This window comes from Frondihabitans peucedani, assembly GCF_039537585.1.
Classification (GTDB): Bacteria; Actinomycetota; Actinomycetes; order Actinomycetales; family Microbacteriaceae; genus Frondihabitans; species Frondihabitans peucedani.
In genome coordinates, this window is sequence record NZ_BAABAU010000001.1 from 1 (window position 1) to 113,931 (window position 113,931).

100 protein-coding genes, 1 tRNA gene, 1 rRNA gene and 1 pseudogene (1 of these 103 only partly in view) are annotated in these 113,931 nt (G+C 70.3%); 59 read left to right on the forward strand and 44 right to left on the reverse strand.

The genetic code is table 11. The features are described from left to right. The first annotated feature begins 238 nt into the window (after positions 1-238). From rrf to xerD, 10 genes are all read left to right on the forward strand, one after another. Positions 239-355: ribosomal RNA gene (gene rrf / locus ABD733_RS00005) — 5S ribosomal RNA — on the forward strand. 895 nt (positions 356-1,250) lie between these two features. Next, entirely contained in the window at positions 1,251-2,054 is an 804-nt protein-coding gene (locus ABD733_RS00010) for a hypothetical protein (protein ID WP_344792994.1), read from the forward strand. Next, positions 2,002-3,048 (forward strand): HAD-IIA family hydrolase, encoded by a 1,047-nt coding sequence (locus tag ABD733_RS00015; RefSeq protein WP_344792995.1) that lies wholly within the window; start codon positions 2,002-2,004, stop codon positions 3,046-3,048. The genes ABD733_RS00010 and ABD733_RS00015 overlap by 53 nt, the downstream gene beginning before the upstream one ends. A gap of 63 nt (positions 3,049-3,111) precedes the next feature. After that, a complete protein-coding gene (locus ABD733_RS00020; RefSeq protein ID WP_344792996.1) occupies positions 3,112-3,258 on the forward strand; it encodes a hypothetical protein in 147 nt (48 codons plus the stop codon). After that, positions 3,258-4,076 (forward strand): TlyA family RNA methyltransferase, encoded by an 819-nt coding sequence (locus ABD733_RS00025; protein ID WP_344792997.1) that lies wholly within the window; start codon positions 3,258-3,260, stop codon positions 4,074-4,076. Before ABD733_RS00020 ends, ABD733_RS00025 begins: the two co-directional genes overlap by 1 nt. Before the next feature lie 46 nt (positions 4,077-4,122). Then, the gene (locus tag ABD733_RS00030; protein ID WP_344792998.1) at positions 4,123-5,049 is read left to right on the forward strand and encodes an NAD kinase; all 927 of its coding nucleotides are present in this window, start codon (positions 4,123-4,125) and stop codon (positions 5,047-5,049) included. 7 nt (positions 5,050-5,056) lie between these two features. Further along, positions 5,057-6,775 (forward strand): DNA repair protein RecN, encoded by a 1,719-nt coding sequence (gene recN, locus ABD733_RS00035; protein ID WP_344792999.1) that lies wholly within the window; start codon positions 5,057-5,059, stop codon positions 6,773-6,775. A 23-nt stretch (positions 6,776-6,798) separates the two neighbouring features. Further along, positions 6,799-8,544, forward strand: a complete 1,746-nt coding sequence (gene pyrG / locus ABD733_RS00040) for a CTP synthase (RefSeq protein WP_344793000.1) — start codon at positions 6,799-6,801, stop codon at positions 8,542-8,544. Then, positions 8,534-9,130, forward strand: a complete 597-nt coding sequence (locus tag ABD733_RS00045) for an NUDIX domain-containing protein (protein ID WP_344793001.1) — start codon at positions 8,534-8,536, stop codon at positions 9,128-9,130. Before pyrG ends, ABD733_RS00045 begins: the two co-directional genes overlap by 11 nt. 36 nt (positions 9,131-9,166) lie before the next feature. Continuing rightward, positions 9,167-10,132 carry a site-specific tyrosine recombinase XerD gene (gene xerD / locus ABD733_RS00050; RefSeq protein ID WP_344793002.1) on the forward strand — a complete coding sequence of 322 codons (966 nt, stop codon included), beginning with the start codon at positions 9,167-9,169 and terminating at the stop codon, positions 10,130-10,132. Between the two features lie 29 nt (positions 10,133-10,161). On the opposite strand, the gene ABD733_RS00055 is transcribed toward xerD, so the two are convergent. Beyond that, complete coding sequence (locus ABD733_RS00055) at positions 10,162-10,365, reverse strand: hypothetical protein (protein ID WP_344793003.1); 204 nt, start codon at positions 10,363-10,365, stop codon at positions 10,162-10,164. Further along, positions 10,362-10,904, reverse strand: a complete 543-nt coding sequence (locus ABD733_RS00060) for a hypothetical protein (RefSeq protein WP_344793004.1) — start codon at positions 10,902-10,904, stop codon at positions 10,362-10,364. Before ABD733_RS00060 ends, ABD733_RS00055 begins: the two co-directional genes overlap by 4 nt. Before the next feature lie 406 nt (positions 10,905-11,310). On the opposite strand from ABD733_RS00060, the gene ABD733_RS00065 reads away from it, so the two are divergent. The 8 genes and pseudogenes from ABD733_RS00065 (at position 11,311) to ABD733_RS00100 (ending at position 18,934) form a co-directional block, all read left to right on the forward strand. Further along, positions 11,311-12,174: a ParA family protein gene (locus ABD733_RS00065; RefSeq protein ID WP_344795925.1), complete on the forward strand. Its 864-nt coding sequence runs from the start codon at positions 11,311-11,313 to the stop codon at positions 12,172-12,174. Continuing rightward, the gene (locus tag ABD733_RS00070; protein ID WP_425552846.1) at positions 12,158-13,012 is read left to right on the forward strand and encodes a segregation and condensation protein A; all 855 of its coding nucleotides are present in this window, start codon (positions 12,158-12,160) and stop codon (positions 13,010-13,012) included. The genes ABD733_RS00065 and ABD733_RS00070 overlap by 17 nt, the downstream gene beginning before the upstream one ends. Before the next feature lie 46 nt (positions 13,013-13,058). Continuing rightward, a complete protein-coding gene (gene scpB / locus ABD733_RS00075) occupies positions 13,059-13,640 on the forward strand; it encodes an SMC-Scp complex subunit ScpB (RefSeq protein ID WP_344795929.1) in 582 nt (193 codons plus the stop codon). After that, positions 13,627-14,421, forward strand: a pseudogene (locus ABD733_RS00080) (pseudouridine synthase); the annotation flags it as partial. The gene scpB and the pseudogene ABD733_RS00080, both read left to right, overlap by 14 nt. Before the next feature lie 368 nt (positions 14,422-14,789). Then, entirely contained in the window at positions 14,790-15,896 is a 1,107-nt protein-coding gene (locus ABD733_RS00085; protein ID WP_344793005.1) for a prephenate dehydrogenase, read from the forward strand. 18 nt (positions 15,897-15,914) lie between these two features. Beyond that, positions 15,915-16,703, forward strand: a complete 789-nt coding sequence (gene cmk, locus ABD733_RS00090; protein WP_344793006.1) for a (d)CMP kinase — start codon at positions 15,915-15,917, stop codon at positions 16,701-16,703. An 87-nt stretch (positions 16,704-16,790) separates the two neighbouring features. After that, complete coding sequence (der, locus tag ABD733_RS00095; RefSeq protein WP_344795931.1) at positions 16,791-18,260, forward strand: ribosome biogenesis GTPase Der; 1,470 nt, start codon at positions 16,791-16,793, stop codon at positions 18,258-18,260. 131 nt (positions 18,261-18,391) lie between these two features. Next, a complete protein-coding gene (locus ABD733_RS00100; RefSeq protein WP_344793007.1) occupies positions 18,392-18,934 on the forward strand; it encodes a hypothetical protein in 543 nt (180 codons plus the stop codon). Positions 18,935-18,953: 19 nt separating this feature from the next. On the opposite strand, the gene ABD733_RS00105 is transcribed toward ABD733_RS00100, so the two are convergent. Beyond that, positions 18,954-19,409, reverse strand: a complete 456-nt coding sequence (locus ABD733_RS00105; RefSeq protein ID WP_344793008.1) for a winged helix-turn-helix transcriptional regulator — start codon at positions 19,407-19,409, stop codon at positions 18,954-18,956. Positions 19,410-19,462: 53 nt separating this feature from the next. Here ABD733_RS00105 and ABD733_RS00110 point away from each other — a divergent pair, with 53 nt between their 5' ends. Then, entirely contained in the window at positions 19,463-20,671 is a 1,209-nt protein-coding gene (locus ABD733_RS00110; RefSeq protein ID WP_344793009.1) for an MFS transporter, read from the forward strand. Between the two features lie 91 nt (positions 20,672-20,762). Here ABD733_RS00110 and ABD733_RS00115 read toward each other — a convergent pair whose 3' ends face one another. Further along, complete coding sequence (locus ABD733_RS00115; RefSeq protein ID WP_344793010.1) at positions 20,763-21,524, reverse strand: dienelactone hydrolase family protein; 762 nt, start codon at positions 21,522-21,524, stop codon at positions 20,763-20,765. A gap of 65 nt (positions 21,525-21,589) precedes the next feature. Between ABD733_RS00115 and ABD733_RS00120 the strand changes: the two genes are divergently transcribed. Further along, complete coding sequence (locus ABD733_RS00120) at positions 21,590-23,536, forward strand: primary-amine oxidase (protein WP_344793011.1); 1,947 nt, start codon at positions 21,590-21,592, stop codon at positions 23,534-23,536. A 171-nt stretch (positions 23,537-23,707) separates the two neighbouring features. Here ABD733_RS00120 and ABD733_RS00125 read toward each other — a convergent pair whose 3' ends face one another. After that, entirely contained in the window at positions 23,708-24,085 is a 378-nt protein-coding gene (locus ABD733_RS00125; protein WP_344793012.1) for a hypothetical protein, read from the reverse strand. Between the two features lie 160 nt (positions 24,086-24,245). Here ABD733_RS00125 and ABD733_RS00130 point away from each other — a divergent pair. Then, positions 24,246-24,322, forward strand: a tRNA-Pro gene (locus tag ABD733_RS00130). Between the two features lie 49 nt (positions 24,323-24,371). Here ABD733_RS00130 and ABD733_RS00135 read toward each other — a convergent pair. The 3 genes from ABD733_RS00135 to ABD733_RS00145 form a co-directional block, all read right to left on the reverse strand. After that, complete coding sequence (locus ABD733_RS00135) at positions 24,372-24,782, reverse strand: DUF2382 domain-containing protein (protein ID WP_344793013.1); 411 nt, start codon at positions 24,780-24,782, stop codon at positions 24,372-24,374. Positions 24,783-24,915: 133 nt separating this feature from the next. Then, on the reverse strand, positions 24,916-25,680 hold the full coding sequence (locus tag ABD733_RS00140) for a mechanosensitive ion channel family protein (RefSeq protein ID WP_344793014.1): 765 nt from the start codon (positions 25,678-25,680) through the stop codon (positions 24,916-24,918). 55 nt (positions 25,681-25,735) lie between these two features. After that, a complete protein-coding gene (locus ABD733_RS00145; RefSeq protein WP_344793015.1) occupies positions 25,736-26,572 on the reverse strand; it encodes a DUF2382 domain-containing protein in 837 nt (278 codons plus the stop codon). A gap of 300 nt (positions 26,573-26,872) precedes the next feature. Here ABD733_RS00145 and ABD733_RS00150 point away from each other — a divergent pair, with 300 nt between their 5' ends. From ABD733_RS00150 to ABD733_RS00180, 7 genes are all read left to right on the forward strand, one after another. Further along, positions 26,873-27,589, forward strand: a complete 717-nt coding sequence (locus ABD733_RS00150; RefSeq protein ID WP_344793016.1) for a TetR/AcrR family transcriptional regulator C-terminal domain-containing protein — start codon at positions 26,873-26,875, stop codon at positions 27,587-27,589. Positions 27,590-27,700: 111 nt separating this feature from the next. Continuing rightward, positions 27,701-28,873 carry an ROK family transcriptional regulator gene (locus tag ABD733_RS00155; protein WP_344793018.1) on the forward strand — a complete coding sequence of 391 codons (1,173 nt, stop codon included), beginning with the start codon at positions 27,701-27,703 and terminating at the stop codon, positions 28,871-28,873. A 111-nt stretch (positions 28,874-28,984) separates the two neighbouring features. Next, the gene (locus ABD733_RS00160) at positions 28,985-30,103 is read left to right on the forward strand and encodes a sugar ABC transporter substrate-binding protein (RefSeq protein WP_344793019.1); all 1,119 of its coding nucleotides are present in this window, start codon (positions 28,985-28,987) and stop codon (positions 30,101-30,103) included. A gap of 111 nt (positions 30,104-30,214) precedes the next feature. Then, positions 30,215-30,979, forward strand: coding sequence for an ATP-binding cassette domain-containing protein (locus ABD733_RS00165; RefSeq protein ID WP_344795933.1), 765 nt, complete (start codon positions 30,215-30,217; stop codon positions 30,977-30,979). Next, the gene (locus ABD733_RS00170; protein ID WP_344793020.1) at positions 30,976-32,244 is read left to right on the forward strand and encodes a sugar ABC transporter permease; all 1,269 of its coding nucleotides are present in this window, start codon (positions 30,976-30,978) and stop codon (positions 32,242-32,244) included. The genes ABD733_RS00165 and ABD733_RS00170 overlap by 4 nt, the downstream gene beginning before the upstream one ends. A 74-nt stretch (positions 32,245-32,318) precedes the next feature. Further along, on the forward strand, positions 32,319-33,452 hold the full coding sequence (locus ABD733_RS00175) for a YihY/virulence factor BrkB family protein (RefSeq protein ID WP_344793021.1): 1,134 nt from the start codon (positions 32,319-32,321) through the stop codon (positions 33,450-33,452). 34 nt (positions 33,453-33,486) lie between these two features. After that, the gene (locus ABD733_RS00180) at positions 33,487-33,936 is read left to right on the forward strand and encodes a hypothetical protein (RefSeq protein WP_344793022.1); all 450 of its coding nucleotides are present in this window, start codon (positions 33,487-33,489) and stop codon (positions 33,934-33,936) included. Positions 33,937-33,952: 16 nt separating this feature from the next. Here the strand turns inward: ABD733_RS00180 and ABD733_RS00185 are convergent, their stop codons facing one another. From ABD733_RS00185 to ABD733_RS00195, 3 genes are all read right to left on the reverse strand, one after another. Then, entirely contained in the window at positions 33,953-35,398 is a 1,446-nt protein-coding gene (locus ABD733_RS00185; protein WP_344793023.1) for an APC family permease, read from the reverse strand. A 238-nt stretch (positions 35,399-35,636) separates the two neighbouring features. Continuing rightward, a complete protein-coding gene (locus ABD733_RS00190) occupies positions 35,637-37,778 on the reverse strand; it encodes a RecQ family ATP-dependent DNA helicase (protein WP_344793024.1) in 2,142 nt (713 codons plus the stop codon). Between the two features lie 192 nt (positions 37,779-37,970). Then, complete coding sequence (locus ABD733_RS00195; protein ID WP_344793025.1) at positions 37,971-41,312, reverse strand: DEAD/DEAH box helicase; 3,342 nt, start codon at positions 41,310-41,312, stop codon at positions 37,971-37,973. Positions 41,313-41,434: 122 nt separating this feature from the next. Between ABD733_RS00195 and ABD733_RS00200 the strand changes: the two genes are divergently transcribed. Both ABD733_RS00200 and ABD733_RS00205 read left to right on the forward strand, forming a co-directional pair. After that, positions 41,435-43,063 carry a molybdopterin-dependent oxidoreductase gene (locus tag ABD733_RS00200; protein ID WP_344793026.1) on the forward strand — a complete coding sequence of 543 codons (1,629 nt, stop codon included), beginning with the start codon at positions 41,435-41,437 and terminating at the stop codon, positions 43,061-43,063. An 81-nt stretch (positions 43,064-43,144) separates the two neighbouring features. Continuing rightward, entirely contained in the window at positions 43,145-43,948 is an 804-nt protein-coding gene (locus ABD733_RS00205) for an alpha/beta fold hydrolase (protein ID WP_344793027.1), read from the forward strand. A gap of 31 nt (positions 43,949-43,979) precedes the next feature. Here the strand turns inward: ABD733_RS00205 and ABD733_RS00210 are convergent, their stop codons facing one another. Together ABD733_RS00210 and ABD733_RS00215 are read right to left on the reverse strand one after the other, a co-directional pair. After that, positions 43,980-44,750 carry an HNH endonuclease family protein gene (locus tag ABD733_RS00210; RefSeq protein ID WP_344793028.1) on the reverse strand — a complete coding sequence of 257 codons (771 nt, stop codon included), beginning with the start codon at positions 44,748-44,750 and terminating at the stop codon, positions 43,980-43,982. 15 nt (positions 44,751-44,765) lie between these two features. After that, positions 44,766-45,998, reverse strand: a complete 1,233-nt coding sequence (locus ABD733_RS00215) for a polysaccharide pyruvyl transferase family protein (protein WP_344793029.1) — start codon at positions 45,996-45,998, stop codon at positions 44,766-44,768. A gap of 176 nt (positions 45,999-46,174) precedes the next feature. Here ABD733_RS00215 and ABD733_RS00220 point away from each other — a divergent pair, with 176 nt between their 5' ends. Further along, entirely contained in the window at positions 46,175-48,337 is a 2,163-nt protein-coding gene (locus ABD733_RS00220) for a glycosyltransferase (protein ID WP_344793030.1), read from the forward strand. Continuing rightward, positions 48,334-49,671 (forward strand): nucleotide disphospho-sugar-binding domain-containing protein, encoded by a 1,338-nt coding sequence (locus ABD733_RS00225; protein WP_344793031.1) that lies wholly within the window; start codon positions 48,334-48,336, stop codon positions 49,669-49,671. Before ABD733_RS00220 ends, ABD733_RS00225 begins: the two co-directional genes overlap by 4 nt. Here the strand turns inward: ABD733_RS00225 and ABD733_RS00230 are convergent. Further along, the gene (locus tag ABD733_RS00230) at positions 49,581-50,276 is read right to left on the reverse strand and encodes a hypothetical protein (RefSeq protein ID WP_344793032.1); all 696 of its coding nucleotides are present in this window, start codon (positions 50,274-50,276) and stop codon (positions 49,581-49,583) included. The genes ABD733_RS00225 and ABD733_RS00230 overlap by 91 nt on opposite strands. A 94-nt stretch (positions 50,277-50,370) precedes the next feature. Between ABD733_RS00230 and ABD733_RS00235 the strand changes: the two genes are divergently transcribed. From ABD733_RS00235 to ABD733_RS00245, 3 genes are read left to right on the forward strand one after another with little or no spacing between them, the layout of a single operon-like run. Beyond that, a complete protein-coding gene (locus tag ABD733_RS00235; protein WP_344793033.1) occupies positions 50,371-52,911 on the forward strand; it encodes a glutamate--cysteine ligase in 2,541 nt (846 codons plus the stop codon). 1 nt (position 52,912) lies between these two features. Next, positions 52,913-54,697, forward strand: coding sequence for an N-acetylglutaminylglutamine amidotransferase (locus ABD733_RS00240; RefSeq protein WP_344793034.1), 1,785 nt, complete (start codon positions 52,913-52,915; stop codon positions 54,695-54,697). After that, positions 54,694-56,598, forward strand: coding sequence for a S9 family peptidase (locus ABD733_RS00245; RefSeq protein ID WP_344793035.1), 1,905 nt, complete (start codon positions 54,694-54,696; stop codon positions 56,596-56,598). Before ABD733_RS00240 ends, ABD733_RS00245 begins: the two co-directional genes overlap by 4 nt. Here the strand turns inward: ABD733_RS00245 and ABD733_RS00250 are convergent. Next, entirely contained in the window at positions 56,595-57,614 is a 1,020-nt protein-coding gene (locus ABD733_RS00250) for an EamA family transporter (RefSeq protein ID WP_344793036.1), read from the reverse strand. The two genes, ABD733_RS00245 and ABD733_RS00250, sit on opposite strands and share 4 nt — an antisense overlap. A 37-nt stretch (positions 57,615-57,651) precedes the next feature. Between ABD733_RS00250 and ABD733_RS00255 the strand changes: the two genes are divergently transcribed. Both ABD733_RS00255 and ABD733_RS00260 read left to right on the forward strand, forming a co-directional pair. Beyond that, positions 57,652-58,221 (forward strand): CGNR zinc finger domain-containing protein, encoded by a 570-nt coding sequence (locus ABD733_RS00255; protein WP_344793037.1) that lies wholly within the window; start codon positions 57,652-57,654, stop codon positions 58,219-58,221. A gap of 39 nt (positions 58,222-58,260) precedes the next feature. Then, a complete protein-coding gene (locus tag ABD733_RS00260; protein ID WP_344793038.1) occupies positions 58,261-58,644 on the forward strand; it encodes a hypothetical protein in 384 nt (127 codons plus the stop codon). A gap of 138 nt (positions 58,645-58,782) precedes the next feature. Here ABD733_RS00260 and ABD733_RS00265 read toward each other — a convergent pair whose 3' ends face one another. Continuing rightward, entirely contained in the window at positions 58,783-59,280 is a 498-nt protein-coding gene (locus ABD733_RS00265) for a DUF4188 domain-containing protein (RefSeq protein ID WP_344793039.1), read from the reverse strand. A gap of 83 nt (positions 59,281-59,363) precedes the next feature. Here ABD733_RS00265 and ABD733_RS00270 point away from each other — a divergent pair, with 83 nt between their 5' ends. Then, positions 59,364-59,972: a MerR family transcriptional regulator gene (locus ABD733_RS00270; protein WP_344793040.1), complete on the forward strand. Its 609-nt coding sequence runs from the start codon at positions 59,364-59,366 to the stop codon at positions 59,970-59,972. Between the two features lie 92 nt (positions 59,973-60,064). Here the strand turns inward: ABD733_RS00270 and ABD733_RS00275 are convergent, their stop codons facing one another. The 7 genes from ABD733_RS00275 to ABD733_RS00305 form a co-directional block, all read right to left on the reverse strand. After that, positions 60,065-60,715, reverse strand: a complete 651-nt coding sequence (locus ABD733_RS00275; RefSeq protein WP_344793041.1) for a nuclease-related domain-containing protein — start codon at positions 60,713-60,715, stop codon at positions 60,065-60,067. A gap of 91 nt (positions 60,716-60,806) precedes the next feature. Next, positions 60,807-62,060, reverse strand: coding sequence for an exonuclease domain-containing protein (locus ABD733_RS00280; protein WP_344793042.1), 1,254 nt, complete (start codon positions 62,058-62,060; stop codon positions 60,807-60,809). Positions 62,061-62,107: 47 nt separating this feature from the next. Continuing rightward, on the reverse strand, positions 62,108-63,388 hold the full coding sequence (locus ABD733_RS00285; protein ID WP_344793043.1) for a hypothetical protein: 1,281 nt from the start codon (positions 63,386-63,388) through the stop codon (positions 62,108-62,110). A 20-nt stretch (positions 63,389-63,408) separates the two neighbouring features. After that, entirely contained in the window at positions 63,409-65,925 is a 2,517-nt protein-coding gene (locus ABD733_RS00290) for an AAA domain-containing protein (protein WP_344793044.1), read from the reverse strand. Positions 65,926-66,471: 546 nt separating this feature from the next. After that, positions 66,472-70,569 carry a DUF4011 domain-containing protein gene (locus ABD733_RS00295; RefSeq protein WP_344793045.1) on the reverse strand — a complete coding sequence of 1,366 codons (4,098 nt, stop codon included), beginning with the start codon at positions 70,567-70,569 and terminating at the stop codon, positions 66,472-66,474. A gap of 96 nt (positions 70,570-70,665) precedes the next feature. Next, complete coding sequence (locus ABD733_RS00300) at positions 70,666-72,684, reverse strand: hypothetical protein (protein ID WP_344793046.1); 2,019 nt, start codon at positions 72,682-72,684, stop codon at positions 70,666-70,668. Positions 72,685-72,861: 177 nt separating this feature from the next. Further along, a complete protein-coding gene (locus ABD733_RS00305; RefSeq protein WP_344793047.1) occupies positions 72,862-73,677 on the reverse strand; it encodes a phospholipid scramblase-related protein in 816 nt (271 codons plus the stop codon). A gap of 165 nt (positions 73,678-73,842) precedes the next feature. Here ABD733_RS00305 and ABD733_RS00310 point away from each other — a divergent pair, with 165 nt between their 5' ends. From ABD733_RS00310 to ABD733_RS00325, 4 genes are all read left to right on the forward strand, one after another. Then, the gene (locus ABD733_RS00310) at positions 73,843-75,951 is read left to right on the forward strand and encodes an AAA family ATPase (protein WP_344793048.1); all 2,109 of its coding nucleotides are present in this window, start codon (positions 73,843-73,845) and stop codon (positions 75,949-75,951) included. Next, the gene (locus tag ABD733_RS00315; protein WP_344793049.1) at positions 75,938-77,176 is read left to right on the forward strand and encodes an McrC family protein; all 1,239 of its coding nucleotides are present in this window, start codon (positions 75,938-75,940) and stop codon (positions 77,174-77,176) included. The genes ABD733_RS00310 and ABD733_RS00315 overlap by 14 nt, the downstream gene beginning before the upstream one ends. A 411-nt stretch (positions 77,177-77,587) precedes the next feature. Continuing rightward, positions 77,588-78,379 carry an SDR family oxidoreductase gene (locus ABD733_RS00320; RefSeq protein WP_344793050.1) on the forward strand — a complete coding sequence of 264 codons (792 nt, stop codon included), beginning with the start codon at positions 77,588-77,590 and terminating at the stop codon, positions 78,377-78,379. Between the two features lie 104 nt (positions 78,380-78,483). Beyond that, entirely contained in the window at positions 78,484-79,200 is a 717-nt protein-coding gene (locus ABD733_RS00325) for a hypothetical protein (RefSeq protein WP_344793051.1), read from the forward strand. Positions 79,201-79,238: 38 nt separating this feature from the next. Here the strand turns inward: ABD733_RS00325 and ABD733_RS00330 are convergent, their stop codons facing one another. After that, complete coding sequence (locus tag ABD733_RS00330) at positions 79,239-79,550, reverse strand: hypothetical protein (RefSeq protein ID WP_344793052.1); 312 nt, start codon at positions 79,548-79,550, stop codon at positions 79,239-79,241. 235 nt (positions 79,551-79,785) lie between these two features. On the opposite strand from ABD733_RS00330, the gene ABD733_RS00335 reads away from it, so the two are divergent. Both ABD733_RS00335 and ABD733_RS00340 read left to right on the forward strand, forming a co-directional pair. Beyond that, on the forward strand, positions 79,786-80,316 hold the full coding sequence (locus ABD733_RS00335) for a hypothetical protein (protein WP_344793053.1): 531 nt from the start codon (positions 79,786-79,788) through the stop codon (positions 80,314-80,316). 245 nt (positions 80,317-80,561) lie between these two features. Then, a complete protein-coding gene (locus ABD733_RS00340) occupies positions 80,562-81,272 on the forward strand; it encodes a hypothetical protein (RefSeq protein WP_344793054.1) in 711 nt (236 codons plus the stop codon). A 76-nt stretch (positions 81,273-81,348) separates the two neighbouring features. Here ABD733_RS00340 and ABD733_RS00345 read toward each other — a convergent pair whose 3' ends face one another. From ABD733_RS00345 to ABD733_RS00370, 6 genes are read right to left on the reverse strand one after another with little or no spacing between them, the layout of a single operon-like run. Further along, positions 81,349-81,975 (reverse strand): hypothetical protein, encoded by a 627-nt coding sequence (locus ABD733_RS00345; protein WP_344793055.1) that lies wholly within the window; start codon positions 81,973-81,975, stop codon positions 81,349-81,351. Next, entirely contained in the window at positions 81,972-86,033 is a 4,062-nt protein-coding gene (gene eccCa / locus ABD733_RS00350) for a type VII secretion protein EccCa (protein WP_344793056.1), read from the reverse strand. Before eccCa ends, ABD733_RS00345 begins: the two co-directional genes overlap by 4 nt. Further along, a complete protein-coding gene (locus ABD733_RS00355; RefSeq protein WP_344793057.1) occupies positions 86,030-86,977 on the reverse strand; it encodes a P-loop NTPase family protein in 948 nt (315 codons plus the stop codon). Before ABD733_RS00355 ends, eccCa begins: the two co-directional genes overlap by 4 nt. After that, complete coding sequence (locus tag ABD733_RS00360; protein ID WP_344793058.1) at positions 86,974-88,380, reverse strand: EsaB/YukD family protein; 1,407 nt, start codon at positions 88,378-88,380, stop codon at positions 86,974-86,976. The genes ABD733_RS00355 and ABD733_RS00360 overlap by 4 nt, the downstream gene beginning before the upstream one ends. Next, positions 88,377-88,667: a hypothetical protein gene (locus tag ABD733_RS00365; protein WP_344793059.1), complete on the reverse strand. Its 291-nt coding sequence runs from the start codon at positions 88,665-88,667 to the stop codon at positions 88,377-88,379. Before ABD733_RS00365 ends, ABD733_RS00360 begins: the two co-directional genes overlap by 4 nt. A 46-nt stretch (positions 88,668-88,713) precedes the next feature. Continuing rightward, a complete protein-coding gene (locus tag ABD733_RS00370) occupies positions 88,714-89,733 on the reverse strand; it encodes an RDD family protein (RefSeq protein WP_344793060.1) in 1,020 nt (339 codons plus the stop codon). A gap of 297 nt (positions 89,734-90,030) precedes the next feature. Between ABD733_RS00370 and ABD733_RS00375 the strand changes: the two genes are divergently transcribed. From ABD733_RS00375 to ABD733_RS00405, 7 genes are all read left to right on the forward strand, one after another. Continuing rightward, a complete protein-coding gene (locus ABD733_RS00375; protein WP_344793061.1) occupies positions 90,031-90,366 on the forward strand; it encodes a WXG100 family type VII secretion target in 336 nt (111 codons plus the stop codon). Positions 90,367-90,385: 19 nt separating this feature from the next. Continuing rightward, a complete protein-coding gene (locus ABD733_RS00380) occupies positions 90,386-90,700 on the forward strand; it encodes a pore-forming ESAT-6 family protein (RefSeq protein ID WP_344793062.1) in 315 nt (104 codons plus the stop codon). A 34-nt stretch (positions 90,701-90,734) separates the two neighbouring features. Beyond that, positions 90,735-91,079, forward strand: coding sequence for a DUF6507 family protein (locus tag ABD733_RS00385; protein WP_344793063.1), 345 nt, complete (start codon positions 90,735-90,737; stop codon positions 91,077-91,079). Further along, the gene (locus ABD733_RS00390; RefSeq protein WP_344793064.1) at positions 91,076-93,784 is read left to right on the forward strand and encodes a DNA/RNA non-specific endonuclease; all 2,709 of its coding nucleotides are present in this window, start codon (positions 91,076-91,078) and stop codon (positions 93,782-93,784) included. The genes ABD733_RS00385 and ABD733_RS00390 overlap by 4 nt, the downstream gene beginning before the upstream one ends. A gap of 130 nt (positions 93,785-93,914) precedes the next feature. After that, positions 93,915-94,760: a hypothetical protein gene (locus ABD733_RS00395; RefSeq protein ID WP_344793065.1), complete on the forward strand. Its 846-nt coding sequence runs from the start codon at positions 93,915-93,917 to the stop codon at positions 94,758-94,760. 161 nt (positions 94,761-94,921) lie between these two features. Further along, positions 94,922-95,248, forward strand: coding sequence for a DNA/RNA non-specific endonuclease (locus ABD733_RS00400; protein ID WP_344793066.1), 327 nt, complete (start codon positions 94,922-94,924; stop codon positions 95,246-95,248). A gap of 254 nt (positions 95,249-95,502) precedes the next feature. Beyond that, positions 95,503-96,234, forward strand: a complete 732-nt coding sequence (locus ABD733_RS00405; RefSeq protein ID WP_344793067.1) for a hypothetical protein — start codon at positions 95,503-95,505, stop codon at positions 96,232-96,234. Positions 96,235-96,239: 5 nt separating this feature from the next. Here the strand turns inward: ABD733_RS00405 and ABD733_RS00410 are convergent, their stop codons facing one another. Both ABD733_RS00410 and ABD733_RS00415 read right to left on the reverse strand, forming a co-directional pair. After that, complete coding sequence (locus ABD733_RS00410) at positions 96,240-96,641, reverse strand: hypothetical protein (RefSeq protein WP_344793068.1); 402 nt, start codon at positions 96,639-96,641, stop codon at positions 96,240-96,242. Beyond that, the gene (locus tag ABD733_RS00415; RefSeq protein ID WP_344793069.1) at positions 96,631-97,707 is read right to left on the reverse strand and encodes a DUF6177 family protein; all 1,077 of its coding nucleotides are present in this window, start codon (positions 97,705-97,707) and stop codon (positions 96,631-96,633) included. Before ABD733_RS00415 ends, ABD733_RS00410 begins: the two co-directional genes overlap by 11 nt. 43 nt (positions 97,708-97,750) lie before the next feature. Here ABD733_RS00415 and ABD733_RS00420 point away from each other — a divergent pair, with 43 nt between their 5' ends. Next, complete coding sequence (locus tag ABD733_RS00420) at positions 97,751-98,092, forward strand: DUF1294 domain-containing protein (RefSeq protein WP_344793070.1); 342 nt, start codon at positions 97,751-97,753, stop codon at positions 98,090-98,092. A 92-nt stretch (positions 98,093-98,184) separates the two neighbouring features. After that, positions 98,185-98,604 (forward strand): VOC family protein, encoded by a 420-nt coding sequence (locus ABD733_RS00425; RefSeq protein WP_344793071.1) that lies wholly within the window; start codon positions 98,185-98,187, stop codon positions 98,602-98,604. 7 nt (positions 98,605-98,611) lie between these two features. Here ABD733_RS00425 and ABD733_RS00430 read toward each other — a convergent pair whose 3' ends face one another. Continuing rightward, entirely contained in the window at positions 98,612-99,289 is a 678-nt protein-coding gene (locus tag ABD733_RS00430) for a hypothetical protein (RefSeq protein WP_344793072.1), read from the reverse strand. Between the two features lie 95 nt (positions 99,290-99,384). Here ABD733_RS00430 and ABD733_RS00435 point away from each other — a divergent pair, with 95 nt between their 5' ends. Next, on the forward strand, positions 99,385-99,879 hold the full coding sequence (locus ABD733_RS00435) for a DUF427 domain-containing protein (RefSeq protein ID WP_344793073.1): 495 nt from the start codon (positions 99,385-99,387) through the stop codon (positions 99,877-99,879). A gap of 22 nt (positions 99,880-99,901) precedes the next feature. On the opposite strand, the gene ABD733_RS00440 is transcribed toward ABD733_RS00435, so the two are convergent. Together ABD733_RS00440 and ABD733_RS00445 are read right to left on the reverse strand one after the other, a co-directional pair. After that, positions 99,902-100,411, reverse strand: a complete 510-nt coding sequence (locus ABD733_RS00440; RefSeq protein ID WP_344793074.1) for a DoxX family protein — start codon at positions 100,409-100,411, stop codon at positions 99,902-99,904. Between the two features lie 9 nt (positions 100,412-100,420). Continuing rightward, positions 100,421-100,894, reverse strand: coding sequence for an SRPBCC family protein (locus tag ABD733_RS00445; protein ID WP_344793075.1), 474 nt, complete (start codon positions 100,892-100,894; stop codon positions 100,421-100,423). Positions 100,895-101,038: 144 nt separating this feature from the next. On the opposite strand from ABD733_RS00445, the gene ABD733_RS00450 reads away from it, so the two are divergent. Beyond that, positions 101,039-101,476: an SRPBCC domain-containing protein gene (locus ABD733_RS00450; RefSeq protein ID WP_344793076.1), complete on the forward strand. Its 438-nt coding sequence runs from the start codon at positions 101,039-101,041 to the stop codon at positions 101,474-101,476. Between the two features lie 8 nt (positions 101,477-101,484). On the opposite strand, the gene ABD733_RS00455 is transcribed toward ABD733_RS00450, so the two are convergent. Next, positions 101,485-102,543, reverse strand: coding sequence for an ATP-dependent DNA ligase (locus tag ABD733_RS00455; RefSeq protein ID WP_344793077.1), 1,059 nt, complete (start codon positions 102,541-102,543; stop codon positions 101,485-101,487). A 44-nt stretch (positions 102,544-102,587) separates the two neighbouring features. Here ABD733_RS00455 and ligD point away from each other — a divergent pair, with 44 nt between their 5' ends. Continuing rightward, positions 102,588-103,610 carry a non-homologous end-joining DNA ligase gene (ligD, locus tag ABD733_RS00460; protein ID WP_344793078.1) on the forward strand — a complete coding sequence of 341 codons (1,023 nt, stop codon included), beginning with the start codon at positions 102,588-102,590 and terminating at the stop codon, positions 103,608-103,610. A gap of 9 nt (positions 103,611-103,619) precedes the next feature. On the opposite strand, the gene ABD733_RS00465 is transcribed toward ligD, so the two are convergent. From ABD733_RS00465 to ABD733_RS00485, 5 genes are all read right to left on the reverse strand, one after another. After that, positions 103,620-105,743, reverse strand: a complete 2,124-nt coding sequence (locus ABD733_RS00465) for an acyltransferase family protein (RefSeq protein WP_344793079.1) — start codon at positions 105,741-105,743, stop codon at positions 103,620-103,622. Further along, the gene (locus tag ABD733_RS00470; protein ID WP_344793080.1) at positions 105,740-105,928 is read right to left on the reverse strand and encodes a hypothetical protein; all 189 of its coding nucleotides are present in this window, start codon (positions 105,926-105,928) and stop codon (positions 105,740-105,742) included. Before ABD733_RS00470 ends, ABD733_RS00465 begins: the two co-directional genes overlap by 4 nt. Continuing rightward, entirely contained in the window at positions 105,928-107,640 is a 1,713-nt protein-coding gene (locus tag ABD733_RS00475; RefSeq protein ID WP_344793081.1) for a glycosyltransferase family 2 protein, read from the reverse strand. The genes ABD733_RS00470 and ABD733_RS00475 overlap by 1 nt, the downstream gene beginning before the upstream one ends. A 355-nt stretch (positions 107,641-107,995) precedes the next feature. Further along, positions 107,996-108,595: a hypothetical protein gene (locus ABD733_RS00480; RefSeq protein ID WP_344793082.1), complete on the reverse strand. Its 600-nt coding sequence runs from the start codon at positions 108,593-108,595 to the stop codon at positions 107,996-107,998. A gap of 16 nt (positions 108,596-108,611) precedes the next feature. Beyond that, positions 108,612-109,556, reverse strand: a complete 945-nt coding sequence (locus ABD733_RS00485; protein ID WP_344793083.1) for a patatin-like phospholipase family protein — start codon at positions 109,554-109,556, stop codon at positions 108,612-108,614. 94 nt (positions 109,557-109,650) lie between these two features. Between ABD733_RS00485 and ABD733_RS00490 the strand changes: the two genes are divergently transcribed. Both ABD733_RS00490 and ABD733_RS00495 read left to right on the forward strand, forming a co-directional pair. Next, complete coding sequence (locus ABD733_RS00490; RefSeq protein WP_344793084.1) at positions 109,651-110,163, forward strand: hypothetical protein; 513 nt, start codon at positions 109,651-109,653, stop codon at positions 110,161-110,163. Between the two features lie 125 nt (positions 110,164-110,288). Further along, the gene (locus tag ABD733_RS00495) at positions 110,289-110,498 is read left to right on the forward strand and encodes a hypothetical protein (protein WP_344793085.1); all 210 of its coding nucleotides are present in this window, start codon (positions 110,289-110,291) and stop codon (positions 110,496-110,498) included. Here ABD733_RS00495 and ABD733_RS00500 read toward each other — a convergent pair. The 3 genes from ABD733_RS00500 to ABD733_RS00510 are packed head-to-tail and all read right to left on the reverse strand — an operon-like array spanning position 110,473 to position 113,234. Then, positions 110,473-112,065, reverse strand: a complete 1,593-nt coding sequence (locus ABD733_RS00500; protein ID WP_344793086.1) for a long-chain-fatty-acid--CoA ligase — start codon at positions 112,063-112,065, stop codon at positions 110,473-110,475. The genes ABD733_RS00495 and ABD733_RS00500 overlap by 26 nt on opposite strands. 57 nt (positions 112,066-112,122) lie before the next feature. After that, positions 112,123-112,596: an acyl-CoA thioesterase gene (locus tag ABD733_RS00505; RefSeq protein ID WP_344793087.1), complete on the reverse strand. Its 474-nt coding sequence runs from the start codon at positions 112,594-112,596 to the stop codon at positions 112,123-112,125. Then, complete coding sequence (locus ABD733_RS00510; protein WP_344793088.1) at positions 112,593-113,234, reverse strand: QsdR family transcriptional regulator; 642 nt, start codon at positions 113,232-113,234, stop codon at positions 112,593-112,595. The genes ABD733_RS00505 and ABD733_RS00510 overlap by 4 nt, the downstream gene beginning before the upstream one ends. Positions 113,235-113,337: 103 nt before the next feature. Here ABD733_RS00510 and ABD733_RS00515 point away from each other — a divergent pair, with 103 nt between their 5' ends. Further along, on the forward strand, positions 113,338-113,931 hold the beginning of the coding sequence (locus ABD733_RS00515) for an acyl-CoA dehydrogenase family protein (RefSeq protein ID WP_344793089.1). 612 nt of this gene lie beyond the right edge of the window; the window shows 594 of its 1,206 coding nt (coding positions 1-594); its start codon is at positions 113,338-113,340; its stop codon lies off the right edge, out of view.

Consider the following 113,931-nt stretch of genomic DNA (forward strand, 5'->3'; position numbering starts at 1 on the left):
AGGACTAACGACTCGTGGAGCTGACCGGTACTAATAAGCCGATAACTTGACAACACCCCAACCATCACGTCCTGTGTGGTTGGCAGTGATGCTTGCGTCCACTCTGTGGTTCCCGAAACACGGTCGACACGATCTGTTTCGCGGAACAAACAACTGAATAGCTGTGCCGATGAGGCACAGGCTACGATTCACCAGACTTCACGCCGGACCCTCTTGGGGTTACGTCGTGACCTAGTGTTTCGGCGGCCATAGCGAGAGGGAAACGCCCGGTTACATTCCGAACCCGGAAGCTAAGACTCTCAGCGCCGATGGTACTGCAAGGGGGACCTTGTGGGAGAGTAGGACACCGCCGGACTCAACTTCAAGAAACACCAAGAAAGCCACCTCAGTGAGGTGGCTTTCTTGCGTTAACGCTCTCTGCCTCGATCCTGCGCTCGCCTGTTAGGCTGGCTGCACAACACCACAGCAGGCCCCCTTGCGGGTGAGCGTCGCCTTCGGCGGCTCTGGCTCCCCGCGATTCTCGGCACCCCCGTCTTTGAAGACAGACCTCTAGAAGGAGCACCCCAGTGAGCGATCGCGACGACGACCAGCAGAAGCGTCCGCGACGCGACGGTGACTCCCGGGGTTCGGGTGACGACAGGAGGGCCGGCGGAGGCGGGCGTCGCCCGGAAGGCGGTTCCGGAGCGGGGCGATCCGGCGACCGTCCCTGGTCGGGCGGCCGTCCGTCGGGGGGTCGTTCTGGTGACCGTCCCACGGGTCGTCCCGGGGGAGACCGCTCGGGCCGTCCCGATGCAGGCAAGCAGCAGGGCGATCGTCCCCAGGGTGACCGCTCGTGGAGCCCGCGGCCGCCTCGAGGCGGGTCCGATCGTCCGCAGCGCTCCTGGCAGGATCGCGCCGGCCAAGATCGCCCCGGAGCAGGCCGTCCTGCAGCCGGTCGCCCCACGGGTGACCGGAACGACTCTCGGCGTCCGCCGAGAGGAGACGGTCCCGCCGGCGCGGAGAGGCCGTACCGCGGCGACCGTGCGTCGGGAGGCCGGCCCGGTGGCGATCGTCCGACCGGTGGCCGTCCGACCGGTGGCCGTCCGACCGGTGGCCGTCCGACCGGTGGCCGTCCGGACCGCCCCGGGACCGACCGTGGAAGCCGTTCCGGCCGCGACTCTCGCGACGGCGGTGGTCAGTGGGAGGACCGCGATCCGCTGGGCCTGCGCTCTGTCCGTCCCCGCCAGTTCGAGCCTCACCTCCCCGACGAGGTGGAGCCGCGCCAGCTCGACAAGATCGCCCGTGCCGAGCTGAAGACGCTCAGCAAGGAGAACGCCGACTTCGTCGCTCGCCACCTCGTGATGGCCGCCGAGCTGATCGACGAGGATCCTCAGCTGGCGCACCAGCACGCGCAGGCCGCCGGACGTCGGGCCGGACGCATCGCGGTCGTCCGCGAGACGATCGCCATCACGGCGTACGCCCTCGAGGACTACGCACTGACGCTCCGCGAGCTCCGCACCTACCGCCGCATCTCCGGTCGGAACGACCAGCTGCCGCTCATGGTGGACAGCGAGCGGGGACTGGGCCGAGCCGACCGCGCCCTCGAGCTCGGGCGGTCCGTCGATCCTGCGACCCTCGACGTCCCGGTCCGGGTCGGCCTCGCCATCGCGATCTCGGGCGCTCGCCTCGACCTCGGCCAGACCGACGCCGCGCTCCGCGAGCTCGAGATCCCGCAGCTCGACCGGACGAGGGCGTTCAGCTACAGCCCCGACCTGTTCGACGCGTACGCCACCGTGCTCGAGGAGCTCGGTCGCGAGAAGGAAGCCGCGGAGTGGTACCGCCTGGCGCGTCGCGCTCGCGCCGCGCTCAACACGCTGGACATCGAGGAGGACCGTGAGACTGTCGAGATCGTGGAAGAGGAAGTCGAAGGATTCGGAGGAGACGACCTCTCCCCGGACGAGGAGCTCGCAGCGGGAGGAGTCGACGTCGAGCCCGCTGACGCCAGCGAGTCCGCAGCCGACGATGTCAAGCCCGCAGCAGACGACAGCGGAGAAGACGACGCGCCCCGCGACTGAGTCGCGCGTGCCGCTCGACGGGGTGGACGTGATCCTGGCCGACCTCGACGGTGTCGTGTACACCGGCCGCAACGCGATCCCGCACGCCGTGGAGAGCCTCAATGCCGCTGCGGCGACCCGTCGGATCGGCTACATCACCAACAACGCCTCGCGGACGGCCGAGACCGTCGCCGCCCAGCTGAGCGGCTTCGGCCTCTCCGTCACGGGCGACGACGTCGTCACGAGCCCGCAGGCGGCGGTCCGGCTGCTCGCGACCGTCGTCGATGCCGGCTCGACCGTGCTGGTCGTCGGCGGCGAGGGTCTCACGAGCGTCGTCGAGGCCGCCGGCTTCCGGGTGACCCGTTCGGCGGACGACCACCCCGCCGCCGTCATCCAGGGGTTCGCCCCCGAGGTGGCGTGGACCGATCTCGCCGAGGCGTCGTTCGCACTGGCCGCCGACATCCCGTGGATCGCCACGAACCAGGACTGGACGATCCCGCAGGAGCGCGGCATCGCACCCGGCAACGGCACCCTCGTCTCCGCGGTGCACACGGCGGTTGGCAGGCTCCCGCTCGTGGCAGGCAAGCCCGAGAAGGCCATCTTCGACGCCGCCCTCGAGCAATTCGGCGCCTCGTCGCCGCTGTTCATCGGCGACCGCCTCGACACCGACATCATCGGGGCCAACAAGGCCGGCATCCCGTCGGTGCTGGTACTGACCGGTATCGACCAGGCCAAGCAGGTGCTGGCGGCCCCCGAGGGGTCGCGGCCCGACTTCATCCTGGGCGATCTCCGCGGTCTCGACGAGGTCTACCCGGCGACGGTCGAGTCGCAGGATGCACGGGGCGCGCGGATCTTCACGGTCGGCGACGCGGCGGTGTCTCTCCACGGCAACGTGGTGAAGGTCGTCGAGGAGGGCTCGTCGCGCGTGGATCTGCTCCGCGCCGGAGCCGCTGCGGTGTGGGGGAGCGGCCTCATGATCTACGGCCTGGTCGTCGATCCTGCCCTCTACGAGTAGTCGCCGGCCGGCTGTGGAGAGCCTGCGGGCCGTGTCGGCGGCAACGGTTAGGGTGGACCGATCATGAGCGAAGAGAACGACGACAGGGCCGGCCTCATCTCGCGGCTGACGGTCATCGACCAGCAGCCGCTGCAGCAGCGCGCCGCCGCGTTCGTGCAGATCCACGACGAGTTGCGGTCGGTGCTCGACAGCGACGCGTCGAAGCGTTGATGACGGCCGACCTCCCCGATCCGACGGAGCGCCTCGACATCGCTCTCACCACCCGCGGGCTCGCGAGGTCGCGCACCCACGCGCACCGGCTCCTCGCCGACGGCCTCGTGACGGTCGACGGCCGGGCAGTGCTCAAGGCGTCGGCGCCTGTGCGGAGCGCTCAGACCCTGGAGGTGGCGGGGCTCGACCACTACGTGAGCCGCGCCGCGCACAAGCTCCTCGGGGCGCTCGACGCCTTCGGCATCGACCCGGGCGGGCGCGCCGCCCTCGACGTCGGCGCCTCGACCGGCGGCTTCACCCAGGTGCTGCTCGAGCGGGGAGCCCGGTCGGTCGTCGCCCTCGACGTGGGGCACGGCCAGCTGGTGCCGAGGCTCCGCGGCGACGACCGCGTGACCGTCGTCGAGGGCGCCAACGCCAGGTACCTGACTCGCGACGACCTCCTGGGCTACGGACCGGCCGCGGACGGCATCGACCTCGTCGTCGGCGACCTGTCGTTCATCTCGCTGACGATGATCCTGCCCGCGCTGGTGTCGTCGGTCGGTGCCGACGCCGACTACGTCCTGCTCGTCAAGCCGCAGTTCGAGGTCGGGCGCCAGGGCATCCGCGAGGGCATCGTGCACGACGCGGGGCTCCGCTCCGACGCGGTGCAGCGCGTGCTCTGGGCCGCGCACGACCTCGGGCTCGGCACGGTAGGCGTCGTGCCGTCGTCGATCGTCGGCACGAACGGGAACCGCGAGTACTGCGTCCACCTGGCGATCCGCGGCGGCGTGAATCCGACAGAATGGATCACGCGAGTCGACGAGATGACGAGAGGGTGAGCATCATCCGAAACCACACCGTTCCTGCCTCCGGGGCAGGCCTCCGATGAGCGCCGCCCGCCACATCCTGATCGTCTCGCACACCGGCAGGCGCGACTCCATCGACGCCGCCCTCGAGGTCTGCAGCCTCCTGGCCGCGGTCGATCTCGTGCCGGTCCTGCCGCCCGACGAGTTCGACGACATCAAGACCGCCGAGCCGACCTTCGAGGGCGTCGACGTGCTCGGCGACACCATCAAGATCGACGACATCGAGTCGGTGATCGTGCTCGGCGGCGACGGCACGATCCTGCGCGCCGCCGAACTCGCCCGCGGCACCCGCGCGCCGATCATCGGCGTGAACCTCGGGCACGTCGGCTTCCTCGCCGAGAGCGAGCGCGACGACCTCTACGACACGGTGCAGCGCGTGCTGTCGTTCGACTACGAGGTCGAGGAGCGCTTCGCCCTCCAGGTCGCCGTGCTCGTCGACGGCAAGAAGGTATACGAGACCTGGGCCCTGAACGAGGCGACGGTCGAGAAGGCCTCGCGCGAGCGCATGCTCGAGGTCGTCATCGAGGTCGACGGGCGGCCGCTGTCGTCGTTCGGCTGCGACGGCGTCGTCATGTCGACCCCGACCGGGTCGACGGCCTACAACTTCTCGGCCGGCGGGCCCGTCGTCTGGCCCGAGGTCGAGGCCATGATCCTGGTGCCGCTCAGCGCCCACGCGCTGTTCGCCCGACCGCTGGTCGTCGGGCCGTCGTCGTCGTTCGCCGTCGAGGTCCTGAGCCGCACCGACGGCTCCGGCGTCCTCTGGTGCGACGGGAGGCGCGCGCACACCCTCGAGCCCGGCGCCCGGGTCGTCGCCCGGCGCTCGCCGCAGGCCGTCCGGCTGGCCCGCCTCCGCCGCGCTCCGTTCACCGACCGGCTCGTGGCGAAGTTCCACCTGCCGGTCACCGGCTGGCGGGGGCCGCAGGGCCCCCGCACCGACGCGCTGTGAGTCGCGCGTGATCGAGGACATCGCGATCCGCGACCTCGGCGTCATCGGTCAGGCGACCCTGGCGCTCGGTCCCGGATTCACGGCCGTCACGGGCGAGACGGGCGCCGGCAAGACCATGGTCGTCTCCGCTCTCGGGCTCCTGCTGGGGCAGAGGGCCGACGGCGGCGCCGTCCGGTCGGGCAGCAGGCAGGCTGTCGTCGACGGCCGCTGGACGGTGCCCGACGACGGCCCGGTGGCCGAGCGGGTCCGCGACGCCGGCGGCGACGTCGAAGACGGCGAACTGCTCCTGAGCAGGATCGTCTCGGCGGAAGGACGCAGTCGGGCCGTCGTGGGAGGGCGCTCGGCTCCGAACGGCGTCCTCGGCGACCTCGCCGACCACCTGGTCGTCGTCCACGGACAGTCGGAGCAGATCCGCCTGAAGTCGGCGTCCGCGCAGCGCGCCGCAGTCGACGCGCACGGCGGTGCCCCGCTCGCGGCAGCCCTCGCCGCCTATCGGGAGTCGTACGAGGCCTGGAAGACGGCCGAGCGCGAGCTCGCCGAGATCACCGGCGACCGCGACGCCCGGGCGGCCGAGGCGGAGCGCCTGCGGGTCGCCATCGACGAGATCGAGGCGCTGGCCCCGGTGGCGGGTGAAGACGTCGAGCTCGACGCCACGGCCGAGCGCCTCAGCAACGCCGAAGACCTCCGGCTGGCCGCCGGCCTCGCGCACGAGGTCCTGTCGACCGACGCCGTCGACGGCACCCGCGACGTCCTGTCGCTCGTCGACGAGGCCCGTCGCCAGATCGAGCGCGTGGCCCAGCACGACCCCGACCTCAGCGCCATCGGCGACCTCCTCGCCGAGGTGAGCGTGCAGGTGTCCGAGACGAGCTCTCGGCTCTCGAGCTACCTGTCGTCGCTCGACGCCGACGTGTCGCGCGAGCTCGAGACCGTCCAGGAGCGCCGCGCAGCCCTCGGCGCACTCGTCCGCAAACACGGGCCCACCCTCGACGACGCGATCGCCCTGCTCGACACCGGCTCGGCCCGCCTCATGGAGCTCGACGGCGACGACGACCGCGTCGAGACCCTCGCCGCCGAGGCGGAACGTCACCACGAGGAGGCCCTGGCGCGGGCTGCGGCGCTCACCGATCTCCGCCGCGCGTCCGGTGACGACCTGGCCCGGCGCGTCTCCGACGAGCTCGAGGCGCTCGCCATGGCGGGCGCACGCCTGGTCGTCCGGGTCGCACCGCGCGACGACCTCGGCACGTCGGGTGGCGACACGGTCGAACTCCTCCTGCAGCCGCACTCCGGCAGCGAGCCGCGCGCGCTCGGCCGGGGCGCGTCGGGCGGCGAGCTCTCCCGCGTCATGCTCGCGATCGAGGTCGTCATGGCGGCCTCGAGCGACGTGCCGACGTTCGTGTTCGACGAGGTCGACGCCGGCGTCGGGGGCTCCGCCGCGATCGAGATCGGTCGGCGCCTCGCGATCCTGGCCGAGCGGGCGCAGGTGATCGTCGTCACGCACCTCGCTCAGGTGGCCGCCTTCGCGACCAACCACCTGCGCGTCGTGAAAGACGCCTCGGGCGCGGTGACGGCCTCGAGCGTCCAGCAGCTCACCGGCGAGGAGCGCGTCGCCGAGATGGCGAGGCTCCTCTCGGGGCTGCCCGACAGCGAGAGCGGGCTCGAGCACGCGAGGGAGCTCCTGGAGCTCGCCGCGACACGCGCGGGCGCGCCCGCCGATACACGGTTGTAACGCCAGGCGCTTCGGCGCGAACGATGAGTGACGTAGGATGGAAGCCCGTGGTGGTCAATCAGAACTCGGTCCAGGACGGCGGTGCGGGCTCCTCGGGGGCCCCCAAGACGACGAAGCACATCTTCGTCACCGGCGGCGTCGTCTCCTCTCTCGGCAAGGGCCTCACGGCCGCCAGCCTCGGCAACCTCCTCACGGCCCGCGGTCTCCGCGTCGTGATGCAGAAGCTCGACCCGTACCTCAACGTCGACCCGGGCACGATGAACCCGTTCCAGCACGGCGAGGTGTTCGTCACCGACGACGGCGCCGAGACCGACCTCGACATCGGGCACTACGAGCGGTTCCTCGACATCAACCTCAACCAGGGTGCGAACGTCACGACCGGGCAGATCTACTCGACGGTCATCGCCAAGGAGCGCCGCGGCGAGTACCTCGGCGACACCGTCCAGGTGATCCCGCACATCACCGACGAGATCAAGCGGCGCATGCGCCTGCAGGCCTCCGACGAGCCCCAGCCCGACGTCATCATCACCGAGGTCGGCGGCACGGTCGGCGACATCGAGAGCCAGCCGTTCCTCGAGTCGGCCCGCCAGGTGCGCCACGAGCTCGGCCGCAAGAACGTCTTCTTCGTCCACGTCTCGCTCGTGCCGTTCATGGGCGCCTCCGGCGAGCAGAAGACGAAGCCCACCCAGCACTCGGTCGCGGCCCTCCGCGCAATCGGCATCCAGCCCGACGCCCTCGTCCTCCGGAGCGACCGGCCCGTCACCGAGTCGAACCGCCGCAAGATCGCGCTGATGTGCGACGTCGACGAAGACGCCGTGGTCAACGCCCGGGACGTGCCGAGCATCTACGAGATCCCGGCCATGCTCAACGAGCAGGGCCTCGACGCGTACATCATCGCCCACCTGGGTCTCGACAAGGCGGGAGCCGTCGACTGGACCGGGTGGAACCCGATCCTGAGCGCGGTCCACGAGCCCAAGCACGAGGTGACCATCGGCCTCGTCGGCAAGTACATCGACCTGCCCGACGCCTACCTCAGCGTCACCGAGGCCCTGAAGGCCGGCGGATTCGCGCAGCAGACCAAGGTGTCGCTCCGCTGGATCCCGTCTGACGACTGCGAGACCCCCGAGGGCGCTGCGAAGGCGCTCGCCGACGTCGACGGCATCTGCGTGCCGGGCGGTTTCGGAATCCGCGGCATCGAGGGCAAGCTCGGCGCGCTCCGGTTCGCGCGCGAGAACGGCGTGCCGACCCTGGGCCTCTGCCTCGGCCTCCAGTGCATGGTCATCGAGTACGCCCGGCACAAGGTGGGCCTCCTCAGCGCGTCGTCGTCGGAGTTCGACCCCGACACCGAGTACCCCGTCATCGCGACGATGGCCGAGCAGGTCGACATCCTCGCCGGCGGCGACCTCGGCGGCACCATGCGCCTCGGCCTCTACCCGGCAGCACTCCTCGAGGGCTCGCTCGCGGCCGAGGTCTACGGCTCCGAGCTCGTCGAGGAGCGCCACCGCCACCGCTACGAGGTCAACAATCACTACCGCGAGCAGATCGCCGACGCCGGGCTCGTCTTCTCCGGCACCTCGCCCGACGGCACCCTCGTCGAGTACGTCGAGCTCGACCGCGCCGAGCACCCGTACTACATCGGCACGCAGGCGCACCCCGAGCTGCGCTCGCGCCCGAACAACGCCCACCCGCTGTTCGCCGGGCTCGTCACCGCCGCCCTCGAGCGTCAGAACTCGACGCGCCTGTTCGAGGTGGCGGACAGTGCCCGCTGACGCCGTCGTGCCGGCTGAAGCGCAGGATCTCCTGCAGGACGACGACTTCGACGTCGAGATCACGTCGTCCGAGACCGTCTACCGCGGCGCCGTCTGGAACATCAAGCGTGAGGAGTTCCGCTACGGCGACTCCACGATCGCGCGGGAGTTCGTCGATCACACGGGAGCCGTGGCGGTGCTCGTGCAAGACGACGAGGGCCGGATCCTGCTCATCAAGCAGTACCGGCACCCCGTCCACTCGCGCGACTGGGAGCTCCCGGCGGGGCTCCTCGATGTCGACGGCGAGCCGCCGCTGGAGGCCGCGAAGCGCGAGCTCGGCGAGGAGGCCGACCTGGAGGCGTCCAAGTGGCAGCCGCTCGTCGCCTTCAACTCGACGCCCGGCGGCAGCAACGAGCGGCTCTTCGTCTTCCACGCCACGGGTGTGACGGACACCGAGAGCGCGTTCGAGCGGGAGGCCGAGGAGGCCGACATAGAGAAGCGCTGGGTCGCGCTCGACGAGGTCGTCTTGGGCGTCCTCGAGGGGCGGCTGCACAACTCGATCCTGTCGATCTCGGCGCTGGCGCTCCACGCCAAGCTCGGTCGCTGACGCTCCAGAAGGCCCGTACGGCCTAGCCTCGTCAGCATGACCTCGATGGCCGACGCCGTGAGCCGGTACCTCCGGCACGTGACCGTCGAGCGCGGGCTCTCCCCGCACACGGTGGCGGCGTACCGGCGCGACCTGGCGCTGTACGCTCTGTTCCTCGACGAGCGGGGGGTGCAGGATCCTGCGCGCGTCACCAGCGCGGACGTCGCGGAGTTCCCGACGCACCTGGCCACCCGGCAGACGCCGCTCGGAGCCTCCTCGATCGCGCGGGTCGTGTCGAGCGTGAAGGGCTTCCACCGGTTCGTCGCCGAGGAGGGCCTCGTCGACGACGACGTGACCACGACCACGCGACCGCCGAAGCTGCCCGCCCGACTGCCCAAGGCCATCTCGGTCGCCGAGGTGGAGGCCCTCCTCGGAGCGACGGACGGCGACGAGCCGACGCGGCTGCGCGACAAGGCGCTGCTCGAGCTCCTCTACGCGACCGGAGCCCGGGTGTCGGAGGCCGTGGCCCTGAACGTCGACGACGTGATCGAGGGCGACGTGGTGCGCCTGTTCGGCAAGGGCAGCAAGCAGCGGATCGTGCCGCTCGGGGGCTACGCGCGGAGGGCGATCGACGCGTACCTCGTGCGGGCCCGGCCGCTGTTCTCGGTGCGGGGGAGCGCGACGCCGGCGCTGTTCCTCGGGACGCGCGGGGCCAGGGTCTCGCGGCAGAACGCGTGGCTGATCATCCAGGGTGCGGCGTCGCGGGCGGGTCTCCCGATGGAGGTGTCGCCGCATACGCTCCGGCACTCGTTCGCGACGCACCTGCTCGAGGGCGGGGCCGACGTCCGCGTGGTGCAGGAGCTGCTCGGGCACGCATCGGTGGCCACGACGCAGATCTACACGCTCGTCACGGCCGACGCGCTCCGCGACGCCTACGGGCAGGCGCACCCGCGCGCCCGCTGGCGGCCGGGGGAGCGGGAGGCGCGTGCTGCTGCGGAGGAGCGTGCGTCCTCGCCGGCCTGAGCCGGCCGACGAGGACGCATCAAGCCACATCAGGTGCGGTTCCGACGCCTGTCTCGGTGGTAACGGATGTTCCCACCGACGTAGCAGACGGCGGGAAAGATCCACAGGGTGCGGACGATCGCAGTACCCCAGCTGAGGTCGTAGGGCGACGTGACCCAGTAGCCGGCGACCAGGACAGCGCCGGAGACGAGGACCGCGAACAACCGGCTGCGGAGCAGGGGACTCGTTCTCACACGCATTTCGGATTCTTCGCTCCGGTGTTCGTGATCCAGACCCTCAGCTGCTTGTTCTGCGAACAGGCGCCTCCGTTCGTCGCTCCTGCCGCAGTGACGACGATCATGATGGCGGTCACAACGCCGCACCCGATGCCGAGAGTCGGACCGCCGATCAGAACGCACAGGCCCGCGGTCATGGCCCACCCTCCGCCGCCGATGATCGCCTGCTGATCGATCGTGTTGAACTGAACGTACGCACCGTTGTTGTCCCGGCCCGCGCTGAGTCGACTCGTCTTCCTTGAAGGCTCGACGAGATCGAGAGTCACGCCACGGCCGAGATCTACTGTGCTCGTGAGGTCGCCCGAGGATGAGACGAGCTGTTTCTGGACGATGCCGGCCTGCTGGAATTCCGCTACCGCCTCGTGGATCTGCTCCGGCGTGAAGTCGAGCGTCGGCGATGACGCCGGAGGAGCAGAGACGGTGGCGTGAGCAGGCACCGCAACGATCATGCTCCCGAGAACAAAACAGGCCAGAGCGAGTGTCGTGATTTTCTTCATTTTCTCGCCTTTCAGGAGAAAGGCCCCTGCGGACCTCGAAGAGGCCGGCCACGACCAGGTCTACTCGACTTGTGGCCACCAGCACAAGACATGTGTCATTTATCATGACCGACTGCAGGGTAAGGAGGCCAGGAAGCACGCTCATCTGGCCTGTGGGTGGCTCCTCATCCGTCGATGAGAACCTCGAGGTGCAGGCCGCGACGTCCGGAGGGACGGCGTAGCCGAGCGGCCAGAATCCGCCCCGGGGGCCGCGGCCGAGGGCGGATCGTGGCCGCTCGGCGTCCGGAGCCGCGAGGAGGAACGGAAAGAGGAAGCGCCGGGGGAGTGCCCGAGGCCGACACGCGAGCGCCGGTACGATAGCGGGGTGAGCACGACGCCGAACCCGAGCACCGACGACCGCGAGGCCGTGGCCGCGCCGGCCGTGGCCCCGCCGGCCCTGGGGCCGACCGGGCGACCCGTGACCGTGTTCCCCGTCCCTCGGGAGCTCGACGGGCACGGTCCTGCGCGGATCATCTCCCTGTGCAACCAAAAGGGCGGCGTCGGCAAGACGACCACGAGCATCAACCTCGGGGCGTCGCTGGCCGAGTACGGGCGCAAGGTCCTCGCCGTCGACTTCGACCCGCAGGGCGCCCTGAGCGCAGGCCTCGGCGTCCGGACGCACGACGTGCCCACCGTCTACGACCTCCTCATCGGCACCGTCAAAGACCCGCACGAGGTCATCCAGGGCACGAACGTGCCGGGCCTCGACGTGATCCCCGCCAACATCGACCTCTCGGCCGCCGAGGTCCACCTCGTCAACGAGGTCGCCCGCGAGCAGATCCTGGCGCGGGTGCTCCGCAAGGTGCGCGACGACTACGACGTGATCCTGGTCGACTGCCAGCCGTCGCTCGGCATCCTGACGGTCAACGCGCTGACGGCGGCGCACGGCGTCCTGATCCCGCTCGAGTGCGAGTTCTTCGCGCTCCGCGGCGTGGCCCTCCTCGTCGAGACGATCGACAAGGTGCGCGACCGCCTCAACGAGGACATCCAGCTCGACGGCATCCTGCCGACCATGTACGACTCCCGCACGCTGCACAGCCGCGAGGTGCTCGAGCGCGTCGTCGACGCGTTCGGCGACAGCGTGCTGCAGACGGTCATCACGCGCACGGTGAAATTCCCCGACGCCTCCGTCGCGGCCGCGCCGATCAACCAGTTCGCGCCGTCGCACCCGGCCGCCGAGGCCTACCGCCAGCTGGCGAGAGAGCTGATCGCCCGTGGCGCCGCAGCCTGAGGCGACCACGCACGCCGACCTGGTCGACCCCTCGGCCGACGTCGAGGCGGCCACCGACACCGACTTCCGCGTCAGCCTGAGCAACTTCTCCGGCCCGTTCGACCTCCTCCTCTCGCTCATCACGAAGCGCGAGATGGACATCACCGAGATCGCCCTGAGCGCCGTCACCGACGAGTTCCTCTCCTACCTCCGCGGACTCGACACCGGCGAGGAGCTCGACAAGGCGAGCGAGTTCCTGGTGGTCGCGGCGACCCTCCTCGACCTCAAGGTCGCCGGCCTCCTGCCGCAGGGCGAGCTCGTCGACGCCGAGGACGTCGCGCTCCTCGAGGCCCGCGACCTCCTGTTCGCCCGCCTCCTCCAGTACCGCGCCTTCAAGCAGGCCGCCGACTGGTTCGCCACGCGCGGCGTGGCCGAGGGCGAGCGGCACGCGCGGAGCGTCCGCCTCGAGCAGAAGTTCCGCGTCTCCACTCCCGAGCTCGTCTGGACGCTGTCGCCCGACGACTTCGCCGCGCTCGCCGCGATGGCGATGACGCCCCGCGAGGTCCCGACCGTCGGGCTCGATCACCTGCACGCCCCGCTCGTGAGCATCCGCGAGCAGGCGGCGATCGTCGTGGCGATGCTGCGGCGGGGCGCCGTCCTGAGCTTCCGAGAGCTGATCGACGGGATCGACGTCAAGGGCGTCGTCGTGGCGAGGTTCCTCGCGATCCTGGAGCTCTACCGGCACGCCTCGCTGAGCTTCGAGCAGGTCGAGCCGCTCGGCGAGCTCACCATCCGCTGGACCGCCGAGCACTGGACCGAAGAGAACCTCGCGAACCTGGGGGCCGACTATGACGGCTGAGACCGACGGCGTCGAGACGAACGGGCCGGACATCGCGCAGGCCGAGATGCCCGCACCCGGTGTCCCGCTCGCCCGCACCCTCGAGGCGATCCTGATGGTCGCCGACGAGCCGCAGAGCCTCGTCGCGCTCGCCACCGCCGTCGGGGCTCCCGTGCCCGCCGTCCGTCGGGCGGTCGAGACGCTCGTCGCCGACTTCGACGGGGTCGACCGCGGCGACGGACAGCCGGGCGTGCGACGCGGCTTCGAGCTCCGCGAGGTCGGCGGCGGCTGGCGCTTCTACGTGCGCGAGGAGTTCGACCCGATCGTCCGCGACTTCGTCCTCACGCAGAACCCGACCCGGCTCTCGCAGGCGGCCCTCGAGACCCTCGCGGTCATCGCCTACAAGCAGCCGATCACCCGCGGTGCGATCGCGCAGATCCGGGCCGTGAACGTCGACAGCGTGGTCCGCACGCTCCTCGGCCGCGGCCTGATCACCGAGTCGTTCACCGACGCCGAGACCGGCGCGATCAACTACGAGACGACCGAGCTGCTGTTGACGCACCTCGGCATCAACTCCCTCGACGAGCTGCCGCTGATCTCGCCGCTGCTCGCCGACGGCACAGGAGGCTTCGGCGATGGCAGCGAGTGACGACGACCGGCAGAGCGTGCGAGCGCAGGATCACGAGGCGGCCCCCCAGGGCGAGCGCCTCCAGAAGGTCATGGCGGCGGCCGGCATCGCGAGCCGCCGCGTCTCCGAAGACCTGATCGCGGCGGGCCGCGTGACGGTCAACGGCGAGGTCGTCCGGGAGCCCGGGCGTCGGGTCGATCCTGCGGTGGACCGCGTCGTGGTCGACGGGCAGGCGGTCCAGCTCGACCCGTCGAGGCGCTACCTCATGCTCAACAAGCCCGTCGGCGTGGTGTCGTCGCTCCGAGACGAGCGCGGCCGGCCCGACCTGACCGAGTTCACCAGGCACTACGAGGAGCGGCTGTTCAACGTCGGCCGACTCGACGCCGAGACGAGCGGCCTCCTGATCCTGACGAACGACGGCGAGCTGGCGCACGTGCTCGCGCACCCGTCGTTCGGTGTCCTGAAGACGTACATCGCCAAGGTCGAGGGCTCCATCACGCCCGCGACCATCAAGAGGCTGATCGCCGGCATCGAGCTCGACGACGGCGAGATCCACGCCGACTCGGCGCGCATCGTCGACCGCGGCACCGGCAAGGCGTCGGGCACGAGCATCGTCGAGATCACGCTGCACTCGGGGCGCAACCGGATCGTCCGCCGCATGCTCGACGCGGTCGGACACCCCGTGATCGATCTGGTCCGTCGCCAGTTCGGGCCGCTGAACCTCGGAAGCCTCCGGATCGGCGAGGTCCGCGACCTCACCCGCGACGAGCTCGGCGAGATCCTCACCATCGCGCGCGATGCCGGGCTCGGCCGGGTGGAGGTCACCGCGGCGGTCCAGGATTCTCAAGACGAGTCGGGTGTGGAGCTCGTCGCGGACGTCGAGGACGACGTGGCGGAGTCCGACAAGGAGTACTACGACGAGGACGACGAGGAGTTCGAGCCCGAGCGCGACGCGCGCGACGAGAGCCGCCGCGGGCAGATGCCCGGCCAGGGCGACGACCGTGGTGCGCAGGATCGCCGCGTGCCGAAGAAGCAGTACGACAGCAACGGCGACCGCCGGGTCGCGCTCAACGGCGACGTGACCGGAGGCCGCGCGCCCAAGGCCGGAGCCCCGAGTCGGCGCTCGCAGGTGCGGAAGCAGCAGGACGAGCGCCGGCGAGGCGGGCAGCGATGACCTCCGCGGATCCTGCGCCGAAGCGGACCGCCGGTACCGTCCGCGTCGTCGGCTCCGGTCTCCTCGGGGCGAGCATCGGGCTCGGTCTCCGAGCACAGGGCGTCGACGTGGTGCTCGACGACGTGTCGCCGGCCGCACGCGACCTCGCCGTCGACTACGGCGCCGGGCGAGCCGCGGCCAAAGGCGACGACCCGCGGCTCATCGTCGTGTGCGTGCCGCCGGACGTCACCGCGCAGGTCGTCGAGCGCGAGCTCCGGTCGTATCCGGAGGCCCTGGTGACCGACGTCGCGAGCGTCAAGGTGGCCCCTCTGCGCGAGCTCGAGCGCCGCGGCGCCGACGTGTCGCGCTACATCGGCTCTCACCCGATGGCCGGCCGGGAGCGCGGCGGCCCCCTCTCCGCGCGCGCCGACCTCTTCATCGGGCGCCCCTGGGTCGTCGCCGGCCACGACGGCATCTCGTACCGGGCTGCCGCGGCCCTCGAAGACCTCATCCTCGACCTCGGCGCGACACCCGTCGAGATGACGCCGGAGTCGCACGACGCGGGAGTCGCCGTCGTGTCGCACACGCCGCAGGTCGTCGCGTCGCTCATGGCCGCCCGGCTCCGCGACGCCCCCGACGCCTCGCTCGGCCTCGCCGGCCAGGGCGTCCGCGACGTCACCAGGATCGCCGCCAGCGACCCGGGCCTGTGGGTCCAGATCCTCGGCGCGAACGCCTCGACCGTCGTCGAGGTGCTGCGCGACCTCCGCACCGACCTCGACCGCGTCATCGACGCGCTTGAAGCCCCGACGGAGCCCGGCGCCCTCCGCGCGATCGCCGAGAGCATCGGCGCGGGGAACGCCGGCGTCGCCCGGCTCCCCGGCAAGCACGGCCAGTCGAAGACGTTCCGGCAGGTCGTCGTCTTGGTGGACGACACCCCCGGCCAGCTCGGCCTCCTCCTCACCGAGATGGGCGAGATCGGCGTGAACCTCGAAGACCTCCGCCTCGAGCACTCGCCGGGCGCGCAGTTCGGCCTCGCCGAGGTGAGCGTCGTCCCCGAGCACGAGGAGCGCCTCATCGAGGAGCTCGTGCGCCGCGGCTGGAACGTCGCCGCAGCAGACCACTGACCCCACCGCAGGAGAGCAATGACGAACGACCCGACCCCCTCCCTCCCCGGCGTCCCCGACTCGTCGGAGGGTCTCGCCGCCTGGAAGGACGACCTCCTCGAGCGGTACCGCGACAGCGACCTCTACACGCCCGTCGTCGTCGCCGTCGACGGTCCGGCCGGCAGCGGGAAGTCGAGCGTCAGCCGCGCCGCCGCCCGTGCGCTCGGCTTCGACTACCAGGACACCGGGGCGGCGTACCGCGCGTTCGCCCTCCACGCGGTGCAGTCGGGCGTCGACCTCGACGACGCCGCGGCCGTGATCGCCGCTCTGCCCGCGTTCGACTACGAGATCGGCACCGACCCCGACGAGACCTTCGTCCGAGTCGACGGCCGCGACGTCACCGACGAGATCCGCACCCCCCGCGTGACCTCGTCGGTGGCGCACGTCTCGAAGCTCCCGGAGGTCCGGCAGCACCTCGTCGACCTCTTCCGCAGGATCATCCAGGGCACCTCGAAGCCGGGCATCGTGACGGAGGGCCGCGACATCACGACCGTCGTCGCGCCGGATGCCCAGGTGCGCATCCTGCTGACGGCGTCCGAAGAGGTTAGAATGGCCAGGCGTTCCGCGGAGGTCACGGGGCAGAGTGCCGAAGAAACTGCCAGGCAGCTGTCGAGACGAGACCAGCAGGACAGCAGAGTGGTCGACTTCATGACTGCCGCCGAAGGCGTCACGACTCTCGACTCCACTCACCTCGACTTCGATCAGACGGTTCAGGCCGTCGTCGAGCTCGTGCGTTCCACCGCCACCGCGCCCGTCGCGAACGGCTGAGGGCGCCGAGCACCAACACCCAAGGAGCCACCCGTGGCAAGCGATACAGCATCGTCGAAGGACGACTTCCCCGAGTTCGACGACTCGATGGCCGACCGCCTGGCGACCCTCGACGACGTCGACGCCGAGCAGCGCGCCTCCGCCCTCAAGCAGGGCCTCGGCGACTACGAGCTCGACGACGAGGACCTCGACGTCCTCGAGTCCGGCGACTGGGACCCGAACGCGATCACCTACGCACCGGCCCTGCCGGTGCTCGCGATCGTCGGGCGCCCGAACGTCGGCAAGTCGCAGCTCGTCAACCGCATCATCGGCCGCCGCGAGGCCGTCGTCGAAGACAAGCCGGGCGTCACGCGCGACCGCGTCTCGTACAAGGCCGAGTGGGCCGGGCGCCGCTACACGATCGTCGACACCGGCGGGTGGGAGCCCGACGCCATCGGCATCGACGCCTCCGTCGCCATGCAGGCCGAGATCGCCGTCGACCTCGCCGACGCCGTGCTCTTCGTCGTCGACGTGAACGTGGGCGCGACCTCCACCGACGAGCACGTCGTCCGCATGCTCCGCGCCACGCACAAGCCCGTGCTGCTCGTCGCCAACAAGACCGACGACGACCGCAAGGCGATCGAGGCGACCGAGCTCTGGAGCCTCGGCCTCGGCGAGCCGTTCCCCGTCTCCGCCCTCCACGGCCGCGGCGTCGCCGACCTGCTCGACAAGGCGATGACCATGCTCCCGGCCGTCTCCACGGTAGCGAAGGAGGAGATCGGCGGGCCCCGCCGCGTCGCGATCCTGGGTCGCCCGAACGTCGGCAAGTCGTCGCTCCTCAACCGGGCCGCCGGCGAAGAGCGCGTCGTCGTCAACGAGATCGCCGGCACGACCCGCGACCCGGTCGACGAACAGGTCGAGATCGGCGGTCGCATCTGGACCTTCGTCGACACCGCCGGCATCCGCAAGCGCGTCCACCTCCAGCAGGGCGCCGACTTCTACGCGTCGCTCCGCACCTCGGCAGCCCTCGAGAAGGCGGAGGTCGCCGTCGTCGTCCTCGACGTCACCGAGCAGATCTCGACGCAGGATCTCCGCATCATCGACCTCGTCCTCGAGTCCGGGCGCGCGCTCGTGCTCGCCTTCAACAAGTGGGACCTCCTCGACGACGACCGCCGCCGCTACCTCGAGCGCGAGATCGACCAGGATCTCGACCACGTCTCGTGGGCGCCGCGCGTCAACATCTCGGCCAAGACCGGCCGCCACCTCGAGAAGCTCGTGCCGGCGCTCGAGCTCGCCCTCGAGTCGTGGGACACCCGCATCCCCACCGGCAAGTTCAACGCCTTGCTCGCCGAGCTCACCCAGGAGCACCCGCACCCGGTGCGCGGCGGCAAGCAGCCCCGCATCCTGTTCGGCACCCAGGCCGCGAACCGGCCGCCGACGTTCGTGCTCTTCACGACCGGGTTCCTCGACCCGCAGTACCGCAGGTTCATCACCCGGCGCCTGCGCGAGATCTTCGGGTTCGAGGGCACGCCGATCACGGTCAACATGCGCGTGCGCGAGAAGCGCAAGCGGGCCTAACCCCGTCGGCGCCACAGGACGGCAGCGACACCGGTCCGCGGACTGGCGCCGCTGCCGTCCTGCGGCGCCGTTTTCGGTACCGCTGCCGGCACAGCCTCGTCCGCCTCGCGGCGTGCGAGAATGCCTAGGCCATGACCGCATCGACGCCGCCGCCCGGAACCCTCGGCGCCCTCGTCGACGCCCTGTTCCAGACCTTCCGCGTCGACCGGCTCGCCGGCGGGCGGCAGCACGCTGTCGTCGTCCGCGAGGACATGCGGGAGCACCCGCGCACGGTCCGGGCGTTCCAGCGCATCCGCTGGCTGCTGGTCGGCGAGACGGTGGTCGGGCTGACGGCCGTGGTGATCGCGATCCTGCTGGCCGCCGACGGCGTCGCCGTTCCGTGGGCCGTGTGGTTCCGGTCGACGGTGGTGCTGCTCATCACCCTGTCGCTCTACGTGTTCGCCTGGCGCGCGCAGCTCGGCTACTACTGGGCGTTCGCCCGGCTGCGGCTCTTCTCGAGGATCTTCCCGCTCGTGACGATCGTCGTCGCCAGCCTGCCCGGGCTCTACCCGTTCTGGATGGTCGTCGAGCAGTGGGTGTTCTCGGGGCTCATGGTCGGGATCGCCGTGGTGCTGTCGAGCGGGCACCTGCGGGAGGCGTTCCCGGTGCCGGCGCGACGTGGTCGCACGGGCTGACGCCGCGGTCTGACCGGGGCTACGCGGGCTGCTCGGAGCGGGTGACCCGCAGCGCGCCGGGCGCCACCTCGCGGCCGTCGGGGGCGAGGAACGCGAGGCGGACGGGCGCGCCGGAGTCGGGGTCGGTGAACGTGATGCGGGATCCTGCATCGACGGGCCGGTGCTCGAGGCCCCAGCTCCCGAGCGCCGAGAGCACCGGAGCGAGGGCACGGCCGGCGTCGGTGAGGAGGTACTCCTCGCGCTCGCGCTCGCCGGGCTCGCGGTAGGTCTCGCGGGTCAGGACGCCGAAGTCGACCAGCGACGCCAGACGCGCCGCGAGGATGTCGGGGGAGACGCCGAGGTGCGAGCGGAACTCCGAGAAGCGCGTGCGGCCGAGCATCGCGTCGCGAACGATGAGCAGAGCCCAGCGCTCGCCGAGGACGTCGAGACTGCGGGCGATGCCGCAGGCGGGGTCGGGGCACGGACGCGATGGCATGACCCCATCCTACCTCAGTTGGACTTTCGTATCCAGGCTGCTAGGGTCGCCGCATGCCCGCACGCAACCGCCTCGCCTTCTGGACCTGCGCCGCCGTCCTCGCGCTCGCGCTCTGGACCAGCGGCGCGGCGACGCCGGTGTATCCGCTGTACTCGACCGACTGGCACCTGACGCCGCTGCTGACCACGTCGATCTTCGCGGTGTACCCGCTCGTGCTGGTCGTCGTCCTGCTCGTCTTCGGCGACCTCAGCGACTCCATCGGGCGGCGCGCGTCGATCCTGCTCGGCGTCGTCTCGTCGATCGTCGGCGTGCTGCTCTTCGCGGTGGCTCCCGACGTCGGCTGGGTGCTGGTCGGGCGCGCCTTCATGGGCCTCGGCGTCGGACTCTCGCTGAGCCCGGCGACGGCGAAGATGATCGACATCGCGGGCCCTGCCAACTCGGCGCGGACCGGGGCGATCAGCACGGCGTCGACCGCGGTCGGGCTCGTCTTCGCGACCCTGCTCGGCGGCGCGCTCGTGCAGTACGCGCCGTTCCCGCTGCACCTGACCTACTGGGTGCTGCTGGCCGTCGAGGTCGTCGTGCTCGTGCTCGTCTGGCGGCTCGAGGGCGACCGCGACCCGTCGGCCAGGCGCTGGAGGCCGCGGGGCGTCTCGGTGCCGCGCTCCCTCTGGGGTGCGGTGGCGGCAGCGGCGGTCTGCATCAGCGCGTCGTACGCTCTCGGCGCCGTCGTGCTGTCGCTCGGCGCCTCGATCGGCAAGCAGCTCATCGGCAGCAGCAATGCCTTCGTCACCGGTGCCATCATCGCGCTGTCGATGGTCGTCATCGGCGTGGTCGCGCTCGCCTCGCGCAGAATCCCGCTCATCGTCGCCGTCCCCATCGCCTTCGGTGCGACCGCACTCGGCTTCGCAGCCCTCGTCCTCGCCGCCTCCCTGCAGTCGCTCGGCCTGTTCCTCGCCTTCTGCGTGCTCGCCGGGGTCGGCTACAGCCTCCTGTTCGCCGGCGGACTCCAGATCGTCGGCCGGTTCGCACCGGCACACCACCGCGCCGGCACCCTGTCGGCGGTGTACCTCGTCGCCTACCTGGTGCAGGGTGCCGCGGCGCTCTGGCTCGGGGCGGAGGCGACGGCGGGAGGACTGCAGCACGCCGTCGACGTCGGAGCGCCCGTGATCGTCGGGGTGGCGCTCCTCGCGCTGGTGGCCGTCGTGCTGCTGGCTCGACCGCGCCGCGGTGTGCCGGTCGTGACAGGGTCGACCGGCACCTGACCGGTCTCGCCACGACCCGGAGCCTGTTCAGTGCGGCGCAAGATCAGCGCCACGGAGGATCAGCGCCGCGCAGGATCAGTGCCGCGCAGGATCAGCGCGCGGCGTGCTCCTCGAGGAACGCCAGCGTCGTCCGCCAGGCCGACTCGGCGTACCCGGCGTCGTAGGCGTGCGGGTTCTGCTCGTTGAAGAACGCGTGGCCGGTGCCCTGGTAGACGACGGGCGCGAAGTCGACGCCGGCCGCCTCCATCGCCCGGGTGACCTCCGGGAGCGTCTCGATCAGCCGCTCGTCCTCGTCGCCGTAGAAGGCGAGGACCGGCGCCTCGATGCGCGGGAGGTCGGCCGTCTCGGGCGGTGCACCGTAGAACGGGACCGCCGCCTGCACGCGGCCGTCGGAGGCTGTGAGAGCGAAGCTGTAGCTGCCGCCGAAGCAGAAGCCGGTGACCGCGACGTGGCCCTGGCATCCTGCGCTGCTCTCGAGGTGGTCGACCACCTTCGACAGGGCGCCGACGGCCCAGGCGCCGAACTCCGGCGACCGCATCGGAGTCGATGCCTCGCGCATGCGGGTCTGGGCGTCGTTCTTCGCCTCCTCGTCGTCGCCGGCGCGGATCGCCATGAGCTCCTCGCCGAGGTCGGGCTGGATGCCGCCGCGGCTGAGGATGTCGGGCGCTGCGGCGACCCAGCCCTCGGCGGCGAAGCGGTCGGCGACCCCGCGGATCTGGTCGACGAGACCCCAGATCTCATGGATGACTACGAGGCCGCCCTTGACCTCGACCCCTTCGGGCGGTGAGGCGACGTAGACGTCGAAGGGTCCGTCGTGATCGAGCTGGAGGGTGACGCCGGTGGGTGCTGACATAAAGGCAGTCAATCACTCCGTTCCGGCAGTGCGGGGATGTCAGCGGCCACCACTACGGTCGTGACATGCCGACGCATCCCCTCGAGCCCCTGTCCGCCAGCGAGATCGGGCAGGTCTCCGCGATCCTGCGCCGCGACCGGTCGCTCGGCAGCACGTCGCGGTTCGTCTTCATCGAGACGTTCGACCCGCCGAAGGCCGACGTCGTCTCCTGGCAGCCCGGCGACGAGTGGGACCGCCAGGGGTTCGCGCTCATCCGCGAGACGTCCGAGCACAAGACGTACGAGGCCGTCGTGTCTCTCTCCGGCGACCGGGTGGTGAGCTTCGAGCACATCGAGGGCGTGCAGCCGCCCATCACGGTCGAGGAGTTCGACCTCTCGGAAGACCTCGTGCGGAAGGATCCGCGCTGGCAGGCGGCCATGCGCCTCCGCGGGGTCGACGACTTCGACAGCGCCATGATCGACAAGTGGTCGTCGGGCTACACCGGCCCGGGCGACGCTCCCGACCGGAGGCTTGCGAGGCTGCTGACCTTCGTGCGGATGGGCCAGTACGACAACGGCTACGCCCACCCCGTCGAGGGCCTCATCGTGACCATCGACATGGACACCTGGGAGGTCCTCGAGGTCACCGATCACGGCGTCGTCCCGCTGCCGCCGACCACCGGCAACTTCGAGGAGGGGCTCTGGTCGCTGCCGACGCAGTACCCTCCACAGACCGGTCCGCGCGAGCAGATGAAGCCGATCGAGATCTCGCAGCCGCAGGGCTCCAGCGTCGTGCTCGACGGGCACTCGCTGTCGTGGGGGCCGTGGCGCCTCCAGGTCGGGTACACGCCGAGGGAGGGCGTGATCCTGCAGGATGTCCGCTACCAGGACGGCGAGCGCCTGCGGCCGATCCTCTACCGCGGCTCCGTCTCCGAGATGTACGTGCCCTACGGCGATCCTGCGGCCACCCACTGGAACAAGAACGTCTTCGACGAGGGCGAGTACGGGCTCGGGGTGCTGGCGAACTCGCTGGAGCTCGGCTGCGACTGCGTGGGCGAGATCCTGTACCTCGACGCGGTCGTGAACGACCAGGAGGGCGCACCGGTCGTGATCCCGAACGGGATCTGTGTGCACGAGGAAGACGCGGGCATCGGCTGGAAGCACACCGAGTACCGCGACGGCCGCGGCGAGGTGCGCCGCAACCGGCGACTCGTCATCTCGTTCTTCGTCACCGTCGGCAACTACGACTACGGCTTCTACTGGAACATCCACCTCGACGGCTCCATCGAGCTCGAGGTCAAGCTGACCGGCATCATCTCCACCGGGGCGCTCCTGCCCGGCGCGGTCGCCCCCGGCGGCGAGCCGGGCTTCGGCACGCAGGTCGCCCCGCAGCTGTACGGGCCGCACCACCAGCACTTCTTCAGCGTGCGACTCGACATGCAGGTCGACGGCCAGCGCAACAGCATCGACGAGCTGAACTCGGCGGCCCTGCCGGCCGGGCCGGACAACCCGTGGGGGAGCGCCTGGCAGGTGCAGCGCACACGGCTCGAGTCGGAGGCGCAGGCCGCGCGCGACGCCTCGCCGTCGACCGCGCGGTCGTGGATCGTCACCTCGTCGGACACGGTCAACGGCGTGGGCGGTCGCCCCGGCTACCTGATCGAGCCCGGCGCTGCGGCACCGTTCTTCGCGATGCCTGGGTCGCAACAGTTCGAGCGCGGCCGCTTCGCCACGAAGCAGCTCTGGGTGACCGCGTTCTCGCCGCGCGAGCGCTACGCCGCCGGCGAGTACATCGCGCAGCAGCCCGACGACCAGGGCGTGTCGAAGTTCATCGCGGGAGACCGGCCGCTCGTCGACGCCGACCTCGTCTGCTGGTACACCGTCGGCGTGCACCACATCGTGCGGCCGGAGGACTGGCCCGTCATGCCCGTCGCTCGCGCCGGGTTCCACCTCAAGCCGGTCGGGTTCTTCGACGGCAACCCGATGCTCGACCTGCCGATGGAGCCGATGGGGGATCACTGCGCGCACCACGGGTGAGGTGGGCGTGCTCGGCGGGAGTTGGCGCCCTGCTGCAGCGGGGGAGGAGCGGGCGGCAGGGGAAGAGGAGTTTCGCGCTGTGGCTGCAGGCACAGAGGAGTCGGGCGTGATCCTGCGCAGTCACGGAGGAGTTCCTCCGTGTCGTTCCTCTGTGCGCTTCGCAACGGGGCGTCAGTCGACGCTCGAGGTCTCCGTGAGCGTGACGAGCGGCTTCGCGTCGCGGCTGAGCGCGATGGTCTTGCCGCCGTTGGAGAAGACCGCGGTGTACTTCGCCGAGTAGCCGCCCTGCGTGACCTGGAGCGTGTACGCCTGCTTGCCGCCCGCGGTCGTGGCCTTGCCGACGAGGTGGCACATGCCCGGCGCGGCGATGGGAGTGAAGGTCGTGCCGCGGTAGAGCAGGTTCGTGCAGTTGCCGTCGTCGCTGATCGTCTTGTTCGGGGTGCCGTCGGAGGCCTTCCAGACTCCGGCGATCTCGGGATACCCGCTCGTGCAGCCCGTCAGCAGCAGAGCGCAGGATGCCACGACCACCGTCGCCAGAACACGCTTCACCAGGTCAGCCTACGGCGGGCACCCCGGCCGTGGTCGGTCGCAGATCGTCTCTCGCTGGTTCGTCCCGGCCTTCGGAGTCGGGTATGCTGGTCAGGTTGCCTCGGTCGGGGCGACACCAAGATCAGCCGGCTCGCCGGTCGCAGCCTGGCTGCTCAGATCTCGGGCTGTGGCGCAGCTTGGTAGCGCACTTGACTGGGGGTCAAGGGGTCGCAGGTTCAAATCCTGTCAGCCCGACCACATCGTGAACGGTCGCCTCGGGCGGCCGTTCTCTCGTCGGCGGCCCGGCTCAGCTCCTGCTGATCTCCTCGCGGCCGAGCGACTCCGTGATGACGACATCCTCGGTGACGCGACGACGGGTCAGGGTGATCCGCTCGACGGGCACGATCGAGGTCACGACCTCGACCCGCTCCTCGTGCAGGATCATCACGACGGGTTCGGGGGAGACGGGCTGACTGCCGACCGCGAGCGAGGCTGCTGCGGGGATGGCCTCGCGCGTGATCCTGAGCTCTTCGCGGCGCACGTCCACGGTGATCGTCTGCTGCTCGGTCACGACCACGCGCTCGACATGGATGCGCTCGGTCGCGTGGACCTCGGTCGTGAGGACGAGGCGCTCCTCGCGACGGATGAGCTCTGCGCGGCCATCAGCGTCGGTGCGCTGTGTGTGCGCAGGCTGTTCGGGCAGGCGTTCTGGAGTCATGGTCTTCTCAGGGTCAGGAGGGATGTTCCGCCGGGCGGCGAGGTGAGCTGGCGAGGTGAGGTGAGGTGAGGGGACGGGAGGACGACGCGGCCGGCCCCGCTCGCAGAGAGCGGGGCCGGCGCGGGGCGGTGGATCAGATGGAGCGTCGGCCGGGCGTCGAGGATGTCGATCGCTTCGCCGCGTCTGCGGCCTGCTTCGCCTGCTCGGTGACCGAGGGGGCGTTCTTCGCGTGCTCCTGGATGCGGGGCGCCTCGTCGGCGGCCTTCGTCAGGATCGCCTCCCAGCGCTCCTGCATCGGCTTGATGAGGCCGCCGCCGGCGCCGACGATGATGACACCGGCGATGATGGCGAGGACCGCGATGAGGATCGGGGTCGTGACCGAGGTGGCGACGTCGATCTGGTTCAGTGCGGCGGTCGCGCCGATGAACAGGATGAAGACGGCGACGATGTTGCCGAGGATCTTGCCGTACGACAGGCCACCGAGGGTGTTCTGGATGAGCCCCTTGGCGGCGGCTGCGACGGCGGCGGCGATCACGATGATGATGATCGCGACGATGATCTTCGGGAGGAAGCCGATGATGCCCCCGAGCAGGTCGCTCACCGGGTTGGGACCGAAGACACCGAACGCGAACTGGAGCACGAACAGCACCAGCGTGTAATAGATAATCTTCGACACGATGTCGGACGCGTCGAGCTTGGAGTTCGCGAGAGCCTTCTTGATGCCGCCGCGCTCGACAGCGCGATCGAAGCCGACACGGGTGAGGAGGCGCGAGAGGCCCTTCTCGATGAGCTTCGCGACGATGAGGCCGACGACGAGGATGAGCAGGAAGAGCAGCGCGAGCGGGACGAACGCGATGACCGCGGCCAGTCCGGTCTGAAGAGCGGCGGGGAAGTTCATGGGGAGCCTTTCGGGCGGGAGGGGTTCTGGTGGGGGTGGAGCCGGTGAGGAGTGGCTAGTCGCGGTCGGCGACGGCCCCGTCGGGAGCGGTGCCGTCGTGAGCGGTGCCGGTGCGGGTGGACGCGTCGTCGAGGTCGATCTCCTCGTGCGACACGTCGGCCTCGACCGTCCGCTGCTCGGTGACGGCCTCGGTGCCGAGGCTGACGCGCTCGACCGGGACGGTCTCCTTGGCGGTGACGACGCGCTCCTCGGTGAGGACGACCTCGTGCTCCTCTTCGCTGAGCTCGGGGCCGGAAAGGGCGTCGGCGGCGTTCGCGTCGGTGATCGGCTCGCGGGTGAGGGTGACCTCGTCGTGGCTGACCGGGACTGTCCTGGTGACCTGCTCGGTGACGATGTGCTTGCGGAGGCGGGCTCGGCCGGCCTCCACCTGCTCGGTGCCCACGTGCAGCCGCTCCTCGGAGCGCGTCATGGCGTCGTCGGTCGTCGGACCCGACGTGTCGTGGCCCTCCGAGCGGCGCGCATCCGTGCCGCGGTCCGCATCCTGGTCGTACAGGGGCGACTCCTGCGGAGCGGTCACGGCGTCGCCGTTCCCGTAGTAGGCGAAGAGCGACTGCTCCTCCTCGACGCTGAGCTCGCCGTCGTCGGCGATGCGCGGGGCGTCCTTGACGACGGCCTTGTCGTGGGCGACGCGGAGGGCGCCGCCCTCGAAGGTCGCGTCGGTGAGAGGTGCGAACGACTCCGACGAGCCGAAGAGGCCCGTGCGGACCGTGACCCAGGTGGGGGCCTGCGTCTCGCCGTCCACGTAGACCTGACCCACCGTGCCGATCTTGGAGTCGTCGCTGCCGTAGACGTCGGCGCCGACGAGGTCGTTGCTGCTGCTGCTGTCGATCATGATGATGCTCCTTTCCACCGGCGTCTCACGCCGGAGGTCGATGAGGAGATGCGCTCGAAGAGACCGCGCAGGATGACGACGATCCAGCGCCCGTGATGCCGGGCCGCCGGGTCGTCCCTGCGCCGCGATGAGCTCTGAGTCGGGTCGCTCGGATCGCGAGAGTGCTCTTCTGCCGGCTTACGGTGTAAGCCGAGTCGGAGCTTACAGCGTAAGTCTTGCTAGCGTTACCGAGTCGGTCGCCAGTGCGTTTTCAGCCCCTCGCTGTCAGCCCCGGACCGCATCCGACAGGAGGAAGGCCCTGTGGCAGAGCACGATTCACCGAGGCGGGGCGGGCCTGCACCGGCACGGCTGAGCCGCGATCTCATCGTCGGCACGGCCTTGGAGCAGATCGACCGGTCGGGTCCGCAGGGTCTGTCCATGCGGTCTCTCGCTCAGGAGCTCGGGGTCGAGGCGATGTCGCTCTACCGGTACGTCCACGGCAAGGAGGACCTGCTCGAGGGTGTCGTCGCCTCTCTGATGAGCGATCTGACCTCGCACCTCCAAGAGGCCGAGGGGGAGCACTGGCAGGTGTTCCTGCAGACCGTGGCTCACTCCGTGCGGCAGATCGCGACGGATCACCCGAAGGCGTTCCCGCTCGTGGCGACGCGTCATCCTGCGGCTCCCTGGCTTCGCCCTCCGCTCCGGAGCGTCGAGGTGGTGAACACGTTCCTGACCGCGCTGACCCGGGGCGGCTTCTCCGACACTCTGGCCGTGAACGCCTACCGGGCCTTCAGCAGCTTCCTGCTCGGTCAGCTCCTGCTGCAGTCGGTCGTCCGAGGCGCCGAAGCCGGTCCGGCGGAAGAGCCCCTCGACGAGGGCGGGGCTGTGATCCCGGAGGGGGACGGCAGCATGTCGCTCGACAGCGCCCCCGAGGTGCGCCGCCTCCGCGCTCTCCTGAGCGAGGACCGGAGCGACGAGGAGTTCGAGATCTCGCTCGAGGCGCTCCTCGACCGCATCTCGCGCGACGTCTCGCAGTGATCGCAGGGCGCTCGACCTGACGGGCTCCGCGGACGGGCTCTCGTGGCGCGCTCCGGCCTTCCACTGACCCGCCGTGCGGCCCCGCGCCGGCGGGGAGTTAGGCTCTGACTCGTGAGCGAGCGACTACGGAGTCCAGGCAGCCAGGCTTCACTGCGTGAAGCCAACCGCGGCCGGGTCGTCGACGCCGTCAAGAAGCACGGCGGCCTCACTCAGGTCGAACTGGCCGGCGCGACGGGCCTCTCTGCCGCGACCGTGTCGAACATCGTCAAGGAGCTCGTGGCCACCGGCGCCCTTCACGCCACCCCGAGCACCTACAGCGGCAGGCGGGCCCTGCGGGTCACCCTGCCGCACGATCTCGGCGTCGTCGTCGGCATCCACGTCTCGCCGCGCCACCTGCACGTCGCCCTGTCCGACCTCAACGGCGTCGAGCTGGTCGAGCGCCACATGCCCCTCGCCCGCGACCACCGCGCCGACAACGAGCTGGACAAGATCGCCCTCCTGATCATGGACCTGGTGGAGTCGATCGACTCCGGGCTCGACGAGGTGCTCGCGGTCGGACTGGCCGTCGCGGCGCCCATCAACCGGGCGACCGGGATGACGGCGCGGGCGGGGATCCTGCGCGGCTGGGACGGCATCGCGATCGCGGAGTCGCTCGAGAAGCGCATCCGGAGGCCGGTGACGGTCGACAACTCCGCCAACCTCGCCGCGCTCGCCGAGTACCGCGCCGGTGCCGCACGGGGCAGGGCCACGTCCATCACGATCGACGCGGGTGACGGGATCGGTGCGGGTCTCGTGCTCGACGGGCGCCTCTTCCGCGGGTTCCACGGCGTCGCGGGAGAGTTCGGGCACGTCCCGATCATGAGCGCGGGACCGACCTGCCGGTGCGGGAACCGGGGCTGCCTCGAGGCGGTCGCAGGGGCGCCGGCGGTGCTGGAGTCGATCCGCGAAGCCGTCGGGCCGCTCAAGCTCGTCGACCTGATCCTGCGTGCCATGTCGGGCGACGCCGCCTGCGTCCGCGCCATCGGCGACGCCGGCCACACCATCGGCACCGCTGCGGCGGGGCTCTGCAACGTCCTCGACCCGGAGCGGATCGTCGTGACCGGCGAGTTCGCGCGAGCCGGCGAGCTGCTGCTGGGGCCGCTCCGGAGGGCGCTCGAGTCGCGGCTGCTCGTCGAACCGGACGGAACGCCGGAGGTCGTGCAGGGCCAGCTCGGCGCGAAAGCAGCCGTCACCGGGGCCGTCTCGCTGGCCATCGAATCTGTCGATCTGCGCCAGACGACCTGAGAGAGTGCCGAGTAGATAACGTCTTGACTTCAAGGCTTGACGTCAAGGCAGCCGGTCGTGCATGCTCGGGACACCGCCAACGAGGGTGGTCACACAGCTGGAGGACTTTCGATGAAGACAGCCACCAAGAGAGCGATCGTCGGTGCCGCGGCACTGCTGCTCTCCGTCGCGACCCTGACGGGTTGCTCGAACGGAGCCGGAGCCGGCTCCTCGGGCGGAGGCGACAACGCCTCGTCGGCCAAGAGCGCCAAGATCGGCCTCCTCCTCCCCGACTCGGTCACGGCCCGCTACGCCAGCGCCGACCGCCCGCTCTTCACCGCCGCCATCAAGAAGCAGTGCAGCGGCTGCTCCGTCGTCTACGCGAACGCCGACGGCGACGCCTCGAAGCAGCTCCAGCAGGCGCAGTCGATGCTCACCCAGGGCGTCAAGGTGCTCGTTCTCGACCCGTTCGACGGCGAGGCTGCCGCATCGATCGTCCAGCAGGCCAAGCAGAAGAACGTGCCGGTCATCTCGTACGACCGCCTGATCAACAGCCCCGACCTCAGCTACTACATCTCGTTCGACAACGAGAAGGTGGGCGAGCTCCAGGGCCAGGCCCTCGTCGACGCGCTGAAGGCGAAGAACGTCGCCGCCGGCTCCGGGATCATCATGGTCAACGGCTCGCCGACCGACAACAACGCCTCGCAGTTCAAGGCGGGCGCGCACAAGGTCATCGACGCCAGCGGCTACAAGGTGCTGGCCGAGTACGACACACCCGGCTGGGACCCGGCCAAGGCTCAGGACTGGGCCGCGGGCCAGATCTCGAAGCTCGGCGCCGACAAGATCACCGGCGTCTACGCGGCGAACGACGACACCGGCGGCGGCGTCATCGCGGCCCTGAAGTCGGCCGGCGTCAAGAGCCTGCCCCCGGTCACCGGACAGGACGCGTCCCTCGCCGGGATCCAGCGGATCCTCGCCGGCGAGCAGTACATGACGGTCTACAAGGCCTTCAAGCCGGAGGCCGAGAAGGCCGCCGACCTGGCGATCGAGCTGGCCCAGGGCAAGAAGCCCTCCGCCGACACGACCGTGAAGACCGCGGGCGGCGCGAGCATCCAGTCGGTGCTCCTCGACCCGGTCGCCGTGACCACGAAGAACATCAACGACACGGTGATCAAGGACGGCCTCTACACCGCCTCGCAGGTCTGCACCACGCAGTACGCGGACGCCTGCAGCACCAACGGCATCAAGTAATCGCCTCCGGACCGCTCGGCCCCACCCGGGGCCGGGCGGTCCTCTTCTGAGAACGAGGATCGTCACGTGACGACAGCACCCACGAATGAGCACGGCGCCCCGGCGCCCGTGATGTCCCTCCGAGGGATCAGCAAGCGGTTCGGCGCCGTCCAGGCGCTCACCGACATCGACTTCGACGTGTTCCCCGGCGAGATCGTCGCGATCGTCGGCGACAACGGCGCCGGCAAGTCGACCTTCGTCAAGATCCTGGCCGGCGTCTACACGCCCGACCAGGGCACCATCACCTTCAACGGCGAGAGCGTCACCGTGCCGAACCCGGCGGCCGCCCAGGCCCTCGGCATCGCCACGGTGTTCCAGGATCTCGCCCTCGCCGACAACCTCGACGTCGTCGCGAACCTCTTCCTCGGCCGCGAGATCACGCACGGCGTGCTCGACGAGGAGGAGATGGAGCGCCGCTCGTGGGAGCTCCTCCAGCAGCTCGCCGCCCGCATCCCCTCGGTCAGGATCCCGATCGCGTCGCTCTCCGGCGGACAGCGCCAGACCGTCGCCATCGCGAGGTCGCTGATCGGCGAGCCCCAGGTCGTCATCCTGGACGAGCCGACCGCCGCGCTCGGCGTCGCGCAGACCGCCGAGGTGCTGAACCTCGTGGAGCGCCTCCGCGAACGCGGCCACGGCGTCATCCTGATCAGCCACAACCTGGCCGACGTCCAGGCGGTCGCCGACCGCGTCGCGGTCCTGCGCCTCGGCAGGAACAACGGCACGTTCAGGATCCAGGACGTCACCTACGAAGAGATCATCGCCTCCATCACCGGAGCCACCGAGAACGCCGTGACCCGCCGCGCGGCCGCGCGCACCGACCAGGAGGCCACCCTATGAGCAACGTCGACGAGACCCTCACCGCCGCGACGCCCACCCCGTCGGCCGCGGACCTGCAGGACGAGCGCCTGCTCCGCGACCAGGGCCTCGGCGGAGCGAGCCGCGCGTTCGTCCGCCGTGTCCGCGGAGGCGACATCGGGTCGCTCCCCGTCATCGTCGGGCTCGTGGTGATCTGGGCGGTGTTCCAGATCCTGTCGCCGGACTTCCTGTCGCCCGGGAACCTCGTGAACCTCGCGCTCCAGTGCGCGGCCGTCGGCACGATCGCCATCGGCATCGTCCTGGTGCTCCTCCTCGGCGAGATCGACCTGTCGGTCGGAAGCGTCAGCGGCCTCGCCGCGGCGATCCTCGGCCAGGGGCTCACCACGCTCGCCTGGCCGCTGTGGCTCGTGATCGTCGTCTCGCTCCTCGTCGGCGGGGCCGTCGGCCTCCTCTACGGGCTGCTGTTCACCCGCTTCGGCGTGCCGAGCTTCGTGATCACGCTCGCCGGACTCCTCGGGTTCCTCGGCCTGCAGCTCCTGATCCTCGGCCCGAACGGCTCGATCAACCTGCCCTACACGTCGCCGATCGTGCAGTTCGCCTCGGCGTCGTACCTGCCGCCGTGGCTCGCCTACGTGCTCGCAGCCGTCGCCGCCGGAGGGCTCCTCTTCTCCGACCTGCGTCGCGCCTCGCGCCGTCGCCGCGCGGGCCTGTCGACCGGACCGCTGTCGCTGACGATCATCAAGGCCGCCGCCATGCTCGTCGGTCTCTCGATCATCGTCTGGTACCTGTCACAGGACTTCGGGACCGGCACCTCGTTCGTCTTCTTCATCGCCCTCGTGGTGCTGATGAACTTCGTCCTGAAGCGCACCCGCTGGGGCCGCTCGGTCTTCGCCGTCGGCGGCAACGTCGAGGCGGCCCGACGCTCGGGCATCCGGGTCAACCGCATCTACATCTCGGTATTCATGCTGACCTCGGTCTTCGCGACCGTCGGCGGCCTCCTCGCCGCGGCGCGACTGAACTCGGCGAGCCTCTCGTCGGGCGCGGGCGACACCAACCTGAACGCGATCGCGGCCGCGGTCATCGGCGGGACGAGCCTCTTCGGCGGACGCGGCAGCGCGTGGTCGGCGCTCCTCGGCATCGTCGTCATCCAGTCGATCTCGAACGGGCTGACGCTCTTGAGCCTCGACTCGTCGATCCGCTACATGATCACCGGCGCGGTGCTGCTGCTCGCCGTGATCATCGACTCGCTGTCGCGGCGGAGTCGGGCGGCGCACGGGGCGGCGTGATCCTGCGCTCTCGCATTCCGGAGGGCCGGGCCGCCTGGTCGTCGACGGGCAGAGGCTGAGGGTACGGTCGACGCATGGCAGGAAACCCGCTGGACCGCTTCTTCGGCTGGTTCTTCGGGCTGTTCATCGTGCGGGTGTTCCTCGGGTTCGGCGGCAAGAACGGCTACGTGCTCTCGGCCGGCCTCGCCTACCAGGCGCTCTTCGCGCTGTTCGCCGCCCTGTGGTCGGCGTTCTCGATCGCGGGGATCGCCCTGGCCGGCAGCCCGCCCCTCCGGGAGTCGCTCTTCGGCGTGATCAACGCGTCGGTGCCGGGGCTCATCCGGACCGACGCCGACTCCACCGGCGCCATCGACGCCACGAAGCTGCTCCACGCCGGGATCTTCGGGTTCACCGGCGCCGTATCGATCGCGGTGCTGGTGTTCACGGCGATCGGGTTCCTGGGGTCGGCGCGCGGCGCGGTCCGGACCATCTTCGACGTGGCGCCTGTGGCGGAGAACTTCTACCTGCGGAAGGCCAAGGACCTCCTCCTCGGGCTGCTGTTCGGCGTGGCCGTGCTGCTCTCGAGCATCCTGAGCCTCATCAGCACGTCGTCGGTGCGGTTCGTCCTCGGGCTGGTCGGCATCGACTCGTCGGCGATCGCGTCGGTGATCCTGCTGCGGGCCGTCGGGCTCCTGGTCGTCTTCGCCTTCGACACGCTGGTGATGATGGGCCTGTTCAAGGTGCTCTCGGGGCTGTTCATCCCGAGGAGGCTCCTCGTGATCGGCTGCCTGATCGGCGCCGCCGCCCTCGGTGTGCTGAAGGCGATCGGCGGGCTCCTCCTCGGACACACGACGAACAACCCGCTCCTGGCTTCGTTCGCCGTGATCGTCGGACTCCTGATCTTCCTGAACCTCATCTGCCAGGTGCTGCTGCTGACGTCGTCGTTCATCTCGCTGCGGATGAGCGACGAGGGAGTGCTGGCCGACCCCGTCGCGGAGCGGGAGCGGCTGGAGCGCCTCGCGCGGCTCGAGGCCGAACGGCAGGAGGAGCTCCGCCGGCAGGCCCTCGAGGAGCGGCCGATCTGGGTGCGGGCGGCGGCGTCGCTGCGGGAGCGGCTGCCGCGGGTGTCGTGGCCGCCGTGGGGGCGGCGCGGGTCGCGGGAGCAGGAGCAGGCGCAGGCCCAGGATCAGGAACCGGCGCAGGATCGCGACGGCGACGCGTCGGAGTAGCAGGGTGCGGGCAGAGGAGCCCTAGGCTGGCGCCATGCGCATCGTCCGGAGGCGGTACAAGGTCCTGTTCATCGCGGCCTGGCTGATCGGCTTCGGGATCGTCCGCGGGCTGCTGGAGCAGGTGGGCGCGGGCGGATTCGCCGACTGGCTCGGCTCCTTCGTGTCCCTGGCGATGACGTTCTGGGCCGTGCGGGTCTTCCGGGTGCCGGAGGAGGACATCGCGGCCCCTCGAGCCCTCTGGCGGATGACCGGTCGGCCGACGGCCGGATTCCTGCTCGGCGGACTGATCGTCGTCGGCGCTGCCTTCGGCGTCTGGGGTCTGATCTACTCGAACATCGTCGCTCCGTCGCCGTTCAGCACCGCGGTGGCCGGGACCGACAGCGTCCCGCACCAGGTCGTCAGTCTGATCATCTCCGTCGTGGTCGGGGTCCTCTACCTGCGGTCGTCGTTCCGGCTCGCGCGCCGAGTCGACGTGGCCGCCTGAGGCTCACGCCCGGCACTCAGCGGCCGTGATCGAGCTCGGCGGGGACCTCCTCGGCTGGGGAGCCGTGCCCGGACGAACGACGCACGACGAAGGTGACCGCCCACAGGACGACGCCGATCGCGAGGAGAGCGCCGGCGATGCCGTACTGCTCGATGCCGCGCCCGGACGACCACGGGAGGACGAGCCAGAGGCAGGCGACGATCCCGACGACCGGCAGGACGCGGCCGGCCCGGAAGTGCCTGTGCTCGACGCGGTCGGGCCGCAGGCGCAGGACGACGAGGTTCACGACGGCGAAGACCGCGAGCAGCAGGAGCGACGTGGTGCCGCCGAGGACGGCGACGATGGGCGACTCGGGCGACAGCGACACGTAGCCGATGAGCAGGAGGCTGAGCCCGGTCGTGAACAGGATCGAGGCCCACGGCGTGCGGTTGCGGGCGTGCACCTTCGACAGGAAGCCGGGTAGCACGCCCTGCTTGCTCATGCCGTAGAGGAGGCGGCTCGCCATCATCATGTTGATGAGCGCCGAGTTGGCGACCGCGAACATCGAGATGAACGGGAGCAGCGAGCCGATCGGGAACCCGGGTGCCGCGGTCTCGACCACGGTGACCAGCGGCGTCTCGTTGTCGGCGAGCCGACCGATCGGCACCACCGCGACCGCGCAGAGGGAGACCAGGACGTAGATGACGGCGGTGATCCCGAGGCCGGTGAGCATGACGCGGGGGAAGATCCGGGACGGGTCTTTGGTCTCCTCGGCCATGTTGACGCTGTCCTCGAAGCCGACCATGGCGAAGAAGGCCAGGCTGGTCGCGGTCGAGATGCTGAGCAGCAGCGCCTTGTCGCCCGGAGTCTCGAACACGACGACGCGCGAGAAGTCGGCGTTGCCGCCCGCGATCGCCCAGAAGCCGATCAGGATCACCATCACGAGGCCGGAGAGCTCGACGAGCGTCAGCACGACGTTGGCCTTGACGCTCTCGCTCACCCCTCGGAAGTTGACGGCCATCACGAGCAGCAGGAAGCCCATCGCGATGAGCATGATCGTCGCGTTGCCGAGCTCGACGTCGATGCCCGCGGCGAGGTTGGCGGCGAAAGCGCGGGCGGCGGTCGAGGCGGAGGTGATCCCGGAGCACATCACGATGAAGGTCACCAGGAACGTCACGAAGTGGATGCCGAACGCCTTGTGGACGTAGAGGGCGGCGCCCGCGGTCTGCGGGTACTTCGTCACGAGCTCGAGGTAGGAGAAGGCGGTCACGAGGGCCACGCCGAAGGCGATCAGGAACGGCAGCCACGCGGCCCCGCCGACCTCGGCGGCGACCTGCCCGGTGAGGGCGTAGACGCCGGTCCCGAGGATGTCGCCGATGATGAACAGCAGGAGCAGCTTCGGCCCGATGGCCCTCTTCAGCTCGCCCTGCTCAGCCGGTGCGCCGCTCTCGGGGCTGGGCGCGGGTGCGGTCGTCGATGCCATGGGAGCCTCCGGTGGTGTCGGTGGATCGGTTGGTTCGGGCCATCCTGCGCGCGCTCTGCGGCAGCCGTCACGGTTCGGCGGGATGTTGCGGGCTGTGCAGCTTTGATCGGTCGTGCGGGCGCGTCGCGTGCCCTGCTCGCAGCGCGTCCCGCGGCGGGCACCGCGTCGAGCCGTGGCGGGACGCGGTGCGTGACACGGGACGCCCTGCGTTGAACGCGCCCGGGCACCTCGCGGAGGGCTAGCCGACCAGGGCCAGGGCGAAGGGCAGGACGGCGTCGGCGCCGGCCCGACGGAGGGCTCGTCCGGCCGCGGTGACACTCCAACGGCTGTCGACGAAGTCGTCGACGAGCAGGACCGGGCCGCGCTGCTGCGCCAGCGCGGCGGCGAGCTCGGGACCGACGTCGAACGCGTCGGCGACCGCGGCGAGGCGGTAGACGGAGTTCGCGGTGGTGCGCGGAGCGCCCGGAGCCACGGCCTCGTCGTCGCCCGCGCCTCGTCGGGCCCGGGTCAGCGGCGGCAGCAGCTCGAGCCGGCCCACGGTGCTCAGCGCCTCGGCCAGCGACGCGACGAGCCGGGGCCGGGAGGCCGACGGCATCGCGACGACCGCGGTGGGACGCTCGGCCCACGGCCACTCCTTGAGGACCCGCACGCAGCCGTCGAGGAGACCCTTCGACAGCGGGACGTCGGGGGCGCCAGCGGCGAAGACCTCGCGGAGGGCGGTGCCCCAGCCGAGATCGGTGAGCCGGGCCAGGGCGCGGCCGGACTCGACGCGCTGGTCGGCCGGGATCTTGCCCTTGAGCGACAGCCCGACCCGGTCGGCGCCGGTGGGCCACTGCGCCCGGGGCTCCAGCTCGACGCCGACGCGGTCGAGTGCGGCGGTCGCGAGGCCCGAGGCCTCGGCCCGCACCTCGGAGGGGTACCAGGCGCCGGCGCAGACGTCGCACCGCCCGCAGGGAGCCGCGGCAGGATCGTCGAGCTCGGCCTGGAGGAGCTGCATCCGGCAGGTGGCCGACGACTCGTAGCGGAGCATGGCGTCTTGCTCGGCGACCCGCGCCATTGCGATCCGCTCGTAGCGCTCGCGGTCGTACTCCCACGCCTTGCCCGTCGACACCCAGCCGCCCTGGACGCGCTGGACGGCGCCGTCGACGTCGAGCACCTTGAGCATCAGCTCGAGCGGGGTGCGCTTCAGGTCGACGCGGGCCTCGAGGGCTGGTGTTGAGAACGGGGTGTCGTTCAGCTCGGCGAGGACGGCGTCGGCCCGCTTCTCGGACGGCATCGACGCGGTGGCGAAGTACTGCCAGATCTCGGCGTCTTCGCGACCGGGCAGGAGCAGGACGTCGGCGTTGTCGGTCGCACGGCCGGCGCGGCCGATCTGCTGGTAGTACGCCACCGGCGACGAGGGCGCACCGAGGTGCACGACGAACCCCAGGTCGGGCTTGTCGAACCCCATGCCGAGGGCGCTCGTCGCGACGAGGGCCTTGAGGTCGTTCGTCTTGAGGCGCTGCTCGAGGCGCTCGCGCTCGTCGGGGTCGGTGCGGCCCGAGTAGGCGGCGACCTCGTGGCCGGCCTCGCGGAGGAGCCTCGCCGTGTCGTCGGCGGCGGAGACGGTCAGCGTGTAGATGATGCCGCTGCCGGGCAGGTCGGCGAGGTGGGACAGCAGCCAGCCGAGGCGCTCGCGGCTGGTCGGCAGGGTCAGGACGCCGAGGCGGAGCGACGCGCGGGCGAGACTGCCTCGGATCGTGAGCACGGGGGAGCCTGCACCGAGCTGCTCCTCGACGTCGGCCACCACGCGCTCGTTCGCGGTCGCCGTCGTCGCGAGGACGGGGATCTCGTGCGGGAGCGTACGGATGAGGTCGGCGAGACGACGGTAGTCGGGCCGGAAGTCGTGACCCCAGTCGGAGATGCAGTGCGCCTCGTCGACGACGAGCATGCCCATCGTGCGGACGAGCTCGGGCAGCTGCTCGTCGCGGAACCGCGGGTTGTTGAGCCGCTCGGGCGAGACGAGCAGGACGTCGACCTCGCCCCGGGAGATCTGCTGCTGCACGTCGGCCCACTCGTGGGCGTTCGCGGAGTTGAGCGCCGCGGCGCGCACACCGGCTCGGGCGGCCGCTGCGACCTGGTCGCGCATGAGGGCGAGGAGCGGGCTGACGAGCAGGGTGGGCCCCGCACCGCGTCGTCGGAGGAGCAGCGTGGCGATGAAGTAGACGGCCGACTTGCCCCAGCCGGTGCGCTGCACGACGAGCGCCCGGCGCCGGTCGTCGACGAGCGCGCGGATCGCCTCGAGCTGCCCGTCGTGGAACACGGCGTCGTCGCGCCCGGTCAGCGCCCGCAGGAGGCCGAGCGCTTCGGCATCGAGATCGGTGGGGGTGGTCGTCGTCATGGGGCAACTCTGCCAGCCGCCGCCGACAGCGGGAGCCAGGATCACGAGTGGGCGGGCCCTGGCAGCAGACGGCCCGGCTCCGGAGACCCGCCGACGCCTGCCAGCACCCGCCGACGCGACGAGACGCGCCCCGACCCGACCCGACCAGAGCGAACAGAACAGACCGACCAGAACAGACCGCACCGAGCCCGACTACTCCAGCAGCCCCCGGATGTCGTCCGCCGTCAGCGCCGCACCGAACGCCTGCTCGTCGTCGTCCATCATCGCGTCGAACAGCTTCGCCTTGCGCTCCTTCAGCTGCATGACCTTCTCCTCGATCGTGTCGTTCGCGATCATCCGGTACACGAAGACGTTCGAGGTCTGGCCGATCCGGTGGGTGCGGTCGACGGCCTGCGCCTCGGAGGCCGGGTTCCACCAGGGGTCGAGGAGGAAGACGTAGTCGGCCTCGGTGAGGTTGAGGCCGAAGCCGCCGGCCTTGAGGCTGATCAGGAACACCGACGCCTCACCCGTCTTGAACGAGTCGATGACGGACGCCCGGTCGCGGGTCGAGCCGTCGAGGTAGTCGTGCGTGATGCCCTCCTTCTCGAGGCGGGCCTCGACGAGGTGGAGGTAGGAGGTGAACTGGCTGAAGATCAGCGCCCGGTGGCCGCCCTCGATCACGTCGCGGAGCTCGTCGACGAGCACGTCGAGCTTCGACGACGGGATGCCGCGGTAGGCATCGGAGTCGACCAGCGAGGCGTCGAGGGCGAGCATCCTGAGCAGGGTCAGCGACCGGAAGACGATGAAGCGGTTGCGGTCGAGGTCGTCGACGAGGTCGAGCAGCTTCATGCGCTCGCGCTGCAGGAAGAGGTCGTAGAGCCGCCGGTGCGAGGGCTCGAGGTCGACGCGGAGGGTCTGCTCCTGCTTCTCGGGCAGCTCGGGCGCCACGGTCTCTTTGGTGCGGCGGAGCATCAGCGGCCGCACGCGGCTGCGGAGCCGGGCGAGGAGCTCGGGCCTCTCGTGCTGCGCGATCGGCTTGACGTACTCGTCGGTGAAGCGGAGGCCGCTCGGGAGGAGCCCGGGGGAGACGACGTGGAACAGCGACCAGAGGTCGAACAGGTCGTTCTCCATCGGCGTGCCTGTGATCGCGAGCTTGAACGGCGCGCGGAGCTCGGCCGCCGCCCTGTGCGCCTTCGACTGGCGGTTCTTGATCATCTGCGCCTCGTCGAGCACCAGCCCGGCCCAGGACACCGCCTGGTATTTCGCGAAGTCGAGCCGGAAGAGGGCGTAGGAAGTGACGACGACATCGGCGCCGCGGGCGATCTCGTCGATCGAGGCGCGGCCCTTCGCGGCCGTGGTGGTCACGACCCTCACGGAGAGCCCCGGCGTGAACCGACGCGCCTCGACGGCCCAGTTGGCGACGACGGACGTCGGGGCGACCACGAGGAACGGGCCGGCGGCCGGAGCCTCGGTGTCGACCGGTTGCGGCAGCACGTGATCCTGCGCCCTCGGCCTCTCTCGGACGTGCTCGAACAGCGCGAGCGTCTGCAGGGTCTTGCCGAGCCCCATGTCGTCGGCGAGCACCCCGCCGAGGCCGTGCTCGTGGAGGAACGCCAGCCACCGGAACCCGTCGAGCTGATACGGGCGCAGGATCGCGTCGACCCCCGCGGGCACCGGGATCTCGTCGATGCTCTCGCCCCGGCTGATGCGGAGGAGGCCGCCGACCGTGCGACTCCAGGAGTCGGCTTGCCGCGTGGCGTCGGCGAGCTCCTCGAACTCCGACCAGAGGCTCGCCTGGTACCGGTTGAGGTGGAGCTCGCCGGTCTCCCACTCGTCGAGCGCCTCGGCCTCGGCGATCAGCCGCTTCAGGCCGTCGAACACCGGCTGCTTGAGCGAGAGGTAGGTCTTGTCGACGAGCAGGAGCTTGTCGCGGCCCTTGGCGAGGGCGGAGAAGAGCGGCGCGAACGGGATCGTGCGCCCCTCGACGGTGACCAGGACGCCGAGGTCGAACCAGTCGCGCTTGTCGGACTCGACCGTCGTGACGGTGAGCTCCGGCTCGGCGGTCAGCTCGCGGTAGTCGGGGCGCTCGCCGATCGTCTCGACGCGGACGTCGCCCCGGGCCTCGATCACCGGGAGCACCCGGTCGACGAACTCGGCCGAGTCGAGCCCGTGCAGGGCGAGTGCCGCGGGCGGCCCCCCGAGGTCGGCGGTGAGACCCGCGGGCAGCGGGTGCGCGCCCACCGGAGCGCGGCGGCCGGCGTCGAGCCACGACCAGGCCAGATCGAGCCGGTCGGCCTCGCCGAACGTCAGAGTCAGGACCAGCACCGGCGGCAGGATCTCGGGAAGGGTCACCGAGCCGTCGCCGCTGACGACCTCGACGACGCGCGACAGCCGCGGGTAGAAGTCGCGGAGGAACTCCGCCTCTTCCGCAGCCGGCACCTCGATGGCCGTGCGCGCGGTCAGGAGGGCGCGCTGCTCGTCGGTGAGGGGCCCGGTGGGGGCCAGCACCAGCCGGAGGGCCGGGTCGAAGCTCCACGAGTAGACGCCGTGGTCGGCGATCACGCCGATCGACGACGCAGGATGCGCGTGCCCGTCGATCGAGACGGCCGCCGTCAGGCGCAGGTCGGCCGGCCCCTCGGCCCCGGTGCTGCTCGACGCCACATCGATCGCGACCGCTGCCCGCTCGGCCACGACCACGTCGGCCTCGCGCTTGCCGGTGACGAGGCTCACCCCGAGGCGCGCGCCCTCGGCGAGCAGCGGCCAGAGCAGCGGGCTCGCGAAGTCGTCGAGGAAGAGCCACTCCGAGTCGCCCGGGACGTAGGCGTCGCGGGCGGAGCGGTGCAGGGCCTGGAACTGCCCGAACCAGCGGTGCTGCTCGGGGCTGACGCCGAGGCGGTTGAGCGAGAAGGGGAGCGTGGTCCAGGTCAGGCTGCCGCGGACCCAGTTGCCCGTGGCGCTCTGCGTGACCGGTCGCACGCCGAGTCGGAAGGCCGCGCCCTTCGCCGCGCTCGCGGCCGACCCGGCTCGGGAGGTCGGGGCGCCCCACCGCGCGCTCTGCGACCGCGTGCGCTCGCGGAGCTCGAACTGCAGGCCCATCGGCGTCGTCCGCCGACGGTCGGGCGCACTCGTGTCGGCGAGAGCGTCGAGGGCAGCTCGCCAGGTGACACCGCCCGCCCCGGGGCCAGCGGCGGAGACGCCCGCAGCGGAGCCTCGCGTGGCCTCGGGGCGCAGGGCCTCCTGCTGGCCGGTGATCGTCGAGGCGTTGCTCTGGAGGAGGAGGGCGGCGACGTGCTTGCAGGCGCTGCCGACGAAGCAGGTGCAGGAGCTCGACGTCGGCTTCGCGGAGTCGCCCCTCGTGCGGTTCAGGGCGACCTGGGCCCGGTACGGCTCGGGTTCGCTGCCCACGACGCTCCCGGTCAGCTCGAGGGAGTCCTCGTCGAACTGCACGGCGTCGACCCGGTGCTCGCGCACGAGGGCCTTGGCGCGGTCGAAGGCGCCCGGGCCCACCAGGCGGATCACATCGGTGGCGTCGACGAGAGGGACGGCCGGAGGCATTCCCCTAGCCTGTCACGAGCCGCCGACAGTCCTCGTCCGGCCAGGCGCCGCCGCGGGACGGGCCGGGCCCCGAGGAGGCCGCACCCCAGCTTCTCCACGGCGGGCGGCCGTAGCATCGCCGCATGCCCGATCCTGCGACCCCGCCCGCCGACCGTCCCCGGCAGGGGCGGCTCGCGGCAGCAGCCTCGGGCGTCGTCTCGGTCGTCGCCTTCCTCGCGGCCGCCGAGGTCGCCGCGATCTTCGTCGGCGCGCAGTCGAGCCCCCTGGTGGGCGTCGGCAGCGCCGTGATCGACCTCGCGCCGCCCGGCGCGAAGACCCTGATGGTGGGGCTGTTCGGCACCGGAGACAAGGCCGCCCTGTTCGCCTTGATGGGCATCCTGATGGTGGCGATCGCAGCTCTCGCGGGTCTTGCTGAACGCTCCCGTGCGCCCCTGGGTCGCGTCATCCTGATCGTCGGGGCAGCGCTCGCCGTCCTCGCGGTCCGCACCCGGGCCGACGCCAGCGACTTCGACGTGGTGCCGAGCGTCGTGGGCGGCATCGTCGCGATCCTGCTGCTCCGCGCACTGATCGGGCGCTCGTTCCGCTGGGACGCCGCCCGCGCCAACCAGGCCGCCGAGGAGCGCGGCGGCGATCTCGTCGAAGTGGCACCGCCCCTCCGCGCACCCGGAGTGGAGCGCCGCGCGTTCCTCGGCCTGGCCCTCGTCGGCGCTGCCGCCGCCGTGGTCGTGGGAGCCGGAGCCCGGGTCATCACCGCGGCGCAGGTCAACGCGGCGTCGCTGCGGCAGGCCATCCGGTTGCCGAAGGCAAAGGTGACCGCACCGGCCGTGCCCGCCGGCGCCTCCCTCGACGTCGACGGGGTGTCGCCGTACGTCACACCCACCGCCGACTTCTACCGGATCGACACGGCGCTGTCGGTGCCGCAGGTCGACCCGTCCAGCTGGAAGCTCGAGATCACGGGGCTCGTCGACAAGCCGCTCACCCTCACCTGGGACGACCTCGTCGCCCTTCCGCTCGAGGAGCACCTCCTCACGCTCAGCTGCGTGTCGAACGAGGTCGGCGGCGACCTGATCGGCAACGCGCTCTGGCTGGGCTACCCGATCCGGTCGCTCCTGGCCAGGGTCGGCGCCGACTCGTCGGCCGACATGGTCCTGTCGCGGAGTGTCGACGGCTTCACCGCGAGCACCCCGCTCTCGGTCCTCACCGACCCGGGCACCGAGGCGATCCTGGCGATCGGGATGAACGGCGAGCCGCTGCCGCTCGAGCACGGCTTCCCGGTGCGCATGGTCGTCCCGGGCCTCTACGGCTACGTCTCGGCCACCAAGTGGGTCACCTCGATGAAGGTCACCCGCTTCGCCGACGAGACGGCGTACTGGACGACCCGCGGCTACTCGGCGAAGGCGCCGGTCAAGCTCGAGTCGCGGATCGACACCCCCGCCTCCGGCTCCACGGTCTCGCCGGGCAGCGGCGGCACCGTGCCGCTGGCGGGAGTCGCCTGGCAGCCGCACACCGGGGTCTCGGCCGTCCACGTCCGGATCGACGGCGGCCCCTGGCTCGAGGCCGACCTCGCCGACTCCGTCTCGGACGACACCTGGCGGCAGTGGGTCTACCGCTGGGACGCCCCGGCGGGCGAGCACCGCGTCCAGGTCCGCGCGACCTCGAAAGACGGCACCGTGCAGTCGTCGAAGAACGTGTCGCCCGCTCCGAACGGCGCCGAGGGCTGGGACGAGATCACGGTGAGCGTCAAGCGCTGACCCGCGGGAGCGCGATCCTGCGGGGTCCGGTAAAGACGCGGCGGTCCGGTGGATACGCGGGGTCCGGTGGATACTGGGCTGATGGTCGACAGCAACCTCGAAGAGCATCGCACCTCCGTCCGCGGAGCGTCCCTCGCCTGGACCGAGGAGGGCAGCGGCCCGACCGCCGTCTGGTGTCACGGGCTGAGCTCCAGCCGCGATGCGCAGGAGGTCAGCCGCATGTTCGACTGGTCGCCCGTCGTCGCGTCCGGCCACCGGCTCGTCCGGTATGACGCCCGGGGGCACGGCGGCTCGACGGCGACGCCCGAGCCGTCCGACTACGAGTGGCGGAACCTGGCGCAGGATCTCCTCGCCCTCCTCGACGAGGTCGCTCCAGGGGAGCGCGTGGCCGGCATCGGCTCGTCGATGGGCACCGCGACGCTGCTGCACGCAGCGCTCCTCGATCCCGACCGGTTCTCGAGGCTCGTGCTCACCAGCCCGCCGACCGCGTGGGAGACCCGCGCTGCGCAGGCCGGCTTCTACCGGCAGCTGGCCGATCAGGTGGAGGAGCAGGGGCTCCGCGTCTTCGAGGAGCAGATGCTCCAGGGACCGCCGCCGCCCCCGGCCTTCGGCGACGTCGATCTCACCGCCGACGGACTCGGCATCGACGAGGACGCCATGCCGACGATCTTCCGCGGCGCGGCCGGCTCCGACCTGCCGCAGCCTGAAGCGCTCGCCGAGATGCAGGTGCCGAGCCTCCTGCTGGCCTGGTCGGGCGACCCCGGGCATCCGGTCGTGTCGGCGTCGCTCCTCGCGGAGTACCTCCCGGACGCCGTCCTGCGCGTCGCGGCCACGCCCGAGCAGCTCGCCCGGTGGGGCGGCTACGCGGCGGACTTCCTGCGCTGACGCGCCTTCATCGCAGGCGCTCCGCGACGGGTCAGCCGGTGGGCGCGCACGACGACAGCACCCGCAGCATCGCGTCGCGCTCCGGCGGAGTCACCCACAGCCGGTAGCGCGCCTTCACCTCGACCTGGTGCTCGACGTAGTCGCAGCGGAACGCCTTCCGCGCGGGCAGCCAGGTCGCGGCATCTCCGGAGCCCTTCTGCTGGTTCGAGTGCCCGTCGACGGCGAAGAGGTTGGCCGGATCGTTCGCCAGCGCCTCGCGCTCCGCCTGCGAGAGCCGTTGCGCGCCGGTCCGCCAGGCCTCCTCGAGGGCGACGACGTGGTCGATCTGCACGAGCTGCGAGGTGGAGACCCCGCGGGTGAAGCGGATGGTCTGCCCTGTGTACGGCGAGACGAGGGTGCCCGAGACGACGCGGCAGGGCCCCTGGCGCAGGATGCCGGTGAGGTCGCGCGCCAGGATGTCGTCGCGGGTGTCGCACCCGTTCCGATCGACGTCGAGCCACGCCGTGCCGAAGTCGCCCTCGCGGTCGTAGCCGGTCGCCGGTGCGCGGCCCTTGACCGGGAGCGCGGCCAGGAGGCGGAGCGCTGGCCCCGCGGCCGATGACGCGGAGGAACCGAGCGAGGCCGAGGAGGCGGGAGCGGCCGACGCTTCGACGCCGGAGGTCGGCGCCGGAGCCGGAGCCGGGGCCGCATCGAGGGTCTCGCCGCGGACGGCTCCCACGACGACGGCGGCCACGAGCACCAGGCCGGCGCCGAGGAGGGACGCCAGGGCGCGCCGGCGCGCGCGGAGGGAGGAGGCGGTCACAGGCGACGGACGGCGTCAGCGCCCAGTGAGCGTCGCGGTCACGCGGTCCCACCAGGCGTCGGAGGCGGCCCGAGTCGGCTCGATGCGCGACGCCCAGGTGGACCGGATCGCGTCGGATGCGCGCCAGGTGTCGAGCGCGACGTCGGTGGCGCGGCCGTCGAGCACGTCGCGCGCCGTCACCACGCTCGACTGCCCGAAGTTGCCCAGGGCGCCGGTCAGCTTGACCGTCGTGTAGTCGTCGACGGCGATGCCCACGGTCGGAACCCCCGCGGAGACGGCGAAGATCGCCGGGTGGTAGCGGCTCGAGACCGCGAGCGACGCGCCGCGCGCGAACCGGGCCGCGGCGATGCTGTCGGTGGTGGGCTCGATCCTGCTCGGCTGCGTCATCCTGTCGATGACCCGGCGGTGGGCGAGGGAGTCGCCGCGCTCGTCTCCCGGGCCGCGGAGCGAGGCGAAGTGGGCGAAGAACACGATCTCGAGACCGGTCTCGGCGGCGACGCGGTCGAGGAGGCGGGCGGTGGCCTCGGCGAAGGCGTCGCGGTCGAGGCCGCCGACGTGCGCGGCCAGGGTCACGGCGCAGTAGGGCGCGACTTCCGGGCTGTCGGCCGCAGGCGCCTCCGCAGCCCGGTCGACCCCGAGGAAGCTCGCGTCGTCGATGGTCGACTCGACCCCGTCGCCGGTGACGCCGAGCTCGCGCACCAGCGCGGCCGATGCGGCCTCGCGGAGCCCGATGAGGCGCGCCGAGCCGAGCAACCGGGCGGTGAGGTCGCGGTCGTCCCCTTCGAGCTCCGGGCCGATGGTCTGGCCGCTGACGACGAACGGCTTGCCGAACCGGGCCGCCAGGGCCGCGAGGGTGGCCCGCTCGAAGATGTGCATCGGCCAGATCGACGCCATGTTGCCGCCGCCCGACACGGCGACGCCGTCGGCCTCGCGGACGGCCGCGATGACGCCGTGCGCCGGGTCGTCGCTCTCGAGGAGGCCGGACTCGCCGTCGGCGGTGCGGAGGACCAGCCCCATCCGCTCCTCCTGCGCCGCCCGGTCGCCCACGACCGCGGGCGAGAACCCGATGCCCGGGATCGCGTCGAGGCCGTAGCGCCGCCGGGTCTCGTCGGGGTTCGACGAGAGGCCGGTGAGGGAGGTCACGCCGCGCCTGCGGAGCTGCGACGCGAACTCCTCGAACATGGCCTCGTCGCCGATGTGGACCATGTCGTCGAGCACGCCGACGTCGCCGAGGAGGAGGATGCGCACGGGTGCTCCCTGGGGGTGGAGGGGAAGGGGGAGGGCGGCCGTGCGGAGACCCGCGGCCGATCCTCCGATGTTACTGAACGGCCGCTGTGCCGGGAGACACCTGGATGCCCTAGTGTTCGTCAGCAGGCCCCGACCGGAACCTGTACCCCTGTACCCCGTGTGAAAGGGGACACTCCATGGGCATCCAGACCTCGCTCGATGCGCTGCAGAACGCAGAACGCCTCATCGACGCCATGCGCCTCGCCGACGACCTCGCCTTCGAGGCCGGTCGCACCGGCGGCACCCGCACCATCCGCCTCCTCGCGACCGCGCTCGGCGGCGACGACCAGCTGACCGCGATCGCAGCAACGCACGCGCTCGCCGAGGTCGTCGACGAGCAGGCCGACGTCCTCCTGTCGGCGCTCCTGTCGAGCGGCCGCGGGTTCCTCCGCGAGCACGCCGCCAGCGCGCTCGGCTCCCGGCTTCCCCGCCTCGACACGATCGGCCGACTCGTCGGCCTGGTCGTCGAGGGCGGCTTCGGCGGCATGGTCGCCCAGCGCACGCTCGAGCAGTGGTCGCCGCAGATCCCCGAGCCGGTCGCGATCGGCCTCGAGGGCGCCCTCCTCGGCGTGCGCGAGACCGACGCCCGCTACCGCCTGGTCGAGACCCTCGGCCTCGTCCGGGGCCGCATCGCCACCCGCCCGCTGATCGCCGTCGCCCGCGACGCCGGCGAGGCGGAGCGCGTCCGCGTCGCCGCCGTCGCAGCCCTCGGTCAGCGTCGGGGCGAGCGGGGCATCGCCGCCGTCCTGGAGGAGCTCGCGGTCGGCCGCGGCTTCCTCGCCGACACCGCCCGGGTCGCAGTCGTCGACCTGTCCGCCTCCGCCGACGCGGGCGACTTCGACGCCGGGCGCGTCGAGGGCGGCCTCACCGTGGCTCAGCTGTTCCTGCACGCCGACATCGACGCCGACCTGACGCAGGCGGGCAGCGGCGACAACGGCGGCATCGCCACGCTCCTCGTCCGCCTCGGCGACGAGCTCGTCGAGAACCGCGCCGTCGACCGGGTCCTGACCCTGTCGCGGAGCTCCGTCGCGGGCGCGCTCGAGAGCGTCGCCGAGATCGCAGGATCCGACACCGGTCACCTCTACGGACGCATTCCTCTGCTCAGCGAGCCCGTGCCGTCGGCGAGTGCCTGGCCGCTGCGGGTCGCGGCCCGACGCGGCATCCGGCGGATCCTGCGCGCCTCGGGCGGGGTCGACATGCTGCACCTCCGCATGGCCGACGTGGGGAGCCTCGCGGCCGCCGACGTGGCCCGCGAGCTCGACATCCCGGTCGTCTTCACGGTGGCGCCCGACCCGCACGCCGTCATCCAGTCGCTCGACCTGGCCGGCTCTCTCACCCGCTGGAACTTCGGCGACGTCGACGAGATCGACCACTTCTGGTTCCGCAGCCGTCTCGTGCAGGAGCTCGCCTCCAACGCCTCGCACACGGTGCTGTTCCCGCGGCCGACGCTCGAGACCGACATGCGCGAGCTCGTCGGCATCGACGTGACCGCGCACCCCGAGCGCCACACCGTGGTGCCCGAGGGCATCGACCTCGACGTCGTCGACCGCTCCGTGGCCGAGGCGCGCGAGCACGCGGCGGGCGGCGAGGCCACCGAGCCCCTCCAGGCGCTCCGGGCCCTCATCGAGACGCTCCCCGAGGAGCGCCGCGGTCTGCCGCTGGTGATCAGCGTCGGCCGGTTCCACCGGGTCAAGGGCATGGCGACCGTCGTGGAGGCCTGGGCGACCGGCGACCTCCGCGACCGCGCCAACCTCCTCCTCGTCGGCGGCAACCTGGCCGACCCGAGCGCCGACGAGCGCGAGCAGCTCGACCTGATGAACGCGATCGTGCCCGAGCAGGGGCGCGCCGAGGCGGGCCTCCTGCTGCCCGGCCACCTGCCGAACGACACCGTCGCCCGCTTCGTCGCGGCAGCCCGCTTCGGACTCCCCGGGCTCAGCGCGCCGCACGGCGTCTACGTCTGCGGCAGCCTGAAGGAGGAGTTCGGCATCGCGCTCCTCGAGGCCATGGGCTCCGGCCTCCTGGTCGTCGCCCCCGACGGCGGCGGCCCGGCCACCTACGTCGAGCAGGGCGTCACCGGATTCCTCACCCGCACCTGGGACCTCGAGCAGCTCCGCGACTCGATGAGCATCGCGCTGACCGCGAGCCAGGAGGAGACGACCGACGAGCGGGCCGCCCGCTCGCGCGCCACCGTCGAGAGGAGCTTCACCATCCAGGCGATGGCGTCGGCCCTCTCGGCCGTGTACTCCGACGTCCGCGACGACGAGACCTCCCTCCGCGACTGGAGCCACGCCGCCCGATGACGCTCCTCATCATCAGCCCCGACTACGCCTCCCACCTCCTGCCCCTCGCGACGCTCGGCACGGCCTGGCTCGAACGCGGCGAGCGCGTCGTGGTGGCCACCGGGCCCGCGACTGCGTCGATCGTCGAGGCGTTCGGCTTCGAGCGGGTCAACCTGCAGCTGGCCCGCGGCTCGAACCCCGGCGTCATCCGCGCCGAGGAGCAGCCCGAGGGCGAGGACGACTCCCTCCGCGGGTTCTTCGACGCGACCCGCATCGGCATGGTCGAGACCCTGGCATACCAGGCGGGCGAGCGGCTCACCGACCTCATGTGGATGCCCGTCGAGACCGCGCGCGAGGTCCAGCGCGTCGTCGCGGAGGTCCGGCCCGACCAGATCGTCGTCGACCACCTCGCGTTCAGCGCCCGGCTGGCTCTGACGGCCGGCAGGATCGCGCACGCCGACGTCGTCCTGGGCCACCCGAGCGCCCTGCCGGTCGCGGGGGAGGTCTACGGGTTCCCGCCGTCGTGGCCTCGGGCGTTCGACCCCGATCCTGCGGCCCTCGAGAGGCTCCGGGAGCTCTGCGACCGCGTGAGCGAGTCGTTCACCCGCGAGTGGAACGCCGCGCTGCTCGAGCTCGACCCGTCAGCCGATCCGAGCGAGTCGGCGTTCGCGGAGCACGGCGACCTGCTGCTGCTCAACTACCCGGAGGAGCTCCACGACCCCGAGCGGCAGCTGCCGCCGCACGCGTTCCTCGGATCGGCGGTGCGCGACGAGGCCGTCGACCCGGAGGTCGAGGCGTGGCTCGCCTCCTCCGACGAGCCTTTCGTCTACCTCAGCTTCGGCTCGTTCCTCTCGGTCCGCTCCGACGTCGTGGCCAGGGTCGCCGAGGCGCTCCGCTCCCTCGGCCTCCGCGCCGCGATCGCGCTCGGCTCGGCCGACCGCTCCGACCTCGGGGAGCTGCCGGGCGACTGGCTGGTGCGGGAGTTCCTGCCGCAGGTGACCCTCCTCCGCGCCGCCGCGGCCGCCGTCACGCACGGCGGCAACAACAGCGTGACCGAGGCGATGACGGCGGGTGTGCCGGTCGTCGTCCTGCCGTTCTCCACCGACCAGTTCGCCGGGGCGGAGGCTCTCGAGCGGGCCGGGTTCGGCGTGGCACTGCCGCCCAACACGGCGACCGCGGCCGAGCTGGCCGACGGCATCTCGCGCGCTCTGGCGCTGCCGGACGACGCGGCGACGCGTCTCGCTGCCCTGTCGGAGTCGCTCCGTCAGACGCCGGGGCGGATCCGGGCGTTCGAGGCGCTGGTGCCGAACACGAAGTCGTCCATCGACACCCGGTCGGTCGACGCGCGGCGGTAGTCGTCCATCAGGCGGGAGTTCGCGTCGTACTGCGGGCCCTCGCGGAGCTGCGTCTCGTGGTGCAGCGCGAAGACCGCGCCCTCGTGCCGGCGCGGCACCTCGCCGAGGAGCGTCTCGTGGGCGACGTACCAGGCGGCGTCCTCGAAGCCCCAGCCGCGGAACCGCTCGTCTTGCCCGCCGTGGCTCCACCAGGTGGCGGGCGTCGTGACGTAGACCCCGGAGCAGGCGCCTCGGACGAGCTCGAAGTCGCACTCCTCGAGCGGCGTGCCGTCGCGGAACGCGGCGGTTCCCGAGCGGCCGAGCCAGTGGTACTCGGTGTAGGGCAGGTGGACCCGCCCCGAGGTGAGGCACGCCTCGAGCGCCTCCCGGAGCGGTGCCGGCTGCGGCAGCGTGTCGGCGTCGCCGATCACGACGACGTCGTCGCCGGCCGCCTCGACACCCGCGACGCCGAGGTTCCGGCAGCGGGCGAGGTTGAACACCTCGTCGTCGCTGTCGACGGTGACGACCCGGGCCTCGGGGAGGTTCTCGCGGTACCACGACGACACCGCCTCGAACGCCTCGACGCGAGACGGCTGCGGGCGCCAGGGGAGCACGACGGTGACCATGCGCCGAGCCTACCGGCGGCGGAGACCGGCCTTCGCTCATAAGGATCCGCTCAGGGCCTCGACCGCGGTCGCCGCGACCGACTAGCTTCGAGAAATGAGCGCAGAGCTGACCCTGGGGGCGGAAGAAGAGCTGCACCTGATCGACCTCGAGACCAAAAGGCTGTCGGCGCGCGCGCCCCAGCTCCTCTCGAGACTCCCGGCCGACCGCTACGGCGCCGAGCTCCAGCGCACGACGGTCGAGACCAATGTGCCCGTCGTGACGACGCTCAGCGACCTGCGCCGCGAGATCCTGCTGCTCCGGAAGGACCTCGTCGACGCCGCCTCCGCGAGCGACCTCGCGATCGCGGCGGCGGGCACAGCCCCGCGGTCCGAGTTCGCCGACTTCGAGCTGACCGCGACCGGTCGCTACGGCCGCATGCAGGAGCAGTACCGCCTCCTGGTCGACGAGCAGCTCATCTGCGGCCTCCAGATCCACGTCGGAGTCAGCGACCGCGACCTGGCCGTGCAGATCGCCGGCCGGGTCGCCCCGGTCCTGCCCGCCCTCCTCGCCCTCAGCGCGAGCTCGCCGTTCTGGAACGGACAGGACACCGGCTACGCCAGCATCCGCTCGATCATCTGGCAGCGCTGGCCGAGCGCCGGCGCCACCGGGCCCATGGCGAACGCCCGCGAGTACGACCGGATGGTCGAAGACCTCATCGGCTCCGGCGTCATCGCCGACGCGAAGATGGCCTACTTCGACGTGCGGCCGTCCTCGCACGCACCCACCCTCGAGCTCCGCACCTGCGACGCCTGCCCGGTGGTCGACGACGCCGTCCTGATCGCCGGCCTCTACCGGGCCGCCGTCCGGAAGGCCGAGATCGACATCGTCGACGGCCGCCCCGAGACGCTCCGCGCCGCGCCCCTCCACCGGGCCGCCATGTGGCAGGCGGCCCGCGGCGGGCTCGCCGGCGAGCTGCTCGACCTCGGCGCCCACCCCGAACGCCTCCCCGCAGCGCAGGCCGTCCGCCAGCTGGCCGTGTCGCTCCGCCCGCAGCTCGAGGAGCTCGGAGACTGGCACGACGTCGAGGGCCTCCTCGAGCAGACCCTCGCCCGCGGCAACTCGGCCGACCGCCAGCGCGCCGCGTACGCCGAGCGCGGCGAGCTCGACGACGTGGTCGACCTCGTCGTGAAAGAGACGCACGGCCCGGCCTCCGGCGAGCTCCCGACCCTGCCCACCCTCACCGGCTACCGCTTCCGCGCCGGCGACGAGGCCATCGGCCCCGGCCTTCACGCGCGCCCCGCCTACCGCGGCGTCGCCGAGTTCTTCCGCACCCTCGACGGGGCCGACATCGCGGACCGCTGCGAGCGCCGAGACGCCGCCGCCCGCGACGCCGGCCTCCGCTTCACCGTCGACGACGAGGTCCGCGGCTTCGACGTCGACCTGATGCCGCGCATCGTCACCCACCACGAGTGGAAGCAGCTCGCTCGAGGCCTCACCCAGCGGGCCCGCGCCATCGAGTCGTTCCTCCAGGACGCCTACGGCGCGCGCAGGATCGTCGCGGACGGCGTCCTGACCGAGGCCCAGGTCGTCGACGCGTCGGGCTGGCGCGTCGAGGCCACGCTCCTGCCACGAGGGACCGTCCGAGCAGCGGTGCAGGGCTTCGACCTCATCCGGACCGAGTTCGGCGGCTGGCGGGTCCTGGAGGACAACGTCCGGTCTCCGAGCGGGGCCGCCTACGGGGTCGCCGTCCGGTCGCTCCTCGACACCGTCGTGCCGGACGCACCCCGGCCGGCCGGCCTCCTCGATCCGCACTCCGTCTTCGCGCTCCTCCGCGAGACGCTCCTGGCGCACGCACCCGAGGGCGGCGTCGGCGCGGTCCTCAGCGAGGGCCCGGACGCTGCCGCCTGGTTCGAGCACCGGGCGCTCGCCGAGGGGGCCGGCCTCCTGCTCCTGACAGCCGACGACCTCGACGTCCGCGACCACCGCGTCGTCGAGAGCTCCAGCGGCACCGTCGTCGACGCCCTCTACCTCCGCCTCGACGGCGAGCTCCTGGACCTCCGCTCCCACGCGTCCAACGACCTCGGCGTCCGCATCATGGACGTCGCGGCGACGGGCGACGTGTTCCTCGCCAACGCCCCGGGCAACGGCCTGGCCGACGACAAGGCCATGTACGTCGCGGTGCCCGACCTCATCGAGTACTACCTGAACGAGAAGCCGCACCTCGAGTCGGTGCCGACGTACCGGCTCTCGGACGAGGCCGAGAGGCTGGCCGTGCTCGACCGGGTGGGCGAGCTCGTCACGAAGCCCGTCGACGGGTCGGGCGGCGTCGGCGTCCTGATCGGTCCGAGCGCGTCGGCCGCCGAGGTCGCCGCGAGGCGGGTCGAGATCGCGCAGGATCCGGCCCGGTGGGTCGCTCAGGAGGTCGTCTCGCTCTCCTCGCACCCCACCCTCACCCCGACCGGCCTCGAGCCGCGCCACGTCGACCTGCGGGCATTCGTCTACCTCACCGGTGTCGGTCCGACGCAGAGCCGCCTCGCCGACGTGGGCCTCACCCGCGTGGCCCCGGAGGGCAGCATGGTGGTGAACTCCTCCCGCGGCGGCGGCGCGAAGGACACCTGGATCATCGGACCAGAACCGGCTCCGGAGGGGGACTGACATGTGCGGCCTCGCCGGGGAGCTCCGCTTCGACGGCCGCGCGGCCGACGCCGCCGACCTCGTCGCCATGTCCGCGTGCCAGGTGCACCGCGGCCCCGACGGCGACGGGCTCTGGACCAGGGGCCCGGTCGGCCTGGCCCACCGGCGCCTGTCGATCATCGACCTGAGCCCCTCCGGCGCCCAGCCCATGGTCGACGCGGAGCTCGGGCTCACGATCGCCTACAACGGGATGGTCTACAACTACCGGGAGCTCCGCGACCAGCTCCGCTCGCGAGGCCACCACTTCTTCTCCTCGTCCGACACCGAGGTGATCCTGAAGGCCTACGCCGAGTGGGGCACCTCGTTCGCAGAGCACCTCCTCGGCATGTTCGCCGTCGCCATCTGGGAGCACCGGTCGGGCCGGTTGATCCTGGCCCGGGACCGCCTCGGGATCAAGCCGCTCTACTACACGCAGAACGCCTCGCGCCTGAGGTTCGCGTCGACGCTGCCCGCGCTCCTCGCCGCAGGCGGCGTCGACACGACCATCGACCGCGACGCGCTGGCCTGCTACATGACCTTCCACTCCGTGGTGCCGGCGCCCCGGACGATCCTCACGGGCGTCAGGAAGCTCGCCCCGGCGACGATCCGCGTGGTGGAGCCGGACGGCACGTGGCGCGACGAGACGTACTGGGAGCCGTCGTTCTCGCGGGATCCTGCGTACGCCTCGCTGTCGCCCGCCGACTGGCAGGACGCCGTCGTCGACTCCCTGCGGACCGCCGTCGAGCGCCGGATGGTGTCGGACGTGCCGGTCGGGGTGCTCCTGTCGGGAGGCATCGACTCGAGCCTCGTCGTGGCGCTCCTGGCCGAGGCGGGGCAGCAGGACCTCTCGACCTTCAGCATCGGGTTCGAATCGGCGGGCGGCGAGTCGGGCGACGAGTTCGAGTACTCGTCGCTGGTCGCGAAGGAGTTCGGCACCGACCATCACCGGATCCCGATCTCGTCTGACCGGATGCTGCCGGGCATCGACGGCGCGATCGCCGCGATGAGCGAGCCGATGGTCAGCCACGACTGCGTCGCGTTCTACCTGCTGAGCCAGGAGGTGTCGCAGTCGGTCAAGGTCGTGCAGTCGGGCCAGGGCGCCGACGAGGTGCTCGGCGGCTACGACTGGTACCCGCCGCTCGACGGCGTGCCGAGGAAGCGCGCCGCCGACGCCTACGCCGAGGTCTTCTTCGACCGCCGCTGGCGCGAGATGCCGCGGCTGCTCCGGCCCGAGTGGCTGGCCGACGACGACGTCCCGACCGCGTTCGTCCGCTCGCACTTCGACGCCCCCGGCGCCGACACCGCGGTCGACGCCGCCCTCCGCATCGACACGACCGTGATGCTCACCGACGACCCGGTGAAGCGCGTCGACAACATGACCATGGCCTGGGGGCTCGAGGCGCGCGTCCCGTTCCTCGATCACGAGTTCGTCGAGCTGGCCGGCAGGATCCCGCCCGCCCTCAAGCTCGCCGACGGCGGGAAGGGCGTGCTCAAGCGCGCCGCCCGGGGCATCGTCCCGGACGCCGTCATCGACCGGACGAAGGGGTACTTCCCGGTGCCGGCGATCCGGCAGCTGGAGGGGCCGTACCTCCAGCGGGTGCGCGACGCGCTCCTCGATCCTGCCGCGCGCGAGAGGGCACTGTTCCACCCGGCTACCGTGGAGTCGATGCTCTCCTCGCCGAACTCCGCCCGCACGACCCTCGGGTCGAACGCCCTCTGGCAGCTCGCCACGCTCGAGCTGTGGCTCCAGGCGCAGGGGATCGCGTGACGGTCACGGCCGCGGTCGACCCGTTCGTCGCGTCTCTCGTCTCGGCGTGGGGATCCTGGGGGCCGACGATGACCCGGAACGCCCGCCGCGTCGCCTTCGTCAGCGACCGCTTCGGAGTCCCCGAGGTGTTCGTCCAGGACGTCGTCGTGTCGGTCTCCGCCGCCGACCTGCCGGAGCCGGTGCGGATCGTGCTCTCCGACGACCCCGTCATCAGCGTCTCGTGGTCGGCCGACAGCGCCTGGCTCGCGGTCGCCGTCGCCACCGACGGAGGCGTCCGGCAGCAGGTCTGGGTGGTGCGGCCCGACGGGACCGACGCGCAGCGGATCGCAGGATCGCGCGACCAGCACGCCGAGCTCGGCCCCTGGTCGCGCTCCGGGCACCGCGTGGTCGTCACCCTGCCGTCGACGGAGCCCGAGCAGCCCGCCCGCGCCTACCTCGTCGACCCCGAGTCGGGCGAGCGCGACGACCTCGCCGTGGGAGACCTCATCCACATCCTCGACGTCTCCGTCGAGGAGCGCCTCGTCGTGCTCCGCGACGGCGGTCGAGGCCGCGAGTTCGTCGTGGTCGTCGACCGGCTGACCGACGACGACTTCCCGCTCCTCACCGAGCCCTGGGCAGGATCGGCCGAGACCGCGCTGATCCGCCCGTCGCCCGAGAGCGAGTCGTCGCCCCTGATCGCCTACCTCTCGACCGAGGCCGGGCTGCCGCGGCGGTCCCTCGTGGCGATGCCGCTCGGGCCGCACGGCTGGCGCGGCACCTCCCGGGTGCTCGCGGCCCGCGACGACGCCGAGCTGGAGTTCCTCGACGCCGACGACGCCGGCCGACTGCTGCTGCTCGTCTGGAACGTCGCCGGGCGCTCCTCGCTCGAACTGCTCGACACGGCCTCGGGGGAGCGGTCGGAGATCGCCGGGCTGCCCGGTGCCGTGGTCACGCACCCGGTCATCTCGCGGGACGGCCGCAGCGTGCTGCTGACGGTCGAGGGGCCCACCCGGCCGCGGGAGCTCTGGCGGCTCGACACCGGCACGCGCGCCTGGTCGCCGGTGACGTCGACCCCGCCGCTGCCGGAGGGGCTCGTGGAGCCGACGCTCGAGACGTTCGCGGCGCGCGACGGGCTCGCGGTGACAGGGTGGCTGTATCGGGGTGGCGGTGCTGGCGGTGCTGCTGCTGGTCCTGCTGCTGCTGCCGCTGCTGGCGGTGCTGCTGGCCCGGCGCTCGTGCATCTGCACGGCGGCCCCGAGTCGCAGGAGCGCCCCACCTTCTCGCCGCAGCACCAGGCTCTCGTCGCGGCCGGGATCACCGTGTTCGCGCCCAACATCCGGGGCTCGTCCGGGTTCGGCAAGGAGTTCGTGCACGCCGACGATCTCGAGAAGCGCTGGGCGGCTCACGCCGACGTGGTCGACAGTGCGGGGTTCCTCGCGGCGGCGGGGTTCGCTGATCCTGCGCGGATCGGCGTCACCGGACGCTCGTACGGCGGCTACGCGACCCTCGCCGCGCTCGCCTTCTCGCCCGGCGTGTTCGCCTGCGGGATCGACATCTGCGGGATGAGCGACCTCCAGACCTTCTACCGCGACACCGAGCCGTGGATCGCGTCGGCCGCCACGACGAAGTACGGGCATCCCGTCGACGACGCCGAGCTCCTCGCGGAGCTGTCGCCGCTCGGGAGCGCCGACGCCATCGAGGTCCCGCTGCTCGTGGTGCACGGCGAGCTCGATACGAACGTGCCGATCGGGGAGGCGCACCAGATCGTCGACGCGCTGACCGCGCTCGGGCGGCCGGTGTCGTACCTCGAGCTCGCCGGCGAGGGGCACGAGTACCGCCGGCTCGACTCGCGGACCGCCCTCGTCGCCGAGCTGGTCGCCTTCGCTCGGGCTGTGCTCACTGCGGAGCGAGCGGCGAGCTAGGCGAGGGTGAGGGGCGCCGTCGGGGTGGGGTCGACGGTCGGCCCCGCGGCGATCGGCCCTGCAGCGACAGGCCCTGCAGCGGCAGGCTCGAGCCCGGCCGGCTCCCGCGCCGACCGCACGAAACCGATGCCGCCCAGGATCAGCGCCCCGCCGACGAACTGCAGCGCAGTGAGGTCCTCGCCGAGCAGCAGCCAGGCGTAGAGCGTCGCCGCGACGACCTCGAGGAGTCCCGCGAACGACGCCAGTCGTGTCCCGAGCATCTCGCTAGCCGTGATGTTCGCCGTGTATGCGACGGCGGTGGCGACGACGCCGACGATCAGCATCGGCACCCACCACGGCACGATGCCTCCGAGCACCGTGGTCGGGGCCGTCGAGATGGTGAACGGGACGAGGCCGGTGAGCCCGACGATCCCGAGCGCGATCCCGCCGATGACGAGGCCCGCGGCAGCCAGTGCGACCGGCGGCAGGTCGTCGCTCGGGGCCGCGGCGACCACGTAGTACACCGCGCAGCCGACCATCGCGAGGGCGCCGAAGGCGAGGCCGAGGGGGTCGAGGTGGGCACCTCCGGCGGGGCCGACCACGAGCACGAGGCCGGCCACGGCGATGACGGAGCCGATGAGCACGACGACCTGGGGCATCCTGCGGCTCGTCGCCCAGGCGAAGGCGACCAGGAGCACGGGCGCCATGTACTCGAACAGGATCGCGGTGCTCACCGGGATGCGCTCGAGCGCCGCGAAGTAGACGAGCTGCGTGCCCGAGACGCCGATGAGCGCCATCAGCAGCACACGCCAGCGGGCCCGCCAGAGCGCCGACCAGCGGCCGCGGAGCAGGATTACGGCGGCCGGAGTGAGCACGATGCCGCCGACGAGCGCACGCACCGTCACGGCCGCCGCGGGGCTCCAGCCGGCCTCGAGCAGCGGCTTGATGAACGCGCCCGACATGCCGAAGCTGAACGCCGCGATCACGGCGATCACGAGGCCGGCGGAGGTAGACGAGCGGGGGCTGGTGCGGGGCATGATCCGACGGTAGCCTCGTCGTGAGTAAGGAGTCAATTTGCATTTCGCCCCTGACACCGAGGAGGCGCTGGCGTTCACCGTCGCGCTCGTGAACACCGTCGCGGGGGCGAGTCGTTCGGGGGAGGACGAGCTCCCGGATCCTGCGTCGCTGACCGCCCTTCTCGACCGGTACGGCTCCACGGGCCGCTTCGACCGCGACGACGCCGAGCTCGAGGCGGTGCGAGCGACGCGGACCCTCTTCCGGTCGATCTTCACCATGAGCCGCGACGACGCCGTGGTCGCGGTCAACGGGATGCTGCACGATGCCCGGGCCCTGCCGCAGCTGGTCCGTCACGACGGGTACGACTGGCACCTCCACGCGACCGAGCCGGACGCGCCGCTCGACGAGCGCATGCGGGTGGAGGCGGCGCTCGCTCTCGTCGACGTGCTCCGGTCGGACGAGCAGGGGCGGCTGCGGGCGTGCGGCGCACCCGACTGCGAGGGCGTGCTCGTCGACCTGTCGCGGAACGGCTCGAAGCGGTTCTGCAGCGTGCGCTGCGGGAACAGGATGAACATGGTGGCGTTTAGGGAACGGGCGGCGGAGTCTCAGACTTCGGCGCGAGAATGAACGGGCACCGGACACCCGCCCGACGCTCGAAGGACCGAGATGGAAGCCGTCAGTTACAGCGTCTCGATGGCGCTGTTCGCCGTGATCCTGACCGAGACCGCTGTCGGTGTCCGCGCGAGGCGGGCGGTCGCAGGATCCCGCGAGCGCTACGTCGCCCTGACTCAGCGGCGCCTGCTGAGCTGGGTCGTCAACATCGGGTTCTTCGTGCAGGGCGTGCTCGGGATCGCCCAGGGCGAGACCCTCGGGTTCGTGAGTCTCGGGTTCGCCGTGTGGCTGTCGTACTCGGAGATCAAGAACCACAAGGACGACGACGACTGGTTCAACGGCCGGATGAAGAAGATCTGGACGGGCGTGAAGAAGCGGCTGGCTGCTGCTGCTCGGCCGCCGGTGCGGATCCCGGCGCCGTCGCCCGTGTTCGGGTGAGGGTGCTTGTGCTTGTGCCCGTGCCCGTGCTCGTGCCCGTGCTGGTGCTCGGGGCTCGCGACACGCAGTTCGGCTCGCGACACCGGTTGTAGCGCGTGTCTGCCGCCGGAATGCGTGTCGGGGCGGGCCCCGACCGGCTCAGGCCTCGGGCCGCTCGCCGGTGCGGCCCGCGTCGGATCGGGCCCGGGCGCGGTCGGACGCCTTCGTGACGGGCACGGCCTCGGTCGCCAGCGCGAGTCCTGACGCGGGGACGCCGACGTACATCGACTCGGCGCGGTCGACGACGTAGGTCTCGTGCCAGATGCCCACCGCTCCGGGTGCTGAGCGAGCGCGGCGATTGAATGCCGACCAGGCAGGGCGGTGGGTGGACGACGGGGCGGACGCGTAGGCGTAGAGCTTCTCCTGGGAGCTCCAGTACTGGACGAGGAGCGGCCCGCCGCCGGTCAGGGTGAAGCGGAAGCCCATGAGGCCCGACTCCCGGTCGGAGAAGAGCTCGGTCAGCATCGGCGTCATCGCGAGGAAGACGGGCAGCCACTGGTCGATGCGCCAGGGCTTGTTGATGCGCATGCCGATGAGGAACACGACGAGTTCGCCGGTGTAGCGGTGTGTCATCCTGCCGGATTCGACGCGGGCCATGGTCACTCCTTAGATTGGATACCTACACTCCCCAATATTGGAGAGTCGTACTATCCATGTCAAGAGCTCGAAGGGAACGCGTCATGCGCCTCTCGGAACTGGCCCGCGCGACAGCGGTCTCCGCGCCGACCATCAAGTACTACCTCCGGGAGGGGCTCCTGCACGACGGCGCCCTCACGAGTGCGACGCAGGCCGAGTACGACGAGTCGCACGTGACGCGGCTGCACCTCATCCGGGCTCTCGTCGGGGCGGCCGGCCTGAGTCTGTCGCAGGCGCGTTCGGTTCTCGACGCGGTCGACTCGCCGCCCGAGTCGCTGCACGACCTCCTCGGCCGGGCCCACGAGGTCGTGACTGAGCCCCACCACGCCGACGTCGACACGACCGAGGCCGAGGGGCTGCTCCGGCGGTGGGGCTGGCCTGTCGAGGGCTGTGATCCGCGCGTGATCGGCGGCCTTGCTGCCGCTCTGGCGAGTGCTCGGGCCGCTGGCTTCGTGTTCCCGGAGGCCGTGCTCGACTCCTACGGCGATGCCGCCCGGCGGATGGCGACCGCCGAGCTCGACGCGATCCCGCTCGAGTCGCCGGCTGCCGCGGTGCGCTACGTCACGCTCGGGACGCTCCTGGCCGAGCCGGTGATCCTGTCGTTGCGGCGGCTGGCGGAGCAGGTGGCGTCGGGGGAGCGGTTCGAGGGGTGACGGCCCCGCGCTCTTCGCGACCATCGACGGCAAGCATCGACGGCAAGCATCGACGGCAAGCATCGATCAGTCGACCCGGCGAGCTGGAGTGCCTAGGCTGCCCGAAAGACCGACTCGAGCAGCCGAGTCGTCTTCTCGACGTCGATCCCGGTCGAGGTCTCCGCCAGGAGTCTCGAGACGAGTCTCTTGCGCCAGTACACGTCGACACCGCGCACGCGGAAGTCGCCTCCGAACATCGGCCAGTCGGCATCGACGAAGCAGAGGACGCCTCGAACGCCCACACCCGGCGCGGCCGTCCGGACGCGCTCGACCTGACCGAGAACGCCCTCGACCAACTTCGTCTGATCACGGCCTCCGACCATGAGTCGTTCCACTCGCGGTCGGATGATGCCGCCGTCGACGCGAAGGGAGGGCCGACGATTTCTGTACCGTTTCGCATCGACGACCCAGATGCCGTGCGGTGTCACGACCAGGTGGTCGATGTTGGCCCTGCTCCCCGGGATCCTGCGGTCGTGGAGGACCCGGACAGTGTCGGAAGCGATCTTGTCGAGGGCGACTCCGACCTCGCGCTCGCCGATCGCGCCACTGGCCCAGGCGGCCGTGCTCTGCCTCTCGTCCGACAGGGCTACGGCGATACCGCCCAGTCGCCCCCACTTCGCCCTGGTCTTGGCCTCGTCATTGGCCTTGCGTCGGTCGTACTCCCGTTGTGCTGATGCCCCGGCTCCACCGGCCCCCGTCGTCATAGGCTCATTGAGCCAGACGGTTGTCGGCGGCGGGAGCCCCAGTCTGCGGCTCATCACCACTCGCCGTTCGTATTCGACGAGAGCTGCGGGCTCAGAGCAGTCGCCGGAGTTCCTCACCGCTCATCACCGGGATTCCGTAGTGCCGCGCCTTGCGAGCCTTGCCCGAGAGGCTGTCGGGGTCGGCTGCGACGAGGAGGGTCGTCTTCTTGGTGACCGCGGGAGCGACGGTGACCCCTCCAGCCAGCAGCCGAGAGGCGATCTCGTCGCGGGGTGCCCAGAGTTCGCCTGTGATGACGACGACGTCCGCCGTGGACAGCGCCATGGGACGACTATCTCGTTGCACGGCCTGACTCGCATGAGTGGCCTGGGCAGTAGGAACGCTTGGTGCTTCGAGGGCGCGAGCGGCACGATCCTGCTCGATGTTCAGGATCTTCGCGACCGCCCCGATCTGGGACGCCTCCGAGGGCGTCAGGATCCCGTCGCTCCAGGCGGCCTCGACGAGAGCGTCGAAGTACTGGTCGTGCAGGATCCTGCGCTGACGTTCGTCGAGCCCGAGGCTCTTTGCGAGCTGGTGCAGGTCGTCTGCCTCTTCGAGGGACAGGAAGCCATCCGAGAGCGCTCGGTCGAGCATCGCCGCGTAGGAGTCGTCTTCGGCGGAGGCTCCGAGCGGTGGCAGGCGGTCCGTCAGAGCCTCGAGGAAGCCTGCCGGCACGCTGCTGACTTCAGCTCGGCGCGGCCGGGGGTACCACGTGGCGCGTTGTCGGCCTGCGGTGGTGGGCCAGGGGAGGCGGTTGGCGAAGTCACCCCACTTCTCCCACCACTCCGGGGTGTCGCTGCCCGCGTCGAGGTAGGCGGCCAGAAGCTGCGCCGTCGCGCGTGCGTCGGCGAGCGCCTCGTGTGCGTCCGTCAGCTCGATGTCGTAGGCGGCGCAGCAATCGGCGAGCTTCCGTCCGGACCCTGGGAGGAAAGTGCTGGCGAGCTTCATCGTGCAGAGCGTGGACTGAGGGTCGAGCGGGCTGCTGAAGCCGGCCCGCTCGAGCTCGGCGTTGAGAAAGGGGATGTCGAACTGGGTGTTGTGCGTGACCACCACACGCCCGGCCAGCAGCTCGACGAGCTTCGCGGCGATGGCACTGAAGGTCGGTGCGTCGCGCACGTCCGCCCCGACGATGCCGTGAATGCGGGTCGGCCCCAGGTCTCGCCCAGGATTGAGGACCGTCTGATACTCACGCCCGAGTTCGCCGGAAGGGCTGACGTGGACGATGCCGATCTCGATGACGCGATGGTGATGCGAAGGTGAGAGCCCGGTCGTCTCGAAGTCGAGGACGGCGTAGCCGTTGTGCGTCATGTGTTCCCCCTGGTGGTTCTAGCCCTCAACGCCGCTGTCGGTTCTCTCTAGTTCTCCGGTGAGCCTTCGAGGTCGTCGGAGGGGACATCGACCTCTTTGGGCTGGCTCGATCTATCGCCCCGAGCCCGCTCAGCGACCTGATCCGCCATGTCAGCGGTGATCGTCCGAGCCCTCTTGAGTACCGAGCCTCCGAAGCGGCCTACCAATTCGATCCCGTCGGCGCCGTTCTCGATCGCGTCGTCTTTCAGGTCTCCCGCAGCGTCACGCCATCGCTTGGCCGACAGCGACTCGCGGTCCGCTTCGATGCCGAGAACTTCGTGAAAGTCGCCGATACCCGTGGCGACACGGTTACTCGTCTGGACGACCTCGCGTGGCTTGAAGGGATGGAAGAGGACCTTCGCGTTGGCGCTGCCCGCAGCAGCGTCCACCCGCTCCATCAGGCGCCCGGTACTGCCCGCGATGACATCCAGACGCTTCTGCCGCGCGATCGTGAGGCCGCGGCGGTGCCGATCGAGCTCCTCTGGGCTGGAGGTGAGAACGCGGTCGAGTTCGAGCACCGCCATGGCATCCTGCAGCTGGAAGCACCGAGCGAGTACGGCCAGCCACTCCTGGACAGTGGGTTCAACCGCCGCGATCGTCTCGGCCATGTCGCCGACGCCGTGCTGACGTTCGACCTTCTCCACGATCGCATCCAGCTGACGAAGTGCGTAGGCCTGGGTCGACTTGAGTGCGGAGGACGACGACTGGACCTTCGACCAGGTGATGTCGGAGACCCATCCCACCTCGTGTCGTAGAGTCATCGCTTCGTCGATCTCGAGTTCGGCGCCGATCATGCCGGCGACGGCAGCATCCTTCTGCGCGCGAAGAACCTCGTCGACCTTGGCATCGATGACGGCGAGGTAGTCGGCGATGTCGTCCATCTGCTGTTGCATTGCCATCTGCGACATGATGCCTGCCGCGCCTGCGAGCATGGCTGGGTTGAGCGCCATCATGCCGCCACCCCTGGCAAACTCGAGGATGTGCTTCGTCTTGCCGTTGCTCATCAGGACGGCGCGCGACAAGCCAGGCTGAGAGCCCTTCATCGGTGGGAATCTATTCAGAGCCTTGGCTGATTCCTTCGTCAGCTTCACCCAGCGCCCCGAGCTCGCCGCGATTTCCGACCCGACCTTGAGCGCAGCGGCCCCGTTGCTCAGAGCCGACGTGACGCGAGTGAGGTCGAGCTCCTTCGAAGGAAGCCCCTGCGATGAGAGAAATCGCTCCACTGCTGCAGGCTCTCCGATGACAGCCAGGCCGTCGTTGTCTCTGATGAGCTCGATTTCGTCGTCCATTGGTTCCCTCATCGTCTGATTCACTTTTCGCGTTCGTCGAGGAAATCGACGAACGCCTTCTTCTGGGGCACGTGGACGAACCACTGCGAGTCGTAGCTGAGCTCGCCCGCAACCTCGAGCGCGCTGCCCAACCGCTGCAGGCAACGTGAGTAGAAGCCCGCCTTGTGCGCCTCGAGGTAACCCAGCTTGGTCGATCCGTTGTACACGGCGACTGTCGCAGTGTCAGCACCCTCGATCGGCTCGTCGACGAGGAAAAAGCGGTCCTCAGCGACGTCCTTCCGCCGCTCCCAGCTCAGGAAGAGGTCGGCGCCGGTGGTAGCCAGTCGTGCTGTGGGGGCATCGAGCAGGGCTGTGGCTGTCGACGGGTCGAACTCCTCGGTCAGCGTCGCGGCGGCGGCTAGGCGGGCGGAAGGAAGAGGTGCCGGCGACGACACGTCGTCGTTCGTCGGGCGAGATCCTGTGCCCGCGACGATGAGGTCGCCGGTGCCACGCGCCACCCGTCCACGGCCCTCTGCGAAACGCAGAGCCTCGACGAGACGTCCTCGGATGGCTGTTGTGAGACGTACGCCGCCGAAGACACCCAGGGTCGCCCGCAGGAGCTCCTCCTCGGGCATGCCAGCAGCTCGCCGAACGAGGTCGGCCATGGCGTTGGCGAGTTCACGGTTGCTGATCGTCTCGAGGGCACGCGACGACCCATCGCGAACGGGGCGGAATCCGGTCCACTCTTCGGGGTCCAAGTCGGTCGGCCAGACGAAGTTCTCATCCGATGTCCGCTCGAGGTGGTTGGGAAGGCATTCGAGAACGGTCAGAATCCGCGGGCCACTCACCTTGTTGAGGCCGAAGGCAGACGCGACGAGCTTGGCTAGACGGACCGACTGCACGGGGCCCTCGGCGTCGACGATCTCCAGCACGATCTCCTGGATGGCTGCGAGGTTGGCCCGCCTACGCCAGTCATCGAGCACTTCGATGCTGCCGGCCACACGTGGACGCCAGGGAGTGAACGGCGTCATATCCGGGTCGGCCGAGGCAGGTACGTCGACGACTGGCCTGTCCATCGTAAGAGCAGCGGCTCGTGCGCTGACCGGTTCGTACTCCCGCATGGCGGTCACGGACGATTCGACGTCGTCGGTCGTCTCACCTGTGAGCGCAGGCGTGGAGGCACGTGGCACCACGCGAGGTGGCGTGGGCGGTGGCGGGGTGAGGGACGGCGCGACACCGATCGAACCGGCTACCGGTGCGAGTGTGGTCTCCGTCGGAAGCAGGCGGACAGACGTGGCGGGCGTCACTTCTGCAGGCTGATTCGAACGAGAGCCGTCTGTGGCGGTCGCGACGGCCTCAGCCTCCGCGGCCGCTGCCTCCTCGACTCGGCGAACGGCATCCTTCGTCGTGGCCTCGAGCCGCTCCACGACGGCCGCGCTGTCATCCAGCCACTCGGGCAGCCAGACGCGCTCGACGGCCGGCCAGTGCATGAGTCCCTCAAGCACCTCGATCGGCAGGGCGTCTCGGTCGGCCACCGTTCGCCGCTGCGACCAGGCGACGCCGTCGAGCAGGATCGCGAGCACCGGCTCGTCGGGGTCGTCCGCGGTCGCGACGACCAGATCGACCTTGAAGTCGGACAGCCCGACGTCGGTCTGCACACTGAGCCCGCGCTCGCGAAGTGCCGCGGCGATCTCGTCGCGGTGGCGGTCGGTGACAAGCGGACCGCTGCGAGCACGGAGAGTCTGCTGTGGTCCTTTCTGAGCCAGCTCGAGGTAGGCACGCAGGTCTTTGATGCCGCGCGAGGTGGTCTCGTCGGCACGGAGATCCTGCGGGTCGAAGCTCGAGAACATGATGACCTGACGGCGTGCCCGGGTGATCGCCACGTTAAGTCGTCGCTCGCCGCCGTAGTTGGTCAGCGGTCCGAAGTTGAGGGGTAAGACTCCGCGGTCGTTTTTGCTGAAGGCCGTTGAGAACAGAATCGTGTCGCGTTCATCGCCCTGGACGTTCTCGAGGTTCTTGACGAACAGGCCGTCCTTCGCCTCAAGGGCCTCGGCGATCCGCTCGTCACCCGAGTCGCGGAGCAGAGCCTCGATCAGCGTTCGCTGCTGGGCGTTGAACGTGATCACGCCGACGGAAGGTGTCGCATCCGTCGACGCGTCGAACCGTTGCTGCACCTCGGCGACGATCGCCTCCGCCTCGACGGGGTTGGTCCGGAGCTCCTTCGTCGAGCCGCTCCGGAGAAACTGCCCGTTCACTCGCACGAGCGAGATACCGTGACCGTCGATGCCGGCGTCGACCTGCCCGTGAGCCGGAGCCGGGAACGAGGTGAGCTGCTCGTCGTAGTAGTAGCGGTTGCTGAACGCGATGAGCGATTCGTCCTGGCTGCGGTAGTGCCAGCTCAAGAACTGGCGCTCGACCCGGGCCTGGACGCATTCCGCGAGGATCGACTCCTCGTCTTGCAGGAGGAAGTCGTTGGACTCGACGCTCTCGTCGTCGTCATCACCAGCCGAGGGCTCCGCGAAGGAGGTCGGTGGCATCTGCTTGCTGTCGCCGACCACGACGATCGAGTTCGCTCGTCCCATGGCGCCGATCGCATCCGCGACCCGCACCTGCGACGCTTCGTCGAAGACGACGATGTCGAAGAGGTCGCCCTGGGCCGGGAAGAAGCGAGCCACTGAATCGGGGGAGACCAGGATGCACGGGGTCGCCTGCACGATCAGGTCGAGGTATTTGATCATCAGATCGCGCACCGAGAGCCCGCCTCGCTGGCGATCCAGCTGCTTCTGCAGCTCGCCTACTCGGCCACCGCTCGTCTTCGGGTCGAAGGTCCGGCGACCGACTACGAGGTGCGGCGCGACAGTGGTCTGCAGCGAGCGGAGAGCGCGTGCCGTCTCGGTGTAGCGCCCGATCTGCGTGTTGTGGCGCACGGGATCGAATGTGGAGAGTCCCGTCACGGCGAGGCGTTCGTCCTGTGCGGACTCGGCGTAGCCGCGTTCGAAGGCGCTTGTCGCGAAGTCCGCTGGGATGTCGCCGGTGAGAAGCGCCTCGTAGGCAGCGGTCAGACCTGCAGTTCGCAGTGGTGCCAGTACGCGACGCCAGGCCACCTAGTGCGACAGTGCGACACCTCGGGTCGTGGACGTGTCGCGGCCGGGCCGCGAGTCATTCCAGGCGTCGAGAAGCCGTCGGTCGCCTCGCCAGGCGTCCCATCCAGCAGTTGTCGTGCCGGGCGAATGCAGCAGATCGTCGAGAGCGTTCGCAAACCGGTCGATCTTCGTACCGACCGTCGCGTCGACGCCGCGTGAGGTCGTGACGAAACGCTCGAGGGTGTTCCGGAACGGTACCTCCGACACATCGGTGGTCGTGGACACCTCCGTGACTTTGTTCACCCACTCGTTCCAGTCGAGGACGTCCAGGACGGCGTGGCGCTGCTCCGCGACGAAGGGATTCCAGTCGGAGTTCGTGCTGACGCCTGGCAGGGCGTTGGCCCTGGTGTAGAGGTCGATAGCGGCATTCTGGAACGCGACGAGGCGCTCGGCCAGAGGGACAAGAGACCCCACCTCGATCGTCACGCCGGGACGAACGACCGGACCGAGGCTGTCGACGATCGCCTGCTGACGCTTCTTGCGCCCGAAGAAGCCGGACTCGGCTGCCTCGGTGGACGCCTGCAGGATGCCAATGAGGTCTTGGTAGAGGGCCTCCGGCGAGACGACCGAGAGAACATCAGCGAAGGCGGGTTCGATGCCGTCGAGGTCAGCGCGGAGAGCGGCAACGTCGGCGACCACGTTCGCACCTCGGAGACCCTCGAGAATCGACGGCTGGACACGCGGCCTGACCGCCACGCGGGAGAGAGTCGACAACTGATCCGGCGCCGACGCCTCGAAGAGCGCTGCGCCGAGTTCCTCTGTCAGGTCGAGAGCGCCGAAGGCCTCGTCGAACTCGTGGATCCTGCGCTGGACTTCGTCCTCGTCGAGCGACTGGTCTTCGGAGACGTCGATGAAAGCCCAAGCGTGGTGCGCGGTCGGGCGGGCGCGCAGGGCACTGTCGGGGACATCGCGAAGCAGATGGCGAATCGATTGGAGTCGTTCACGGGAGACGGATCCGGCCCAGTCCACAGGAATCGGAAGTGCATGATCGGCGACGGCCGTGGCGAGAGCAGAGTTGTGCGCGGCATAGAAGCCCTGGCCGGCCTCGTTCGGCTCGTGCAGGCTTCGCGCGTAGCGGTCGAGCGCGCGCCGGGCCGTGTCGAGATCGTTGGAGGTGGTCAAGAGACCGTCTTCGTCGATCGTCGTCTGCGCTGCGAGCGCTTTCTTCAGGTGCGAGCGGATCTCATTCGGACGACTGCCGCGATCGTGGAGGTCGAGGGTGAAGGGGCCCAGCCCGACCGCGGCCAGACGGGACTGGACGACCTGGAGAGCCGCCTTCTTCTCCGCCACGAAGAGAACTCTCTTCCCGTCGGCGATCGACTTGGCGAGCAGGTTCGTGATGGTCTGCGACTTGCCGGTGCCCGGAGGGCCTTCGAGGACGAAGGTCCGGCCGGCCGTCGCAGCCGCGACCGCTTGCAGCTGAGACGAATCCGCCGAGATCGGAAGTCTCGTCAGAAGCTCGTCGAGGTCGACGTCCTTCTCGACATCCGCGGTGAGCGCGGCGGTGTCGACGAACGCCTCCTGCGGCTGCTCGATGAGGTGGCGCACGAGCGGGTTGGCGGCGAGAGCTTCCCAGTTCTCGTCGAGGTCTTTCCAGAGGCGGAACTTGGCGAACTGCAGAATCGCGACGTCGACCGTCGCTTCGACACGAGCCGGGATACCGGAGGCGAGGATCGCCTCACGTGTCGCCTGGAATGCAGCGTCGAGGTCGATGCCGGATCCGTCGAGTGCCGGATCGGCCAGACCTGGAATGGTGACGTTGAACTCGAGTCGCAGCTTTTCGAGGAGGCAGAAGTTCGGTGTCGACATCCCTGATTCGTCGAGCGTCAGGTGGTAATGGCCGCCCTTGGTCTGAGCACGGAGGTTCACCGGGACGAGGATGAGCGGTGAACGGATCTCGCGGTCCTTCAGCGTCCACACCAAGGATCCGAGAGCGACGTAGAGGTTGTTCGCGCCCGACTCTTCGACGATGGTCTTCGCTTTGTAGGCCAGCGCGCGAAACTTCCGGAGGTACGCGTCGGCGGTCACGTCAGTGAATGCCTGATGCTTCGTCAGGAGCGCCAGCCGATCCTCTTCGGACAGCTGGGCCCCGGTGCGGATTCCCTGACTCTTGGCGACCGCGCTGATCTGATCGGAGGGCAGGAGCGCGATCCGGTCACTGGCGCTGAGGTAGTCCTCGAGTTGGCCGAGGCCTTCATCGGGAACGGCGAGAGGAAGCCGGGCGCTCGGGGGGAAGTTGATGAGACGGTTCCGCAGGCTCAGGTCGAGGAGGCTGTTCTTCCACTTCTCTACGCGGGCGGGGGCCGCAGGTCGTGACGGCTGGTCTTGGGGAGTGGCGACGGGAGGCACGTACTTCGGCGCCTCGACCTTCGGAGCGCTATACGAGGTGAACGTGATGCTGCCGTCGGCGGCGATCGACTTGGCCGGGAGCGGCAGGATCTGGCTCGTCCGAGCACGAAGAATGTCGGTGATGCCGCGGACATCCGTGACAGCCGTGTTCAAGGCTGTGGCTCGTCCGGTCTTGTGAATCGCCGAGATGAAACTCGTCTCGTGGTCGATCGTCAGCATCGTCGTCTCGACGACCCCGATACTGCCGAGCCCGATCAGGTTCATGATCTGGGCGATGAGCTGAGCGTCCGTGGCGGCAGGCTGGGGGAGCAGACCTTCCGTTCGCCAGTAACCGAGGAAAGCATGGCCCGTCACGACGAACAGGAGGGGCCGAATGCCGACTCGTTCGAGCGCCGCGGCGAGGACGACGGTGGTGTCCAGGCAGGTGCCGAGACGCCCGTCGAGCACCTCCGACGCTGTTCGGATCTTCTGGCCGTCGTCCGTCCAGCTCGCCGGGGGAAGGGCGTAGCGGATACTGCGATTGCGCATTGCGGTCATGACCGCGTCGACGACGACGTCCACCTCTCTACCATCGGTGCCGTCGGTGTACACATCGTGAAACGAGCCGGAGCCCGTGGCGCGTTCGAGAGCGTTCGACGCCTCCTCGGTGAGAGATTCGAGCGCGGGATCGTTGGGTTTCACGAAGGCGGCGAGGAGTTCCATGCCGGCTTCAAGCGGGGCAGCCAACCATTGCGTGGAGGCGAGGACCCTGACCGGCGCCACCCGGCGCGCGATGACGTCACCCGCGAAGAGGAGGGTCGCGATGACCGAACCCGGCCGAGCTTCTTCGATCTCGGACATGGCTTTCGGATCGAGGAGGAAGTCGACCTGGGGGACGGTGAGGTCTTCACCTTCGACCAGATCGACGAAGAACTCTTTCGGCTCGCCGAGCGGACCGTCGACCGTGTCGATCCCGATGGTGAGTTGGGCACCCTCGAGAGAGGGCCCGTCCATGTGGACGACGAGACGACTCACGACCGGGAGCCGATTGTGCGCCATGGCGTAGCTGACGACGGGTACCGCCGAGATCTCGATCGAGGCGAGGCTCGTCTCGGGGACCGCCGAAGGCTCGGGAGCGCTTGACTGCTGGTGAGGTTCGTCGACGCGGATCAGCCGCTCCGGCGTCCCATGATCGACGGATACGACAGCCGCCTCAGCGGGGGCGGACACTGTGTGTCCAGGCGTCGTAGTCGGGGTCGGCGATTCCGCGGGCTCAACCGCCTGCGTCGGCCCGGCCATTGCGGCCTGGAGTTCCCGGCGAAGCTGCGTGAGGTCGTCGCTTTGGGCGGCCCCCATGAGGGCAAGCAGGCGTTGCGCCGTGTCGACAGCCCGATACGCGTCTTCGTCGGTGAAGACCATGTTGTGGGCCCAGTTGTTCCGGACCTCTTGAAGCTCCTGCACGTAACGACCGCCCGACCGTCCGAGCTGGGCATCGAAGGGCTGTCCGATATTGCCGAAACGTGCGAGAAGGGTGCGAAGCATGACGTGAAGGTCGTTGCTCTCGTATTTCTTGCCGTATTTGCCGTTGACCTCGTCGAGCTTGCGGAGGAGCTCGGTCCAAGACATCCCGCCGTTGATGCGCGGACGGAGAGTCGTCTCGATGATCGGCTCGAGCCCCTGGGCCAGCAGAGTCAGGGCACGAGAGACGTAGTCGTTGTTCGTGAGCTTCATTCTTTTCTCCCCCGGGGAGCGTCGGATTCGCTCCTCGGGTCAATCGTGTCATGAGCGACCGTCATCCCAGCGACGATCGCGACGGTGGAGTGCGGGTCAGTACTTCTTCGGGAGCGGCAGGTGCTCGCCTATGTAGCCGACGTAGATGCAGCCGGACTCGTCCAGGTCGTCCAGGTAGTGCAGACGCGGCGCGTAACCGTCGTTCTTTGTCGGCTTGAAGTGGGCGGCCATGAGTACCGTGCGCGCAGCTTCGTCTCTCGTCGGGGCAGGAAGGATCCGGTACGAGCGCAGTCTCGGATTGTTCAAGACACCGTCGCTCTCGGTGCGCGCATGTCGTTCGGTGGAGCACTTCGTACCCTGCGGAGAGGTGTCGTCCTCGAGATACGCATGGACGCTCCCGCTGAACGTTCCGTCCTTCCTGAAGGCGGCGTAATCGTGGAGTATTCGCAGAAACAACCAGAGACTGGACGCGTGGCGACCGAACCCGTCGTGCCGGCCGACTTTGAGCGCCGTGGCGACGTCGCCGGAGAAGACGACGTGGGTGGTGATCGGATGCGGCTGCTCGCCCTGCTTCGGGTCGAGGCGCGCCATGAGTTCGCTCATGTCCGGTGGGGCTGTCCATAGCTCAGACTCCTCGTCGAAGGCGTACGCCCTGTCGAACTCTCGAAGTTCGAGCAGTTGCCTCCGCAGTGTCTGAGTCATTCGGTAGGCGGCTTGAGAATCGTCTTCTGAGACCTTCAGCTCGAACTCGAGGGCATCGTTCTCCGAGCGCGCCGTCTTGAGATCGGCCTCGAGGGCCTCCGTCTTTCGGCGGAGTTCCTCGTTCTCCTCGTAGACGACTTCCTGATACTGGTCCTGCATTTCGATGAACTCGTCGAGTTCATCGAGGTGAGAGAGCTCGAACCTCGGTTTCTTCAGCCATCGCCCCACCATCGACGTGAGTCGTCGGAGCAAGGCTGTCACAGCCGGAGACGGCATTGGTCGAGCCGGATCGACTGGGCGGGGCGAATCGACTCCGCCGTGTTGCGTCTCGAGCAGATCTGGGGCAGTGCGCTCGAGTTCGACGAGCTCCTGCGCGTCCGACAGCGCAGGAGGCTCGGCCAGCGTCGGCGAGACCGGAACCGCAGGGAATGCTGGGCGAACCGGGTGGGACGACCGGTGGGTCTGAAGACGCTCTCGAACTTTGCTCGACCGCAGGACCCGCGCCTCTTCACGGGTGAGGATGCGGAAGGCGGCTTCCACGTCGTCGGGGAGAGTGAGTTTCAGGAATCGACGTCGAGCCTCCCGCGCATGTTGGATCTGAAGACCTTCGCGAACCCTGAGTCCGAGGAGCGAACGGGCGAGCGTGGTCGCACCGAGGTAGCGATGGCTGGCGCCGTCGGCAGGCGACTCGAGGTCGACACCAGGGGCGAAGGTGCGGATGTTTCCTCGCTCGACAGCGTGCGAGTCAGGGAGGAGGTGGGCGAGCCGCTCTCGAGCCTCGCCGGTCAGGATGAAGACTGTCGCCACTCCGACGCTGTCTTTCGTGAGCTGCTCCAAGACCTGCGTCCAGCCGTCCATCGTCTGGAGTCCCAGCGATGGTGCGATGATGACCGACGCCGTGCGATCAGGATCCTTGATGGCGCGGAAGACCTCTGGGACGTCCTGGATCTCCACGACTCGGGGACGGGCGTAGAGGCGAGTCGACCCGTCTCGCACGACCGCGTGCGACAGCAATTGCTTCACCAGGCGCGGCGGCCGGACGCGATCCGAGGCCTCGTCGTCGGTCGCTCCCTCGATGTCGACATCGACGACGAGTGTCTGCTCGTACTGCGAAGAAGCAGGCCGGTCGAGCGCGTAGATCGAGACGGTCCAGGTGCCGTAGGGGTTGATGTCGCGAAGCCGAATCAGCTGAAGCCGCGAGCCGCCCGCCTCGGCGGCCCACTTAGTGACAATCACCTCGACGTTGGGGCTGAGTACGTGGCGACCCTCGCCGGCCCATTCGTCTCGGGACATCGTTCCGCCCCGACGACCCTTCACCTTCGAGACGATCCAGTCATGAACCTGTTCGCCGGCGAGGTCGATCGCGCTCGTAGAATCTTCGAGACGCAGAATCGCCCGGTAGCCGACGGCCATTTTGTGGTTCCCCCTTGATGTGGTGCTTTGTCGATTAGAGCAGGTGCTCGGTCGGGGGCCCATCCCCCGAGCGGGTGGTTGCGCCTCTGATCTTTTTGCGGGCAGCCCAGTCACACCGGCCTTGCCGCACGCGGGCGTCGGCGCTCAAATTCGAAATGCTCCGGAATAGTGCGGACGTCAGCTCTGACCCTGTTGCAGGAGCGTGTCCAAGGCGAGCGCAGAAGCAATGACGAGAGAGTGCAAAGGCCCAGCAAGACTGCGGTTGATATGAACCACGTAGTTGTCGCTCTTGGTAAATGACTCCGCAAGGAGCCCGGACCAGGTCCTTGTTACCCGGGCTATCTCGACATTCATGGTGTCTTTGACGGAGAAGTCCCAAGCGCCCCGATCCTCCGCCTGAATCGTTGCCAGACGCTGTCCGGAAGCCTCGAGAGAGAACCGCGCTTTTCGGACCAAGCCGAAATTCTTCTGCGTGATCTGCCCGATTTCCGCGCCCTGGGAGTCCCGCAAAATCATCTTGGAGCGAATGAATGTCGTCGGCTGGATCAGCGTCATCATCACACGCTTCTCCCGGTCTAGGAACAGCAATCTGTGCTGTGAATCCTCGGAGCTCCAGCCCGTAGCTGTAGCCACCTTGCCCAAGATCGTCTTCCCGACCTCTCGCACAGAGCCGAGTTTGGAGCCAGCGCCGTCGAAGACCAGATACTCGGCATTGATCTCGATCAGCTTTGCCTTTTGGCTGACGACAAGTGTCGCCTCGGTGAAGAAGGACTTTTCGCCGCTCGTGGTCAGGGCCGCTGACTCATTGCGCCCGTCGGCCGCACCACTGGTGATCGCACTACCGGAGGCAGATGGGGCCCCGGCCAGAGGTGGATCGGAAGAAGGGATACCTCGGGAACTCACATGTTCAGTCCAACCAGTACCGTCCCAGAATCGCGTCTCAAAGCGTCCGAAGGGATCGGCGTGCCAGCCAGCGTCAGGTCGTGAAGTCACGTCGGCAGAGTATCGGAGCCTGGAGGACGCACTTGTCGGTGGCGAGCGCTAGGACTTCGAGGACTGGGAACGCTGACACGGTGACAGCAGAGCTTCATTCGGAAGGCAGGATCGGCTTCCCGGCGAGTCGATACGCTCTCGAATACAACGTGGCGAGGGGAACGCATGTCTGAACGAGATCAGTTGGCCGCACGAGTGCACCGGGCGCTTCAAATGTTGGCTGACGCGGAACACGGTGAGGCGCGTCGTGGAGACGTCTGGAACGATGCCGTCCGTCAGGTTGCCCTCACCCCGGAGGAAGCCGAAGAGACGAAGACCAAGGGGCGCATCCGGGGGATGACGAATTTCATGTTCGCGGCCTCTGATCTCGTGAACGCCGGGCTTATCACGCGCCAGAGAGGTCTCTGGACTATCACGGACGCGGGGCGTTCCGCGGCCCGTACCTCGGATGCAGCCGCGCTTCTCGACGAAGTCGTGCGAAAGTCGCGGACAGTGCAACGGGAGCGACGGGCGGCTCGGGCAGTGACTCTAGCTGACACGATCCTGCCTCCGACGGCGGGAGCGAGCCAAGTCCGTGACGCCGGTCGCGTCTTTGTGGAGCGGGGGCTTCGAGACGTTGATTCTGTCTTCGCCACGGGGCGACGCGTGTGGCGACGCGAAGTCGTTCAGGAGCTCCTCGAGAACTTCGTCGACCGTGACCTGGTCGAGGATGGTGCGTTCGGTGCGCGTCTGTCCCAGCAGTTGGGGCCGGTCAGTGATGACGCAAAGCTCTTGATGGCGGAGTTGGCGCTCTGGCAGGCGTTACCTCTGAAGGTGCCGGGTGAGATGAAGAAGCGGCAGCGGGTGACAACGATCCTGGAGTCGATGGACCGCGCCGTCGTTATTCCACGAGTTCTCGATGAGAGCCTCCGTGCTTACGCCTTCAACGCTGGTCGAGGAATGTCCTCCAACCTGTATCGGGGTCTCGCCCTCATCGTCAGACTGCTCGATGCCTGGCTCGTCCTGACGGCTGAGGTCCGCCAGACTGCGCTCGACGACCCTTGGGCATGGCGAGACTTCGTTCTCGGTCTTCCTGGGACCGCGTTCCCGACTCAGAGGTACGAGCTCCTCTATCTCGTCCATCCCGAGACGTTCGGCGAGGTGATCGCGCCCCTCCAACGCCAAGCCATTGTGGACGCATTCGCAGGAGAGCTGGATGAGGTATCAGGCGACGTCGACCTCGACTTCTTGAACGTCACCCTGGCGCTGCAGCAGAAGGACGGCGGTCCGATCAGGTACTACGACGCGCCGCACCACGCCCAGTGGGCGGGGACCGATCCGGAAGACAGGCAGGACGACGAGGACGGTCGCACTCCCGAGGACGTCTCCCGCTCCGGCAGGTCGGCGTTCCCACGAGCCGGCGCCGACCTCGCCGCCCGCCTCCACATCGACGAGCCTTGGCTCGACAGGACTCTCGCCCTGATCCAGCGCCGCCAGCAGGTCATCTTCTACGGTCCTCCCGGCACCGGTAAGACCTTCCTGGCGCGTGCGCTCGCGGAGCACGTGACGCACGCCACGACGGGCTCGACGATCATCGTGCAGTTCCACCCGACGTACTCGTACGAGGACTTCTTCGAGGGATTCCGTCCTTCGACCGGCGCGGATGGACAGCAGCTGGGCTTCTCACTCAGAAGGGGACCCCTGCGCCGATTGGCAGACGAGGCTGCGGTCAACCCCGAGGCGAACTACTTCCTGGTCATCGACGAGATCAACCGCGGCAACCTCGCGAAGATCTTCGGCGAGCTGTACTACCTGCTCGAGTACCGGGACAGCGAGATCGCGCTGCTCTACAGCGAGGAGCCGTTCACGCTTCCGGGCAACATCTTCTTCATCGGCACGATGAACACCGCCGACCGGTCGATCGCGATGCTCGACGCGGCGATGCGCCGTCGTTTCGCCTTCGTCGAGCTTCATCCGGAGACGGCACCCGTAGCGGGGCTCCTGGGCAGGTGGACGTCGCCGGAAGTGACCGACCAGCGCGATCTTCTGCTCGACGAGCTCAACCGTCGCATCGTCGACCACGACGCGAAGATCGGGCCCTCGTTCCTCATGCGCGATCTGCCAGGCGATGAACTCGACGGCGTCTGGACCTACGAGATCCTGCCCCTCCTCGCCGAGTACCACTATGCCGACGGCACCGACATCGAGGCTCGTTACGGGATCGGGGCGCTTCGGAGAGCGCTGAGGACAGCGGCGGCCGATGCGCCGGCGGGCTCTCGTGATGGAGACGCTTGATCTCAGCGAGGGTCGACGCATCGACGCGCTGGTGCTTCCGCGGACCATCTCAGCCGCACTCACCAGCGAGAACATCGCGACGCTCGTTCCTCGCCCTGAGGCGGACACGTACGAACTGAGCAACATCCGCAAGGTCGGCACGATCGTAATCGACGGGACGGTCGTCAGGATCCAGCCCAAGACGCCGATCCGACGCCTCTTCGCGCTGCTCGGCTATGCACGGGATCCCGCGGCGCTGTGGCGCGCGGACGACATCGAGTTCGACTCCGACGTGGACCTCTACAGCGCGGTCGCCCACGCGTTCGCTCGTTCTTCGAGCAGTGCTCTTGCAGGCGGAGTGCTCCGCGGGTACGTGGTTCGTGAGGAGGCGCTCCCGGTCGTGCGAGGACGATGGCGCGTGACCGACCAGATCACGCGACGGGCCGGGCAGATCCTGCCCCTCGAGGTCGTGTACGACGACTACGTCGACGACATCCCCGAGAACCGAGCCCTCAAGAGCGCGGCGATACGTCTGCTGCGCTTCCCGAATCTCCCGAAGTCGACGATCCTGTCGCTCCGGAGGACGCTTCGGCTCCTCGACGACGTCGCGACGCTGCCCGCAGGATCGGGGATGCCCGGGATTCGAATCGACCGCCGGAACGTCCGGTACCGCGGGGCGCTCGCGCTGGCGCGCCTCATCCTGACGGATTCGTCGCTCGAGCACCGGCAGGGGAGCGTCGTCGGTTCGGGGTTCCTCGTCGACTCGTGGACGGTCTTCGAGGATTTCGTCGGAGCTGCCCTCGGCGAGGCGCTCGAGCGTCGCGGAGGCATCGCGACCACTCAGTACAGGTCCTGGCTCGACACGGCGGGCCGGGTCTCGATCGCCCCGGATCTCATCTGGGAGGTCGACGGTCGGGTCGCGGCCTGCATCGACCTCAAGTACAAGATCGAGCACCGCGGCGCGTACCCGAACGCCGACCTCTATCAGCTCGTGGCCTACTGCACGCGGTTCGGGCTCGACACAGGCCATCTCGTCTACGCGGCCGGGGACTCAGAGCCTGGGATCGTCGACGTCGTGGACGGGCCGACGATTCTTCAGCACGCCCTCGACCTCGATGCTCCCTTCGGAGACCTGCTGGCTCAGGTCGACGAGTTGGCTGGATCGATCGCTCGATCCGAACACCGCGGCGGCTCTTCGTCGAGAATCGCCATGAGAGCCCCGTTCGACGCGCGCGTCCATCGCTGATTCAGGGCATCGGCGAAGGTGACGTCTTCGATCGCTGCCTTGCCCGGCGCGAGGCTGTACGGCCGAATCGGCGCGGTGAACTCGTCCTTCGTCATCGCGTAAGACCAGTGCGAGTTCTTCGGGTGATCGTCGTAGTCGTCGGCTCGGCCATAGACGAAGTCACCCGGGGGACGGCACTTCATGAGGGGCGTACGAGCCGTGAGGCCGCCGAAATGGACTGTTCCGACGGACACATCGAAAACGGGGGAGTCGGAGATGTTCAACAGGACGCCAAATTCATCCGCGGTGACAGTCGCGCGCTCTTCGACCATCTCAACATAAACAACAGGTGTAGTCTTACTCCGAGCCCGCACAACGGGCCGAACCGCCAGGAAGGCGAGCCTTCATCGCAGAAGTAGGAAGAGCATCCTGATGTCCAGCAGCACCCGATTCACCGACCGCGTCGTCCTCATCACGGGAGGTGGTTCCGGTCTCGGACGGGCCGCCGCCGTCCGTCTGGCGGGCGAGGGCGCCAAGCTCGCGCTCGTCGACACCTCCGAGGCGGGGCTTGCGGCGACGAAGGCGGCCGTCCTTGAGAAGGTGCCGGAGACAGAGATCCTGACGACCCTCGCCGACGTCTCGAAAGAGGCGGACGTCGACGCGTACGTGGCGGCGACGCTCGAGCGCTTCGGCAGGATCGACGGGTTCTTCAACAACGCGGGGATCGAAGGCAGGCAGAACCTCACCGAGGACTTCACGGCCGACGAGTTCGACAGGGTCGTCGCGATCAACCTTCGCGGGGTGTTCCTGGGGCTCGAGAAGGTCCTGAAGGTCATGCGCGAGCAGGGCTCGGGCTACGTCGTCAACACCGCCAGCGTCGGCGGGATCACGGGCATCGGCAACCAGTCGGGCTACGCGGCGGCCAAGCACGGAGTCGTCGGGCTCACCCGCAACTCGGGGATCGAGTACGGCCAGTACGGCATCCGCATCAACGCGATCGCCCCCGGCGCGATCTGGACGCCGATGGTCGAGAACTCCATGAAGCAGCTCGACGCCGAGAACCCGCGGAAGGCCGCCGAGGAGTTCATCCAGGTCAACCCGACCAAGCGCTACGGCGAGGCGGACGAGATCGCGTCGGTCGTCGCGTTCCTGCTGTCGGATGACGCGTCGTACGTGAACGCCGCTGTTCTGCCGATCGATGGCGGGCAGTCGATCAAGTACTGATCCCGTCCGCAAGGCGGGGCGTGCGGCCAGGGTGGGCGGAAATTCCCGCCCAGAAGGTCCGCGCACGGTCTGCCACGCCCCGCAACCAGTGCCAGACTTGCCAGGTGACCCTCGCAGACCTCCCCTGGATCTTCTCCGACCAGCGCCCGCACGGCGTGCTCCGCTACGACCACGACGACGTCGACTGGGTCGCAGCAGACGGCAAGTCGCCGCTCGGCGTCGTGCAGAAGGTGACGCCGGAGGCCGAGTTCGAGGTCAGCTTCGTCGTGCCGGGCAATGTGCCGCCGACGTCCGAGCTGCTCGACTCCGCGCTGCCCGAGCTCAACCTCCTGCTCGCCTACGAGTACGGCGACGACCCGTCCGAGCTCATCGTCACGCCGTCGGTCGACGAGTCGACGAACGACATCATCGTGACCTGGTCGAAAGACGCTCCGCCCACCGTCGAGGGCTTCGCCGAGGCGGCAGCCGAGATGAAGTGGACCGACGAGCAGAGCGCCGAGGTCGAGCGGTGGATCGGCGAGACGGTCGACCTCGCTCGCCGCACCCAGTCGCACGTCGAGATCACGGCCGAGCGCGTCGTCGACGACATCGCCAACGGCTTCACGGTCTCGATGCCCTTCGGCGACAACGAGAACATCGACGGCGGCTACATCGCCACGTTCCTCCTGCCGACCGACACCGAAGACGACGACCTCGACCCCGACGACGTCAAGGAGCTGGGCCTCGAGGGTGCCCGCGCCTGGGCCGGTGTCAGCACGCACTTCCCGGCGCAGTTCCTCCTCGAGGCGTGCGGCTACTTCGGCTTCGAGGTCGTCGAGTAGAGCCGGAGCGAGCGCGGGCTGTCGGGCTCGCGCGTTCGTCAGCGCGCGACGACGAGCAGCTGCGCGAACGCGATGGCGCTGAGGCCGGCGACACTGCAGGCCGCGATGCTGACGCCCGTGACGATGCGCTCGCGGTGACGCTCGGCGGCGCGACGGGTGATCCTGCTCTCCGCTTCCGCTGACACCTCGGCGGCGATGAGCGCGGCGACGGTCCTCGCCTCGCCAGAGACGATCGGCGCCGCCATCCTCTGGCTGCTGATCTCGCGGACGACCGCCTGGTCGCCGGAACGCGCCTGACGACGTCGGCGCGGTGCCGGTCCTGCGAGCGGAGTGAATGTGATCGTGCCCATGGTCCCGATCCTTCTGTGCGTGATGCCTGCTGTGGCTTCACAGGAGATTCGGAGCATAGCGCCGAAGGGATTGCCGACGGGGACGCAGGGCAGCCCGGGTCGCGCAATACGGCCAGAGGCGGTGCGTGCGGAGTGGCAGGGGCTCCCGATGAGGTCTGCAGGATCCTGCGATCGCTCGTTCTCTCGGACCGGCGCCGCTCCTTCTCCGGTCGCCCACCGCGACGTACGCTGAGGCATGGCAGTGCAGAACGCGACGATCGTGACCGTGGTAGGCGCAGGATCAGCCGAGGTCATCGCCTCCCTGGGCTCACTGCGCGGCGTCGAGGCTCTCCAGCTCGGCTCGGCAGACGCCGAATCGACTGCGCGCATCAGCGCCGCCCGAGGACCGTACGTGGTCCACGACGCCGACCCCCTCGAGCACGTCGCCGCCGCCTGGGTGGAGTTCTTCGACGACCGGTCGACCCTCGGCACGCTCGAGCTCGAGGTGTCGGTGGCGCTGGAGGGCTTCGCGGCGGGCGAGCGGGTCATGCCCGACTACTACGTCGTGCTCGATCCCGAGTCGATCGAGGGGACGTGGCGTCACTGGTGGTTCGGGGCGCTGGGGTCGCACGGGGTCCGTCGGGTCGTCCCGGCTCCTGCCGCGGCGTGGCCGGTGCGGCGGCTGCTGGGTCGGCTTCCGCAGGCTCCCGGTTGGGCGGCGCCTCGCGACTGGCTGCCGGGCCTGCCGTTCGTGGTGCCGGATCGCGTGGGGTTCGGCGGCGCGTGAGGGGCCGGTTCAGTCGGCGATCCCGCTGATCACGGCGGGTCGGACGCGGCCCGCCTCCAGGCGGTCTCGATGGACCACACGATCTGAGGCGTGGGCTGGTGCTCCCAGAAGCGCAGGACCGTCCAGCCGAGTGCTTAGGCCGAGTGCCAAGGCCGACTGGCTGTGCCGCCAGCGCACGCGGCGCTCGCACATCGCCTAAGCTCCTCCCAGATCAGGGCCCGAACCCGACGATCTGGAGAGACGCAGTGCCCCACGACGCAGAGTCGCGCCGAGAGCAGTCCGGTGCCGACGCTCGCCCGCGCCCGGAAGACCACCATGGCCCCGATCCCGCGTCGACGCCGCCAGAGCGCCGAAGCGGCACGGGCTTCGGAGCGAGCTGGCAGCGGACGGGCGGCGGGCTGCTCGTAGTGGCCGCGATCCTGCAGCTCGGTGCGACCTGGCTGGAGCACGTCGTCCTCGGGGCGGGCGTCTCCGTGCCGGTCTTCGTGGTGTTCGTCGCCGTGTCGAGCGCCTCCGCCCTGCTGCTCGGCGCCGCCGGATTCGCCCTCGCCCGACTCGGGATCGTCGGCACCTCGGCGACGGGCCGCTTCGCCCTGCGCGCCGCGGGCCTCTGCTGGATCGGCGGGCGCGCCGCCTACCTGGCCTACACGTACTTCCTCCCGCCGTCGACGGCGAACTCGTGGTTCGTCGTGCTGTCGACGGTCCTCCTCTGGCTGACCATCGCCTTCGCTCTCGTCGCCGCCATCGACATCGCCGCGCGCAGGATCGCCTGGGGCCCGGCCCGCGGGAGCCTCCTCCTCGCACTCGGCGTGGCCGTCGTCGTGGGCCTCGCCGTGCCCGCCTCCGGGTCGGCCCTGGCCGTCACCCTCCTCGAGAGCGTGTCGGCGCTCGGGCAGGTGTTCGTCGGGGTGACCTACGTCGTCGCTGCAGGGCGTGACCCGTGGATCGGCGGCTGACGCTCACGGCGATCCCGTCGCTCGACGACCGCTAGACGCCCCACGGCGGCCAGAGGCCCTCAGCGCCCCGGCAGGATCAGCGCGCCCGCCGGTGCATCGCCAGGAGCTCCCCGGTTCGTTGAGCCAGCGCCGCCTGGCCGCGGCGGGTGGCGAGCGCGAGGCGGGTCAGCGGGATGCGGCCGCCGATGGCGAGCGCCTCGTCGCGCGGGAAGACGACGACGCTGCCCTGGCCGAACCGGTCGCGGAGCTCGGCGACACTGCGGGACGCGGCCCGAGTCGATCCTGCGGGGCCTTGGGCTCCGTTGGCGACGACGAGGAGGCGCGACGTCCCTGCCGCGCCGAAGCGCGCGGCGGCCGCGGTCAGCAGGTCGGCCGCCGACGTCAGCCCGGACGGGGTCGCCGGGGTCACCGCGACCACGAGGTCGTGAGGGGCCTCCAGAGAGTCAATGCCGCCGGTGAACGCGTGCGGGCCGAGGTCGTGGAGAGCGAGCGAGTCGTCGAGGTCGGCCACGTCGTCGCCGTTCGTGAGGCGGACGCCGAGGTCGCCGCCAGAGTGGTCGTAGAGGACGGGCGCGCCCTCCAGCGAGTGGCGGAGGGACTCGAAGACGAGAGCGGCGATGGTCGTGGTGCCGGTGCCGCCCGCGGTTCCGGCGAGGACGATCCGGACGCCCCGGATCTCGCGCCTCGACGGGAAGTCGCTCACGGGGTGCCCCCGACCGTGGGCGCCGCGGAGCCGGCAGGAGCAGCGGCAGTAGCAGCGCCAGCGGCAACACCCTCAGGAGCCGCACCGCCAGCGGCGACACCGACAGCAGCCGCAGCGCCGGCGAGGGCCTCCCGCCCCGCGAAGTGCGCCACCTGCGCGATGAACGGCCGCTCGCCGCGCCGCACGAAGCGGCCCCGCCCCGGCAGCATCGGCTCCGCGTACAGCTGCGGCAGGATCTGCCCCTCCGCGCGCTCGCCCGACATCAGGAACGTGCTTCCGCCGGTGTCGCGGAGCGCCTGAAGGGCAGGGTCGTAGAGGGCTCGCTGCAGGCCGGCGACCGGGCGCGCGAGCACCACGTGGAGGCGGAGGTCTCGCGCCGACGGGAGGTACGGCATCAGCGGCAGGAGCGGCTCGGTGCCGCCGGAGGCGAGGATGTCGAGGTCGTCGGCGACGACGATGATGCGGGGCCCGGCGGTCCGGTCGGCTGCCGCCTGGCGTTTCGACAGCTCCTCGGCGATGGCCGCCGACAGCTGCCGGGCCTCGATCGCCGAGGACGCGTATCCGCCGAGGTAGTCGTCGGGGCAGACGTCGCGGAGGGTGCCGCGGGCGTCCATGACCGCGATGACGAGCTCCTCGGGCGAGAACCGGTCGACGAGCCCCTCGACGAGGCCGCGGAGGAGGGTCGTCTTGCCGGAGCCGCCGTCGCCGAAGACCGACAGGTGCTGGTCGACGTGCGCGAGGTCGACGAGGGCGGGCTGCATCGTGTCCTGACGCAGTCCGATCGGGATCCGGTCGGGCTCCTCGAACGGGTCGGGGAGCTCGTCGGCGGAGTAGTCGGACGGCAGCAGGCGGATGGGAGCGGCGCCCGGGCCGTTCCAGCTCTCGGCCGCCCTCGCGGCGAGGTCGGAGAGCGCTTCGGCGACCCCGTCGTCGTCGACGTCGTCCATGATCGGGAGGGCGATCTGCGCGAACAGGCGGTCTTCGGTGACGAGGCGCCCTCTCTGCTCCGCCCGGATGGTCTGCGCGAGCTTCCGTTCGATGACCGAGTCGCTCGGGTCGTTCAGTCGGAGCTCCAGGCGCGTCCCGATGAGCGGCTGGAGGTTCATGCGCACCTCGTTCCAGCGGGTGAGCGCGAGGATCACATGGATCCCGAACGACGAGCCTCGAGCCAGGAGCTCTGACAGCGGTGTGTCGAAGCGCTCGAACTCGTCGCGGATCGCGCCGTACCCGTCGACGAGCAGGATGACGTCGGCCGACGGCAGCTCGGAGAGGTCGCCGGCCGCGTGGCGCGCCCGCAGCATCGCCAACGAGTCGATCCCGCGTTCGCGGAAGACGCGCTCCCGGGTCGCGAGCATCAGCTGCAGCTCTTCGAGCAGGCGCTGGACGCGCGCAGGATCGGCCCGGGTCGCCACCCCTCCGACGTGCGGGAACGCCTCGATCCGGTTCAGCCCGCCGCCCGACAGGTCGAGCCCGTAGACCGACACCTGCCTCGGCGTCGTGGTGAGGGCGGTGGCTGCCGCGAGCGTCCGGAGGAAGGTCGACCGGCCCGACTGCGGCGCCCCGATGATCGCGGCGTGTCCGCCGCTCCGGGTGAGGTCGAGCCGCCACGGGCCCTGGTCCTGCTGCACGGGGTCGTCGAGGAGCCCGAGCGGGACGCGGAGGGCGTCGTCGAGCTCGCGGCGGTCGGAGACCACCCGGGACAGCGCGAGGCGCGGCGGCAGCGGCGGGAGCCAGACCGGATTCACGGCGCGCTGGGCGGAGCGGAGCCGGTCGACGGCCTCGTCGACGAGGGCGCGTCCGACCGCCGGCCGCTCGAGCTCCTCCTCGCCCTGTCCTCCGTCGGCGTCGCGGGAGGCGAGGGAGTTGAAGACGGGGAGGATCAGCGGTTCGGGGCGCTCCCCGGGATCCTGCGTTCGGATGGCGACCTGGTCGACCGGCGCGGAGACGTAGCCCGCGCGGAAGCGCTTGTAGATCGAGGTGTCGACCTTGAGGTAGCCGTAGCCGGGGATCGCGGGGAGGTGGAAGGCGTCGGGGCGGTCGAGGATCGTCGACGACTCGGCCTCGGAGAAGGTGCGGAGGCCGATCCGGTAGGAGAGGTAGGTGTCGAGGCCGCGGAGCTTGCCCGCCTCGATGCGCTGGCTCGAGAGGAGGAGGTGGATGCCGATGGAGCGGCCGATGCGGCCGATGGTCATCAAGAGCTCGATGAACTCCGGCTCGGCGGTGAGCAGCTCGCCGAACTCGTCGATGACGAGGAGGAGGTGGGGGAGCGGCGGCAGCTCGGGCCGGGTGAGGCGGAGCTCCCGGTAGTGGGTGATCGACGGCGAGCTGTCGGCGTCGCGGAGCACCTTCTGGCGGCGGACGACCTCGCCCGCGATCGAGGCGCGGGCGCGCTCGGTGAGCCCCGCGTCGTCCTGGAGGTTGTCGATGATGCCGGCGACGTGGGGAAGCCCGGCGAACGCGGCGAACGCGGCGCCGCCCTTGTAGTCGACGAGGACCATGCTGAGGTCTTCGGGCGAGTGCGAGAGTCCGAGCCCGAGCACCAGGGTGCGGAGCATCTCGCTCTTGCCCGACCCGGTCGCACCTATGCAGATGCCGTGCGGGCCCATGCCGAGCTGGGCCGACTCCTTCAGGTCGAGCAGGATCGGGGCGCCGAAGTCGTCGAGGCCGATGGGCACCCGCAGGAAGTCGCGCGGCGACCTCGCGACCCACGTCGTCTCGGGAGACACGGCCGTGACGTCGCTGATGCCGAGCAGGTCGGTCACGCTGATCCCCTCGACCGACTCCGCCTCGTCTTGAGCGGTGAGGCTCAGGCGGAGGGGAGCGAGGGAGCGGGCGAGCGTCTCGAAGAGCGGGGTCGGGACGCGGTCGAGCCGCAGAGTGTCCTCGACGACCTCGCCTTTCTTCTCGACCCGCGCGTCGGTGACGGTCGCGACTCCGCCGGCGGCCGTCACGCGGACAGTGACGTTCGACGGCTCGTGCAGGCGGTCGCTCAGGAGGTGCACCGCTGTGACCCGCAGGTCGGTCAGGTCGAGGTCGGCGTCGGGGACCGGGAGGGCGCTCGCCACGTGGCCGTAGTCGTCGACGAAGACGACGAGGCGCGACTGCTCGGCCTGGTCGCTCGATCCTGCGCTCCTCTTCGCCGTCGCCGCGAACTGCGCGCGGTCGGCCAGCTCGCCCCCGACGACCCGGAGGAGCGCCGTCGTGTCGGCGGCGACGCGCCGCGCGGGGACCGGGCCGTCGAGCAGGTCGTCGTCGACCACGTGCGGGAGGAGGTCGAAGCCCTGCCAGTCGTCGGCGGACGCCTCCGGGAACGCGGCCGCGAGGTGGAGGTCGTCGGGGGAGTGGAGCGCCGCGAGCTGCATGACGAGCGATCGCGCAGCCGCGAGGACGTCGTCGCGGTCTCCGATGAGGGCCACGTGACCGGCGCGGTCGAGATCGACGGTGACGGGCATGCCGGCGACCGTCGAGTAGTGGTCGACGACGGTCTGAGCCTCGCCCTGCATGATCGGGTCGAAGGGCTGGACCGGGTTCTCGTCGCGGGGGAGGGCCAGGTCGAACCAGCGGACGTCGCCGACGCCGAGCCGGACGTCGAGGAAGTCGTCGTCGCCGCGCCGCCGTTCCCAGAGCCGCGCCGGGTCACGGACCAGCTCGGGCAGCGCCGCCGGCTCGGGGTTGAGCGTCGAGGCCTTCGCCCGCACCTCGCGGGCCCGCTGCCGCATGCGCCCCCGCGTCTTCTCGAGGAAGTCGAGGTAGCGCTCCCGCTGGGTGCGGCGCGTGCGAGCGGCGTTGCCGCGCTGCGACAGCGTCATGCCGAGCCCGCCGACGAGGGCCACGACGAGCACGAGCGCGCCCACCACCATGAAGACGGGGTTGGCGTTGCGGAGCACGACGATCATCACGATGGACGACAGCGACCCGACGACGGGCAGGAGCGTCTGGATCGGGATCCCGCCGACCGGCCCCTCGGTGAGAGCGGGCGGCGGGGCGAGCTGCTCCTCGTCATCCGCGCGGAGCGGCCGGCTGACGCGCGTGGGACGGTGGACGAGGCGCCGGGTCATGCGTCGACCCCCCGGCGCGCTCGGGAGCGGGAGACGACGGCTGCTGCCACCGGTGTCGGATCGAGGGTCCGCCCGGCGGCGGCCGGGGCGGACTGCGCGGCAGACCGGACCCTGGGCATCAGCTCGGCGGCGAGCCGCGTGAGAGCGAGGCGCGACCGTGACGAGAGCCGGTCGCTCGAAACCGGCGCCGCCGACGACCGCGCAGGATCGAAGGGAACGCGGATGATCACGGAGCCGGCCCCCCAGCGCACCGCCTCCGGCGCTCGTCCGGCGGTGTCGCCGAGATCGACGGCCGCGACGACGACGTGCGGGCGGTTCTCGAGGGCCCGCAGGGCGTCGGCGACGGCGACAGCCTCTTCGAGCGAGGAGCGGTCGCCCCGAGCCACGAGACACACGGCGTGGCTTCCGGCGGCGACACCGCCGAGGTCGAGCTCGGGCCGCCGGACGCCCCAGTCGGTGCAGACGGCGTCGAAAAACCGCGTGATGGGGGCCACCGGTGTCGCCCAGTCGGACTCGGTCGCGGCGATGCCCGAGCCCGGTGCACGCACGTCGAGCGTGTACAGGCCGCTGGCGGCCCGGTGCAGGGAGGCGGAGGCGTCGGCGAAGCTCGTGGGGCGGAGCCGGCGCGCATCCGGGGTCGTGACGGGGGTGTGCAGGGGGTCGTCGGCCGTCGCTCCGACCTGCCAGAGGAGCGTGCGGGTGCCACCGGAGGCGTTGACCCCGAGGACCGGGCCCGGCCGCCGGTGGGCCAGGAGGCTCGCGACAGCGGCGGACACCGTGGAGGCGCCGGTCCCTCCGGTCAGCTGAGCGAAGGCGATCCGGTGGCTCAGGGAGAGCGGTGCGCGGATGACGCGGTCGGCGCCCTCGAGCTCGCGGACCCGGGCCGCCGTCGACGAGAAGACGGCGGTCGGCGCGGTCGCCAGGGCGGTCAGGATCCGGCTCACGAGCTGAACGACCCGAGGAGCTCGCCGAACACGCCGAAGCTGCCCAGGAGGAGGGGGATCAGGGCGATCACCGAGACGGTCTCGAGGATGTTTCCGAACCGCCGGAACGACGCGCGTTGATGGGCGGCGGGCTCCGCGACGACGAGAGCGACCACGACGACCGCGACGCCGGCGAGGGAGGCCGCTGCCAGTGCGGGCTCGCCGGCGAACCGCGAGACGACTCCGTAGAGAAGGGGGAGCAGCACCCCGAGCCAGAGTGGCCAGGCCTGCGCCGCGAGCGGGAACGCCCGCGTACGGAGCGCTCCGATGACAGCCACGACCGCCCCCAGACCGAGGATCCACGGATCGCCTGTGAGGGCGACGCCGAAGAGCGCGGCCGACAGGGCGCCCGCGACGGCGAAGGTGGTCCAGGTCAGCGTGCGGTAGGCACCGCCCACGGTCGTCAGCACGCCCTCGCGGTCGGCGAGTCGCCCGGTCATCACCTGGTCGTCCAGGCCGGTGAGACCCGACGCGCTCATGGCGTACCAGGGCACCAGCCCCACACCGACGACGGCCACGACCGCGACGATGGCCGCGGCCTCGGCGACGGGCCGACCGGCCGCGATGAACCCCGACACGAGCGCCAGCGACAGGATCGACCCGGCCACGCCGACGCCCGCTCCGAGGATCGCCGGACGATCGCGGCGCCCGAGGCCCGCCACGAGCAGGAGCGAGATCCACGCGAGGAGCAGGGTCGTCGCGACCGCCACGGGCCAGGTCCACTCGATGAGCTGCTCCTTCGTGGTGACGAAGGTGTCACCAGTCACGGAGGCACCGGAGGAGGGCGAAGCCAGGAGGGCGCCGAGCACCGGCCAGAGCAGCCAGAGCGCGACGGGCAGCGTCGTCCCGAGCGCGACGCCCAGCAGCACGCGGGCCACGGAGCGGCGGCGGGCGAGGCCGAGCCCCATGCCGGCGAGCGACGACACGGCCCACAGCGCGACCGGGATCACGGCGAGACCCGGGACCTGGAGGGCCTGGAGCGAGGCCACCAGGATCAGCGCCCCCGCTCCGCCCGCCCCGAGCATCGTGCGGTGCTCCGCCGACCACAGCCCCGCCCTCGAGGCGAGCGACTCGCTGACGGCGTCGGTCACGTCGCTGACCTCGGGCGGCGGCGGAGCCTCGTCGAGACGGAGCAGACGCAGGATCTCGCCGTCGGCCACGGTCTGCTCCGCCGCCGACAGCGTCGGGTCGAGCTGCTCGCCGGTGAGTCGCACCAGGGTCAGCGGGCGGGCGACCGAAGCCACCTGCTCGCCGAGGAGCTCCATGAGGCGGGGGATCAGGGCGCCGACGGACTCGTCGCTCGGGACCACGATGGTGGCTCGGCGGAGGGTGCCGACGATGGTCAGCCGCGTGAAGTCGGTCATCGGGCGGAGCCCCCGTTGCCCGTGCTGCTGCCGGTGCCTGTGCTGCTGCCGGTGCCCGTGTCCGTGCCCGTGCTGCTCTGGCTCGCCTGCGAGTTGATCGCGTTGATGACGAAGGAGGTGCCGACACAGCCCGCGCAGATCACCGCGGCGAGGACCATGCTGCCGACGAGCCGCCGCACGTTGTCGTTGACGTCGCGCCGCTCGGCGAGCTCGCCGATCAGGAACGCGCCTCGGAGGCGCGCCCGGTGGGTCTTGACCGACTCGAGGAGGATCGCGTCGTTGTTCATGGAGTCCGTCCGTTCCTCGGGTGCGGTTCGTCGTGCAGCGAGGCGGTCACGCCTGCGCCCCCGGCAGGATCTCGAGGGAGCGCTCGCCGAGCTCGACGCGCCACCCGATCGAGGCGGCCGTCCGGAGGCCCGGGACGAGCGGCCGCACCCCGCCGTCGGCGTCGACGATCGCGCTGCCGTTGGTCGTGTTCAGGTCGGTCACCCAGAGCAGGCCGTCACGCCAGTCGAAGAGCGCGTGCGTCCGGGAGAGGCTCCGCGACAGGTCGGGCAGCGCGTGCACTGCCGTGCCCGCCGCATCCGTCTCGGGATTCCGGCCCACGAGGAGCGGCCTGTCGAGGACGACCTCGTCACCGGAGTCGAACACGAGGCGGGCGGAGAGGAAGGAGGGGCCGGAGGTCTCGCCGACGGCGGAGGCCCGAGCGCCGTGGCGACGCCTTCGGGGAGCCGCGCCGGTCTCGACCGGCTGACCCGCGGGATCCTGCGCGTCGCCCCGCCGGGGCCTCTCGGCCGTGCTCGGAGACCCGCCGGTCGCCAGATGCTGCTCGGCGAGAGAGATCGGGGCGTGAGCGGGGGTGAGCGGGTCTCGGCCGCGTCGCAGGTCGGCGCTCAGCGACGAGCGGGGGCGCCACCGCGCCAGAGCACCGACGACCGCTGCCGGAATGGTCGGAGGGAGGGCGGTGAGGTTGTCGACGTGTCGGAGAGCGAGGAGGCGCAGGCCGAGCGTCCGGCCCGAGGAGCGCAGGATCACGAGTTGCACGGCCACTGCCGCGAGGGCCCCGACGACCGCGGCCAGCACCACGGCCGCGCGCGACCCGGTCTCGACGAGGGCCGAGGCCGCACCGACCGCCACCAGGACGGCGAGAGCGGCATCGATGAGGACGGCCAGGCGTCGTCTCGGCGCGGCCGCCTGCACGACCCCCGCCAGGAGGCCGCCGGTCTGCGACAGGGCGCCACCGCTGGCAGAAGGGAGCTGGCGCGCGCCGCACGTGGTGCAGAACTGGTCGTCGGACGGCAGGACCTGCGCGCAGCGAGCGCAGCTGAGGGAGCCGAGCAATGCGCCGCTCATGATGCCTCCCCCCGGTCGATCGTCTCTGAGCCCCCGATAGTAGCGGTCTCTCAGGGCCGCTTTTTCGTTGTCCACAGGCGGGGACAAAGTGCTGACAGCCGGCCGGGGGACAAAAAGGAGGTCGGGTTGCGAGCGCTCGCGGACATCGCGCAGGATGGTCCGTGGCCCCCGTTCCGGGGGTAGACCGGGTCGGTCTCCTGAGGAGTACAAGGGAGGGCGGCGGCACCTCGAGAAGGGGCGCAGCCGGTGCATCGAAGGCTCGGGGTCTCGGAGTCGCAGACGAAGGGGAGGACCGCTGTGAAGTTCGCAATGGGTGCCGACACGCTGGGCGTGCTCGGCAAGAAGACCGGAAGCGCCAACCAAGACCTGGGAGCGCAGGTGAAGTCGCTGCTGGCGGCCGCCGAGCCGCTCCAGGGCAAGTTCAACGGCCAGGGGCGCGCCGCTTTCGACCGCTTCAAGTCGCAGTCCGACCAGGTCGCGAACGAGCTGAACGCGTCGCTCGCGGCCGTGCTCCAGGGCATCGGCGGCATGAACACGTCGTTCGGCCAGGGCGACCAGCAGATGGCCGACGAGCAGTCGCAGGCGGCCGGCTCGGTCAACTTCGACGCGGCTCGCTTCGGCGGGTCGAAGTAACGCACGGGGGAGAGAGAACATGTCAGGCAACCAGGCAGACCGCCGCGACTACGACGTCGCCGCTTCGCAGACCGCGCAAGACAACTTCAACCGCGTCGCCTCCCAGCTCGAGGCGCTCATCGACCAGCGCGACGCGGATGTCCGTGCCGCGATGAGCGACTACCAGGCCGACGGCGTCTCCGACGAGTACCAGGCGAAGGAGCTCCGCTGGAAGAACGCCGCCGCCGAGGTGAAGCAGATCATCCAGACGCTCCGCACGTCGCTCGCCAGCAACGACGACACCGCGCAGGCGACCCTGCAGAAGGCGAAGACCGCGGTCGACAACATCGGCTGACCTGGGTGAGTGAGGCCGACACGGAGCTGAGCGCATGACCTGGAGAGTCGATCCCGCAGGGGTCAAGACGGTCTTGGCCAACGTCCAGACCGAGAGTGCACCGATCTTCGACGCCCTCGCGAAGGTCGATGGAGAGGTCGAGGGCGCTGCGACCGCCGCGCAGTCGCAGATGATCGTAGGAGCCCTCGGCGAGTTCTTCTCGTCGATCGAGAAGTCGGTGAAGCTGATCGGCGACAGGGTTCCGGCCGCCTGCGACGGCGCTGCTGCGGCGACGATGGCCATCGTCGCGGGCGACGAGCAGATGGCGGCGACGGCCGAGCGCAACGCGCAGGCGTCCGCCGTGTCGGGCGACTTCAGGGTCTTCGGGGGTGCGCGGTGAGTCTGATCGACCCGTCAAGACTGCCGGGCGACGGTCTCGACGCCGATGCTGTCGCCACGCACGCCAGAGCCCTCTCGGGCTTCGCCACCTCCATCGGCGACGGCGGAGCAGCGACGCTCCGGGCCTGGCAGGCGCTGCCGACGTCCTATCAGTCCGACGGGTCCGAGCACCTGTACGACGTGATGACTCCCGTCGGCACCGCCTCGACCGATGTCGGCGACGGCTTGGCCGCGGTCTCGCGGGCGCTCGCCGCCTATGCCGACACGGTGCGGCCCATCCAGGCCGATCTTGTGGCTCTGAAGGCCGAGGCTGCCGCTTTCGTCAAGAAGGTCGGCGATTTCAAGCCGCACGATGTCACGACCGACGACATCTGGGTGAAGGTCAGCGCGGGCCCGATGGGCTTCATCGACCCTCCCAAAACGCACATCGACTCCTGGGATCAAGACCAGGGCCTCGTCGATACCAACAACTCTCTGATCCGGCGCGGAGCCGACCTCGCCGAGAAGTGGCTCGAGGCGCAGCGAACGTGCGCCAACGCGATCCTGGCCGCCGCCGGACACAGCGTCGCCGCGTCATCCGGTCAGGCGACGCCCGATCAGATCATGGCGCAGGCCGAGGCGATGATGCCCGGGGCCGGCGACAAAGACATCCAGACGCCGTGGGGCTCCACCTCGAGTCGCAAGGAGTCGTGCGGCGAGAAGGCGATGGGCTTCCCCGCGCACTTCGTCGGCGGTGTCTTCGAAGGCGCCTTCGGCATGGTCAAGGGAGTCAGCTCTCTCCTCACCGGCTGGGACGGCACCGGTGTCCCGTGGGAGTCCGAGCTCATCGCAGGATGGATCACGGGGCGCTCCGACCTCGCTTCAGACGCGTGGAGCCGCGCCGGCAAGGGCTACGCGGGTGCCTGGCTCGGCATGGCCCACCTCGGTGTCTCCCTCGTGCCGGGTGTCGACAGTGCCCTCCTCACTCTCGGCCAGACGCCTCTCGGCGGATTTCTCGGCAAAGACGTTCAGCAGGGCCTCACCGACTGGGCCCACGACGATCAGACCGCACTCCTCGACACGGTCGGCGGCCTCGTCGGGTTGAAGCTGCCCGACCAGTGGTGGGACGCCGAGTCGTGGGACGGCTTCAACATCGCCCAGGCCTGGGTCGACGATCCAGGCGGGGCCGCAGGATCGAGTGCGTTCAACATCGCGTCGTTCTTCGTGCCCGGCGCAGGCGAGGCGTCAGCGGGGGCGCACGCGGCCGAGGCTGCGGGGAGCGTGACCAAGGTCGGCGACCTGCTCGACGCCGCCGGTCACGCCGGGGCGTACACAGGAGACCTCGCTCACGGGCTGGATGCCGCCGAGCTCGCGTCCGTCGCCGACAAGGTCACTCTCACCGACGCGGCGCACGGCCTCGGTGATCTGCACCTCGGATCGCTCGACGCGTCCGTCGCCCACGAGTCGGCCGGCCTCGACGCGGCTCTGGCCAAGCTCGACACGACTAGTGCCGCCGACGCTGCCGGCGCCGCCGATGCTGCCGGCGCCGTCCGCGGTGTCTCGTCGGGTGCCGACCTGCCCGGCGTCCTCGCCCACGACGCTCCGCTGACCGGGCACGACCTCATCGATGGCGTCTTCACGAACACGGAGGCGCCGGCCGACATCGTCCCGCAGGCGGCTCACGCCGAGAGCGCAGGAACGTCCGCGGCCGACCACGCGGCGGTGCCCGAGCGCGAGTTCGTCTCCGTCGGCGCCGCCTCCGAGCACGCTGTCGTCGGCGAGCACGGCGCCGTCGGCGACCACGCTGTGTCTCCTGGCGACGTCACTCGAGGGCCGTCCGCCGAGCTCGGTCGTCCCGGCGAGGCCGGCGGGCTGAACAGCGGCGTCTCCCACGCTGACCTCGGTCACGGTGGCGCGTCGAGTGCGGGGGAGCATGCGATGCACCCGGGAGAGTCGGCTGGCGACGCCGCCTCCGGTTTCGGGCGGGGCGAGTCGGGCGGGACTCACGAGGGTGGGGCGCACGGTCCTGCTGAGGGTCCGGCGTTGGAGCCTCCCCCCGCGCAAGAGCCGTCGGAGCCTGCTCCCGCTCACGAACCGCCCGATGACACGCCGACGGCGCCGGCCGAGCCAGGGCACGATACCGGTTCCCACGAGCCGCCCGCTCACAACCCCGACTACGTCGAGGCTGCCCATCGTCTCGCGGAACGCACCCACACGAAGGTGGTCGAACTCGACTCCGGGACGAAGAGTGCTTGGAACTCCGACCTGTACCACTCGGCCGTCCAGCCCGAGACGACCTACAGCATCGACGGCGGTCGCTACCTCTTCCAGACCGACGAGCACGCTCGCGTCGTCCACGCGGAGGGTCACCTCGACACCATCGTCGATGCCGCCGACCGAGTTCGGCACGGCGGGCAGCAGCGTATCGCGGGAGGGGAGTACCGCCTGTCGACGGACGACGGCGGGCACTTCTTCGGTACTGTTTTCGGGGGCCCCGGCGAGGGGATCAACCTCACCGCGCAGCTTCGCGGCGTGAATCGCGGGGGTTTTCGGGCCCTCGAGCAGGACTGGATGAAGATTCTCGCGGAACCCGGTGGCCGAGTACATGTCGCGATTGATGCCCATTACGGTTCAGGACTTCGCCCGGAGGGCTACATGGTGAATCACAGAGTCCCAGGCGACGTGGAGTGGACAAAGGACTACTTCAGCAATTCTCCGCAGCCGTAAGAAAGAGGCCTGATCCTTGAGTGAAAGTGCTACCCGGCTGGGCAGGATTCAGCAGCTGCAGAGAGACATCGCGCTTCTCTCGAGAGATGACCTTGCAGGCCAACAGTGGTCGCAAGGCTTTTGGACGTACATGGAGGCCGGAACCCACGGTGCAGGTTCCAGCTATTTCCTCCTCCCGAACGGCGCGAGGGACAGCGTTCCCGGTCGGGGCATGATCTTCCCCGTCTGGTCTGAACTTCGATCGAGCATGTATGAGGCGGACAAAGGGACGTGGTTCTCTGCCCGGCTGACACTCAAGTCAGACGGTTCTTTCGCGTTCGAATTTAACTACGACCGTCGACCCTACGTGGGCAATCCAGCCACCACGTTCGAGCCGTCCCGATTCGGACCCAGACCGCTAGATGAAGAGTGGTTGGTTGACCTCGAGCGGTATCCGCGGTCGCCGGAGTTCATGCCGACATGGCTGTCCGAGATCGTGGTTGCGGCTTCGGCGCCGCGTCCGGCGTCGTGGGGGAAGGCTATTGAGAAGGCGATCGACGCTCCGGTGTCGTGGCCCTCCGAGTATGAGGTGCTCGCGCCGAAGTGGGGCTGGCGGGACATCTTCGCGTCGGTGTCGGAGCACATGGTCCGGCGGTTGAGGAGCGACGCGGACTATGTGGCGGTCCTGTCGGATGAGGGGAAGCGGGATCAGTGGTCGGGCCAGTTGGAGGGTCTCTTCGCGGATGTGTTCGCGGATGTCTTCGACGAGGTGCTGCTGGGCCGGCCCATGGACGTGCTGATCCGGTTGTGGCAGTTCTACTCGGCGAATCTGCGGGTGCCGAACCGCCCGGCGATCGACGACCTTGACCCGTCGGCGCCGATCGGTCGGGGTGAGTTGCCGGGCGTGGCGGGGTCGCTGATCGATGATGTGCAAGACGTGGTGTCGTCGATCATCGAGAAGCAGATCGTCGACCGGTTCGGCATCCGCGCCGACTAGGAGCGGACCACGGCCTAATGCATGGGATTCTGCTGGGGAGGCGCCCGGATCCGCGTGAGATGGGCTGACGGCGCAGAATCTCATGCAGTAGTCGCACCCCCCGCAGCTAGGAGACCCGAACGGACGTAATCCTGGGTGGGTCGACGGGCCCGGTCGTCGACGTGGCCGACCGGGCTCGCCACGGCGGGCAGCAGCGTATCGCGGGAGGGGAGTACCGCCTGTCGACGGACGACGGCGGGCACTCCTTCGGTACTGTTTTCGGGGGCCCCGGAGAGGGGATCAACCTCACCGCGCAGCTTCGCGGCGTGAATCGCGGGAGTTTTCGGGCGTTGGAGCAGGAATGGATGAACTCACTCCGGGACACCGGTGGAGAAGTCCACGTGACCATCGACGCCGAGTACGCGGGTGGCTCTCGCCCGTTGGGTTACAACGTGGACTTCAAGCTGCCCAATTCGCCCTGGCTCAACCGTTATTTTCCAAACTCCTGACTTGACGGAAGAGGGCACTGGCTTTGGCGAATTTAGGTACCACGATCGGAAACGCTGAGGAACTTCAGCGAGCGATCGCTGTTCAGATTCACCAGGATCTTGCGGATCTTGAGTGGTCGATTTCATATTCCGCTTTCCTCGAGGCTGGTTTGGAGAGTGCCCGCGCGAGCTACTTCGTGCGACCGGATGGAACCGAAGACAGCATCCCGGGCGCGCGCAGGATCTCGGAACTCTGGAGCCAATTACGAGCGATCATGTATGAGGACGGCCGGGGTACTTGGTTTTCCTCCCGTCTGACGTTGCGTGCGGACGGTTCGTTCGAGTTTGATTTCAATTACGACTGCCGGCCTTATGCCGGTCAGATCCAAGACATGTGCGAGCCGTCGCGCTGGGGTCCACCACAACCGATCGACGACTCGTGGCTAGCTGACGCGCGCCGCTACCCGCGGTCGCCGGAGTTCATGCCTGGGTGGTTGTCTGAGCTGGTGGCTGGCGCGTCGGTGCCGCGGCCAGCGTCCTGGGGGAGGGCGATCCGGGAGGCGATCGACGCTCCGGTGTCGTGGCCGTCGGAGTATGAGGTGCTCGCGCCGAAGTGGGGTTGGCGGGACATCTTCGCGTCGGTGTCGGAGCACATGGTCCGGCGGTTGAGGAGCGACGCGGACTATGTGGCGGTCCTGTCGGATGAGGGGAAGCGGGATCAGTGGTCGGGCCAGTTGGAGGGTCTCTTCGCGGATGTGTTCGCGGATGTCTTCGACGAGATGCTGCTGGGGCGGCCCATGGACGTGTTGATCCGGTTGTGGCAGTTCTACGCGGCCAATCTGCGGGTGCCGAACCGTCCGGCGATCGATGATCTCGACCCGTCGGCGCCGATCGGTCGGGGTGAGTTGCCGGGCGTGGCGGGGTCGTTGATGGACGACGTGCAAGACGTGTTGACGTCGATCATCGAGAAGCAGATCGTCGACCGCTTCGGCATCGCCGCCGACTGAAAGCACTATCCCGCGTCGGCCGAGCGGAAATCGGACGCCCGATCGACGAGCACACCCCCGAGCAGTGCCGCCAAGCGCTCCGCGACCGCGACTCCGGCGACCTCCGCCGGCCCCCACGGCACGACCACATCCGACCACCAGAGACCGGCGACGGCATCAGGACGCAGGCCGTGAAGCACAGGACGCCCGGGGAGGAGGCGCGCCAGCTCGGGCCCGAGGACGTCGGGCGTGATCCTGCGCGGGTGGAGCACCGTGACGAGCGGGTCGAGCGCGCGCGTGTGGAATCGCGCCATGAGTCCGCCCGCGTCGAGGGTCATCGACACGGGCTCGCCAGCGGCCTCCGCGGCGGCGCGGAAAGCGGCATCGCCGGGCATCTCCGGCGACAGGATCACGAACTCACGCGGCATCCGGGCCACCTCCGAGTCTCAGGCCGGTGAGTTCCTCGAGCCGGTCGCGGCCGAGCGCGTCGAGCAGGGGCGAGAGCTTCGCCCACCCCGAGTCGCCAGGTCTCGCGGGCAGGTCGCGGAACCCGTAGACGAGAGCCGGCACCCGGGGCCGACCGCCGACGACCGCACCGAACTCGGCCGCGTGCGCCGCGGGGTCGAGGCCGAGCGACCTCACGGCCGGAGCACCGAGCAGCAGAGCGACGGGTTCGGGATCCTGCCGGAGGAACGGCCTCGTCGTGAGGTCGCGCCGCCCGACCCGCGTGAAGATCGTCGCGACGAGAGGCAGCGCCGACGAGCAGAGGGCGAGCAGGATGCTCCGACTCGCCTCGATCGCGCCCGTCGCCTCGGCAGACCCCGGCTCCCCGACCCCGATCACGGCCGTCACGACCTCCTCGACGCCCTGGTCGGTGCGCCGAGCGGTGATCGACCCGGCGAACGTGTGCTCCTCGGTGCCAGTGACGACGAGGCGCGTGTCGGCGGGCATCCGCGAGCGGACGTACGCGGTGAGGACGTCGCGGTTCCACGGCGCTTCGACGGGTTCGTGGGTTCCCCAGGCGAAAGGCGTCGTCGCTCCGCCGAGGGTGCTCAGGATCTCGGAGGCGCGCCCGAGACGTGTCTCGGCGGCGGGCCGGTGCCGGATCGACGCCGAGACGACGAACTGCGTCTGGTCGGGCTGCTCGAGGGTCAGGAAGCGGGGCGACACGGCTCCCGGGCCTGGAGTCAGGACCTCTTCGACGCTCTCGAGCGTCCGCCCGGTGAGGCCGTTCCGCAGAGACCCGTCGCTCCGCCGGACGACCCAGCGGCCGCCCGTCCCGGTCAGGAGGTCGCGGAACGCCTCGGTGAGCCGCGTCCACTCGTCGCTCACCAGGACGACGGCCCGCCCCGTGGTGGCGGCGCGGACGAACAGGTCGGCCTGCAGCTGCCCCAGCGCCACGACCTCGCTCCGCGTCTCGACGTGGACCCAGCGGTCGGAGACGGCGTCGGCGAGCGGGTGGAAGGGGGCGGTCACGAAGGCAGGATCCGTCACCCTCGAAGGCTACCGGGAGGCCGAGGTCTCGTAGCATCGCCTGGTGCGCGTCTCGTCGATCCTGCCTCTCGCCAGCGTCCCCGTCTTCGCGGGGCTGTTCCTGTGGCGGGCGTCGTGGCGGGCGTTCCCGGCCGGCACCCCGTGGATCTACCTCGCCGTCAGCATCCTGCTCTTCGTCGTCTACGCCGTCGACAAGTCGGCCGCCCGGGCCGGACGGTGGCGGATCAGCGAGCGGAACCTGCTGATCGTCGGCGCTCTCGGCGGCTGGCCGGGCGCCGTGGTGGCGCAGCAGCTGCTGCGGCACAAGACGCGGAAGAGCTCGTTCCAGTGGGCGTTCTGGGCGACGGTCACGGTCAACGCCGTGGTGGTGCTCGCCTTCGTCTGAGGCGCAGGCGCAGGCGCGCCGTCGGCACGAGACCCTGGCGCACCGACGGCGGGAGGGGCCAGACTCGCCTCACCACCGCGATTGGAGCCGCCATGTCGACCGTCCTCTGCCCCTACATCAACCTCCGTGGCGACGCGCGCGACGCGGTCACCTTCTACCACTCCGTCTTCGGCGGCGAGCTGACGATCAGCACGTTCGGCGACTACGGCATCACCGACTGGCCCGACCAGCTCGACAAGGTGATGCACTCGCGGCTCGTCACACCGTCCGGCATGGTCCTGATGGTCTCCGACGTCCCCGAGACCATGGAGCTCACCTTCGGCGACAGCATGTCGGTCTGCCTCGGCGGCGAGGACGAGGCCGATCTGACCTCCTGGTACGAGAGGCTGTCCGAGGGCGGCGAGGTGCGGGTGCCGCTCAGCAAGGCTCCCTGGGGCGACAGCTTCGGCGAACTGCGCGACCGCTTCGGCGTGCGGTGGCTGGTCAACATCGCAGGATCACCCGCAGCCTGACCCGCCCCTACTGGAGCGCTGCGACGACCTGCTCGGCCCCGGGCCAGTACTTCGCGTAGTGGTTCGGATCGGCGTTGACCTGCACCTCGTGCGCGGCCTCCGTCGGCGTCAGCGACTGCCAGCCCGGGATCGCCACGAGCTTGTCGAAGAAGTGCGTCGCGGCGATGTAGGGCGTCATGCGGTCGGAGTACGAACCCCAGGCGCCGTTCGCCCGCTGCTGGAAGAGCCCGCGGCTGTCCGGCCCGGCGACGTCGCCGTGGTCGATGTTCACGAGGCTCGACTCGCCCATCGCCGTCATCACGCCGATGGCCTGCGTGTGGGTGCCGATGCCCTGGGCGCGCGCGGCGTTGATGATGTGCGCGGCGTTGACGAGGCGGTCCTGGCAGTAGCCGGCGATCGGTCCGGCCGGCACGAGGACGGTCCCGACCTGCAGCGGCTGCTTCGCGGGGCAGGTGACGCTCGTCCCGGCCGCCGCGGACGCCGCGGATCCGGCCGTGTCGCCGACCTTCGTCACCGCGCTCGACGCGGCAGCGACGATCGAGACGACGAGAGCCACCACGACTCCGACGCCGAGGACGAGGGCGAACGAGAGGGCGCGCGATCGACGACCCGGCGCCGACGACGGACGCCGTCGCCGACGGTGCCCGCGCTTCGGCGGTCGGGTGGGCGTCTTTCCGGTCGGCACCGTTCGAGGGTAGGCGATGCAGAAGGGGCGCCACGTCCGTCTCGAGTACCGCCGACCGGTACCGGGTGTCCAGGTCGGCGGGGGAGGATGACCTCATGAAGCACACGCGCATCCAGCCCGGGCCCGGCCAGGAGTCGGTCTGGGACTACCCCCGCCCGCCCCGAGTCGAGAAGACCGGCGAGCGCGTCGTCGTCCGTCTGGGCGGCGAGATCGTGGCCGATACCACCGCGGCTCTGCGAGTGCTCGAGACGAGCCACCCGCCGGTCTACTACCTGCCCGCGTCGGCGTTCGCGGTCGGCGCCCTGAGCGCCGCCCCGGGCGCGAGCCTCTGCGAGTTCAAAGGCGCGGCGAACTACTACGACGTGACCGGCGGACGTGTGACGGCTCGCCGCGCGGCGTGGGGCTACCGGAAGCCCTGGCCCGGCTTCGAGGAGCTCGAGGCACACGTCGCGGTCTACCCGGGCGCGATGGACTCGTGCGAGGTCGCGGGGGAGACGGTGACCGCCCAGGAGGGCGACTTCTACGGCGGCTGGATCACGTCGCGCATCGTCGGACCCTTCAAGGGCGCCCCCGGCACGCTCGGCTGGTGACGCCCCGGAGGGTCTGCGCGGACTAGCTCTCGGGAGCGGCCTCGGGTGCGGGCGCGCGACGGCTCAGCTCGACGAGTGCCGCTGATCCTGCGAATCCGGCCGCGAGGGCGAAGAGGGTGCCGCCCACGCCCCACGACTTCTTGCCGAAGATCGCGTCGAACGACGCGTGGCCCGGGCCCGCGGCGATGACGCCGAGGGCCGCGATCAGGACGGCGTTGTACTCGTAGCCGCCGCCGCTGTTCCAGACGCCGTTCTTGAAGTGCACGGTGCGGATCGCGGTCGCCATGGTGCCGACGAGTCCGGCAGCGGACACCGGGGTCAGGATGCCGAGCGCGACGCCCGCCCCGCCCGCGGTCTCGGTGGCGGCGGCGATCACGGCGTTGCGCTTGGCCGGGTGCAGGCCGAGCCCGGACATCATCTGCGTGACGCCCTCGATGCCGGGGCCGTCGAACGAGCCGGTGAGTTTCTGGAGGCCGTGGCCGACGAAGACGCCGCCCACCGCGATGCGGAGGAGAGTTGTACCCAGGGTCATGGGTCAGTTCTACGCCCGATCGCGCTCGACCGCTGCCTTGAGCTGGGCGAGCCCCTTCTCGAAGTCGCGTCCGATGAACTTCTCGAGGTTCAGCACGGCGCCCATCACGCGCGACATCCGCGTCTTCGGGCTGCGCATCGTCCAGACGACCTCGGTGCCCCGGCCGTCGGCTGTGGGCGCCAGGTCGAACTGCACCTCGCTCGTCGATTTGAAGGGCTTGGTGAACTGCAGAGCCACCTCGACCTCGGTGGGCGTGATCACCGTGGCCCGCATGGTGCCCGCGCCGGCCTTGCGGTTGCCGCTCCACGAGTAGGTCGACCCGACGGCGCCGGGCGTGCCGGTGTAGCTCCGCTGCATGTCGGCGTCCTGACCCTCCCACGGCGACCAGGCCGGCCACTCCGTGAAGTCGCGGACGAGCGGCAGGATCGCCTCGGCGGGCGCCTCGATCCGGACCGACCGGTGGACGGTGCTCTGCTCGGTCATCGTGGCTCCTCTGTTCTGCCTCCGGCGAACCCGGGCAGGGTGGTCGGGATCGTCAACATATCAGATTTCGAACGCTCTGCGGTAGGGCTGGTGCTCCGGCGCCGCAGGGAGAAGGATGGCCGCACACCCACACCTGGAGGAGCAATGGCGACCGACAGCTCACCCGTGGCCCGCGCGATGCGCGTGGTCGACGCCGACCCCGAGCAGTGCTGGCGGGCGCTCACCGATCCCGACCTGGTCCGGGAGTACTTCTTCGGCACGACCGTCACCTCTGACTGGCAGGTCGGCAGCACGATCACGTACTCCGGCGAGTGGGAAGGCGCGCCCTACGAGGACCACGGCACGGTGCTCCAGGCCGAGGCGCCTCTCCTGCTCGTGACGAGCTTCTTCAGTCCGATGAGCGGCAAGCCCGACGTGCCCGAGAACTACCAGCGGGTCTCGTATCGGGTGCAGCCCGTCGACGGGGGATGCCGCGTCACCGTGGAGCAGACCAACAACGAATCGGAGGAGGCAGCCGAGCACTCCTCCGCGAACTGGCAGCTGATCCTCGACGGCCTGGCGAAGGTGGCACCCCGGGCCTGAGGCACCACTCAGGCCAGCAGCCGCCCGAGGTCGTAGGCGGCGGGGATCTCGAGCTGGTCGAAGGTGCACGAGGTAGCCTCGCGGTCGGGGCGCCAGCGCTCGAACTGAACGGTGTGCCGGAACCGGTCGCCCTCCATCTGGTCGTACCGGACCTCGACCACGCGCGTCGGCTCGAGAGCGACGAACGACGTGTCGCGGCTCGACGAGAAGCGGCTCCGCTCGGTCTCGCCCGACACCGGCTGCCCGGATTCGTCGCGGACCACGAGATCGGCGAGCTCGTCGATCAGCTCGAGGCGGCGCTTGGCAGTGAAGGCCGAGATGCCGCCGACGTTCCGGAGCATGCCGTCGTCGCCGTGGAGGCCGACGAGCAGCGAGCCGACGCCCTGACCGGAGGCGTGGACGCGGTAGCCGACGGCGACGACGTCGGCCGTCCTGTGGTGCTTGACCTTGAGCATCCTGCGCTTGCCCTGCTCGTATCTCGCGGCGAGCGGCTTCGCGACGACGCCGTCGAGCCCGGCACCCTCGAACTCGGTCAGCCAGCTGCGGGCGAGGTCGACGTCGTCGGTGGTCTGCCCGAGGTGGAGCGGCGCCTCGAAGGCCGCCGCGAGGTCGACGAGCGCTGCTCGGCGCTCCGAGAAGGCGACGCCGGTGAGGTCGAGCTCGTCGACGGCCAGGAGGTCGAAGGCGACGAACGACGCCGGGGTCTCGGAGGCGAGCTTCGCCACGCGCGAGGCCGCCGGGTGGATGCGCGCGGACAGGGCCTCCCAGTCGAGGCGCTCGCCCTGACCCGAGGCGGACGGGCGACGCAGGATGATCTCGCCGTCGAGCACGCACGACCCCGAGACCTGGGCGCCGATCGCCTCGACGAGCTCGGGGAAGTACCTCGTCAGCATCTTCGAGCCGCGGCTGCCGAGCTCGACCCGGCCGTCGTCGACGTAGACGATGCCGCGGAAGCCGTCCCACTTCGGCTCGTAGGCGAGGCCGCCCTCGACGGAGTCCTGGTCGGGGACCCGGTCGACCGCCTTGGCGAGCATGGGCGACACGGGGGAGGCGGCGCTGGGGATCATCACCCGAGTCTGCCCCCGGAGACCCGAGCGCGCTACGGTGAGGCATGGCGAGCGACGCGGTGGTGCTGTCCGTTCCGGGGCCCGAGGGCGACCGCGAGGTGCGGGTCTCGAGTCCGTCGCGGGTGCTCTGGCCCGACCTCGGCATCACGAAGCTCGACCTGGCGAACTACTTCGTCGCGGTCGGCGACGCCTTCATCCGGGCGAACGGCGGCCGCCCGGTCTCGCTCCAGAGGTTCCCCGAGGGGGTCGACGGCGAGCAGTTCTTCTCGAAGAACCCGCCCCGCGGCGCCCCCGCCTACGTCCGCGCCGTCGACGTCACCTACCCCAGCAGGCGGGTGCACCCGCAGCTCGTCCTCGACGAGCCGGCGGCAGCCGTCTGGGGCGTCCAGATGAACACCGTCGTCTTCCACCCCTGGGCGTCGCGGGCCGACGAGCCCGACCTGCCCGACGAGCTCCGCATCGACCTCGATCCGCAGCCCGGCACCGACTTCCCGGACGTCGTCGCCGCAGCCCTCGCGCTCCGCGACCTGCTCGTGGAGTACGGGTTCACCCCCTTCGTCAAGACGTCGGGCAACCGCGGCGTGCATGTCTTCGCGCCGATCCGGCCGGAGTACGAGTTCCTGGACGTCCGTCACGGGGTCATCGCGCTGGCCAGGGAGCTGGAGCGCAGGATCCCCGAGAAGGTCACCACCGCCTGGTGGAAGGAGGAGCGCGGCTCCCGGATCTTCATCGACTACAACCAGGCGAACCGCGACAGGACGATGGCGGGCGCCTACAGCCCCAGGGCGCTGGCCAGAGCGTCGGTGTCGACGCCGGTGACCTGGGACGAGCTGGTGACCGTGGATCCTGCGGTCCACACGGTCCTGACCCTGCCTGCGCGGCTCCGCACGACGGGCGACCCGTGGGAGGGTCTCCACGAGGGCGAGGCGCCGTCGATCCGGCCGCTCCTCGACCGCTGGGAGGCCGACCTCGAGGCGGGGCTCGGCGAGCTGCCGTTCCCGCCCGACTTCCCGAAGATGCCCGGCGAGCCGCCCCGCGTCCAGCCGTCTCGGGCGAAGGCGAAGTAGCCCGCCCGGCTACTTCGACGGGTGGATCAGCCCCGCCTTCTCGAACAGCTGGCTCATCGCCGGCTCGAGGGCCGACGCCGCCGACGCCGTGATGTGCGACTCGTCGCGGTAGAGCAGCAGGCCGTTCCGCACCGCCGGGCACCGGGCTGTGTCACAGAGGTACGGCGTGAGGTTGATGAGGCTGACCTGCTTCTCGTTGCCGAGGAGCGCCTGCTCCTCGACCGGCTCCTTGACGTCGCCGCGGGCGAACGAGCAGCTCGACCAGTCGTCGAGCGCCGCCGACATGCAGGTGGGGACGTCTTTGTCGGGGTAGGGAGTGTCCTGGATGTAGGCGATCGGGGAGCCGACCCTCCGCAGCTGGTCGAGCGAGGAGTTCCAGGCGTTGAGGATCTTCGTGCTCCCGGCCTTCGTCGAGCCGTCGATGTAGTTGTCGTACGACGACACGATGATGAGCGAGGGCTTCACGGTCGAGACGATCATGTCGATCGCCGCCTGGCGCCAGGTCAGGCAGGTCGACGACGACATCCTGCTCCCGTCGCCGTTCGGCTTGTAGGCGGCGACCGGGCAGCCCGACTTCGCGAACACGGTGAGGTGCCAGTCGTTCTCCGAGGCCATGGTCTCGAACGCGGGCAGCCACTGGTTGACGTGGCTGTCGCCGAACACGGCGACCGGGGTGCCCGTCTTCGAACCGAGCTCGCAGGCGGCGACGCGGGCGACGGGGGCGTCCAGGATGCACGCGGTCGGCTTCGGGATGTCGCTCGCCGCCTGCAGCGGTGACGGCGAGACGGGGCCGGCGTTCTTGCCCGTGTCGGGGCCGAACGCTGCGGTGAGTGCGGCGCTCGACACCTTCGCCGTCGACGAGCCGAGAGCGGTGACGGCGGTGCCGCCGATGACGAGCGGCGTCGTCACCGTGACGACCATGCAGAGGAGACCGATCGCGACGGTCGGGCCGACGCGCTTGATCGACACGAGAGCGCGCCCGACGGGCTGCTCGACGAACCGCTGCGTGAGCGCGGCCAGACCGAACGCCGCCACCATCAGGAGGCACCGGATCGGCCAAGGCAGAGTGCCGGTGACCATCTCGGTGAAGATGAGCACCGGCCAGTGCCAGAGGTACCACGCGTACGAGACCCGGCCGATGTATCGGACGGGCGGCAGGCTGAGGAGCGAGCCGACCGTTCCGCCGCGGGTGCCGGCGAGGAGTCCGCCGGCGATGACGGCGGCCGTGCCGAGGACGGGCAGGAGGGCCGCGTAGCCGGGGAACGGGGTCTTCGCGTCGTAGGCGACAGCGGAGATGCCGATGGCCCAGAGGCCGCCCCAGCCGACGATCCTGCCCAGGATCGCGCCCGCCCGGGTGCCCTCCGCCGACTGCAGCGCGTGCGCCGTGATCGCCAGCAGGCCGCCGACGCCGAACTCCCACGCCCTCGTCTGCGTGGCCATGTAGGCCCACTTCGGCTCGCTGGTCGTCAGCAGGACCGACGCCGCGAGGGAGGCGAGCGTGATGGTGCCGATCACCGTGGCGAGCAGGACCGTGCCGCGGAGCGGGTTCTTCCGGGCGACGAGCCAGGCGACCAGGATCACGAGCGGCCAGACCAGGTAGAACTGCTCCTCGACCGCGAGCGACCAGAAGTGCAGCACCGGGCTGTCGTCGGTCGACTGCGCGAGGTAGTCGGTGCCGAGCGAGATGAAGTGCCAGTTGGTCGTGTAGAGCGCGGCCGCCAGGAGATCCTGCGCCGAGTGGTAGACGCCGAGGAGCGGCTCGAGGACGGCGGAGGCGATCCCGACGGCGACGAGGACGATGCCGGCGGCGGGGAGCAGGCGCTTGGCGCGACGGGCCCAGAACGAGAGGAGGCCGATCCTGCCGGTCCGGAGCACCTCGCGGGTGAGCTGCCCGGTGATCAGGTACCCGGAGATGACGAAGAAGACGTCGACGCCGGCGAAGCCTCCGGTGAGGCCGGGGACGGACGCGTGGAAGGCGACGACCGCGAAGACGGCGAAGGCGCGGAGGCCCTCGATGTCGGTCTGGAAGTGCGAGCCGCGCGGGCTTCCGGCGGAGCCGTCGCGGGGGCCGCTCGGGCGGGCGCCGGCACCGTCGACGCGGTGGCGGACGGGGAGGTCGACGGAGATGCTCATCGCCACGGCACCATGGCGTCGAATGCGCCGGAGGCGAAGGCCGCGATGAAGGCGAGCGTCGCGGTGAAGCCGATCACCTCGACGACCGTGATCCTGCCGCCGTGGTCGGTGCTGTCTCGGGAGGGATTCGCGCGGGAGAGATTCTCGCGGGTCGGGTTCTCGTAGGTGGTGCGGCGGGGTCCCATCAGGCGGCCTTCCGATCGGTGCGCTCGGGGGCCACGACGCCGATGAAGCTCGCGAGGAGCGGCAGGGCGAGGTACGTGTAGCCGAGGAGGAACAGGCCCATGGGCCAGAACTGGTGGAGGCCGAGACGGGCGACGTCGTAGCCGAACGCGCCCCACGACCAGCAGAAGGTGATCGCGATCGTGACGATGCCGATGGCGGAGATCTGCCTGGCCAGCGAGTTCCGCCTGCCGACGGCCCCGGTCGGGACCCAGCCGGCCGAGCGCCTGGTCAGCTTGTGGATGACGGCGAGCGCGTGCGCGAAGCTGTACGCCATCTGCACCCGCATCACCTCGAAGCGCCACTGCGACTTCGACATGCGGGGCAGCAGGACGATGTAGACCCAGGCGCCGGCGAGGAACGGCACGAAGTGCGCCGCCCGCACGTCGGCGGCGAAGAACGTGGCCATCAGGATGCCGGGCAGGTGCAGGACGAACACGTTGATCGCGGTCGAGACGTAGTAGAGGAACCCCGACCAGAAGCAGAGGCGCTGGCGGAACGTCAGCGGGTGGCGCGACGCCTGACCGCTCGTCATGAGGGTGAGCGAGCCGTTGCCCCACCGGTACTGCTGGCTGAGGAACCCGGCGAGGTCGCTCGGGCAGAGGCCCTTCGACACGATGACGGGCACGTAGCGGAGCGTGAAGCCCTCGCGCGTCAGGCGGATGCCGGTGAAGACGTCCTCGCTGTGCTCGATCTGGACGAAGCCGCCCGCCTTCTCGAGGGCCGACCGGCGGTAGACGGCGCAGGTGCCCACGCAGATCGGGGCGCCGAGGCGGTCGCGCGACGGCTGCACCCAGCGGTAGAAGAGCTCCTGTGTCGCGCCGGCGGTGCGCTCGAGCCACGACATCTCGCCGCGGGTCTCGAAGAACTGGGGAGTCTGCAGGATCGCCACCTGCGGGTCGTCGAGGTACGGGACCGTGTGGTCGAGGAAGTCGGGCCGCGGCACGAAGTCGGCGTCGAAGATGACGATGAAGTCGCCGCTCGTCCGCTCGAACGTGTAGCCGAGGTTGCCGGCCTTCTTCATGTGCCCGCGGTTGGTCCGCACCTGGTAGTGGAAGCCGAACTCCCGCGCGAGATCCTCGACCTCCGTCTTGTCGGCGTCGTCCATCACCCAGACGTCGAGCCTCCCGGCCCAGACCATGTGCGACACGTGCGTGAACGTGTTGCGGAGGACGGCGAGGTCCTCGCCGCAGGACGGCAGGTAGACGTCGACGCTCGGGAGGGTCGCAGGATCGGCGGCCCTGCGCCAATCGGACACGAGCCGGAAGTGCGACTCGGCGCTGTCGCGGCGGCGGTGGAAGCCCGTCACGACCGACAGGAACGAGGCCGCGAGGCTGATGATGACCACGCCGACGATCCACCACAGCCAGGGCGAGCTGACGGCGAACTGCACCAGGCTGACGGTCGCGAGACCGAAGGCCAGGAGGGTGAGCACCTGCACCCAGCGGCGCTGCGGGCCGAGGTACCAGACGAGCTCGGCGTCGGTCGGCGGGGAGACGAGGGCCGGGGCGGTGCTGTCTGCGGGCGCTGCCGGTTCTGACGAGCCGGCTGCGAGCTCTGTCGAGCCGGCCGGTGCGGCATGGCCGCCGGTCGTCGGAGGCGCGGGGGAGAGCACGGGCGCGACCGGGGCCACGACGGAGGAGGGTTCGACGAAGAGGGGCAACGACTGATTCACGGGGGTTGTCCAATGTGGGAGGGAAGCGTGGGGCGACGGGATGGTCGGGCCCGTCGGGGCGGTGATCGCGGCCTCCGAGGTGGGATCGGAGAGATCGGAAGTTCGGGCTTCCGAGGTGGTGGGCCGGGTGGTGTGGCCCTCAATGTAGGGTCACGCTCCCGCTCGGGTCAACGCCCCCGGGGTAAAAGAAATGAAAAGTTCTCGCGTGTGTTGCCGGTGTGTTACGGCCGCTCGACCAGTCGGTTAAGAGGGCGTGAAAAGGGCGGCCTCCGGCGCAGGATGGCGTACCGTGCTGGCCGCGCTGCGCTGCCCCGGGCAGGTGCGGGAGGGCCGCGTCACTCCGCGGCGGGCCTCGTCAGTCCGCGTCGGGCCAGCGGGGGTCGTCCCAGATGCGCTCGGTCTCGAGCAGCTCGGACCTGTCGGCGAGGTAGAGGTCGAGCCGCCGGCGCTCGGAGCGGGTGGTGCCCCAGCGGATGAAGAAGTGCTCGCCGTCGAAGGACACCGGGTCGGAGTCGGCGGTGAGGTGCTCGCGATCCTGCGGGATCTCGACGTGCCCGTAGTTGACGACGTCGCCGTCGACGAAGTGCCCGCGGCTCGCCGCACGGCGGTCGGCGCGCCGCTGCTCGACCGACGCGGAGAGGTTCTGCGGCCACCCGGTCTCGGTGGCGCGGGTGATCTTCCCGACTCGGAAGAGCCGCCCCTCCGTGTCGAGCAGGATCACGCCCAACCGGTAGGCGCGACCGGTCGGCTGCATCGACGTCTGGGTCTTGAACGGGCCGATGCCCCGGGGGTCCTTGACGACGGCGAGGGCCTCGTCGCGGGCCCCGACCGACTCCAGGTGGGCCACGGTGGCCGCGAGGAGGGCGTGCAGCGCTGCTGCCGGGTCGGCAGCCGCCGGGTCGGCTGCTCCCGGATCGGCTGCCGTCGGGTCGGCTGCCGTCGGTTCGTCGGTCACGGCCGCGCCTCGGGCGTCAGGCCCAGAACGCGCGGACGGCGTCGACCGCAGCCGCCGCCTGAGCGCGACCGGCCCGAGCCGATGGGACCCGCGCCGCGTCGGCGAGCGAGTTCGCACCGAACGCCGAGATGCTCGCCTCGTCGGCACCGACCACCATCACCTGCGCGGGCGGCGCGGCCTCGCTGCCGGAGCGAAGGCTCGCGACCGCGGCGTCGAGCTGCGGGCCCATCGGACTGGCCGGGTCTTCGGGGCCGCACGAGAGCACGAGCACCCGGTCGTAGCCGGCGGCGACGTCGGCGTTGGTCGCCGAGCGCACCCCGCCGTCGACGTACGGGCTGCCGTCGATCTCGACGGGCGGGAACACGAGCGGCACCGAGCAGCTCGCGGCGACCGCGCGGAACAGCTCCACGCCGCTCGCGCTCTCGAGCACCCGGAACTCGCCGGTCTCTGCCTCCACGACGCAGACGCCCAGAGGCTTCTCGGGCCAGCCGTACTGCGCTGGGAACTGCGCCCCCAGCTGGCCGAGCAGAGGCGACTCGGCGCCCTGCGCGAACTGGACGGCTGCGCGGCCGAGGCGGGCCCGTGCATCCTGCGCGCTCTGGGCACCGGCGAGGATCGTCTGGAGCTGCGCGCCGAACGCGGCCATGTCGAACACGGGCGCGCCCTCGTCGTCGCCGAACACGTCGGCCTCGCCGCCCAGCTGCTGGTCGTAGACGGCTCCGACCTGGCCGAAGCGCAGGATGCTGCCGGCCACCGAGCCGGCGGACGTCCCGATCACGAGATCGGCCGCGTCGACATCGACCCCGCGCTCGAGGAGCTCGGCGAGGACGCCGAGGTGCCAGGCGATCCCGGCGACGCCGCCGCCCCCGAGGACGAGGGCGCGACGTGTGGTCTCGCCGGAGGTGGTGTCGGCGGCGGTGACGTGGTCTGCGGGGGTGTTCTGAGGGGCGTCGGAGCTCATGGAACGAGCCTATTCGCGGCCTCCCGTGGTTAGAGTGAATGCCGGGGGATGGGATCTCGTGTCTCCCGAGCCATCGAGTCTGAGAGACGCCACCATGAAGAAGACCCTCCTCCCGACCGCAGCGCTCGCCATCGCGCTGATCGCCTCCGCCGCCGGCTGCACGAGTGTCGGGCCGTCCGCCGGATCGTCGTCCGCGTCCGCCGATTCGTCGTCCCCCGCCTCTGGATCGGGCTCGTCGTCTGCCGCACCCGCCGCGGGTGCCTCGGGCGCCTCGTCGCAGACCAAGTCGCAGGCGTGCACGATCCTGGCGACCTCGATGCAGGACCTCTCCAGCAAGATGACGTCGTCGTACGCGAAGTTCGCCAGCAACCCGAAGGCTGCTGTCGCGGCGATCCAGGAGCTGTCCGACACCTTCGACGCCAACGTGCAGAAGGTCACCGACCCGGGCGCGCTCGCGGTCGCGACCACGGCGAACGCCGACCTCAAGACCTTCGTCGCCGACACGAAGGCCGCGATCGCCGACCCCGCGAGCGGCGCCGCGAAGGTGCAGAAGGACGCAGCGCTCATCCAGGCCGACTTCACGAAGGTCGGCAGGTACTGCGGCTAGGGGCTCACAGCTCCCCGCCCCCGGCTACCGGCGGGCTCCTCCCCAGGTGAGGAGACCCGTGATCCTGTCCACAGGCCGCGCCGCCTGACGAGCGGCCGGCGGCGGCGGTCGGGCATCGTCCAGGGATGCACCTCGACCTCCTGAAGACCTCCGACCTCGCCGCCGCCGACCTCGACGAGGCGCGGTACCGGCGCGAGCGCTCATCCGGAACCCTCCACCGGCTCCGCAGAGGCCGCTACCTGTCCAGCGACACCTGGGCGGCTCTCGACGCCCGGACCCGGCACCGCGCAGCAGCAGCCTCGGCCGGCGCTACGCCTTCGCGGCCTCCGGCGTGAACGTCGTCACGAGCTCGCGCTTCAGCACCTTGCCGCTCGCGCCGATCGGCAGCGCCTCCACGACGTGCACGACGCGCGGGTACTTGTAGGCGGCCAGGTGCTCCCTCGTGAACGCGACCACCGCGGCGCAGTCGATGCTCTCGCCGGCCCGGACGATGACCGCGGCGTGCACCTCCTGGCCGTGCACGTCGTCGGCGACACCGAACACGGCGGCGTTCTGCACACCGGGGTGGCGCATGATGACGTCCTCGACCTCGCTCGGGTACACGTTGTAGCCGTTCCGCACGATCATGTCCTTCTTGCGGTCGACGATCGTGACGACCCCGTCGTCGCCCTTGTGCCCGAGGTCGCCGGTGTGGAACCAGCCGTCGACCATGCAGGCGTCGGTCGCCTCGGGGTTGCCGAGGTACCCCTTCATGAGGTTGTGCCCGCGCACGACGATCTCGCCGAGCTCGCCGTGGGGGAGGAACTCCACGTGGTCCTCGATGTCGGGCTCGACGATCTCGACGTCGACACCCCAGATCGGCTTGCCGATCGTGCCGGGGCGCGGGTTGTCGAGCTCGTTGACGGTGGCGACGGGCGACGTCTCGGTCAGGCCGTAGCCCTCCTGGACGACGGCGCCGAAGGTCTCCTGGAACCGCTCGAGCACGGCGACCGGCAGAGCCGAGCCGCCCGAGACGGCGTACCGGAGCGGCGGGCGGGCGTCAGTGCCGGCTGCTGCGGCGAGGAGCCCGATGTACATCGTCGGCACCGCCGTGAAGATCGTCGTGCCGGTGGCGACCATGAGCTCCAGGGCCTCGGCCGGGTCGAACTTCGGCAGCAGCACGATCGACGCTCCGCGCCGGAACACCGTGTTCAGCACCGACGTCTGCCCGAACGCGTGGAAGAACGGCAGGCCCCCGAAGACGACGTCGTCCTTCCTCATGTCCGTGCAGTCGAGGAGCTCGGCGCTCACCTGCTCGACCATCGCCAGGTGCGAGCCGACCGCGCCCTTCGGGTGACCGGTCGTGCCGGAGGTGTAGAGGATGGTCGCAGCGGCCAGCGGGTTGACCGACTCGTAGCGCTCGATCGGCGCGGCTGCGGCAGCCTCGACCTCGAGGCGTCCGATCGGGACGGGCGTCTCGGCATCCTGCGGGAGGAGGACCGACACGACCGGCACCCCGGCTCGCATCGCGGCCGGGATCGCCTCGCCGAGCTGCGGCGCAGCGACGATCGCCAGCCTCGCACCGGAGTCGCGCAGCACGTACTCGATCTCCTCGGCCTTGAAGAGCAGGTGGATCGGCACGACGATCGCCCCGAGCGACAGGACGGCGTAGTAGGCGCGGCAGAAGTCCGGCACATTCGGGATGATCAGGGCGACCCGGTCGCCGCGTCCGATGCCGCGGGCGCGGAGGGCCCCGGCGTAGGCGCGCGTCTCGTCCCAGAGTCGGCCGTAGGTGGTGGTCTGCCCGCGGAAGTGGAGCGCGGGCCGGTCGCGGTGCCGGGTCGCGCTCTCCGACAGGATCGCGGCGATCGACATCGTCCCGAGTCCGGGCCCGTCGAGCAGCTCTTGAGTGGTGAACGTCATTGTTCTGGTCCTTTCATCGACGCCTGTGAAGTGGTGAGGGCTGGTGGGTCCGGCGGCTCAGGCGCTGTGCCGGACGGCCGGTGCCGGACGAGAAGGGGAGTCGTCGTCGGCGATCACGAAGGAGGCCTCGAGCACGCGCCGGATGCTGTCCGGCACGGGGGTCGGCCTCTGCCCCTCGCGCCCGACGAAGACCGTCACGAACTCGCCCTCGGCGAGCTCCGAGTCGTCTGCCGCGCGCAGGATCCGGGGACGCCACGTCACGCTCGACCGCCCGATCCTGCCGATGCGCAACTCGACGACGATCTGCTCGGGGAACGCCGCCGACGCGATGAACCGGCATGACGACGCCACGCAGAAGCCGATCACGTCGTCGGTCAGCGGGCGGAAACCGGCCTCCTCGATCAGGAACGTGTTGATGACGGTGTCCATCGCGGCGTAGTACACGGTGTTGTTGACGTGGCCGTAGAGGTCGTTGTCGTTCCACCGGGTCGGCACGGGACGGCGGTAGGGGGCGGGGGAGGCGTCGGTCATGAATCCCTCAGGACGTAGTGGAAGGCGGCGCGGGCGCGCTCGGCGCTGGGGCGCTCGCCGGTGATGAGGTCGGCGTAGGTGAACGACTCGGAGATGCGGACGAGGAGGTAGGCGAGATCGTGGACGGAGAGCTCGAACGTCATCCTGCCGGCGTCCTGCTCGGCTGCGAGCATGGCCTCGACGACGGCGATGTACCGCTGCTGGACCTGGCTGTCCTTCGTGGTCAGCACTCGGAGGGCTCGGGCGGGCTCCTTCTTGAGGAAGCCCTGGAAGTACGGCGCCGCGATCAGTGTGGCCACGAAGTCGCCGAGCACCCGGGTGATGCGGGCGCCGCCGACCTCGGTGGTGGAGCGCTCGATGCGGGTCAGCGTCGGCTCGGCGAGCGACCAGAGCACCTCGCTGATCAGGGCGTCGCGGTTGCCGAGCCACCGGAAGAGGGAGGTGCGGTCGACGTGCAGCTGCGCGGCCAGGATGTTCATGTCGACGCGCTCGCCGGCGAGGAACGTGCGCCGCGCCAGGACGAACGAGCGGACCGTGTCGGCGTGCTGGCCGGAGGCGAGACGCCTCGACAGCTCCGACGGGACCCGGTCGACGGCGACGCTCGCCCAGGCGACAGGGGCCTCGGTCTGCGTCGACATGCGAGCACTCTAGGCGCTTCCTCCGAGTTCGTGCAACATTCTGCCGAATGATGCAAGATGGTCTCAATCGGTTGTCACACGTCGATCAATGGAGCTCAACACCATGACCACAGTCACGCCCACCGGTACCGCCACGCAGTACCTCTCAAGCGACTTCTACTTCGCGCAAGACGCCCTGACGCCGCGCGAGAACGACTCGATCCACGAGTTGCGCGCCTACCTCGATGCCGAGGTGACGCCGATCATGGACGACTACTGGGAGCGCGCGGAGTTCCCGATGCACGTCATCAAGCCCCTCGCCGACATCGGCGCGTACGGCGCCCTCTGGGAGGAGTCCCGGCAGTTCGAGAACTCGGCCAAGTACCGCGGCTGGGCAGCGCTCGAGTCGGGGCGGGCCGACGCGTCTGTGTCGACCTTCATCGGGGTGACCTCCGGCCTCGCCATGGGCTCCATCGGCGTCGGCGGCAGCCCGGAGCAGCGGGCCGAGTGGCTGCCGCGCCTCGGCACCGGCGAGATCGTCGGCGCGTTCGGGCTGACCGAGCCGCTGTCGGGCTCCGACTCCGCGCGGGGCCTCCGCACCACGGCCACCCGCAAGGGCGACTCGTGGGTGCTGAACGGCTCCAAGCGCTGGATCGGCAACGCGACCTTCGCCGACGTCATCGTCATCTGGGCGCGTGACACCGACGACAACCAGGTC

What these genes read in the sequence shown, in the direction of transcription:
- ABD733_RS00015 (WP_344792995.1), top strand. Translation starts at nt 2,002, where the DNA reads ATGTCAAGCCCGCAGCAGACGACAGCGGAGAAGACGACGCGCCCCGCG.
- ABD733_RS00020 (WP_344792996.1), top strand. Translation starts at nt 3,112, where the DNA reads ATGAGCGAAGAGAACGACGACAGGGCCGGCCTCATCTCGCGGCTGACG.
- ABD733_RS00025 (WP_344792997.1), top strand. Translation starts at nt 3,258, where the DNA reads ATGACGGCCGACCTCCCCGATCCGACGGAGCGCCTCGACATCGCTCTC.
- ABD733_RS00030 (WP_344792998.1), top strand. Translation starts at nt 4,123, where the DNA reads ATGAGCGCCGCCCGCCACATCCTGATCGTCTCGCACACCGGCAGGCGC.
- pyrG (WP_344793000.1), top strand. Translation starts at nt 6,799, where the DNA reads ATGAGTGACGTAGGATGGAAGCCCGTGGTGGTCAATCAGAACTCGGTC.
- xerD (WP_344793002.1), top strand. Translation starts at nt 9,167, where the DNA reads ATGACCTCGATGGCCGACGCCGTGAGCCGGTACCTCCGGCACGTGACC.
- ABD733_RS00060 (WP_344793004.1), bottom strand. Translation starts at nt 10,904, where the DNA reads ATGAAGAAAATCACGACACTCGCTCTGGCCTGTTTTGTTCTCGGGAGC.
- scpB (WP_344795929.1), top strand. Translation starts at nt 13,059, where the DNA reads ATGCCCGCACCCGGTGTCCCGCTCGCCCGCACCCTCGAGGCGATCCTG.
- ABD733_RS00085 (WP_344793005.1), top strand. Translation starts at nt 14,790, where the DNA reads ATGACCTCCGCGGATCCTGCGCCGAAGCGGACCGCCGGTACCGTCCGC.
- cmk (WP_344793006.1), top strand. Translation starts at nt 15,915, where the DNA reads ATGACGAACGACCCGACCCCCTCCCTCCCCGGCGTCCCCGACTCGTCG.
- der (WP_344795931.1), top strand. Translation starts at nt 16,791, where the DNA reads ATGGCCGACCGCCTGGCGACCCTCGACGACGTCGACGCCGAGCAGCGC.
- ABD733_RS00100 (WP_344793007.1), top strand. Translation starts at nt 18,392, where the DNA reads ATGACCGCATCGACGCCGCCGCCCGGAACCCTCGGCGCCCTCGTCGAC.
- ABD733_RS00105 (WP_344793008.1), bottom strand. Translation starts at nt 19,409, where the DNA reads ATGCCATCGCGTCCGTGCCCCGACCCCGCCTGCGGCATCGCCCGCAGT.
- ABD733_RS00110 (WP_344793009.1), top strand. Translation starts at nt 19,463, where the DNA reads ATGCCCGCACGCAACCGCCTCGCCTTCTGGACCTGCGCCGCCGTCCTC.
- ABD733_RS00115 (WP_344793010.1), bottom strand. Translation starts at nt 21,524, where the DNA reads ATGTCAGCACCCACCGGCGTCACCCTCCAGCTCGATCACGACGGACCC.
- ABD733_RS00120 (WP_344793011.1), top strand. Translation starts at nt 21,590, where the DNA reads ATGCCGACGCATCCCCTCGAGCCCCTGTCCGCCAGCGAGATCGGGCAG.
- ABD733_RS00135 (WP_344793013.1), bottom strand. Translation starts at nt 24,782, where the DNA reads ATGACTCCAGAACGCCTGCCCGAACAGCCTGCGCACACACAGCGCACC.
- ABD733_RS00140 (WP_344793014.1), bottom strand. Translation starts at nt 25,680, where the DNA reads ATGAACTTCCCCGCCGCTCTTCAGACCGGACTGGCCGCGGTCATCGCG.
- ABD733_RS00145 (WP_344793015.1), bottom strand. Translation starts at nt 26,572, where the DNA reads ATGATCGACAGCAGCAGCAGCAACGACCTCGTCGGCGCCGACGTCTAC.
- ABD733_RS00160 (WP_344793019.1), top strand. Translation starts at nt 28,985, where the DNA reads ATGAAGACAGCCACCAAGAGAGCGATCGTCGGTGCCGCGGCACTGCTG.
- ABD733_RS00165 (WP_344795933.1), top strand. Translation starts at nt 30,215, where the DNA reads ATGTCCCTCCGAGGGATCAGCAAGCGGTTCGGCGCCGTCCAGGCGCTC.
- ABD733_RS00170 (WP_344793020.1), top strand. Translation starts at nt 30,976, where the DNA reads ATGAGCAACGTCGACGAGACCCTCACCGCCGCGACGCCCACCCCGTCG.
- ABD733_RS00175 (WP_344793021.1), top strand. Translation starts at nt 32,319, where the DNA reads ATGGCAGGAAACCCGCTGGACCGCTTCTTCGGCTGGTTCTTCGGGCTG.
- ABD733_RS00180 (WP_344793022.1), top strand. Translation starts at nt 33,487, where the DNA reads ATGCGCATCGTCCGGAGGCGGTACAAGGTCCTGTTCATCGCGGCCTGG.
- ABD733_RS00185 (WP_344793023.1), bottom strand. Translation starts at nt 35,398, where the DNA reads ATGGCATCGACGACCGCACCCGCGCCCAGCCCCGAGAGCGGCGCACCG.
- ABD733_RS00190 (WP_344793024.1), bottom strand. Translation starts at nt 37,778, where the DNA reads ATGACGACGACCACCCCCACCGATCTCGATGCCGAAGCGCTCGGCCTC.
- ABD733_RS00195 (WP_344793025.1), bottom strand. Translation starts at nt 41,312, where the DNA reads ATGCCTCCGGCCGTCCCTCTCGTCGACGCCACCGATGTGATCCGCCTG.
- ABD733_RS00200 (WP_344793026.1), top strand. Translation starts at nt 41,435, where the DNA reads ATGCCCGATCCTGCGACCCCGCCCGCCGACCGTCCCCGGCAGGGGCGG.
- ABD733_RS00205 (WP_344793027.1), top strand. Translation starts at nt 43,145, where the DNA reads ATGGTCGACAGCAACCTCGAAGAGCATCGCACCTCCGTCCGCGGAGCG.
- ABD733_RS00220 (WP_344793030.1), top strand. Translation starts at nt 46,175, where the DNA reads ATGGGCATCCAGACCTCGCTCGATGCGCTGCAGAACGCAGAACGCCTC.
- ABD733_RS00225 (WP_344793031.1), top strand. Translation starts at nt 48,334, where the DNA reads ATGACGCTCCTCATCATCAGCCCCGACTACGCCTCCCACCTCCTGCCC.
- ABD733_RS00230 (WP_344793032.1), bottom strand. Translation starts at nt 50,276, where the DNA reads ATGGTCACCGTCGTGCTCCCCTGGCGCCCGCAGCCGTCTCGCGTCGAG.
- ABD733_RS00235 (WP_344793033.1), top strand. Translation starts at nt 50,371, where the DNA reads ATGAGCGCAGAGCTGACCCTGGGGGCGGAAGAAGAGCTGCACCTGATC.
- ABD733_RS00240 (WP_344793034.1), top strand. Translation starts at nt 52,913, where the DNA reads ATGTGCGGCCTCGCCGGGGAGCTCCGCTTCGACGGCCGCGCGGCCGAC.
- ABD733_RS00250 (WP_344793036.1), bottom strand. Translation starts at nt 57,614, where the DNA reads ATGCCCCGCACCAGCCCCCGCTCGTCTACCTCCGCCGGCCTCGTGATC.
- ABD733_RS00260 (WP_344793038.1), top strand. Translation starts at nt 58,261, where the DNA reads ATGGAAGCCGTCAGTTACAGCGTCTCGATGGCGCTGTTCGCCGTGATC.
- ABD733_RS00265 (WP_344793039.1), bottom strand. Translation starts at nt 59,280, where the DNA reads ATGGCCCGCGTCGAATCCGGCAGGATGACACACCGCTACACCGGCGAA.
- ABD733_RS00270 (WP_344793040.1), top strand. Translation starts at nt 59,364, where the DNA reads ATGCGCCTCTCGGAACTGGCCCGCGCGACAGCGGTCTCCGCGCCGACC.
- ABD733_RS00275 (WP_344793041.1), bottom strand. Translation starts at nt 60,715, where the DNA reads ATGACGACGGGGGCCGGTGGAGCCGGGGCATCAGCACAACGGGAGTAC.
- ABD733_RS00280 (WP_344793042.1), bottom strand. Translation starts at nt 62,060, where the DNA reads ATGACGCACAACGGCTACGCCGTCCTCGACTTCGAGACGACCGGGCTC.
- ABD733_RS00285 (WP_344793043.1), bottom strand. Translation starts at nt 63,388, where the DNA reads ATGGACGACGAAATCGAGCTCATCAGAGACAACGACGGCCTGGCTGTC.
- ABD733_RS00295 (WP_344793045.1), bottom strand. Translation starts at nt 70,569, where the DNA reads ATGAAGCTCACGAACAACGACTACGTCTCTCGTGCCCTGACTCTGCTG.
- ABD733_RS00300 (WP_344793046.1), bottom strand. Translation starts at nt 72,684, where the DNA reads ATGGCCGTCGGCTACCGGGCGATTCTGCGTCTCGAAGATTCTACGAGC.
- ABD733_RS00310 (WP_344793048.1), top strand. Translation starts at nt 73,843, where the DNA reads ATGTCTGAACGAGATCAGTTGGCCGCACGAGTGCACCGGGCGCTTCAA.
- ABD733_RS00315 (WP_344793049.1), top strand. Translation starts at nt 75,938, where the DNA reads ATGGAGACGCTTGATCTCAGCGAGGGTCGACGCATCGACGCGCTGGTG.
- ABD733_RS00320 (WP_344793050.1), top strand. Translation starts at nt 77,588, where the DNA reads ATGTCCAGCAGCACCCGATTCACCGACCGCGTCGTCCTCATCACGGGA.
- ABD733_RS00330 (WP_344793052.1), bottom strand. Translation starts at nt 79,550, where the DNA reads ATGGGCACGATCACATTCACTCCGCTCGCAGGACCGGCACCGCGCCGA.
- ABD733_RS00335 (WP_344793053.1), top strand. Translation starts at nt 79,786, where the DNA reads ATGGCAGTGCAGAACGCGACGATCGTGACCGTGGTAGGCGCAGGATCA.
- eccCa (WP_344793056.1), bottom strand. Translation starts at nt 86,033, where the DNA reads ATGACCCGGCGCCTCGTCCACCGTCCCACGCGCGTCAGCCGGCCGCTC.
- ABD733_RS00360 (WP_344793058.1), bottom strand. Translation starts at nt 88,380, where the DNA reads ATGACCGACTTCACGCGGCTGACCATCGTCGGCACCCTCCGCCGAGCC.
- ABD733_RS00365 (WP_344793059.1), bottom strand. Translation starts at nt 88,667, where the DNA reads ATGAACAACGACGCGATCCTCCTCGAGTCGGTCAAGACCCACCGGGCG.
- ABD733_RS00370 (WP_344793060.1), bottom strand. Translation starts at nt 89,733, where the DNA reads ATGAGCGGCGCATTGCTCGGCTCCCTCAGCTGCGCTCGCTGCGCGCAG.
- ABD733_RS00380 (WP_344793062.1), top strand. Translation starts at nt 90,386, where the DNA reads ATGTCAGGCAACCAGGCAGACCGCCGCGACTACGACGTCGCCGCTTCG.
- ABD733_RS00385 (WP_344793063.1), top strand. Translation starts at nt 90,735, where the DNA reads ATGACCTGGAGAGTCGATCCCGCAGGGGTCAAGACGGTCTTGGCCAAC.
- ABD733_RS00395 (WP_344793065.1), top strand. Translation starts at nt 93,915, where the DNA reads ATGGAGGCCGGAACCCACGGTGCAGGTTCCAGCTATTTCCTCCTCCCG.
- ABD733_RS00405 (WP_344793067.1), top strand. Translation starts at nt 95,503, where the DNA reads ATGTATGAGGACGGCCGGGGTACTTGGTTTTCCTCCCGTCTGACGTTG.
- ABD733_RS00410 (WP_344793068.1), bottom strand. Translation starts at nt 96,641, where the DNA reads ATGCCGCGTGAGTTCGTGATCCTGTCGCCGGAGATGCCCGGCGATGCC.
- ABD733_RS00425 (WP_344793071.1), top strand. Translation starts at nt 98,185, where the DNA reads ATGTCGACCGTCCTCTGCCCCTACATCAACCTCCGTGGCGACGCGCGC.
- ABD733_RS00435 (WP_344793073.1), top strand. Translation starts at nt 99,385, where the DNA reads ATGAAGCACACGCGCATCCAGCCCGGGCCCGGCCAGGAGTCGGTCTGG.
- ABD733_RS00440 (WP_344793074.1), bottom strand. Translation starts at nt 100,411, where the DNA reads ATGACCCTGGGTACAACTCTCCTCCGCATCGCGGTGGGCGGCGTCTTC.
- ABD733_RS00445 (WP_344793075.1), bottom strand. Translation starts at nt 100,894, where the DNA reads ATGACCGAGCAGAGCACCGTCCACCGGTCGGTCCGGATCGAGGCGCCC.
- ABD733_RS00450 (WP_344793076.1), top strand. Translation starts at nt 101,039, where the DNA reads ATGGCGACCGACAGCTCACCCGTGGCCCGCGCGATGCGCGTGGTCGAC.
- ABD733_RS00455 (WP_344793077.1), bottom strand. Translation starts at nt 102,543, where the DNA reads ATGATCCCCAGCGCCGCCTCCCCCGTGTCGCCCATGCTCGCCAAGGCG.
- ligD (WP_344793078.1), top strand. Translation starts at nt 102,588, where the DNA reads ATGGCGAGCGACGCGGTGGTGCTGTCCGTTCCGGGGCCCGAGGGCGAC.
- ABD733_RS00465 (WP_344793079.1), bottom strand. Translation starts at nt 105,743, where the DNA reads ATGAGCATCTCCGTCGACCTCCCCGTCCGCCACCGCGTCGACGGTGCC.
- ABD733_RS00470 (WP_344793080.1), bottom strand. Translation starts at nt 105,928, where the DNA reads ATGGGACCCCGCCGCACCACCTACGAGAACCCGACCCGCGAGAATCTC.
- ABD733_RS00485 (WP_344793083.1), bottom strand. Translation starts at nt 109,556, where the DNA reads ATGAGCTCCGACGCCCCTCAGAACACCCCCGCAGACCACGTCACCGCC.
- ABD733_RS00490 (WP_344793084.1), top strand. Translation starts at nt 109,651, where the DNA reads ATGAAGAAGACCCTCCTCCCGACCGCAGCGCTCGCCATCGCGCTGATC.
- ABD733_RS00495 (WP_344793085.1), top strand. Translation starts at nt 110,289, where the DNA reads ATGCACCTCGACCTCCTGAAGACCTCCGACCTCGCCGCCGCCGACCTC.
- ABD733_RS00500 (WP_344793086.1), bottom strand. Translation starts at nt 112,065, where the DNA reads ATGACGTTCACCACTCAAGAGCTGCTCGACGGGCCCGGACTCGGGACG.
- ABD733_RS00505 (WP_344793087.1), bottom strand. Translation starts at nt 112,596, where the DNA reads ATGACCGACGCCTCCCCCGCCCCCTACCGCCGTCCCGTGCCGACCCGG.
- ABD733_RS00510 (WP_344793088.1), bottom strand. Translation starts at nt 113,234, where the DNA reads ATGTCGACGCAGACCGAGGCCCCTGTCGCCTGGGCGAGCGTCGCCGTC.